The sequence below is a fragment of the Paenibacillus sp. LHD-117 genome (assembly GCF_030929555.1).
Taxonomy (GTDB): Bacteria; Bacillota; Bacilli; order Paenibacillales; family Paenibacillaceae; genus Pristimantibacillus.
In genome coordinates, this window is sequence record NZ_JAVFVT010000017.1 from 1 (window position 1) to 115,343 (window position 115,343).

Annotated in this window: 97 protein-coding genes, 1 rRNA gene and 3 riboswitches (1 of these 101 running past the window's edge); of the genes, 5 read left to right on the forward strand and 93 right to left on the reverse strand. The window is 52.6% G+C overall.

Annotated features, from left to right (window positions below; all coding sequences use genetic code 11):
* The 55 genes from RB620_RS14625 to RB620_RS14895 all read right to left on the reverse strand — a co-directional run.
* Window positions 1-119 (reverse strand): 16S ribosomal RNA (locus tag RB620_RS14625); the annotation flags it as partial.
* Window positions 120-464: 345 nt separating this feature from the next.
* Complete coding sequence (locus tag RB620_RS14630; protein ID WP_308095445.1) at window positions 465-1,265, reverse strand: transglutaminase-like domain-containing protein; 801 nt, start codon at window positions 1,263-1,265, stop codon at window positions 465-467.
* A 14-nt stretch (window positions 1,266-1,279) separates the two neighbouring features.
* Window positions 1,280-1,360, reverse strand: a riboswitch (cyclic di-GMP riboswitch).
* 77 nt (window positions 1,361-1,437) lie between these two features.
* A riboswitch (cyclic di-GMP riboswitch) is annotated at window positions 1,438-1,516 on the reverse strand.
* A gap of 474 nt (window positions 1,517-1,990) precedes the next feature.
* On the reverse strand, window positions 1,991-2,962 hold the full coding sequence (locus RB620_RS14635; protein WP_308095446.1) for a stalk domain-containing protein: 972 nt from the start codon (window positions 2,960-2,962) through the stop codon (window positions 1,991-1,993).
* Between the two features lie 39 nt (window positions 2,963-3,001).
* A complete protein-coding gene (locus tag RB620_RS14640; RefSeq protein ID WP_308095448.1) occupies window positions 3,002-3,739 on the reverse strand; it encodes a hypothetical protein in 738 nt (245 codons plus the stop codon).
* A 118-nt stretch (window positions 3,740-3,857) separates the two neighbouring features.
* Window positions 3,858-4,031, reverse strand: coding sequence for a hypothetical protein (locus RB620_RS14645; protein ID WP_308095450.1), 174 nt, complete (start codon window positions 4,029-4,031; stop codon window positions 3,858-3,860).
* A 49-nt stretch (window positions 4,032-4,080) separates the two neighbouring features.
* Window positions 4,081-4,171, reverse strand: a riboswitch (cyclic di-GMP riboswitch).
* 94 nt (window positions 4,172-4,265) lie between these two features.
* Window positions 4,266-4,724 (reverse strand): VanZ family protein, encoded by a 459-nt coding sequence (locus tag RB620_RS14650; protein ID WP_308095452.1) that lies wholly within the window; start codon window positions 4,722-4,724, stop codon window positions 4,266-4,268.
* Window positions 4,725-4,907: 183 nt separating this feature from the next.
* Entirely contained in the window at window positions 4,908-5,375 is a 468-nt protein-coding gene (locus RB620_RS14655) for a protein-export chaperone SecB (protein WP_308095453.1), read from the reverse strand.
* A gap of 1 nt (window position 5,376) precedes the next feature.
* Window positions 5,377-5,637 (reverse strand): hypothetical protein, encoded by a 261-nt coding sequence (locus RB620_RS14660; RefSeq protein ID WP_308095455.1) that lies wholly within the window; start codon window positions 5,635-5,637, stop codon window positions 5,377-5,379.
* 59 nt (window positions 5,638-5,696) lie between these two features.
* Entirely contained in the window at window positions 5,697-6,383 is a 687-nt protein-coding gene (locus RB620_RS14665) for a hypothetical protein (protein WP_308095457.1), read from the reverse strand.
* A gap of 239 nt (window positions 6,384-6,622) precedes the next feature.
* Complete coding sequence (locus RB620_RS14670; RefSeq protein WP_308095459.1) at window positions 6,623-7,639, reverse strand: SDR family NAD(P)-dependent oxidoreductase; 1,017 nt, start codon at window positions 7,637-7,639, stop codon at window positions 6,623-6,625.
* Entirely contained in the window at window positions 7,632-8,990 is a 1,359-nt protein-coding gene (locus RB620_RS14675; RefSeq protein WP_308095460.1) for a UDP-glucose dehydrogenase family protein, read from the reverse strand. Before RB620_RS14675 ends, RB620_RS14670 begins: the two co-directional genes overlap by 8 nt.
* A gap of 77 nt (window positions 8,991-9,067) precedes the next feature.
* A complete protein-coding gene (gene wecB / locus RB620_RS14680; protein ID WP_308095462.1) occupies window positions 9,068-10,192 on the reverse strand; it encodes a non-hydrolyzing UDP-N-acetylglucosamine 2-epimerase in 1,125 nt (374 codons plus the stop codon).
* A gap of 4 nt (window positions 10,193-10,196) precedes the next feature.
* A complete protein-coding gene (locus RB620_RS14685) occupies window positions 10,197-11,306 on the reverse strand; it encodes a capsular polysaccharide biosynthesis protein CapF (RefSeq protein ID WP_308095464.1) in 1,110 nt (369 codons plus the stop codon).
* Window positions 11,303-12,325, reverse strand: coding sequence for a polysaccharide biosynthesis protein (locus tag RB620_RS14690; RefSeq protein ID WP_308095465.1), 1,023 nt, complete (start codon window positions 12,323-12,325; stop codon window positions 11,303-11,305). Before RB620_RS14690 ends, RB620_RS14685 begins: the two co-directional genes overlap by 4 nt.
* Before the next feature lie 16 nt (window positions 12,326-12,341).
* Window positions 12,342-13,691, reverse strand: a complete 1,350-nt coding sequence (locus RB620_RS14695) for a lipopolysaccharide biosynthesis protein (protein ID WP_308095466.1) — start codon at window positions 13,689-13,691, stop codon at window positions 12,342-12,344.
* A 1-nt stretch (window position 13,692) separates the two neighbouring features.
* On the reverse strand, window positions 13,693-14,835 hold the full coding sequence (locus RB620_RS14700; RefSeq protein ID WP_308095468.1) for a glycosyltransferase family protein: 1,143 nt from the start codon (window positions 14,833-14,835) through the stop codon (window positions 13,693-13,695).
* Window positions 14,836-14,925: 90 nt separating this feature from the next.
* A complete protein-coding gene (locus RB620_RS14705; RefSeq protein ID WP_308095470.1) occupies window positions 14,926-16,191 on the reverse strand; it encodes a hypothetical protein in 1,266 nt (421 codons plus the stop codon).
* Window positions 16,184-17,272 (reverse strand): glycosyltransferase, encoded by a 1,089-nt coding sequence (locus RB620_RS14710; protein ID WP_308095472.1) that lies wholly within the window; start codon window positions 17,270-17,272, stop codon window positions 16,184-16,186. The genes RB620_RS14705 and RB620_RS14710 overlap by 8 nt, the downstream gene beginning before the upstream one ends.
* Before the next feature lie 18 nt (window positions 17,273-17,290).
* Window positions 17,291-18,520, reverse strand: a complete 1,230-nt coding sequence (locus RB620_RS14715) for a glycosyltransferase (RefSeq protein ID WP_308095474.1) — start codon at window positions 18,518-18,520, stop codon at window positions 17,291-17,293.
* A gap of 87 nt (window positions 18,521-18,607) precedes the next feature.
* Entirely contained in the window at window positions 18,608-19,507 is a 900-nt protein-coding gene (locus RB620_RS14720) for an ATP-grasp fold amidoligase family protein (protein WP_308095476.1), read from the reverse strand.
* A gap of 20 nt (window positions 19,508-19,527) precedes the next feature.
* Window positions 19,528-20,631 (reverse strand): glycosyltransferase family 4 protein, encoded by a 1,104-nt coding sequence (locus RB620_RS14725; RefSeq protein ID WP_308095478.1) that lies wholly within the window; start codon window positions 20,629-20,631, stop codon window positions 19,528-19,530.
* A 15-nt stretch (window positions 20,632-20,646) separates the two neighbouring features.
* Window positions 20,647-21,486 carry an NAD-dependent epimerase/dehydratase family protein gene (locus tag RB620_RS14730; RefSeq protein ID WP_308095480.1) on the reverse strand — a complete coding sequence of 280 codons (840 nt, stop codon included), beginning with the start codon at window positions 21,484-21,486 and terminating at the stop codon, window positions 20,647-20,649.
* 18 nt (window positions 21,487-21,504) lie between these two features.
* Window positions 21,505-22,125 carry a sugar transferase gene (locus tag RB620_RS14735; RefSeq protein ID WP_308095482.1) on the reverse strand — a complete coding sequence of 207 codons (621 nt, stop codon included), beginning with the start codon at window positions 22,123-22,125 and terminating at the stop codon, window positions 21,505-21,507.
* Window positions 22,126-22,167: 42 nt separating this feature from the next.
* Window positions 22,168-22,827 carry a hypothetical protein gene (locus RB620_RS14740; RefSeq protein WP_308095484.1) on the reverse strand — a complete coding sequence of 220 codons (660 nt, stop codon included), beginning with the start codon at window positions 22,825-22,827 and terminating at the stop codon, window positions 22,168-22,170.
* Window positions 22,828-24,699: a polysaccharide biosynthesis protein gene (locus RB620_RS14745; RefSeq protein WP_308095486.1), complete on the reverse strand. Its 1,872-nt coding sequence runs from the start codon at window positions 24,697-24,699 to the stop codon at window positions 22,828-22,830.
* Between the two features lie 58 nt (window positions 24,700-24,757).
* Complete coding sequence (locus RB620_RS14750) at window positions 24,758-25,447, reverse strand: CpsD/CapB family tyrosine-protein kinase (RefSeq protein ID WP_308095488.1); 690 nt, start codon at window positions 25,445-25,447, stop codon at window positions 24,758-24,760.
* Window positions 25,428-26,195, reverse strand: a complete 768-nt coding sequence (locus RB620_RS14755; RefSeq protein WP_308095490.1) for a YveK family protein — start codon at window positions 26,193-26,195, stop codon at window positions 25,428-25,430. The genes RB620_RS14750 and RB620_RS14755 overlap by 20 nt, the downstream gene beginning before the upstream one ends.
* A 203-nt stretch (window positions 26,196-26,398) precedes the next feature.
* Window positions 26,399-28,519, reverse strand: a complete 2,121-nt coding sequence (locus RB620_RS14760) for an S-layer homology domain-containing protein (RefSeq protein WP_308095492.1) — start codon at window positions 28,517-28,519, stop codon at window positions 26,399-26,401.
* A 77-nt stretch (window positions 28,520-28,596) separates the two neighbouring features.
* Window positions 28,597-29,388 carry a tyrosine-protein phosphatase gene (locus RB620_RS14765; RefSeq protein ID WP_308095494.1) on the reverse strand — a complete coding sequence of 264 codons (792 nt, stop codon included), beginning with the start codon at window positions 29,386-29,388 and terminating at the stop codon, window positions 28,597-28,599.
* Window positions 29,389-29,824: 436 nt separating this feature from the next.
* Entirely contained in the window at window positions 29,825-31,345 is a 1,521-nt protein-coding gene (lysS, locus tag RB620_RS14770) for a lysine--tRNA ligase (RefSeq protein WP_374121412.1), read from the reverse strand.
* Between the two features lie 87 nt (window positions 31,346-31,432).
* Window positions 31,433-31,909 (reverse strand): transcription elongation factor GreA, encoded by a 477-nt coding sequence (greA, locus tag RB620_RS14775; RefSeq protein WP_308095498.1) that lies wholly within the window; start codon window positions 31,907-31,909, stop codon window positions 31,433-31,435.
* A gap of 289 nt (window positions 31,910-32,198) precedes the next feature.
* A complete protein-coding gene (gene dusB / locus RB620_RS14780; RefSeq protein WP_308095500.1) occupies window positions 32,199-33,242 on the reverse strand; it encodes a tRNA dihydrouridine synthase DusB in 1,044 nt (347 codons plus the stop codon).
* A 9-nt stretch (window positions 33,243-33,251) separates the two neighbouring features.
* Complete coding sequence (locus RB620_RS14785; protein WP_308095502.1) at window positions 33,252-33,464, reverse strand: helix-turn-helix domain-containing protein; 213 nt, start codon at window positions 33,462-33,464, stop codon at window positions 33,252-33,254.
* Entirely contained in the window at window positions 33,416-33,955 is a 540-nt protein-coding gene (gene folK / locus RB620_RS14790; RefSeq protein WP_308095504.1) for a 2-amino-4-hydroxy-6-hydroxymethyldihydropteridine diphosphokinase, read from the reverse strand. The genes RB620_RS14785 and folK overlap by 49 nt, the downstream gene beginning before the upstream one ends.
* Entirely contained in the window at window positions 33,933-34,319 is a 387-nt protein-coding gene (gene folB, locus RB620_RS14795; protein WP_308095505.1) for a dihydroneopterin aldolase, read from the reverse strand. Before folB ends, folK begins: the two co-directional genes overlap by 23 nt.
* Window positions 34,320-34,358: 39 nt before the next feature.
* The gene (gene folP / locus RB620_RS14800) at window positions 34,359-35,255 is read right to left on the reverse strand and encodes a dihydropteroate synthase (RefSeq protein ID WP_308095635.1); all 897 of its coding nucleotides are present in this window, start codon (window positions 35,253-35,255) and stop codon (window positions 34,359-34,361) included.
* 771 nt (window positions 35,256-36,026) lie between these two features.
* Entirely contained in the window at window positions 36,027-37,169 is a 1,143-nt protein-coding gene (locus RB620_RS14805) for an aminotransferase class IV (RefSeq protein WP_308095507.1), read from the reverse strand.
* On the reverse strand, window positions 37,166-37,750 hold the full coding sequence (pabA, locus tag RB620_RS14810) for an aminodeoxychorismate/anthranilate synthase component II (RefSeq protein WP_308095508.1): 585 nt from the start codon (window positions 37,748-37,750) through the stop codon (window positions 37,166-37,168). Before pabA ends, RB620_RS14805 begins: the two co-directional genes overlap by 4 nt.
* A 14-nt stretch (window positions 37,751-37,764) precedes the next feature.
* On the reverse strand, window positions 37,765-39,345 hold the full coding sequence (locus RB620_RS14815; protein WP_308095510.1) for an anthranilate synthase component I family protein: 1,581 nt from the start codon (window positions 39,343-39,345) through the stop codon (window positions 37,765-37,767).
* A 344-nt stretch (window positions 39,346-39,689) separates the two neighbouring features.
* Window positions 39,690-40,628, reverse strand: a complete 939-nt coding sequence (gene cysK, locus RB620_RS14820; protein WP_308095511.1) for a cysteine synthase A — start codon at window positions 40,626-40,628, stop codon at window positions 39,690-39,692.
* A gap of 123 nt (window positions 40,629-40,751) precedes the next feature.
* Window positions 40,752-41,696 (reverse strand): peptidylprolyl isomerase, encoded by a 945-nt coding sequence (locus RB620_RS14825; RefSeq protein WP_308095512.1) that lies wholly within the window; start codon window positions 41,694-41,696, stop codon window positions 40,752-40,754.
* A gap of 18 nt (window positions 41,697-41,714) precedes the next feature.
* Entirely contained in the window at window positions 41,715-42,614 is a 900-nt protein-coding gene (hslO, locus tag RB620_RS14830) for an Hsp33 family molecular chaperone HslO (protein ID WP_308095513.1), read from the reverse strand.
* A gap of 2 nt (window positions 42,615-42,616) precedes the next feature.
* The gene (locus RB620_RS14835; RefSeq protein ID WP_308095515.1) at window positions 42,617-43,390 is read right to left on the reverse strand and encodes a type III pantothenate kinase; all 774 of its coding nucleotides are present in this window, start codon (window positions 43,388-43,390) and stop codon (window positions 42,617-42,619) included.
* A complete protein-coding gene (gene nadC, locus RB620_RS14840; protein WP_308095516.1) occupies window positions 43,387-44,271 on the reverse strand; it encodes a carboxylating nicotinate-nucleotide diphosphorylase in 885 nt (294 codons plus the stop codon). The genes RB620_RS14835 and nadC overlap by 4 nt, the downstream gene beginning before the upstream one ends.
* Window positions 44,264-45,877, reverse strand: coding sequence for an L-aspartate oxidase (gene nadB / locus RB620_RS14845; RefSeq protein ID WP_308095518.1), 1,614 nt, complete (start codon window positions 45,875-45,877; stop codon window positions 44,264-44,266). The genes nadC and nadB overlap by 8 nt, the downstream gene beginning before the upstream one ends.
* Window positions 45,878-45,943: 66 nt before the next feature.
* On the reverse strand, window positions 45,944-46,882 hold the full coding sequence (gene nadA, locus RB620_RS14850; protein WP_308095636.1) for a quinolinate synthase NadA: 939 nt from the start codon (window positions 46,880-46,882) through the stop codon (window positions 45,944-45,946).
* A 581-nt stretch (window positions 46,883-47,463) separates the two neighbouring features.
* Entirely contained in the window at window positions 47,464-48,417 is a 954-nt protein-coding gene (locus RB620_RS14855; protein WP_308095519.1) for an ABC transporter permease, read from the reverse strand.
* Between the two features lies 1 nt (window position 48,418).
* Window positions 48,419-49,504: an ABC transporter permease gene (locus RB620_RS14860; RefSeq protein WP_308095521.1), complete on the reverse strand. Its 1,086-nt coding sequence runs from the start codon at window positions 49,502-49,504 to the stop codon at window positions 48,419-48,421.
* Between the two features lie 6 nt (window positions 49,505-49,510).
* Window positions 49,511-51,058, reverse strand: a complete 1,548-nt coding sequence (locus RB620_RS14865; RefSeq protein WP_308095523.1) for an ABC transporter ATP-binding protein — start codon at window positions 51,056-51,058, stop codon at window positions 49,511-49,513.
* Between the two features lie 120 nt (window positions 51,059-51,178).
* A complete protein-coding gene (locus RB620_RS14870) occupies window positions 51,179-52,225 on the reverse strand; it encodes a BMP family lipoprotein (protein WP_308095524.1) in 1,047 nt (348 codons plus the stop codon).
* 342 nt (window positions 52,226-52,567) lie between these two features.
* Window positions 52,568-54,559: an ATP-dependent zinc metalloprotease FtsH gene (gene ftsH, locus RB620_RS14875; protein ID WP_308095525.1), complete on the reverse strand. Its 1,992-nt coding sequence runs from the start codon at window positions 54,557-54,559 to the stop codon at window positions 52,568-52,570.
* A 120-nt stretch (window positions 54,560-54,679) separates the two neighbouring features.
* Window positions 54,680-55,219: a hypoxanthine phosphoribosyltransferase gene (gene hpt, locus RB620_RS14880; RefSeq protein WP_308095526.1), complete on the reverse strand. Its 540-nt coding sequence runs from the start codon at window positions 55,217-55,219 to the stop codon at window positions 54,680-54,682.
* A 50-nt stretch (window positions 55,220-55,269) separates the two neighbouring features.
* Complete coding sequence (gene tilS / locus RB620_RS14885) at window positions 55,270-56,697, reverse strand: tRNA lysidine(34) synthetase TilS (RefSeq protein ID WP_308095527.1); 1,428 nt, start codon at window positions 56,695-56,697, stop codon at window positions 55,270-55,272.
* A gap of 18 nt (window positions 56,698-56,715) precedes the next feature.
* The gene (locus RB620_RS14890; RefSeq protein WP_308095528.1) at window positions 56,716-57,639 is read right to left on the reverse strand and encodes a serine/threonine protein kinase; all 924 of its coding nucleotides are present in this window, start codon (window positions 57,637-57,639) and stop codon (window positions 56,716-56,718) included.
* Window positions 57,623-58,357, reverse strand: coding sequence for a vWA domain-containing protein (locus RB620_RS14895; RefSeq protein WP_308095529.1), 735 nt, complete (start codon window positions 58,355-58,357; stop codon window positions 57,623-57,625). The genes RB620_RS14890 and RB620_RS14895 overlap by 17 nt, the downstream gene beginning before the upstream one ends.
* 218 nt (window positions 58,358-58,575) lie before the next feature.
* On the opposite strand from RB620_RS14895, the gene RB620_RS14900 reads away from it, so the two are divergent.
* The 3 genes from RB620_RS14900 to RB620_RS14910 all read left to right on the forward strand — a co-directional run bounded on the left by RB620_RS14900 (window position 58,576) and on the right by RB620_RS14910 (window position 61,269).
* Window positions 58,576-59,181, forward strand: a complete 606-nt coding sequence (locus RB620_RS14900; RefSeq protein ID WP_308095531.1) for a DJ-1/PfpI family protein — start codon at window positions 58,576-58,578, stop codon at window positions 59,179-59,181.
* Between the two features lie 280 nt (window positions 59,182-59,461).
* Window positions 59,462-60,373 (forward strand): ATP-binding protein, encoded by a 912-nt coding sequence (locus RB620_RS14905; protein ID WP_308095638.1) that lies wholly within the window; start codon window positions 59,462-59,464, stop codon window positions 60,371-60,373.
* A 23-nt stretch (window positions 60,374-60,396) separates the two neighbouring features.
* Window positions 60,397-61,269, forward strand: a complete 873-nt coding sequence (locus RB620_RS14910) for a tetratricopeptide repeat protein (protein WP_308095532.1) — start codon at window positions 60,397-60,399, stop codon at window positions 61,267-61,269.
* 71 nt (window positions 61,270-61,340) lie between these two features.
* Here the strand turns inward: RB620_RS14910 and RB620_RS14915 are convergent, their stop codons facing one another.
* Complete coding sequence (locus RB620_RS14915) at window positions 61,341-67,985, reverse strand: S-layer homology domain-containing protein (RefSeq protein ID WP_308095534.1); 6,645 nt, start codon at window positions 67,983-67,985, stop codon at window positions 61,341-61,343.
* 234 nt (window positions 67,986-68,219) lie between these two features.
* On the opposite strand from RB620_RS14915, the gene RB620_RS14920 reads away from it, so the two are divergent.
* Window positions 68,220-70,493 (forward strand): helix-turn-helix domain-containing protein, encoded by a 2,274-nt coding sequence (locus RB620_RS14920; protein WP_308095536.1) that lies wholly within the window; start codon window positions 68,220-68,222, stop codon window positions 70,491-70,493.
* 30 nt (window positions 70,494-70,523) lie between these two features.
* Here the strand turns inward: RB620_RS14920 and RB620_RS14925 are convergent, their stop codons facing one another.
* The 10 genes from RB620_RS14925 to RB620_RS14970 all read right to left on the reverse strand — a co-directional run bounded on the left by RB620_RS14925 (window position 70,524) and on the right by RB620_RS14970 (window position 85,841).
* Window positions 70,524-71,204: a DUF4956 domain-containing protein gene (locus RB620_RS14925; protein WP_308095537.1), complete on the reverse strand. Its 681-nt coding sequence runs from the start codon at window positions 71,202-71,204 to the stop codon at window positions 70,524-70,526.
* 18 nt (window positions 71,205-71,222) lie between these two features.
* On the reverse strand, window positions 71,223-71,933 hold the full coding sequence (locus tag RB620_RS14930; protein WP_308095539.1) for a polyphosphate polymerase domain-containing protein: 711 nt from the start codon (window positions 71,931-71,933) through the stop codon (window positions 71,223-71,225).
* Window position 71,934: 1 nt separating this feature from the next.
* The gene (pelG, locus tag RB620_RS14935) at window positions 71,935-75,042 is read right to left on the reverse strand and encodes an exopolysaccharide Pel transporter PelG (protein WP_308095540.1); all 3,108 of its coding nucleotides are present in this window, start codon (window positions 75,040-75,042) and stop codon (window positions 71,935-71,937) included.
* Window positions 75,018-76,457 (reverse strand): GT4 family glycosyltransferase PelF, encoded by a 1,440-nt coding sequence (gene pelF / locus RB620_RS14940; RefSeq protein WP_308095542.1) that lies wholly within the window; start codon window positions 76,455-76,457, stop codon window positions 75,018-75,020. The genes pelG and pelF overlap by 25 nt, the downstream gene beginning before the upstream one ends.
* A 5-nt stretch (window positions 76,458-76,462) precedes the next feature.
* Entirely contained in the window at window positions 76,463-78,301 is a 1,839-nt protein-coding gene (locus RB620_RS14945; protein WP_308095543.1) for a DUF2194 domain-containing protein, read from the reverse strand.
* 3 nt (window positions 78,302-78,304) lie between these two features.
* On the reverse strand, window positions 78,305-79,198 hold the full coding sequence (locus RB620_RS14950; protein WP_308095545.1) for a VHS/ENTH/ANTH domain-containing protein: 894 nt from the start codon (window positions 79,196-79,198) through the stop codon (window positions 78,305-78,307).
* Window position 79,199: 1 nt separating this feature from the next.
* The gene (locus RB620_RS14955) at window positions 79,200-81,371 is read right to left on the reverse strand and encodes an NAD-dependent epimerase/dehydratase family protein (RefSeq protein ID WP_308095640.1); all 2,172 of its coding nucleotides are present in this window, start codon (window positions 81,369-81,371) and stop codon (window positions 79,200-79,202) included.
* 327 nt (window positions 81,372-81,698) lie between these two features.
* Window positions 81,699-84,341, reverse strand: coding sequence for a choice-of-anchor Q domain-containing protein (locus RB620_RS14960; RefSeq protein ID WP_308095547.1), 2,643 nt, complete (start codon window positions 84,339-84,341; stop codon window positions 81,699-81,701).
* Between the two features lie 173 nt (window positions 84,342-84,514).
* On the reverse strand, window positions 84,515-85,333 hold the full coding sequence (locus RB620_RS14965) for a hypothetical protein (RefSeq protein ID WP_308095549.1): 819 nt from the start codon (window positions 85,331-85,333) through the stop codon (window positions 84,515-84,517).
* Window positions 85,317-85,841: an RNA polymerase sigma factor gene (locus RB620_RS14970; RefSeq protein WP_308095550.1), complete on the reverse strand. Its 525-nt coding sequence runs from the start codon at window positions 85,839-85,841 to the stop codon at window positions 85,317-85,319. Before RB620_RS14970 ends, RB620_RS14965 begins: the two co-directional genes overlap by 17 nt.
* Before the next feature lie 164 nt (window positions 85,842-86,005).
* On the opposite strand from RB620_RS14970, the gene RB620_RS14975 reads away from it, so the two are divergent.
* Window positions 86,006-86,854 carry a tetratricopeptide repeat protein gene (locus tag RB620_RS14975; protein ID WP_308095552.1) on the forward strand — a complete coding sequence of 283 codons (849 nt, stop codon included), beginning with the start codon at window positions 86,006-86,008 and terminating at the stop codon, window positions 86,852-86,854.
* Between the two features lie 101 nt (window positions 86,855-86,955).
* On the opposite strand, the gene ltrA is transcribed toward RB620_RS14975, so the two are convergent.
* The 27 genes from ltrA to RB620_RS15110 form a co-directional block, all read right to left on the reverse strand.
* Window positions 86,956-88,347, reverse strand: a complete 1,392-nt coding sequence (gene ltrA / locus RB620_RS14980) for a group II intron reverse transcriptase/maturase (RefSeq protein WP_308095553.1) — start codon at window positions 88,345-88,347, stop codon at window positions 86,956-86,958.
* A 338-nt stretch (window positions 88,348-88,685) separates the two neighbouring features.
* Window positions 88,686-88,829, reverse strand: coding sequence for a hypothetical protein (locus RB620_RS14985; protein ID WP_308095555.1), 144 nt, complete (start codon window positions 88,827-88,829; stop codon window positions 88,686-88,688).
* A 45-nt stretch (window positions 88,830-88,874) separates the two neighbouring features.
* Window positions 88,875-91,334, reverse strand: coding sequence for a stage II sporulation protein E (gene spoIIE / locus RB620_RS14990; RefSeq protein ID WP_308095641.1), 2,460 nt, complete (start codon window positions 91,332-91,334; stop codon window positions 88,875-88,877).
* A 571-nt stretch (window positions 91,335-91,905) separates the two neighbouring features.
* Window positions 91,906-92,409 carry a S1 domain-containing RNA-binding protein gene (locus RB620_RS14995; protein WP_308095556.1) on the reverse strand — a complete coding sequence of 168 codons (504 nt, stop codon included), beginning with the start codon at window positions 92,407-92,409 and terminating at the stop codon, window positions 91,906-91,908.
* 145 nt (window positions 92,410-92,554) lie between these two features.
* A complete protein-coding gene (locus RB620_RS15000; protein ID WP_308095558.1) occupies window positions 92,555-92,863 on the reverse strand; it encodes an FtsB family cell division protein in 309 nt (102 codons plus the stop codon).
* Window positions 92,863-93,480, reverse strand: coding sequence for a spore cortex biosynthesis protein YabQ (gene yabQ, locus RB620_RS15005; protein WP_308095559.1), 618 nt, complete (start codon window positions 93,478-93,480; stop codon window positions 92,863-92,865). The genes RB620_RS15000 and yabQ overlap by 1 nt, the downstream gene beginning before the upstream one ends.
* Window positions 93,477-93,761, reverse strand: coding sequence for a sporulation protein YabP (yabP, locus tag RB620_RS15010; RefSeq protein ID WP_308095561.1), 285 nt, complete (start codon window positions 93,759-93,761; stop codon window positions 93,477-93,479). The genes yabQ and yabP overlap by 4 nt, the downstream gene beginning before the upstream one ends.
* Window positions 93,762-93,963: 202 nt before the next feature.
* Window positions 93,964-94,257 (reverse strand): RNA-binding S4 domain-containing protein, encoded by a 294-nt coding sequence (locus RB620_RS15015; RefSeq protein WP_308095563.1) that lies wholly within the window; start codon window positions 94,255-94,257, stop codon window positions 93,964-93,966.
* Window positions 94,258-94,260: 3 nt separating this feature from the next.
* Entirely contained in the window at window positions 94,261-94,533 is a 273-nt protein-coding gene (locus RB620_RS15020; RefSeq protein WP_087571204.1) for an HU family DNA-binding protein, read from the reverse strand.
* A 187-nt stretch (window positions 94,534-94,720) separates the two neighbouring features.
* Window positions 94,721-96,298 (reverse strand): bifunctional methyltransferase/pyrophosphohydrolase YabN, encoded by a 1,578-nt coding sequence (yabN, locus tag RB620_RS15025; protein ID WP_308095564.1) that lies wholly within the window; start codon window positions 96,296-96,298, stop codon window positions 94,721-94,723.
* A gap of 267 nt (window positions 96,299-96,565) precedes the next feature.
* On the reverse strand, window positions 96,566-98,230 hold the full coding sequence (locus RB620_RS15030) for an oligosaccharide flippase family protein (protein WP_308095566.1): 1,665 nt from the start codon (window positions 98,228-98,230) through the stop codon (window positions 96,566-96,568).
* 178 nt (window positions 98,231-98,408) lie between these two features.
* Entirely contained in the window at window positions 98,409-98,951 is a 543-nt protein-coding gene (gene spoVT, locus RB620_RS15035; RefSeq protein WP_308095568.1) for a stage V sporulation protein T, read from the reverse strand.
* 369 nt (window positions 98,952-99,320) lie between these two features.
* A complete protein-coding gene (urtE, locus tag RB620_RS15040) occupies window positions 99,321-100,031 on the reverse strand; it encodes an urea ABC transporter ATP-binding subunit UrtE (RefSeq protein WP_308095570.1) in 711 nt (236 codons plus the stop codon).
* Window positions 100,009-100,791 (reverse strand): urea ABC transporter ATP-binding protein UrtD, encoded by a 783-nt coding sequence (gene urtD / locus RB620_RS15045; protein WP_308095571.1) that lies wholly within the window; start codon window positions 100,789-100,791, stop codon window positions 100,009-100,011. Before urtD ends, urtE begins: the two co-directional genes overlap by 23 nt.
* A gap of 84 nt (window positions 100,792-100,875) precedes the next feature.
* Window positions 100,876-101,997, reverse strand: a complete 1,122-nt coding sequence (gene urtC / locus RB620_RS15050) for an urea ABC transporter permease subunit UrtC (protein ID WP_308095573.1) — start codon at window positions 101,995-101,997, stop codon at window positions 100,876-100,878.
* 86 nt (window positions 101,998-102,083) lie between these two features.
* Window positions 102,084-102,989 (reverse strand): urea ABC transporter permease subunit UrtB, encoded by a 906-nt coding sequence (urtB, locus tag RB620_RS15055; RefSeq protein WP_308095575.1) that lies wholly within the window; start codon window positions 102,987-102,989, stop codon window positions 102,084-102,086.
* Between the two features lie 138 nt (window positions 102,990-103,127).
* Window positions 103,128-104,396 carry an urea ABC transporter substrate-binding protein gene (gene urtA, locus RB620_RS15060; RefSeq protein ID WP_308095577.1) on the reverse strand — a complete coding sequence of 423 codons (1,269 nt, stop codon included), beginning with the start codon at window positions 104,394-104,396 and terminating at the stop codon, window positions 103,128-103,130.
* 411 nt (window positions 104,397-104,807) lie between these two features.
* A complete protein-coding gene (locus RB620_RS15065) occupies window positions 104,808-104,984 on the reverse strand; it encodes a type II toxin-antitoxin system antitoxin (RefSeq protein ID WP_308095579.1) in 177 nt (58 codons plus the stop codon).
* Window positions 104,985-104,995: 11 nt separating this feature from the next.
* Complete coding sequence (locus RB620_RS15070; protein ID WP_308095581.1) at window positions 104,996-105,868, reverse strand: SPFH domain-containing protein; 873 nt, start codon at window positions 105,866-105,868, stop codon at window positions 104,996-104,998.
* Between the two features lie 176 nt (window positions 105,869-106,044).
* Window positions 106,045-107,166, reverse strand: a complete 1,122-nt coding sequence (locus RB620_RS15075; RefSeq protein ID WP_308095583.1) for a peptidylprolyl isomerase — start codon at window positions 107,164-107,166, stop codon at window positions 106,045-106,047.
* Between the two features lie 251 nt (window positions 107,167-107,417).
* Window positions 107,418-110,951, reverse strand: a complete 3,534-nt coding sequence (mfd, locus tag RB620_RS15080; protein ID WP_308095585.1) for a transcription-repair coupling factor — start codon at window positions 110,949-110,951, stop codon at window positions 107,418-107,420.
* Window positions 110,952-111,117: 166 nt separating this feature from the next.
* Entirely contained in the window at window positions 111,118-111,348 is a 231-nt protein-coding gene (gene fin / locus RB620_RS15085; RefSeq protein WP_308095587.1) for an anti-sigma-F factor Fin, read from the reverse strand.
* A gap of 62 nt (window positions 111,349-111,410) precedes the next feature.
* Window positions 111,411-111,971: an aminoacyl-tRNA hydrolase gene (pth, locus tag RB620_RS15090; protein WP_308095589.1), complete on the reverse strand. Its 561-nt coding sequence runs from the start codon at window positions 111,969-111,971 to the stop codon at window positions 111,411-111,413.
* A gap of 182 nt (window positions 111,972-112,153) precedes the next feature.
* On the reverse strand, window positions 112,154-112,807 hold the full coding sequence (locus RB620_RS15095) for a 50S ribosomal protein L25 (RefSeq protein WP_308095590.1): 654 nt from the start codon (window positions 112,805-112,807) through the stop codon (window positions 112,154-112,156).
* 95 nt (window positions 112,808-112,902) lie between these two features.
* Window positions 112,903-114,300 carry a bifunctional UDP-N-acetylglucosamine diphosphorylase/glucosamine-1-phosphate N-acetyltransferase GlmU gene (gene glmU, locus RB620_RS15100; RefSeq protein ID WP_308095592.1) on the reverse strand — a complete coding sequence of 466 codons (1,398 nt, stop codon included), beginning with the start codon at window positions 114,298-114,300 and terminating at the stop codon, window positions 112,903-112,905.
* A 234-nt stretch (window positions 114,301-114,534) separates the two neighbouring features.
* Entirely contained in the window at window positions 114,535-114,816 is a 282-nt protein-coding gene (gene spoVG, locus RB620_RS15105) for a septation regulator SpoVG (RefSeq protein WP_087571183.1), read from the reverse strand.
* A gap of 129 nt (window positions 114,817-114,945) precedes the next feature.
* A protein-coding gene (locus tag RB620_RS15110; RefSeq protein WP_308095597.1) for a RidA family protein crosses the window boundary here: on the reverse strand, window positions 114,946-115,343 show its 3' portion. The gene runs 1 nt beyond the window's last position; 398 of the gene's 399 nt are visible here — the last part of the coding sequence; its start codon straddles the right edge of the window (only 2 of its three bases are visible, at window positions 115,342-115,343); the stop codon is at window positions 114,946-114,948.

A 115,343-nucleotide genomic window follows, 5' to 3' on the forward strand; every position in this document is an offset into this window, starting at 1 on the left:
TACTCACCCGTCCGCCGCTAACCGTCAGGAGTGCAAGCACTCCATCAGATCCGCTCGACTTGCATGTATTAGGCACGCCGCCAGCGTTCGTCCTGAGCCAGGATCAAACTCTCCATAAAGGTGTTTGACTTGCTCAATAACGTTGTTGCTACGAAGATTTTCATATTGGCTAAGCCAAGTATGAAAACTTCTTATCGATTCAATCTTTCGATTGTATCGGGCAGTTTCGCTCGTTGTTCAGTTTTCAAAGAACAATCTTATCTTTCTCGAAGCATTCGCGCTCGAGTTTATCGAGTGTGAATGTCTTCCGTGTCGGCCGTTTGTCTCAGCGGCGACTTAGATAATATATCACGCCCGCCTAGTGGAATGCAAGCACTTTTTTAAAATAATTAATAGATTACGATTCGGGCATTAAAAAAGACCCGCATCAGCTGCGAGTCCTTAACTATTCCTTCATCTATATATTAGTACTGTTTGGCTTTTGAATACTTGGCTACATCCTTCATCCAGCTCAAAGGTTTGTTGCTTTGCTTCATCCCCGCATCCACCGTCGTGTCGATCGTAACCCACTTGCCGTTCAGATAAACCTCGTTCCATGCATGGTAAACGTCCACATAATCGGAGTCGCCCATCACCAGCTTTGCCGGAATGTCCAGACTGCGGAGCATAGCTGCATACAGAGCAGCGTAGCCGTAGCAGATATCTTTCTTCGTCGTCAGCGTGCGATCAATGCTCGGCAGGTAGTCCGTTGTGACGGTTTGGGCGAGATTCTTATCGTAAGCGATGTTCGAAATAATGAAATCATATACGGCCTTTGCTTTCTCCTCGTCCGTCTTCTTGCCTTTGGCCAGTTCCTGCGCCTTCGCGATCGCTTTGCTCGAGCTTGTCCAGCTCACGTTCTGAACGGAATTCAAGTAAACAACCTTTTCGTCCTTCAAGCTGAGCGTGACCGCCTGTTGCTTTACTGCTTTATATGACTTGCCAGAAATGTTCTCCAAAAGCATAACCTTATACTCGCCGTTGCCCAGCTGCAGTGGAAATACTTCCGTCGTGCGTCCGGCCGTCAAGTTGTAGGTATAGCTTTCCTTGCCTTTTGTTATCATAACCTTCATCTTCGGAGCGGATTTCGCGTCGTAAGAGACCTTGACCACGCCTTGCGACAATTCCGACGTATCCAGCCAAGCCGTAGCTTCGGCTGCGGATACCACTTGAACAGAAGTAAATAGCATAAATACGGATAAGACCATCATTATCATTTTGCGCATCATAAAAAACTCCCTTCGGCGGCCAGGCTGCCATCTGTGTAGAAGGCCCTATAGCTTTGCGTCCCAGTCTTTCGACAGGTTTGCCATTATCGTATGAAGCTTGAATCTACGTTCTATAAAGTCCTAGACCACGTTCATTACGGTCCTATGAAAAACAAAAAAAGCCCAGTCATTCGGTAGCTGGCTGCCATCTTACGGAAGGCCCTATAGCTTTGCGTCCCTACCTTTCGATAGGTTTGCCGTTATCGCGTCTAGCTTTCTTGGTTCTATATTACCACATTTTACTAGAGTTGCAACTCATTTTTCTGACAATAGCCTACTTCAATCGATACGGAAGCGCCGTTCTTGTTGACCCGTTAAACAGACTTGTCGCAGCAGCGAACAAATAACTGATCAACATTTATTTCATAGTCTTTTTTACCCATTAATATGAGTATATTTCCCTAGTAAGTAGGCATAAAGTTTGATATTATTAGAATAGTATGGAAGAGAGGTGATGGAATTGTCCGGTTATATGATGTTTACTGAGTTACCTACGCCGCTCAAGCTTATCGGTATACGGCTTTTCCGAGACGAGAACGGGCGATATTGGTACAAATTTAGAAACAACAATCGAAAAAGATTTTTTTGATTCTGAGCAGCTCAGATCTTACATACATGTACAGTACAAAATAAAGGATCCCCGACCGTTTGGCCAGGGATCCTTTATTTTGTTGTAAAACGAGCTATTTCAGCGCCTCCGCGATTTTCCGTCCTGCTTCCAACTCCGCTTCGAATGTAGCGCGATAATCGGCAATAATGGCCGTGCTGTAGCCGCCAGCCATCAATGCTTCGGTCGTTTGCGCCAAAATCTCATCGAAATTCACCGAACATGCGGCGATCTCAGCCTCGATGTCCGCGATGATCCGCTTCTTGCCCGCTTCATCGGCACCCGAATATTGCAGCGCTATTCCAAGCAGCGTGGACTGGCAGCTTGAGCGCAATGCTTCCAAACGTCCTTCGGCACTCGCCGTAATTTGCTCGTACGTCGGCTTGACTGTCGGTCCGCCGCCCCCACCGCCGTTTCCTGCTCCCGGACCGTTCCCGCCCGCTTCGGACTCGCCACCCGTCTCCTGCGACCCGCCTTCAAGACCCGCACGGTAAGCCTCCGACTGTCCGCTGACCGTTCTCGTAGCCGGATCCCAGTCAATCTCCGTCCCGATCGACTCGGCCAGAAACCGAAGAGGCACGTAAATCGAGCCTTGGTAAATAAACAACGACTGCCCTTGCGGAAGCTCTTTCGTTTCCCCTGCAAAGACCAGCGTCGCTTCCTTGACCTTCATCGATAACGTCTGCTGCGACCCGCTTGTCCCACTGCCGCTTGCAAGCTGCAGCTGCTTTTTCAGCTCCGTTAGCTCTGAGTCGGTCGGCTCCGACACGGTCACTTCGTTCTTCTCACCGTTCCAGCCCACTTGCTTGAGCAAGGCATAAGAAAGATACCGTATAGGCACGTAGGTTCGACCCTGACAGATAAAAGCATGCTGGCCTTTCGGCAGCGCCAGCTTCTGCCCGTCGAAGACCAATTGAACCGGCTGCGTCCGGACCTGCACCGTTTTGGCGGCCGGGTCGCCGGAGCTAGCCGCGACGGCATGGAACGGCGCAAGAGCGACAAGCAGAACTAGCAGCATCGTTCGTATGGATAATTTGCGCTTTTTCATTGAATTCTCCCTTTCGAATACCATTCTAAGTGCAGCAACCTATTGAAGCGCGCTTGCAAGCTCGACCAACGCCTCGCTTCTGGCGTTCGCCTTGGCGCTCTCGTACTCCGAGCCCCAGTCCGGCAGCTCGCTTTGCTGCAAACCTGCTTCTTCATACTTCGCTTTCGCATCGCTAATCAGCTGATTAAACTGCGCATCGCATTCCGCCTCCGCAGCCACTACCTTTCCCAGATACTTCGTTTGAATAGATTCCAGGGCCGCATCCTTATCAGAGGTGATTTCCACCTTGATCTGCGCGATCAGTTGGCTGCTTGTCGCCTTGCACGTGCCGCGAAGCGCCTCCATGGAGGCCGTGATGGTCGAATCAATCTGTTTCTTGCGTTCCTTCTTGTCGATAGGCGTTGGCGCGGGTGCAGTAGACGGACTGCTTGGATTCGACGCTTCCACGGAATTGGTAGGCGAAGGCTGACCCGCGTTATCGTCAGGTGATGCTGCGGGATCCACGCCCGCCTGTCCAGTAGACGTTTCGCTTGATTGCGGCTTCTCCTCGGAATCGTGCGCGGCAATCTCCTCGCCCGATTGTCCTTCCTTATCATCAACGACCAGCGATATCTCCGGCTCCTGCTGACCTTCCGAGTCCTCCGCTTCCGCTAGTTGTTCGTTTAGCTCCTTTGCTTGATTCAGCTTCGTCGTCAAGCTGATCACACCATAGGACGCTACTCCGAGTACGAGCAGCAAAGCAACAACCAGGAGCAGCATCCTCTGTCGTTTTGTCATTGAAGTCATCCTTATCTCCCTTGAATTCATTTGCGACTTAAAATCCAAACAAAAAAAGCCGGCGTTTCTCCCAGTCATACTGGCGCCGGCTTTTTATTTTTATCATAATTGTATGCTGCTAGGAATGTGGGTTCAAAACCACGGCATTCGCTAGCTTCGCCCGATGGCGATTCATCTTCAGGTACAGCTCGAGACGCTTGCCTTCATCCAAGCAGCTCTCCCACAACATTTCGTAGAAGCCCACGCACAGATAATGCCATTCCCTGACCAAATTGGAATACAAGATCAACATGAAGCAACAACCTCCATTGTTCCCGCAACCCCAGACGGGAGGCACGATATTCGGTAACTGGCTGGCATACTCCGATACTTAAGAGCGTAGCCCCTTTAGTTTTGCGTCTCCATCTTTCGATGGGTTTGCCATTATCGTAAGGGTTGCACGGGTATTAAGTTGTATGTATATTATCAAAATGCCGCCAAAAAATATTGAGTCTATCGGCTCAATCTTCTCCGGAAGCTTGCGGCTTTATTTTGAACGATCCTTGTTATTCGATCTTACGCGTTCAATCCACTTGTAAAGCCCTATCCCCAATAAAACTCCAGCGCTATCGATGAACACATCCTTAACCTGCGCTCCTCTTCCCATTACGAAAAGCTGATGCACTTCATCCGATACGGCGAACAACACGCAGACCAGCAATGTGATTGCCATGCCGCGCATGCCTCTTACGCCTATCTTTGTCAAAGTACCAAGAACGAGCATGCCAAGTACGAAGTAGATGAAAAAATGTGCATTCTTCCGCACCGCATGATTCAACTCGCGCGGATCCAGCTCCGCGCCAGGCACCAACCGCTCGACCGTCGCCACGATCTTATCCGAAATGCCGGAGCTAAGCTCGTTCGACGAAGAGGCGGGCTGGCTGGAGAAGCTGATAATAAGGGCCATCCAAAGAATCACGACAGCCCCGTAAACAAATTTTCGCATGGGACAAATCCTTTATTTTACGCCGTAGTAATCCACGTACCAATCCGCAAACTTCTGCAGACCGACTTCAATGGGCGTCTCCTTATTGATAGGATCGAACACTTTATTTAGCACAAACTCCGCTGCTACCAAGCAACGGAGTTTGAATGATAACTGTTCGATTACTGCGCAATTACAGTCCGTCTACTCTACTAGTTTGTCTATCTGTTCAATACGGGCTTGAGACTCTATCATCTTTACAATATTAATAGGCGGTAGCACCAATGGGTTAATATTAGCATTGGCTGTATAGGTTGTTACTAAGGCTCGGATGTAAGGGAATAAGATGGCAACTGCGTTCACTTCGGCTAATCCCTGCTTCTGCTCGCCATTTGCTCCATCAACTTCGAAGAACCCCGTGACGCTAATATTCATGCTGAAAGGATAATTGCGCTCGATAGCATTCTTAAAAATAGCAACGTTTAGTGTGACAAGCAATATAATCGCTTCATCTTCTACAAATTCAATCTCTCTGCTCACTTGAAAGTCGAGATCGACTGACTCATCAGCATTAAATTCGTGATTCACATGAAACTCCACGCTATTAACTACATAATTACGAAACTGCAATACACTTTGAATCTCTTGATTGCCAACGCCGCTATTGGTCATATTAAGCCGCATCCTCCGGACGCAAAGAAACAGGGGAAAGGACGAAAGTCTGGAATCCTTCTCTCAGCCTGTAGCCATGCATATTTGTGCTGTCGTAACGGAAGTTGGTTCTTAAATCCTCCTCGGTCAACATGGTCATGTGGAACCGAGCAGCTGGCGCAATTCGATCTATACCAGCCTTGACTAGACTAGCTTCCACTTCGTTAACGGAAACCGACCGGAAGTGCTCTTCAATTCTGTCCATTCTTTCCTGATGTCCCATACCCATTACCTCCCTCACATAACCTATATACGATAATGCATAATATATGCCAATGTATTTTAACGTCTTTTCATTCTGAATGGGGGATTTCCGGCAGTTGGCGAATATTTGACCACTTTATTGGCACTTGGTGGCTGAATCACATTGTTGAAATACATGTCCCTGATCTGATCCTTGTACACGGCAATATTGTCCGCATAATGGTACTCATCAGCATCTTCGACAACTGTCGGGTTTTTAATACATCGCTGCTCCTGCGGCATGAAGCCGAATCGTGTAAACACTGAACGGTAGTGTCGAGGGTTCAAGCCGAATATCGCTCTCACCAGATCGAAATCCTGGGCGTACCCCAGCTCATTAAACATATAATTAATGACCACGCCATCCGAGATCTCAACAGTCCTGAATCGGGGGATATGTTCTTTCTTTCTCTTCAGTTCGGCAAAAGTCTTGTCGAACTCAATCTTATGTGCCGCCTTGATTAAGTCGAACATACGTGCATCTGCCTTTTGCCCTGCGGATATGATCATGTACTCTTCTATTAACGCATCGTCACGGCAACTTTCGTTGTATTGCTTATTATACATATCGACAATCCATTTGTAGGCATAGAAGTCTTCTACAAAAAAGTAGATCCCGTCCCCCAACCAATGCCGATCCCCAATAGATTCTTCGAACGCGTTGCTGGCCAACATTCTTTGACCCCGAGCCCGGTATGTTCCATGGTATATTTTCTCTGCCAACATGCCAAACTCCCTTTGCGGAATCAATAATCACTTTCCGAAAAAGCTGCTTTTCATTATACTAGTAAGATTTTGCCACAAAAGCAAGGTATATTAGGTAATTTTAACAAACAATTTGACATGTAAACTATATATAGTTTTCTCAAATCGGCAAATACTATATCTTGATCATCCCAAGGCGAAACGGCTGTCACCGTCCTTTGGCAGCGCAGCGCGTTTCATTTCGAGAATTTTAAAAAAGATTATTTGACTCCATAATACTCCACGTACCAATCCGCAAACTTCTGCAGACCGACTTCAATGGGCGTCTCGGGCCGGAATCCTACCGCTTGCTGCAATAGTGCCGTTGAAGCGTAAGTCGCCGGGACATCGCCGGGCTTGATGGGCTCGAAGATTTTGTCAAACACGACTTCCCTTCCGGTCGCCCTGGTCAAGCAACGCTCCAGCGTCTCAATGAATGTCATTAGCTTCTCCGGGCTATTGTTGCCGATGTTGTACACCTTATGGGGAGCCCCGCCCGCAGGCGGCTTCTCGATCAGTCGCTCCATCCCGGTCACGATGTCATCGATATACGTAAAATCTCGGTAGAGATCATTGGCGAAATCCCCATTGTTGAAAATCTTGATCGGTTCGCCGGCAAAATACTTGTCCGCAAACCCGAAATAAGCCATGTCCGGTCTTCCCATTGGACCATACACGGTAAAGAACCGTAGACCCGTCGCCGGAATTCCGTAAAGATGGCTATAGGTATGGGCCATTAATTCATTGGACTTCTTCGTTGCCGCGTACAGCGATACCGGATGGTCAACGAAATCCTTCTCCTCGAAAGGCACTTTCTCGTTCGCCCCATAAACCGAGCTGGACGAAGCATAGACGAGATGCTTCACCGGGTAATGCCTGCAGGCTTCAAGGATATGAAAAAATCCCGTAATATTGCTCTGAATATACGCGTCCGGATTCTCGATCGAATAACGGACGCCGGCTTGAGCAGCCAGGTTTACGACCACATCGGGCCTGTGCGCTTCGAACAGCTGGACCACCGCGGCTTTATCCGCAAGATCGCCCTGCACGAACTCGAACTTCTCATACAGCATAAGCTGGTCCAAGCGGGCCCGCTTCAAACCAACGTCGTAATAATCGTTCATATTATCCATGCCGATGACCCGAATCCCCTGATCCAGCAGCCTTCTGGACAAGAAATAGCCGATGAAGCCGGCCGCTCCGGTAATCAGATATACACTGTTCGCATTCTCATTCAACGTATCTCGACTCCTTCGCGCCGTTCCGAACGCCGGGCTCGCGGCCAATGGAATGATACTCCACCCCGGCCTCTTTCATGTCGGCAACCCTGTACAGATTGCGTCCGTCATAGACGAGCGGTGTCCGCATTAACTGCTTGTAAACTCCCGGCTGAACGGCTTTAATTTCTCCCCACTCCGTCAGAATAAAACAAACATTGGCGCCTTCCAAAGCCTCGTCGATATTCGCCACATATTTCATGCTGCCCTTGCCGCTCTTGCCTTCCGGATACAGCTTGGCGAAGTTATACGCTCCGATCGGATCATACGCGTACACATCGGCTCCTTGCTCCAGCAATAAAGGCACATTTTCCAGCGATGCCGCTTCCCTCAGGTCATCCGTTCCGGGCTTAAACGTTAAGCCTAGCACGGCCACCTTCAGGCCATTAAACGTAATGAGCCGCTTGCTCGCCTTTTTGTACAGCATCGTCTTCTGGTCCTTGTTCACGTCGATGGCCGACTTCACCGTTCTCAGCTCATATCCGTGCTGCCTGGCGAGATATTCGAGCGCCTTCGTATCCTTGGGGAAGCAGGAACCGCCGAAGCCGATACCCGCATTCAGGAATTTGCTTCCGATCCGCGGATCGTATCCCATTCCGCTGGCGACATCTTGAATATCCGCACCGACCAGCTCGCAGAGATTGGCGATGTCGTTCATGTACGATATTTTCAGCGCGAGGAAGTCGTTGGAGGCGTACTTGATCATCTCGGCCGATCTTCGGTTAACGGATACAATCGGCAATTGGAAAGGTTCGTAAATGCGTGTAAGCAGCTCCTCGGCCCACTTGCTCTCCGTCCCGATAATAATGCGCTCCGCGTGAAGGGTGTCATGCACGGCGGAGCCTTGCGCCAGAAACTCCGGATTCGAGGCGACCTCCACCTTCACATCGTTTATCAGGAAGTCATGGATGAATTGCTCCACCTTGTCATTCGTACCGACAGGTACCGTCGACTTCACGACCACGAGGCAATCCTTCTCGATCGTCTCGGCAATTTGCCTCGCAACCGTCGCGATATAAGAAAGGTTAGCCGATCCATCAGGCTGCTCCGGCGTACCGACACCGATGAAGATCGCGTCTGCCTCTTTATATGCGGACTTGAAGTCGGTGGTGTAGTTAATCCGCCCAGCTGCGTAATTCTTCTGCATCAACTCTTCAAGCCCCGCCTCATAGATCGGAGACGTGCCGGATTTCATAAGCGCTACCTTATTCTCATCAATATCGACGCAGGTCACCTGGTGACCCATCTCCGCGAAACACACGCCGGCAACGAGGCCGACGTAGCCGGTTCCGGCTACTGCTATATTGAACATTGGAATGGCTTCCCTTCTTGTTACGATAGCAGAATTTTTTTATTACTTACTCAAACAGAAAAGTTTAGAGAGTTCATTTACTTTTCCCAAACAACTCTATTTACATAGTCGGTGTAAGATAAAATAATTCTTAAAACCTTGTCAGACACATTAGGCATACTGTAATCTGACACTTGTCTTAATGTATCCTTGTTTTGTGCGGAGAGGATTTCCAGTCCCTGTAGTATTCTCTCCTTCTCTAGGCCCACCAACATCACCATTGCCTCTTCCATTGCTTCTGGTCGTTCATGTGCTTGTCTCAGATTCAAAGCTCTAAAACCAAGAATAGATGATTCTTCACTAATTGTACCACTATCGCTTAGCACTGCTCTTGCTTTAGTTTGAAGCTTAATATAATCATTAAAACCCAGTGGTTTCAATGCTGTTACCAATGGGTTAAATTGAATTCCGTTAGCATCTATCATTTTTCTGGTTCTAGGGTGAGTGCTTATGATAACTGGCAAGCGATATACATCGGCAATTTCATTTACACTCTCAACCAGATTTCTAAAGTTGGATTCTGAGTTGATGTTTTCTTCTCTATGAGCCGATATAACAAAATACTGCCCTGCATCAAGGCCTAACCTCTCAACAATATCTGATTGCTCAATGTCTGCTTTTCTTGAATTTATTACTTCAAACATAGGACTACCTGTCTTAATAATTCTATCTGCCGGTAATCCTTCTCTTAATAAATACTCTCTCGCAATGTCACTGTATGTTAAGTTAATATCTGCAATGTGATCAACGATTTTTCTATTTGTTTCCTCAGGAACTCTTTGATCGTAGCACCGATTCCCAGCTTCCATATGAAAAATGGGGATTTTTTTTCTCTTTGCAGCTATAGCACAAAGACAACTATTAGTATCCCCTAGTATTAATAACGCGTCAGGCTTTACTTCATCCAGTATCGGATCAATTTTAATAAGAATGTTCCCTATGGTTTCAACAGCTGTACCAGTCGCTGTATTCAAAAAATAATCTGGTTTCTTCAACTTGAAATCTTCAAAAAAAACTCCATTTAATTCATAATCATAATTCTGACCTGTATGAACTAGAATGTGCTCGATTGCATTTGATTTCTCTAACTTATGAATTACAGCTGAAAGTCTTATAATCTCTGGCCTTGTACCTACAACTGTCATAACCTTTAACTTTTTCATTTATTCACACCCCTAAGTAGAACGTATCTGGCTTCTCAGGATCAAATTGTTCGTTAGCCCACATCACAGTAACCATATCCGTCTCACCGAGGTTTTCTATGTTATGCGTATAGCCGATTGGTATATCAACGACTTCCAATACGTCACCACTTACGAAATATTCAATTACCTCGCTAGAATCAATTTTTCTAAAGCGAATTACTCCCTTTCCACTGACCACCAGAAACTTCTCGTTTTTCGTATGATGCCAGTGATTTCCCTTCGAAATTCCCGGTTTTGATATATTAATAGAAACTTGTCCCCTATCAGGGGTCTTGATAAATTCAGTAAAGGACCCTCTATTGTCAACGTTCATTTTGAGTTGATAACTAAATTGATTCTCCGGTAAATAACTCAAATATGTACTATACAATTTCTTTACAAATTGATCTGACATATCAGGTATTGACCGATCTTCGCGACTCTGTCTAAAAGAGCTTATTAAAGCTGCAATATCGCCAAGACTTGCCTTGTGATACTCCGGAACCTGACAAGTATTATCTACTACATTCTCATTTCCAGTCATTGCATTTATAAGTTCATTTACTACATCATCTATATATACTAGATTTAAAATCGTATTTGAATCGTTAATAGTAATTGGTAGCCCATGGGCTATATTATGACAAAATGTTGCTACAACACTATTATAATTAGGTCTACACCATTTCCCAAAAACGTTTGTAAAACGGTAGATTAGCACTTTTGCTCCTGTTTCTTTACTATATTCATGGAGCAATTCTTCCCCTGCTTTTTTACTTATACCGTATGGATTATCCCTCTCAGCTTGAGTTGAGGACGCAATCAGTATCGGACACTTATTTCCGTGCTTTTTTAGCACTTTTAGTAATAATGCTGTAAAACCATAATTTACATTCATGAATTCGGATTGGTCTTGGGGGCGGTTTACTCCAGCTAAATGAAAAACAAAATCTGCATCTTGACAGTATGCTTCTAGAAGCACTTGATCGCTATCTCTGCCGTATTCATAAATATCTGCATATTTACGGTTTCTAAGCTCAGCTACTAAGTTTTTGCCGATAAAGCCCATCGCTCCCGTTACTAGAATCTTCATTTCCGATTCCAACCCTTCAACTCTTCTCGAACATAGTCAAGCATCAATAGTCTATCCTTTATCTGCTCAATATTTAATCTCTGGGTATTATGTGAATTATATTCTTCCTCTGTTGACAAACTCTTGTTACCTTCAACAAAATATTTATCATAGTTCAAATCTCTTTTGTCCGCAGGCACTCGATAGAAACCGCCCATGTCCTCCGCCACTACGTGTTCTTCTCTAGTTAGCAGCGTTTCGTAAAGTTTTTCCCCATGACGAGTACCAATCACCTTTATTTCACAGTCCGCATTAAATAATTCCTTAATTGCTTGTGCCAAATCACCAATTGTCGATGCAGGTGATTTTTGTACCATGATATCGCCAGCTTCTGCATTCTCAAAAGCAAACACGACAAGCTCTACAGCTTCTTCAAGACTCATAAGATATCTGGTCATATTGGGATCAGTCACCGTTATAGGCTGTCCATTTTTTATTTGCTCTATAAATAATGGAATAACCGAGCCTCTCGAGGCCATTACATTCCCATAGCGAGTACCACAAATATGAATTTTTTCTGGATTCACAGTCTTGGCTTTAGCTACAAACACCTTCTCCATCATAGCTTTAGATATACCCATTGCATTTATCGGGTAGGCAGCTTTATCAGTCGATAGACAAATAACTTTTTTGACCCCAGACTCGATCGCGCCTGTCAGAACATTGTCCGTCCCAATTACGTTTGTTTTCACTGCCTCTAACGGGAAGAATTCACAAGATGGGACTTGCTTTAATGCTGCCGCATGGAATATATAATCAACTCCATACATTGCGTTCTTAACACTTGCCAGATCCCTAACATCCCCAATGTAAAACTTAAGCTTATCATTCTTATATAATTTCCGCATATCTTCTTGTTTTTTTTCATCACGGGAAAAAATTCTGATTTCTTTAATACTTGTATCTAAGAATCTCTTCATGACAGCATTACCAAAAGAACCTGTTCCCCCTGTAATAAGTAAGGTCTTGTTTTCAAACATTATGAACAACTCCTATTTATTTTGTTAACCACTTCTTAATCCATACAGGCTGGAATAGAACGTATATACTCATAGCAACAACATTGGCCAACACAACTCCAATCCAAGAATTCATCATATCCACAAGAAGCCAGGCCAAAGGAAACTTTATTACAACCCCAATAGTGAAACATACACTCTGCACCTTTAATCTTCCAAATCCATTCGCTATACTTGATAAAACACCATTCCAAATGAAAAGACTACTGTAAGATGCAAATATTAACGCAAATATATAATCAACCTTATACGTGCTTTCCCCTAGCCAAACATTAAAAGCCCAATGTAAAAAGGGTATTAAACAAAATAAACCCACTGTAGCTATGAATGCTAATACATTCAATCTTCTATATAGGCTATTAATCCAAAGGTGGTTTTTTTCAACTACCGCTCTTGTTACAGCAGACCAAATTGGAGTCAATAATAATACAATAACGGTGCTTATGAGTGAGAATATTCTATTGTAAGTTGTATATTCTACAACGGCAGCAGGTTCAACTAACCACGAAATCAAATATTCATTTGTAGTAGTAATGCACATATACATTACTTGTACCCATAAAAAAACGCCGCCTAACTTGAGAACATCTTTAGCATATGATTTATCAAAAAACCTCAGTTGCGGCCTTCCCTTGTTCAAACTATTCATAAAAACTCCAAAAGTAGCAAACAGCAAAGGAGCATTTATTGCTATAACGTAAACAGTAGCCAGTTGTATCATGCTGATATAGGCATTTGTTGGTTCTGCAATCCATACATAGACAAGTATGATTATGCTGCTAAACAGTCCCAAAAGGTGATTCAAAGCTGATTTTTGCATCGCGTAGAGGACTGAACTGATTATCCTAAAGAAAAACTGAAGGATCACTCCTATAAAGATGATATACACAGTCGTACTTAAGGTTACTTGAGGAACTATTATTTCGGATATATTAAAAATTCGATTCCAGTTTATTATTTGGAAAAGAAAAAACGAGACTACAGCTACACTAATTACCAGTACACCAACAATAACATAAGCTGAAGTAATATATTTCTTTACTTTAATCCAATCTTTATGTAACAAGGCAGGCACCAAATGATTCCTTAACCCGTTACCTACTCCTAAATCAAAAGTAAGAATCCACGATAATACTGATAACATGGTAAACCATAATCCTAATATTGATTGATTTTCGAAATATTTTATATATGCCGGTAGGGTCAAAAGTGACAGAATCAAGGAACCGCCTTTTATAAAGAAAGCACCTATTGCGTTATTTAATATCACACTATTGTATTTATGTTTATTGAGTCTTATTTTTATTCTTGAAATAAACTCTTTCATATTAATTCACCAATAACAATCTAACTTTTTCTCTAAAGTCTGCATCCAAGGTTTGAATTATTGCTCTACCGTTATAGTTATCACTTAAATTCACTCCATTTATTGCTCTAGCAACAGAAATCGGATCGTGTTTATCATAGTACTCAATAGCATGCCCGATAGATGAGGACTGTACTGCATTAATACGAACAGATACAACTCGAAGGCCATTTGCAATGTAAGACAATATTTTTGATGGGAATGATGAATCATTATACTTTGCATTTGGATTTTGAGTGCTTAAACCAATGTGGCATTTCTGTAAGAAGCTTATATAGGCTTCCCCCTTCAAGAGCCCATCATAAGTAACTTTAGCATTTGTTTTGGAAGATATGTCTTCTATTTGACTTTTAATCCGTTCTAGCTCAGCAGATGAACCAAACCCAATAATATGTAAATGGTATTTGTCAGATAGGAATTCTGCTGTTTCAATTGCTAGACTAGCACCGCCCTTTTTAGGATCAAAGGTCCCAGCGTATGCTACATGAATGCGTTCATCAACATAAGCCACTTTTCTATTAGACTCAACTCGATATGTTCCATATATAGGAATAAATGGCTTTCCTTGCGGATTCACTCTGCTATTCAGTAATTCCGTTGAAAAGAGAAATTTGTCTGCGTTTTTAAATGCTTTATTCTCGCTATCTTTCATCAAGTAATGAAAGTTTTGAATATCATCGTACACTTCCTCAACCTCAAGTATAATTTTAAATTTCTTTACTACCTTAGCTACTCTAAGCGGTAACGATAACATTACAGAGTGATATACGATAATCTGCTCATTTTTTTTTAGAGATATTATTAAATAAAAAAAAAGTTGAACTAATGAAAACAGATATTTAAGTAAACGTCCTACTTTTGTACTCGCTCCAAAAGTATCAAATGTAGTAAGAGTTAGATTATCTTTTATCTTTCTTCTCTCTCCTCTTTTATAACCTTTAGTAGCATTCGTCCAACTTGGAGAAATAATCTCAACAACGTAGTTATTTTGAATCAACGCACTTACGATATAATCAATTTTATTAACTGCAGAAGGAGCAAATTGTCTGTCTGATAGAGGGTTGTCTAGCGACTCGTAAAAGGCAATGTACTTAATCTTTTTCATTTTCCATTAGTCACCTAGCCTTATATGTAGAAGGTTTATTAGTAAAACTATAAATACTTTTAGTAAACAACTTAAATCAATGTGAGTTACTCAACTCCCTTCACTGAGCTTTATTAGGTTAGTAGTTGTTTTATCAGAATGTGCAAAGGGTAAGAACATAAATGTCCATATTACAGAATTAAAGACTAGATTCTGAGTATTTATAGATAAGAATAATATAATAAAAATCAATATTTTTAATATTGCAGAATCACTCAACTCACTACAAAATCTATAAAAAGTAAACAGTATTATAAGCCCTGTAAAATAGCCTAAAGCCATAATATACGAAAACATAGTTCCGGTTATGTCGTCAGAATTAAAAGTAATTAAATAATCCTGTATGTAGTGAAATCCATTGACAAAGCTTTTTCCGAATATTGGACTTTCTAATGATGCAACCAAATTATTATATATACTCTCTAATCGAACCTGAAACGATAGATTACTACTCCCCTCAACTAGTTTGCTAAATGAATTTGTAATTCTAGTCATGATGTCATTGCTATTTATAAACATAAAACAAACAATGACAGGCAGCCCTCCTATAACCATAATATTTCTCATTTTCAATTTCTTTTTGTTTACAAAGATGTATGCTATTAATATAGGTACTAAACAAATTAAGCCCACGGTTGAGAAGGTTGTTATTAAAGTGACTATTAAAACTAATATACGTAGTTGAGAATTTTTGTTCTTAAAATAAAACACTTCAATAACTAGCGCGACTAGAATAAAGAATTGAAATACTCCCGGCTCACGAAATATCCCTTGATTCCGCATAAGTCCGTGCCAGCCCACAGAAAAAGACAACCACATATCTACAAAAGGGACTCCCAGAATGCTTTCATACGTTTTAAAGAGATTAAAAGAACTGTTCATATGTAAGGGTAAAATAATATAGGTGGCCAATAGTGAATAGGCCGAATATATTACAATTGCAACAACATATCCCTGAAGATAATTATCTCTATTTATTATAAGAGAAATCAAAAAGCCTGATACTACAGCAATTATAAAGAATAGATTTTCGCTATAGAAATCATCATTAATCATCATTGACAGTAAACATGAACTAGTAAATAGTAACGCCAGAACTAGACTAATTGGATTAACTTTAATAACTTTAAAAAGAAAATTAAAAATAAACAAACACCCAGTTATGGCAACCCAGATAAATGCTAATGTTTCCTTCTCCCAGCGTAACATTCCAGGTGCCGATTCAAATGAAAGCTGTATCTGTATCATTATAAATATGACTATTAATAAGAGTTGAACTCGCTCACGCTTATTACTTCCCTCGTAAACATTAACCATCAATTAAACTCCTGTACGCAATATCGATTTGGTTGATAATCTCTTCATCAGAGAATCTTTCTTTTACAACTTTTTTAGAATTATTACTGAATTTACTTCTAGTGTTGGGATCACTCACCAATTTACAAAGTGCATCTCTTACTGCTTGACTATCATTTAAAGGAATCAAATATCCGTTATAGTCATTCTCAACTATTTCTGGTATACCGCCAACGTTTGATGCAACAAGTGCTAATCCACATTTTGCTGCTTCAAGAAGCGACATACACAAAGTTTCATGAAGAGTACATATAACAAAAATATCAGATCCATACAAAATACGATCTATATCCGTTCTGTAACCCAGCAAAAACACTTTATTAGAAGAAATTTCATTTTTTAATTCAGTTTGCATCGTTTTAAGATACGGACCATCACCAACAATTACAAATCTTACTTCACCATTATAATTATTCATTTTTTTTACTGCATCAGTCAGAACCTCAAATCCTTTATCTTTGGTGATTCGCCCAGTCGATACAATGATCAACTCATCGTCATTAATACCTAACTCTTTTCTTATTGAATTATTCGTTGCATACTCTTCTTTTTTTTCTGAAACTATGGCCATATTGTAGATACGACCAAGAAACTTACTCGAGTGTCTTCTTACCATTTTCCAATCCGAAACATAGTTACTAACTGCATATGTACCAGCAGCCATTTTTAGTGTCAAAACCTCTAATGATTTCAGTATTATTTTCTTATGAATAGGTATATCCATTGCTTCCTTAGTACTTCCATGAATAGCTAATAATATTTTTCTTTTATTAGCCAGTCTGCTTGCTAAAGCTAAGTAAAAACCAGATAATTGAAGACCTCCGATATGAATAATATCGGGATTAGCTATTCTAATATCTCTTACTAACTTACATACCAATTTAATATTAAATATTCCCATCCTTCCCTTAGGTATATTTAAAGGCAGGAATTGATACTTATTTTTCAAATCGCTTTCCATAATACGTATATGACTATTATAAGGACCTCCATTCTCTCCACCTTCTACAAACGATATCATTACAAGCGGCTTTTCTTGCACACTACCTCCTCCACCCCTCTATTTATCGTTTCTCATTATTTCTATAAAAAACTCCTCTGTAATTTCTTGATACCTTTTATAAAAAAAATAATTATTTTCTTTACAATCCTCTTTCATATTTTCTATTATTCTAGAATCTAACCTTAATATTTCGCATAACTTGAGAACATTTTTTTCGTCATTAACAGCTTCAAGAAAAAATCCATTCTCCCCATCACAAATATAGCTATCTAAATCGCTTGTTCTTGTCGTAATAACTGGTGTTCCACAGCTGATGCTTTCAGAGACTTTCGTAGGAAACCCTGCACTAGAGTCTCTATTAACATCTCTTATTAATATTGTAAAGTCAGAATCGCAGATATTCTTTACAACCTCTGAATTGTTTTTATAGCCATGAAACACAATACTATCACCTAAATTTTTTAAATAAATGCTATGTGAAGGGAGAGCTTTCAAGAAGTCATCTTTTGTATGACCATATATATTAAACTGAAAACATACTCCCTCATCTTTGACTTTAGAAAGTAGTGTTATAGCTTTATCTAATCTATCTTTTAGTTTTTTTACATCTTTAACTTGTTGATTCTTTCGAAATGGATTTCCTGCATAGGAAATAATCTTTTTGCTATCGAGACGACTCCTTTCATTTTTTAACGAGTAATTTTCTTCAGGGGAAAGTGGGGGGAGAATTAATGTTCTTTTTCCTGATTTTACATAATAATTAGATAAATAACTACTTATTGCTATCACACCATCTGCTTGTTTATTAACATATTTTTTTTGATAAGTCGTGTCTGCCCATTTTATTATATTGAAAATAGGATTTCTCGTATTAACAGTTAGCCAATCTACGCAATCTGATATTACTTTTATATTCCGAGATTTGCAGTATTTAATGAGCAACTTATTAAACAAAGAGATTCTAGGGCTACCATAATAAATAATTGCAGCTAAATTTGATTCGAGACCTGTAGAACTTAGCAAACTCTGAAGTTGATTAAAAGTATCTCTATATTGCAACCACTCGATACTCGAAGCAGGATATTTAAATTCATAATAAATAAAATTATCGTAATTTTTTTTTGTGAGTAGCAAGTTCTTTGATTCCTCGTATTCCCTCGTGCCTATAAAAACTACTTGATAACCAATATCACTCAACAATTTCCCATTAGCATATACCCTTTTTCCAGCAGCATTGCCAAGAGGAAACGAGAAATTCCCTAAATATAGTATGGTTTTTTTATTCATGTACTCATCCCCTGACAATCCATCTCTTTAATAACTAAAAATTTCCTATAAAATGACCATTATATAAAATAATAATTAAATTATAATCTAGCTTTTTTGAGAAATTTCAAATTGATTCCCAAGTATATAATCAAATTCATCTGGATAAAAAGAGGTATAACCACTTGCATTGTAAAATGTAAGTTCACCAAAGATTATTCTCCCGTCAGTGTTATATAAATCCACCCTTACGTGGGGAAAGTCCTTGGAGAGCACTTCTGCAATTTCCACCATTTTTTCGAAACCTCTCGGTTTTGGTATTTCCTCAGTGATATCTCCGAAATCCATTCTTCGATAAGGCATTTTTTTGAATCTAGTATCATAAAACCCAAGTTTACCGTTCTCATGATTATCAACGTATTCTATCATTGTATATAGACAAAATACTCTACCATTAAAACAAAAGAACTTATAGTCAGGGAGATCATTATTAGAATCTCTCTCGATCAGCCTTTCAATAATAATTCTCGGTTTTATATTATAGTAACACCACTCTCTACCATGGGATTTTTTTTGTGGAACCATCCATCTATTCAACTGGCTTTTAACTAAATTGATATCCATAGTTTTCTTATCACTAATAAATATATTTGTTCCTGATGAGTTAGTAACTTTAATTACAAACTTATTAGGCAATATATCAAAATTAATATCATCTACTTTCTCATAAACTCCATAAAGTTCGTTCAAAATGTGCCCAAGACCCTTTTTTTTCACATACGCTCGTACAGTATATTTATCTGCACACTGAGTTAGTAGTGAATTTCGATAGTTAAGCTTGTACCATTGTAATTTTTCTGTGTATCTCTGAGGTGCTTTTAAATTAAGAATTCTACCTGTTTTTATTTTATATTGTAGTTTTATCATAATATTATCCGGAATAAAACTTAATAATTTCAGAATTTCGAATCTATATTTTTGACTTTTAATTATTTTTTTATAGTCCATTTTTTATGTTCCTTTTAATTTTATATTAGAAGATTCTGTGCACGAAAAATTTCTGCACAGTAAGCATCTACCACGAACTGACGATCAAACTCTTTTTCTACTTTACCTCTGCCAGCCAATCCAAGTTGTCTTTTTTGCTCATATGATAGTCCCAAAAAATGTTCTATCTTATTAATCAATTCAGTTGTATTCTTTTCTTTGATAAGGAATCCATTAACCCCATCTTCTACAACTTCCCTACATCCACTCCTATTTGTGGCTATTATTGGTCTTGTAGTAGCTGCACTCTCTAAAAGTACATTGGAAATCCCTTCTGGGTAATAAGTTGGATGTATTGTGCAATGTGACCTCAAAAGAAAAGATCTTATATCCTGTTGCATTCCATGGTACTCAATAATTCCACTTTGCTGCAACGCAGCTAATCTTCCTTCATAAGTCTCCTCACAAAATCCAAGAACATGAAACCGCGTATGTGGATATTTTGGTTTAATATATTGTGCAGCTTCTAGGTACTGATCAATCCCTTTCTCTTGCATTATGCGAGAAATAAACACAAATTCAATCGTGTCATCCGGAGGGTACTCTAGCACACGAAAATGTTCCAGGTTCACACCTGAACCTGGAATCAATTGGTGTTTGCCTATAGCTATTTTTCTATCAGTGAAAAACTGCATATTCTCCTCGTTCTGAAAGAAAATGCAGCTAATTTTTTTGAAAGCAAATTTATAAAGCAGTACGGTTATTTGCTGCATAATCCCAGCGTTTTCTACTGCAGTTCCAAGACCAGTGATATTAGCAATCTGCGGGATCTTTAAGAACCTACATGCGATACCACCATAAATGTTTGGTTTTATTGTGTAAGAAAGAACGACATCCGGTCTTATTCTCTTTAATATTTTTTTGTACTCTAGCATTAATTTAAGTTCGTTTAATGGGTTCGTTCCATGTCTATCAAATGACACTTCTATGTATTTACAACCCATTTCTTTTAACAATTCAACTTTCTCGCCATATGGCAACACTATATATACTTCATACCCCTTGTCGAGTAGGGCCTGGATGATTTCCTTCCTAAAGTTGTACGTATATACATGATGATTAGATAGTATCAGGACTTTTTTCATGTTCATCCTACTCCACTAGTTTTTGATTGATTCCGTAAAGTCTAAGATAGAATAATTCTCAGGATACTTGGATTGATCTATCTCATATACTAAATTGCCAAAAACTTTGTTTACAACACCCACACGCCCAATTAACAACTTAATAAGTGGGTTAAATATGTTCACCAAAGTAATCTTTTTGTCATATTTCTGCGCCAGTATCTTGACCATTTCGCTAACGTTAACGAATTCTTGATTTTGTGGAAAAAACAAACCAGTTTCCTGATTCTTTATGACTAATCGCAAAAACTCCGATAGATTATTTATGTGCAACATACTCCGTCGGTTATCCATATCCGGAAATATAGGAGTATGTTTTGCAATCTTTATTAGTCCATTAAAGTTTCCCGGACATCCTTTACCATAAATCATCGGTGGTCTTAGAATAGCTACTTTAAATGAATCTGATTTCAAATAGCCAATCAGTTCTTCGGCCTGTAGTTTTGATTTTCCGTAATGACTCTTCGGACTAGTCTTAGTAAATCGATTAATTTCACCACTTTCAATACCGTACACACTCATGGAACTCAAAAAAATAAACTGTTCTACTCCGCTATTTCTTGCCTTATTGGCGACCTCATAGGCTAAATCGCGATTTACCTTGTAGTATAGTGAAGCATTATTTTTAGTTTCCTTAATATGAGCTATCCCTGCAGTATGAAGAACAACATCATATTTAGAAAAGTCCTTGATTGCCCAAGACTCATCTCTTACGCTTAACATCTCGACCGAATAATCATCAGGGAACTTTGATAGCCATTTAGCTGCGTTTATCCCCACATAACTATTAGCTCCAGTGATTAGGACTCTTTTCATTTAGACGAAATCTCCCTACTACTTAATGCTAGCCACTTTTTGTTTGCCAACACTACCTGTCCCACCCTCAACAACACCATCACTCTTAACAACACTTACAATGGTTCCGACGAAGCACTTTACATCCATCGCAACGCCGATCTTCTTAACGTACTCTCCGTCTAGCTTTGCCTTTACTTCAATAGGGAGCTCATCTCGTCCGTTAATCTGAGCCCAGCCGGTTAGTCCAGGAAGTAAATTATTTGCGCCCACCTTATCGCGCAGCGCGATCAGATCATGCTGGTTCCATAACGCCGGTCTGGGACCGATGATGCTCATATGACCGACAAAGATGTTCAAGATCTGTGGCAGCTCGTCCAAGCTCGTTTTGCGCAAAAACTTACCTACTGCCGTTATATACTGTTCAGGGTTTTTCAGCAGATGAGTCGGCGTATCCTTTGGCGTGTCAATGCGCATGGTACGGAATTTAAGGATATAGAAATGAGTTTTGTGAATCCCAACACGCTTTTGCTTGAAGAGTACAGGACCCTTGGTGTCTAGCTTTATAGCGATAACCAGTAGCAGTAAAATGGGTGATAACAAGATTAGTCCGATCAAGGAGAGGACGATATCTCCTAGCCTTTTTATTCGCAAGTACATCCTCCAAACACTCCCCCTGATTGCACTCTTGTCTCTTAAACGTTATTCCTGCGACACTTCCGCGTAGCTCTTACCTTGGCTCATGCCATATTTCTTGGCAATCTGAATTAATTCGTCATATTGTTCGGGCGATAATTTCTCCAGAATCAATGTGCGCGCTTCTTTCTTTTCGTCTATTCCCAATCCGCCGCCTGCAAGCTCTTGAAGCGCCTTGATGTCGTCCACGCTCAATTCTTTAAGCAGAACGGATGCCAGCTTCGCTTTCTCGTTTACGGTAATCTTCTCCTGTACATCCTTGGCTTTGTCCGTGGATATCTCCGCGCTATATTCGTTCGTACCGGAATTCGATGAAGCCATCTCTTCGCCAGTCGTATTATTGTTCGGTTCTTGATTCGTCGCTTTACCGTCATCGTTCGTCTCGGAATTTACTTCCGAGTCGGGAGTTCCTTCCGCCGGCTGCTGGGGTTCATCCGTTCCGCCCTCGTTCGACGAAGTGTCTCCTGTGCCAGAAGGTTGCGGATCCACTTCGGCCACCACATCCTCCAACAGCTCATCTTCCAAACTTTCAGACAATTGAGCAATCATCTTGTCCATCGCATAGTTGGCCGCGAATAGACCGGCAACGCCGAGCACTACGATAACCGATGCTGCCCATATCAAGATCTTTTTCCAAGTTTTTGTTTTCTTCTTACGCTGACGCATTTATATCGCCCTCCGTTCATGCTGTTCGACATGCTCTGGTCTAAATTCAACATGTACTTGTACATAGAATGGAACCAACTGTTCAATCGCTGCCTTTACTGCAGCAGGCTCAGCGCCAAATACTTTCTCGAATTGCCGCAACTTGAGATCAAGCTCCGAACGATCGATCAGCTGAGGTTTACCTATGAAGATGCGCTCATGCTGCGTCGCTGTTGTAGCCTCCGCTTCGGTAAGCAATTCCTCGTACAGCTTCTCGCCTTCCCGCAATCCGCTGAAGCGAATCGGAATATCAACATCCGGTTCCAATCCGGACATTCGAATCAGGTCCTTGGCCAGATCCAGAATACGGACCGGCTTGCCCATGTCCAGAATAAAGATTTCCCCGCCCTGCGCGAACGCCCCGGCCTGAATGACAAGCTGAACGGCTTCCGGTATGGTCATGAAGTACCGAACCATCTCCGGGTGGGTTACCGTTACTGGCCCTCCTGCCGCAATTTGCTCCTTGAATCTTGGAATGACGCTTCCTCGGCTTCCGAGCACGTTACCGAAGCGTACGGCTACGAACTGCGTGCGGCTTGCGACGTTTATGCTTTGGATGTACATCTCCGCGATTCGTTTCGTCGCTCCCATGATGCTTGTAGGGTTGACTGCCTTATCGGAGGAGATCATTACGAATCGTTCTGCTTGATGCTTGTCCGCCGCGTCGGCAACGTTCTTCGTGCCGAACACGTTATTTTTGACTGCTTCGGACGGGTTGCGTTCCATTAAGGGAACATGCTTGTGCGCCGCTGCATGGAACACGACCTGAGGCCTCAGTTGCCGGAACACCTCGTCTATTCGGCTTCGATCCTGGATGTCGGCAATAATCGTTTCCAACGAAACCTGAGGGAACTTGCTTCTCAGCTCCATCTCGATGGTGTAGATGCTGTTCTCTCCATGACCGAGTAGTAGTAGTCTCTTGGGCTGGAAAGTGGCAATTTGGCGGGAAAGTTCCGAGCCGATCGACCCGCCTGCGCCCGTCACGAGCACCACCTTGTCGGTGACGTAGTCCATAATGCCATTCATGTCGATCTTGACCGGCTCTCTTCCCAGCAAATCTTCAACCTCTACGTTCCGCAAGGTCTGAATGGCCAGCCTGCCCGTAATAATATCGTCGATGGCCGGAATGATTTTGACCTTGGCGCCTGACAGTATACAGATATTTATCAGGTCGGAAATGTCCGCTCGCCTTGATGAAGGCATGGCAATCACGATATCGTGGATTTGATGATGCTTGACGATAGCCGCAATATCGTTGCGATTCCCAAGCACGGGATACCCCATTACCTGCATCCGCCGCTTATGCGGATCATCGTCGATAAATCCGACGAGCTTGCTCTGGCTAAAACTGCGATTGGTCATGATTTCTTTGGCGATTAATGCCCCGCAATCTCCTGCCCCGGCGACCAAAATATTCGTCTTCATTTCATTCTTGACTGACCTGTTAACTCGGATTAAACGCCATAGGAATCGGGATCCGCCCATAAACAGCAGCATGGTCTCCACCGTCCTTGTCGTGATGGACAATGGCACCCGGTCTCCATCGATCAGATAGGTCAATCCATAAGAGATGATCATCCCAGCCAGAACGGCTTGAATCAAAGAAATAATTTCGCCAATGCTGGCGTATTGCCACATCCGCTTATACATCCTGAAGTAGGCGAAACTTATGCTGCACGTCATCGTCGAGACCAGCGCGAACATAACCATTTGAGCTGCGTAGCCGGAAGGGATGTCTCCGTTAAAGCGGAATAGATATGCGCTCACGACTGCAGTCCAGATGATAAGGATATCGACCACCAGTATGATGGCATTTTTTCTCCGCATGCTCATTCCCAAATCCCTCCCGGCATCACAACAATGAATGATCTTGCATCGTACCGTTGCCCGATTATTCCTGAGCCCCGTAATAATAGTAATAAGCTTCTTCGTTCGCCTTGCGCTTCACATTGTTCAGCACGACCCCGAGGATGCGGGCGTTCACGGCCTGCAGGTTCTGGATCGCTTTTTTGCCGATGTCACGCTTCACCTTGCCCTGGTCCACGACCAGGATGGCTCCGTCGCACTTGCTGGCCACGATCTGCGCGTCGGTGACAGCCAGCAGCGGCGGGGTGTCGATTAGGATCACGTCGTAGAGCTCTCTAAGCTGCTCGATCGTCGCCGCCATACGATTGGAGCCAAGCATCTCCGCCGGGTTCGGCGGGATCGTTCCCGATGTGACGATATCCAGGTTCGGGATATTCGACATCTGGATGGCCTCCTCCAGCGAACACTGCTGGGAAATGACCGACGACAGCCCCCACCGGTTCGATACGGAGAAGGTGTGATGGGCGGTCGGCTTCCGCAAGTCGGCGTCAATGAGGAGCGTTCTCCGCTCCGACTGGGCGTAGGCAATCGCCAGATTGGAGATGGTCGTCGTTTTCCCTTCGCCGGGACCCGCGGACGATATCATGATGACTTGCAGCTTCTCGTCGATCGAGGAGAAGTCGATGTTCGTGCGGAGCGCCCTGTAGGATTCCGAGATCGGCGACCTCGGGTTCGTCAGCGTAATGAGCTGGCGTTTATTTTTCGATCGTGACACGCTCTAATTCACCTGCCTTGTAGGGTTTGGTCGCTCTTCTCGATTGGCTGTTGGTTACATCCTCCGGATTCATCTTAGAAATCATGGCTAACGTCGGCTGGCCCAGATATTCCATTACGTCCGCTTCCGTCTTGATTGTATCGTCCAAGTATTCGAGTAAAAAAACGATGCCTACGGCAAGCATGAGGGAGACGACGAATGCAATGGCGATGTTCAGCGGCACGTTCGGCGATACCGGACTTGGCTGATCGGTCAAGTTTGCTTCGTTCAGGATGGACACGTTCTCCACTTTGAAAATATGCTGGATCTCTTTGCGGAACACGTTCGATACGGCGTTCACCGTCTCGGCTGCTTTGCGATATTGCGTGTCCTGGACGACCAGTGTCATGACTTGCGTATTGTTGACGGAGCTGACTTTAATCATGCTTGCAAGCTCCTCGGCCGTGAATCCAAGCTCCGGATAGCCTTCCGCAACCTTGTCCAGGATTGCGGGCGTTTTGATAATTTCCTTGTATGTATCAATCATGCGAATGTTCGTATTGATTTGGTTGAGATCCAGTTGTCCCGTCGCAAGCTGCGACGCGGTCTGGTTGACGATGATTTTCGTCGAGGCTTCGTATAGCGGATCCTTAAAGAAAAGGCTGAACACTGCCGCAATCGCGGAGCTAAGAAGCACTAGAATGAGAATGAACGGAAGCCGCTTGCGTATAATGGCCATGTACTGCCGAAGATCTAGTTCGTTAGACACTTATTACTCCTCCATTAGGCATAAGATGTAACGTTCTGTCATGCCTTGAGAACTATTAATAACCTCATATTAACTCATAAATCGGGACAATTTTACACATTTAACAAAAAAATCTCCCTCCCATCCACATGGGAGGAAGATTTTGTTACTGTTCTTTAGGACTATTTTCCTTATTTAGTAAAACAGAAGAATATTAGTCCTTCTTAAGCTTCGAAATTAAACGCGCGGTAAATGATAACGGCCGCTTGAGCGCGGGTTGCACTGGCATTCGGCGCGAATTGGCCATTGTTGCCAACGACGATCTCATGGTTAGCCGCGAACGCAACGCCTTGCTTCAAGGATTCCGAGATGGCGCCGGCGTCGGAGAAACCTTCCAGCGCCGCATTCACGTTGGCAACATCAGCCGTTCCATGAACCGCTTTAAGCGCGCGGGCGACCATTGTCGCCATCTCGGCGCGCGTAATGGATGCGTACGGATCAAAGGTTTTGGCCGAACGGCCGTTAATAATGCCCGCTTGGGATGCAGCGGCAACGTAAGGTGCGAACCAATCGCCGGCTTTCACGTCTGTGAAGCTTTCTTTGGCATTAATGTTATCCAAATCAAGGGCATGCACCAGCATCTTCGCGAATTCAGCGCGCGTTACGTTAGCCGACGGGTCAAATACACCTTCTGCTTTGCCGTTGATTGCACCTTTGGCGGCGATGACTTCAATGGCGCGACCGGCCCATGCCTCTACGTCTGCCGTATCGCCAAACGATACTTTGTTCTCGACGACGACATAGGAAGAGAATTGATCACGGGACTCGACAATGGAATTGCCTTCGACTTTGCCGCCTTGGATCTGCAGCTTGCCGTCGACGATCTTGGCAACGGATAACAGCTCCGTGTCTACGCCTTCGGTGTTGCCGAGCGGGATGCTAATCGTAATAGGCTGGCTGAACGATGTTGTTGCTACTCCGCCAACCGTCAGGTTGAAGTCGTACACTTGGGAAACGGCTTGTTGACCGCCCGTTACTTCTTCGCTTGCATCGGACTTGTTGATCGAGAAGTCGACTGCCTTGGAGAATGTGCCTCCGACTGGCAATCCAACCGTCAACCCGCCGACTTTCAGGGAGATGCCCGTAAGACCTGCACTCGCCGCTTGCTGCATAACGGCTTCCGAGAGACCGATCTCGGCATTGTCCTCTGCCACATCGCCGAAGTCGATGGTCACGTTAAGAGCAGGCAGACTCTCGCCTGTCGCAGCTTGCAGAGCTGCTGCCGCTGCCGCGATACCCGCGATCGCGGACAACGCTTTGTTCTCGTCCAGCTTCAGCGTCGCTTTGCCATTCTCGACGGTTACCGTGCTCGCCAAGTTAGACAGCTTGTCCACAACGGCTTGAGCTTCCTGAACGGCCGCGGCAACAAGCGCCGCTTTCTCTTCGTCAGATGCGGTTGCGAGCTTGTCTTTTAGTTCGTCAAGCTTCTTGTTCAGTTCGGTTACGGAAGCTGGCAGTTCTACGACAGGAGGAGTCGAAGGCCCCGTTACCGGCGGCGTGTCGATGTCAGTCATCTCTTCATAAGCCGCGAACAGAGCAAGGGCAGCATTCAAGAACGTCTCGTTATTGTTCACCGCAGCTTTGAGTGCCGAAATGGTCGATTGTACGTCTTCCGTCGTTATCCCGTAATAAAGGAATACCGTTTTTACCGGATTAGTTCCCGCCGGCATGTTCGCCAATGCTTGCTCGAACAGTTCGTTGAAGCCTTCCGGATCGGTTAGAAGCGCCGCCAATTGCGTAAGCGTTTTGGACTCCAAGATATCCATCGCTTCTTCTTGCGCAAGCATGAAGTAGCTTACGATATCCTCGACCGTCAGATCGCTAACACCTGCCGCAGCCGCATACTCGCTAAGCTCTTGGTTGTATGCAAGGCGGAGCGCCTCCAGATCCGTCAGATTCGGATCATAGGTCAAGCTTAACGCGTCTACGAATAGATTTTTCAGTACGGCACTTTTCGCGGGTTGCTCACCTACTTCGATATCCTTCATAAACTTCTCGACGATGGGTTGCGCGATTGCTCCTTTGGTGCTGTTCGGAATGCCGTTAATGGCCGCACGAAGCGCTTGGACAGCACCCAGGCCGCCTGTCTCGATAAGTGCAGCACGAAGCGCTGTTACTTTCGTCGTTACCGTTGAGCTTGGGAATGAAGCCGCAGCCGCATAAGCCACTCCATCAAATCCCAGCTTCTCAGCCAACCCCTTGTTGCTGAGAGGAATTCCCGCGAATGCGGACATCGCTACGCTGGTCGCGATTGTCGTAATCGCTAGTTTTCTTCTTAATGTCACTTTCAATCACCTCTATATTAGTAATAGTGCATTCGCCGGCAATGGGCGAACGGCTAATAAAACCTAATCGTTCGGGTCTATCTGGCGAACAGGGCGGACCACAGCTTCTTAACCGCGCCTTTGGATGCCGATGATACGGCCATCGGAGGTTGCTCGCCGAAAGGCTTGTCCTCCAAGACGTTTGCGGCATTCGCTTGCAAATACGCTGTCCATGACGCTCCCATCGTCCTCTCGATGGCCGCGTATGCCTCGCGCATGCGGAAACCGCGCCGCAGCGCATGATGAGCATCGGAAGAGACCAGATGGATGTTTCCGCGCTTCAGGAACTCCCAAGAGGCTTGTTCGATTCGCTTGCCGAATCCTCCGAGCAGAGAATGGGTAGTGACCTGCGCGTATGCGCCGAGATCGATGAGCTCCTCTAGCCGTTCCGGATGCTGCACCACCTCGGCGTTGCGCTCCGGATGGGCAATGACGGGCAAGAGGCCCATGATCGCAAGCTCATGCACAAGATCCGGCATTCCCTTCGGAATCCGGGACGAAGGCATTTCTAAGAGCACGAATTTGGAGCCAGCCATCGTAAGCAGCTCATGGCGATGCCAGGCATCGAGCAGATCGTCATGCACGCGGATCTCCTGACCGGTGTGGACGGAGACGGGGATACCCGATTCCGTCAACCTTTCATTTAACTCGTCTACTAGCCGAATCACGCCGCCCGCCGGGTTCATGTACGTCCCATTGGCATGGTGCGGCGTTGCGATGAGCGCCGTGATTCCTTCTTGGCTTGCCGCGCGAGCCAAGTCCAGAGCGTCCTCGATGCTTGCGGCGCCATCATCGATTCCGGGAAGAATATGCGTATGGATGTCTATCATGCTGACTACACTCCCTAACAGAAAATCGGCAACCAAAGCCGAGGGCCCACGACAAAAGACACAAAATGTATCATCATTCTAGTATTTTCGGCACTCATAGACAGCGGACGACGATTTTTTACCTCAACAATTACTAGTATATATTAGATTTTCCTTGGTGGTAAAGTAAATAATTGGCTATGTAAACGTTTTACTAGCTTTTGTTTCAGATTTCGTTCAGTTTTTTGTGACCAATGTCTTACGACTAGAGCATCGGCAGGAGGTCTTAAGAAATAATTCTCTGGACTCATTCCGGAGGACTCTACCGCTTACCCTCATTTCTGCATCAAATCGGAAGCGCTCGGGTTCCGGGAGGCAGACATAAGCCGGCTGCATGCAAAAAAAATAAGACCGCTCAGCCAAATCGGCTAAGCGGTCTTGCGCGCAATAACAACTATTATTCCCCCGAGCGAAGCTCCCTCATATGAGGGAAGAGCAGCACGTCGCGGATGGAAGGCGCATCGGTGAGCAGCATGACCAAGCGGTCGATGCCGATGCCGAGTCCGCCGGTTGGCGGCATACCATATTCGAGTGCGCGGATGAAGTCGTCGTCCATCTCATGCGCTTCGTCGTTGCCTTGGTCTTTCTCAACCAGCTGCGCCTCGAAGCGTTCGCGTTGGTCGATCGGGTCGTTCAGCTCGGTGAAGGCGTTGGCATGCTCGCGCGCCACGATGAACAGCTCGAAGCGGTCCGTGAAGCGCGGATCGGCTTCGCTCTTCTTCGCCAGCGGCGAGATGGCGACCGGATGGCCCATGACGAACGTCGGCTGGATCAGCGTCGCCTCGCAGCGCTCTTCGAAGAACGCGTTCAGAATATGGCCGAACGTCATGTGCGGCTCGACCGGGATCTTGTGCTCCTTGGCCAGCGCATGCGCCTCGGCGTCAGTCATCTCGACACCGAAGTCGACGCCCGTGATTTCCTTCACGAGGTCTACCATCGTGACGCGGCGCCATGGCGGCGTCAGGTCCACTTCTTGGCCTTGATAGTTGATTTTCGTAGTGCCGAGCACTTCTTGCGCAATATGCGCGATGAGATTCTCGGTGAGCGCCATAATATCTTTGTAGTCGGCGTACGCTTCATACAGTTCGATCATGGTGAATTCGGGATTATGCCGTGTCGAAATGCCTTCGTTGCGGTATACGCGTCCGATCTCGTACACCTTCTCCAGGCCGCCTACGATCAGACGCTTCAAGTGAAGCTCGATCGCGATGCGCATGTAGAGCTGCATGTCCAGCGCGTTATGATGCGTAATGAACGGACGTGCTGCGGCGCCGCCCGCGATGGAATGGAGCGTCGGCGTCTCCACTTCCAGATAGCCGAGGGAATCGAGATAACGGCGCATCGATTGGATAATGCGTGAACGCGTTATAAAGGTTTGCTGCACGTCCGGGTTCACGATCAGGTCGACGTAACGCTGGCGGTAACGAAGCTCGACATCCTTCAAGCCGTGATGTTTGTCCGGCAGCGGAAGCAGCGACTTCGTCAACACGTCGACGTCAAGCGCTTTGACGGACACCTCGCCCGTGTTTGTTTTGAACACGACGCCTTGCACCCCTACGATATCGCCGATATCGAGCAGATCGAACGCCGCGAACTTATGTTCAGCCACCGTATCTTTGCGCACATAGATTTGAATCCGGCCGGAGAGGTCTTGAATGTGTGCGAAGCCAGCTTTGCCCATGCCGCGCTTCTGCATGATCCGTCCGGCAATGCTGACCTTGACCGCCTGCTCCTCGAGCACTTCCTTGCTGAACCCTTCATATTTCTGAAGAAGATCCTTGGCATGATGCGTCCGCTCGAACTTCTGGCCGAACGGGTCCACGCCGAGTCCTCTCAATTCATCCAGCTTGTCTCTGCGAATCTGCAGAAGCTCGCTCAGCTCCTGCTCGTTGCTCTCGTTGTTCTGATGTTCCGACACTGCATTCATCTCCTTTATTTCGCATGAACGTATAAACGATCAAAAAGCTTCCTGCTAGGAAGCTTTCGAAATCGGCGCTCGCGCACCTTATTTCTTGATATCGACGATTTTATATTGGATAATTCCCGCGGGCACGTTAACCTCAACGACCGTGCCTTTCTTCTTGCCGAGGATCGCTTTGCCTACGGGACTTTCATTCGAAATTTTATTCTGGAGCGGATCGGATTCCGCCGTGCCGACGATCGCGTATTCCATCGTATCGCCGAACTCCAGGTCTTCCACCGTTACGATCGAACCGATGCTTACGGTATCGATGTCAATGTCGTCATTATTAATAATTCGCGCGTTGCGAAGCATCTTCTCAAGCGTAATGATCCTGCCTTCGATAAAAGCTTGCTCGTTCTTCGCGTCCTCGTATTCCGAGTTCTCGCTAATATCACCGTAGCCGATTGCGATCTTGATCCGTTCGGCAACTTCACGACGCTTGATCGACTTTAGATTCTCGAGCTCTTCTTCAAGCTTCTTGAGCCCGTCTTGAGTCAGAATGATTTGCTTATCGTTCATCTTTCCGATTCTCCTGTCGTGTGACTAATTTTCATACCGTGTATGAATTCACTGTTACCTAATATATTACGCATTCAATCCGTCAGACCTATCCCGAATAAAGCGCATTCTTTTATGAAGAAGTTTGATTTATATTGCACGATTATATTGCATGGTTTCCCGAATGTCAATCAAAGACAAACGATTCGGTGTGAGCTATTCTCACTAGTCTCGTAACCCAATGACGACGTAAAGCGGTTACTGTCGACGAGTGTCGAATAACCGCTGAAACGTCGTATTCAATTCCGGTTTAATGCATGATTTCCTCGGCGGAATCATCGTTCGATCGGACGGAAGCGGCGGCTGGAATTTCGTCCGCGGCTTCTTCGAGCGATGCGATGTACGTCTCCAGGATGGACACCATCCGGTCGCGGTCCGTCTCTTCCATGATGACGTCTTTGACGCGCGCGCCGCCAGGCAAGCCCTTCAGGTACCAGGCCAGATGCTTGCGCATCTCGCGCACGGCGACCGCTTCGTTCTTGAGCGCGATCAGGCGGTCGAGGTGAAGGATCGCGACTTCCATCTTCTCGCGCGGCGTCGGGTCTCCGAGCAGCTCGCCGTTCTGCAGGTACTGAATCGTGCGATACAGCATCCATGGATTGCCGAGCGCGCCCCGTCCGATCATGACGCCGTCCACGCCGGTCGTATCCAGCATGCGCTTTGCGTCTTCGGGCGAGAAGACGTCGCCGTTGCCAATGACAGGAATGGAAACGTTGTTTTTGACATCCTTTATGATGTCCCAATTGGCTTTGCCCGTATACAGCTGCTCGCGCGTACGCCCGTGAACGCTGACCGCCTTGCCGCCGGCCCGCTCGACCGCCTTGGCGTTCTCGACGGCAAATACGTGCTCGTCGTCCCAGCCGATGCGCATCTTGACCGTGACCGGCTTATCTACGGCGTCCACGACGGAGGATACCATCTCGTAAATCTTGTTCGGATCGAGCAGCCAGCGGGCTCCCGCGTCGCACTTGGTGACCTTCGGCACCGGGCAGCCCATGTTAATATCTATAATATCGGCGTTCGTCTGCTTGTCTACGACCTTCGCGGCTTCCACGAGCGATTCGCGGTCCCCTCCGAAAATTTGCAGGCTAAGCGGCTTCTCGCGCTCATCGACGAATAACATTTCCATCGTGCGTTTGTTGCCGTGCAGAATCGCCTTGTCGCTCACCATCTCGGCGCAGACGAGGCCGGTTCCGAATTCTTTCGCAATTAAGCGAAAAGCGGGGTTGCACACGCCTGCCATCGGCGCCAGCACCACTCTGTTCTTCATCTCGATGTCTCCGATTTTCAGCATGTCGCTTCCTTACTCCTCCTTAATCGTCATCAGTTCTTCGTAGCTGATGCCAAGCGTCTTCGCGATATGATGCAGCAGCTTAGGGTCGTTCTTGCGCGTACCGCGCTCCAGCGATCCAAGCACCGCTACCGAAACGCCCAGCTCCTTGGCCAGCTCCTGCTGTGTGTAGCCCTTCAGCTTCCTGAAGGCTCTGACGCGCTGCGCCAATTGATTGTTTTCCATAAGGTAATGCCATCCTTTCCTGCCTGAAGCGCCGCAACGGATGTCGTGGACACCTGCTCATGCAGCGGATGCGAACTCGATATCACATCATGCAGCGGAACAAGCACGAAAGCCCGTTCCATCATGCGCGGATGCGGCAGCGTCAGCTCCTCTTGATCCATTCTGACATTATCGTATAGGAGGAGATCAAGGTCAATGGTTCTTGGTCCCCAACGTACGTGTCGAATTCTCCCGAGGAGGCTCTCCAAACGCAGCTGCGTGCGCAGCAGGTCGAGCGGCTGCAGCGCGGTGCTCACCGCGACCGCCATGTTCAGGAAAGCAGGCTGATCGGTATAGCCGACCGGGTCGGTCTCGTAGATGCCCGAGACTTGCGTGACGCGGATGCCCGGCTGGGCGTCCAGCTCCGCGATGGCGCGCATGAGATGCGCCTCTCGGTCTCCCAAGTTGGAGCCGAGCGCGATATATGCGTTATGCTCGTACTGTTGCGCCATGTCCGTCCCGCTTTCTCCGCAGCTCGATCGTCACGCCGTCGAAGTGAATCTCGAACGGCGGATGCGGCTTCGTCACTCGAACGGTCACTTCATTGATCATAGTATAAGCTTCCAGCACACGCGATGCAATGTGGCCGGCCAGCGCTTCGATGAGCTTGAACGGCGGGCCTTCCACAATCTCCTTCGTGAACGCGTGAAGCTCCGCGTAGTTAATGGTATAGTCCAAGTCGTCCGTTCGCGCCGCTCGATCAAGGTCCATGCTCAGCTCGAGGTCGACATAAAATTGTTGTCCCAGCTTATTCTCCTCTGGAAATACGCCGTGATAACCATAGAAGCGCATTCCGATCACTTTCATGAGATCCATTATGTCTTTCACTCCTTCTATCGATAGGACGATGCCGGTTCAGCGATTCAAGTATTGAATCGCGTCCGTCATCAGCGCGGTGAGCTTCATCTCGCGCACGTCGTGCACGCGCACGATCTGGCAGCCGTGCGCGATGCCGAGGGCGACGGTCGCCGCCGTTCCCCAGGCGACCTCGTCCACCGGCAGATCCAGCGCCTGCCGGATGAACCGCTTGCGCGAGGTGCCGAGCAGCACCGGGTAGCCGAGCGCCGTCAGTTCCTGCAGGCGGCCGAGCAGCTCGAGGTTGTCCTCGTAGGTTTTGGCGAAGCCGATGCCGGGATCGAGCCAGATCCGGTCCTCGGCGACGCCAGCCGCCCGCGCGATGCCGATGCTGCCGTGCAGATCGGCGAGCACATCCGGGACGAAGTCGTTGTAGTCCCGGGCATGCCTGTTGTGGCTGATGATGACGGGACAGCCATACTCCGCCGCCGCGGCGGCCATGTCGGGGTCGCCCTTGAGACCCCAGATGTCGTTGATGATATGGGCGCCTGCTTCCAGGGCGGCCCGGGCGGTCGACGCTTTGTAGGTATCGATCGATAGCGGGATATGCGGCAGCGCGGCTCGCACCGCCGCGATGACCGGCACGACACGGCCGATCTCTTCTTCCGCGCTGACGGCGGCGAAGCCCGGGCGGGTCGACTCGCCGCCAATGTCCAGAATGTCTGCGCCTTGCTCTACCATGCTGCGGGCATGGGCGACTGCCGCTTCTACGTCCATATATCGGCCGCCGTCCGAGAAGGAATCGGGCGTTGCGTTCAAGATGCCCATGATCAGCGTCCGCTCTCCCAGCGACAGCTTCACGTTTCCGCTTCCGTCCAGGTCATAGGTTCGCTGCCAATAGGTAGGCCTTTGCGGTGACGCCTTTGTGATAGGCGGGGCGCCCGGGGCAGATTGCATTTGTATTGGCTTCGTTGGCGCCTGTCCTTCGGCTCGGTTCATGCTGTCCATCTCTCTTCCATCCCTTCTGAGGCTGTCGATTATTGTCCCTAAACGCTCCAATAAGCTCGATCGCTTTCAAGCTGTTCGCTATGGACGAGACTTGTCGTCCTCGCGCTCATCCTCTGCTTCCCATTCCACGGACCTCAGGGATGTTATCGGGACATTATTGTCCCTCTTCATATTGTAACGGTCTGAGCGGACCTTAAAGCGCAAATTTACTCTTGTTTTTACGCAATTAGGGGTGAATAACGGCTCCTCGGAGGCTGTCGATTCATTGTGAACAATTTGATTTTCTGCTTGATGGGAATTCAGGTTGGTATGTGGGGGCTTTCCACCCGCTTCTAACGGTTGCCAGTGCGCTTATTTCGTCTTAAACGCCATTCCCAAAATTGTAAGGGTTGCCAGCGAGCTTATTTCATCGAAATCAGCCCCATTATGCCGTTTTAGTGCCAAATAAGCTCCACCACAACCGTTATAATTTCAAACCAGCCCAAAAGACGCATTTAGCCTCACTGACAACCGTTACAGAATCTAACACACGACTCGTGGCCACTAGCACGACGATTGGAGTCGACAAGTGTTGTCCACATTAAATCGACAGCCTCCCTCGGTCTGTTAGATTCCAACATTGCCTTATTTTTTGGCAATAACGACTGTGGTGTCCGTTAGCTCAAAAAACACATCTGCGAGCTACCGCCCGCCATTCATCGCCAGTCTCCAATTACTTGGTTACAGTGTTGCCGATCCGGTATCGGCTCGATACATGGCGAGCAGGCGCATGGTCAGGGGACCCGCCTCTCCGCCGCCAACCTTCCGTTCGAATCCGTCCCAATCGCTCAGCACCGTCACCGGCACAAGCTCCTGAATCGAATTCGTCAACCACACTTCATCCGCCTCCAGCAGCTCCTCCCACGAATACAAGCCTTCTTCGACCTTGCAGCCCGATTCCTGCGCAAGCTCCAAAACCCGTGCCCGAGTCACGCCGGGCAGAATGCCCGTTGCGATGGAAGGCGTGCAGACCGTTCCGTCCCGTAAAAAAAACAAATTGCTGACGATGCCCTCCGCGAGCCAGCCTTCACGGCTCAGCATCAGGCCTTCGGCTCCGGGCGAAGGGAGGCTGGAGACAGCCTGCTCTTGATCGGCAACCATAGGTGACGGTCCTTCCGATGCAGCGGAATGCGACGACAGCAGCGGGTCGACGTCTTCGGCGTCCTGCACCCGATTGCCACTTGGTGCTAGCTGACCCGAATTCGATCCACGCTCGGGCAGTTGCGGTTCTGCACCAGACTCAGGCTGCGACATTCCCGCTCCATGCTCGGTCAGTTGCCGCACGGCATCGGGATCCGATCGCAGAGCTGCTCTGTCCTCGCCCCGCGTCAGACCCAACATCTCCCGCTTCGCCAAAATATTGTTCATATAATGAAGCGATTTGAACCGGACCTGTCCCTCCGGGGTGTTCCGCCTCGTCCGCAGCAGCCTCAGCTCCCTGCCGCGCCGGAGCGTCTCGTCGCTCGTTGCGGGCAAAGCCTTCACGAGCAACAGTACAGTCGGGCGGGCGTAATCGCCGGCCGGCAATCCGAGCTCGCCGTCGCCCGCGCTTACGGTCAGCCTGACGTAGCCGTCCGCCAGCCCGTTGACGGCCAGCAGCTCCCTGACCCGCAAGCGCAGCTCGGCGCCTTCCATGTCGAACGGAATGCCCAGCTCGTCGCAGCCGGAGCGCAGCCGTTCCAGATGACGCTCTAGCAGATATGGCTCTCCGCCATACGTCCGGAACGTCTCGAACAACCCGAGACCGTACAAAAAGCCGTGATCGTATACCGAGATCACGGCTTCCCCACCATCTACAATCCTACCGTTCAGCCATACGTTCATCGCTGCAGCGTGCCGGCCGTGTGGCGCAGGAAGTTGCGAAGCATCGTATGACCGTGATCCGTAATGATCGACTCCGGATGGAACTGCACCCCTTCGATCGCGTATTCCTTGTGGCGGAGCCCCATAATCTCGCCCTCGGCCGTCTCCGCGCTGATCTCGAGGCAATCCGGAAGCGTCTCTTTCTTCACGATCAGCGAATGGTAACGCGTCGCGGTGAACGGAGACTCCATGCCCTCGAAGATCGATTTGCTGTCGTGTTGGATTTGGGACGTCTTGCCGTGCATCAGCTTCTCCGCCCGCACGACATCCCCGCCGAACGCTTGTCCGATGGACTGATGGCCGAGGCAGACGCCGAAGATCGGAATCTTGCCTTTGAAATGGTCGATCAGCGATAGGCTGATACCCGCTTCGTTCGGGGAGCAAGGGCCTGGCGATATGAGAATATGGTCCGGTTTGAGCGATTCAATCCCTACCAGGTCAATCTCGTCGTTCCGCTTCACGACGATCTCCTCGCCGAGCTCGCCCAAGTATTGCACCAAGTTGTACGTGAACGAATCATAGTTGTCGATGACTAGTATCATGTTTCGTTTCCCCCTTAAGCGTTCTCCTCTGCCGCGAACCGCTGGCTGTACTGAATCGCCTTCCACAGCGCCTTCGCCTTGCTTAGAGACTCGTAATATTCGCGTTCCGGATCGGAGTCGATCACGATGCCCGCGCCCGCCTGGATATGCACGGTTCCGTCCTGCACCGCCATCGTTCGAATAATAATATTAAATTCCATATCCCCGTTATAGTCAATCCATCCCATCGATCCCGTGTACGGCCCTCTGCGTACGGGCTCCAGCTCCTCGATGATCTCCATCGTGCGGATCTTGGGCGCTCCCGTGATCGTGCCTCCCGGGAAGGTTGCGGCGATGACGTCGTACGCATCCTTGCCTTCCGCCAGCTCGCCGTCCACCTGCGATACGAGATGCATGACATGCGAATACCGCTCGACGACCATTAATTCCTTCACTTGAACCGTGCCGTACCTCGAAATGCGGCCCAAGTCGTTGCGCTCGAGATCGACCAGCATAATATGCTCGGCCCGTTCCTTCTCGTTCGTCCGCAGCTCCTCCTCGAAGCGCAAATCCTCTTCCTCCGTGCGCCCTCTGCGCCTCGTACCCGCGATCGGCCGCGTGCCGAGCCGTCTGCCGTTCAGCTCCACGAGCAGCTCCGGCGACGCCGATACGAGTTGGAAGTCCGGACAACGCAGGAAGCCCATGTAAGGCGACGGGTTGAACAGCCTGAGCCATTCGTACAGCTCTTCGGGAGATGCTTCAACGCTTCGGCTCTGCCGCTGGGAGAGGTTCACCTGGAACACGTCGCCTTGCCCGATATATTGCTGTATCGCCCGAACGGCATCCATGAACGCGTCCTTCGTGAACGGAGAAAACAGCCCTTCCAGCTCCTCGACGTTAATCTGCAGCGTGTCCTTCTCCATCAGCGACTTCCGGCGCTCGCGCAGCGCATCCGCCCGATTCGCCGCCTTCTCTTCTTCGAACCAGGTGAGCCAATAGTCGGCCATCCCTTCGGCACGAGAAACCGCGCGGTCGTAAATCTCCCGGAGCGCTTCCCGCGACGCGTCGATCTCGATCGGACTATGAACGACGCAATAGACGACAGATCGCTCGTGGTCGATCACCCACAGCTCGTTCATCCGCATGAACAAGTAATCCGGAATTTCCGTGTCGTCCGCCGCGTAAGCCGGCAGCTTCTCGATCGTACGAACGATATCGTAACTCCAAAATCCCGCGCAGCCGCCAAGCCACTTCGGCCCGCCTTCCAACCTCGGACCGCGGCAATCGCCCATCCATTTGCGCACGATGTCGAGCGGCTTGCCCTTCCACTTCTTGCGGCCGATGGCTTGCTCCTCCATGGACAAGAACGCCATCGATTCCGCTTCAAGGCCTTTGCCTCGGATGACGCCCTCCGGATGTACGCCGAGATACGTGAAGCTGCCGACCTTCCCGCTCTCTAGCACGAACGCGTAAGGCGACGCATCCTGCCATACTTCCTCCCAAGAGGCGATGATCTCGCCCCCGTGAGGCTGATAGGGCAGCTCCAGCACGCAGGGCAGCGTCGTATATTTCTCTTCGGCGCGCCACCGTAGCCACTCTTCCCAAGCGGTGAACATCACCATCGCCCCCCCGATCTGATCTCTTGTTAGTTGCGCCTAGTATACCGAATTGCAACCAAAAAGAAAAGCGCCCCCCATTCCGCGGAATGGGAGGCCTAACTAGGCGGTGAAGCCGCTAATTAAGATCAAGTTCAAAAAGTCCGGTTTTCAGCACCGAGAAGGTTGAAAGAAGCTAGGAAATGAGGAGCGGAGCGTAGCTGGAGGCTACGTGAACACCTGCAATGTTTCCAGAGGAAACATACTTCGTAAGCATTCGCTTAGTTCCGGTTGAATTCAAGATTCGATGTCGAATACGCTTCCCGATAAGCTTCGTGATCAAAATTGGACTTTTTGAATTACCTTTAGTTTTCGAAGTTGAAGAGCGGTGTGCTGAGGTAACGTTCGCCGTTGCTCGGCACGATCGCGATGACGCGCTTGCCTTTGCCCAGCTCCTTCGCTACTTTCAAAGCCGCGCTGATTGCCGCGCCGGAGGAGATGCCGCACAGAATACCTTCTTCCTTCGCCGCGCGACGAGCGTACTCGAACGCTTCTTCGTTCTCGATCGTAATGACGCCGTCATAGATCTCGCGGTTCAGAATGTCCGGCACGAAGTTGGCGCCGATGCCTTGGATCTTATGCGGTCCAGGGTTGCCACCAGACAACAGTGGGGAAGCCGCTGGCTCTACCGCGTAGATCTTGATGCCGTCGAAGTTCTTCTTCAGCACTTCGCCAGCGCCGGAGATCGTGCCGCCGGTGCCGATGCCCGCGATAAACGCGTCCAGCTTGCCGTCGAGGGAGTTGATCGCTTCCACGATTTCTGGCCCAGTCGTCTCGCGGTGGATCTTCACGTTCGCTTGGTTCTTGAATTGCTGCGGCATGAAGTAAGTGGCGTTCTCCTTCACAAGCTCTTCCGCTTTGCGAACCGCGCCGTTCATGCCTTCCGATCCTGGCGTCAGAACGAGATCCGCGCCGTAAGCGCGAAGCAGGTTGCGACGCTCAAGGCTCATCGTCTCCGGCATAACCAGAATCGCCTTGTAACCTTTCGCTGCCGCTACCATCGCAAGACCGATGCCGGTATTGCCGGAAGTCGGTTCAACGATCGTATCGCCTGGCTTCAGTACGCCTTCTTGCTCCGCGACTTCGATCATGCTGATCGCGATGCGGTCCTTCACGCTTGCTCCCGGGTTCTGGTACTCCAGCTTGACGTAAACTTCCGCGCTGTCTTCCGGTACTAGACGGTTCAAACGAACCAATGGTGTATCGCCGATAAGTTCTGTTACGCTTTGCACAATTCTTGCCATGAGTGGAAAGCCTCCTTATTCCGACTAAAATAGTTGGTATTCTGCTTATTCCATCTTATCAATCTCAAGCTTCCGTTGTCAATAGCCACTTTACAAGCGCTTACCGGCTTTACATAGGTTTTCTCACTTCACAATAACGGCGTCGTAACGGACGAGCAGCTCATCCTCGATCTCGGTCATCGGCTTCGCCCGCTCCAGCGCCAGCTGCTTGCGGACGACGTCCTGCAGTCGCTGTCCCGCGAGGCCAGCCGTCGATTTTTGACCCATTAGCTGAATGACGGCATATCCGGATTCCATCGCGATCGGCCCCGCCGTTTCCCCGATGGACAGCAGACCCGCTTCGGCAAGCATCCCGCTATCGTAAAAAGGATCGTCCGCCTCGATAAATCCGAGATCTCCGCCTGATTCCTTCGTAAATTCGTCCAGCGAATACGACTTCGCCAACTCGGAGAATTCGTCCCCGCCTTCCAGCTTTTCGATCACTTCGTCTGCTAGCTCCCTTGTATCGGTAACGATCCACCGGAGATGATATTCGGACTTTGGCGCGAACTGTTCCGGATGTTCCTCGATATAAGCAGTCACCTCGGCGTCCGAGATCGGAACCGTGGCCGCCGTTATGTTCTCCAGCAAGAGCCTATACCGCATATCGTCAAGCACCTGTTCCCTGCTTAAACCAAGCTGCTCCTTCATAACGGTAAAAAACCGCTCCTCGCTCTCGTAGCCTTCGGCCGACGCTGCCAGTTCGCGGTCAAGTTCCTCTTGCGTTACTTTGATGTCCTTCGCAGCCGCTTCCCGGTCCATCGCCTCGCGAAGCATCAGCGTGCGCAGGACGGCATCCCCGTATTGTTTGTACAGCTCCTCGGTCAGCTTCTGCCGCGTAATTTCCTTGCCTCCGACGGTAGCAACGGCTTCGTCCCCGTCTCTATCCTTAGGCGGAACGGAGTCCGCCTGTTCGTTCCCTCTACCAAACGCCTGCGGCCACATCTTCACGATGACCGCCCCCGTTAGCGCAATCAGGCAGATCGCTTGAAGGATGACGACGGCCTTCAGCACTTCTACTCTTCTCATGTTCCCCTTGGCCTCCGGTTACTGGACCGGCTTCGGTTTCGCCTGCTCGAGCAGCTGCTCCAGCTGTGCCCGTTCAAAGGTGTACGTTTCGTTGCAGAAATGGCATACGACTTCCGCTTTGCCGTCCTCTTGAATAATGCCTTCCAATTCCTTCTGCCCCAGACTGATCAGCGTCTGCTCCACGCGCTCCGCCGAGCAGTGGCACTTGAATACGAGATCCATCGCGTCGTGGATAACGACATCATCGTCGACGACCCATTTCAGCAAATCCTCCGGACTTTCGCCTTGCGCCAATAGCGCCGTTACCGGCGGCATGCCGGAGATCGCTTGCTCCAGCCGCGTAATCTCGCCATCGGTCAGACCCGGCAACAGCTGCACGATATATCCGCCCGCGTGAAGCACGGAATTGTCGTTCTCCACCAGCACGCCCACTCCGACCGCGGAAGGGGTCTGCTCCGATACGGCAAAGTAATACGTAAAGTCCTCGCCGAGCTCGCCCGATACGAGCGGTACGCTGCCGCGGTAAGGCTCCTTCAGCCCGAGATCCTTCGTTATGTGCAAATAACCGGTGGAGCCGACCGCTCCAGCCACGTCCAGCTTGCCGCGCTCGTTGCTGCCATGATGCGCCTGCGGATGCTCGACATAACCGCGCACCTCGCCGTCCGCGTTCGCGTCCACGACGACTTGCCCGATCGGTCCGTCGCCCTTCACCTGAATCGTCAGCTTCTCCTTGCCCTTCAGCATCGCCCCCATCATCGCGCCCACGGACAGCGTGCGGCCAAGCGCCGCGGTCGCCGTCGGGAACGTGTCATGGCGTCGCCGAAGCTCCTCCACCAGATTGGTCGTGCGGCATGCGAACACACGAATTTTGCCGCCCCAAGCCGTCCCGCGCACCAGCATATCGTTTTGCTTCTCCATGATTAATGCCCCTCCTGATTCCGTTCGTAAATGATTCGAAGACCTTCCAGCGTCAGTAGAGGATCCACTTCTTCTATCGTATCCGATTCGGCGGCGATCAGCTCCGCAAGCCCGCCCGTCGCGATAACACGCGGCTTCACGCCGAATTCGGTTTTGATTCTGCCCACGATACCGTCAACTTGCCCCGCGTAGCCGAAAATAATTCCCGCCTGCATCGACGTGACCGGATTGCGCCCGATGACGCTCTTCGGCTTCGCCAGCTCGATGCGAGGCAGCTTCGCCGCCCGCTGGTACAACGCCTCCGTCGAGATACCGATGCCCGGCACGATTGCGCCGCCGAGGTAGTTGCCCCCCTCGTCGATATAGTCGAAGGTCGTCGCCGTACCGAAGTCGACGACAATGAGCGGCGTACCGTATTTCTCGATGCCGGCCACGGAGTTGACGATCCGGTCCGCGCCGACTTCCCTCGGATTCTCGTACCGGATGTTGAGCCCCGTCTTCACGCCGGGACCAACGATGACCGGCGCCTTGCGCACGTATTTCAGACAAAGCTGCTCCAGCGTCCGCATCAGCGGCGGAACAACGGAGGAAATAATAACGCCCTCGATCTGCTCCGTCTTGATGCCGGCGTAGCTGAAGAGGTTATGGATGTTGATTCCATATTCGTCTACGGTAGCGGAACGGTTCGTGCTGAGGCGCCAATGGTGAAGCAGCTCCTTACCTTTATAGACGCCAAGAACGATATTAGTGTTGCCAACGTCGATGACCAAAATCATTTCGCCGTTCCACCCTTCTTCTCGCCCAGATCGAGACTGATGTCCAGCGCGTTGAACGAGTAGGTGAGTCCCCCGACCGAGATAACGTCCACACCGCAAGCGGCGATGCCATGGATCGTGTCCAGATTGACGCCGCCGGATGCTTCGACGATGACATGCGGAGAGCGGCTTTTGATCAACTGCACCGCTTCCGTCATACGCTCGTTCCCCATATTGTCCAGCATGATGATATCCGCGCCGCAAGCGAGCGCCTCTTCCACCTGCTCGATCGATTCCGTTTCCACTTCGATCTTCATCGTATGCGGAATTCGGCTGCGTGATGCTTGAACGGCCGCCGTGATGCTGCCGGCGCCTTTGATATGATTATCTTTGATCATAACGGCGTCGTATAAGCCGAACCGATGATTGGCGCCGCCGCCGACCCGGACCGCGTATTTCTCCAACAGCCGATGCCCCGGCGTCGTCTTGCGGGTATCGACGAGACGCACGGAAAGACCTTGCAGCTTCGCGACGAACGCGCTGGTCTTGGTGGCAATGCCCGATAGACGCTGCATGAGATTAAGCGCAATCCGCTCTCCGGTCAGCAGGCTGTGCGTCCGGCCTTCCACTTCTATTATAACCGTGCCCTTCGTCACCCTGTCTCCGTCCTGGACCAAAGCCGTGAAGACGAGGGACGGATCCACGACCTCGAAGACCAGCTTTGCCACGGGAATACCCGCAATGATGCCGTTCTCCTTTACGTGGATAACAGCCTTCGACTGCGATTCCGCGGGGATCGTCGTCTCCGTCGTAATGTCGCCGCTTCCGATATCCTCGGCCAGCCAGCTTCTGATCTGGCTCCGGAGAGCCTCGTCATATCCGCCCGTCGTCCATTCAAACATGTTCAATCCGCTCCTCGGTTATGCCTTGTGTATAATGCAGAATCGTATGCTTGCGCCACTGGAGATCGTCCTTCGCCGGGAAGTCCTCCCTGTAGTGCGCTCCGCGGCTTTCTTCCCGCTGCAGCGCCGCCTCCGTCGTCAGCAGCGCGCAAGTAAGCAGATTCGCGAATTCGTATTGTTCCCGCTCCGTCAGCGTCGCCTGGAAGATCGGCAATTGCCGCCTCAGCTCGTCCAGCCCTTTGCGCAAGCCGCTCTCGTCACGCCTAAGTCCGGCATAACGAACCATGACTTTCTGCAGCTTGAGTCTCCGCTCCACTACAGCCTGCATGGACACGGAACTGCGCGCCACTTTGCTGACGACGTTTGGCCGAATGTCGAGCGGCGGCAGCTCCTCGATGCGCTTAATGATGCGGCGTCCGAAGACGATCGCCTCGGACAGCGAGTTGCTCGCCAGCCGATTGGCGCCGTGAACCCCCGTCGACGACACTTCGCCGCAGGCGAACAACCGCTTAATATTGGTTTCCCCGTTCAGATCCGTCTTTACGCCTCCCATCATATAATGCATCGCAGGCGCGACGGGGATCCAGTCGGAGGTCAGATCGAGCCCGTATTTCAGGCAGGTTTCATATATCGTGGGAAAACGATGCTTCACCATCTCCGCCGGTTCATGCGTAATATCGATATAGACAAAGGTCGACCGCGTCTCCTCCATCTCGCTTACGATAGCGCGGGCCACGACGTCGCGCGGCGCCAGCTCCAGCTGCTCATGGTACTTATGCATGAAACGCTCGCCCTTGATATTGCGAAGTACGGCTCCTTCGCCGCGCACCGCTTCCGAGATCAGAAATCTCGGCGCTCCCGGATAACAGAGCGATGTCGGATGGAACTGAATAAATTCAGGATCCCGTATGTAAGCGCCTGCGCGGTAAGCCATGGCAACACCATCGCCCGTCGCCACCTCCGGGTTCGTCGTATACCGATACAATTGGCCGGCGCCGCCGGAGCACAGAATGGTTGCCTTGCCCCTTACGAACAAACGTTCCCCACTCAGCTTCTGCACGATCGCGCCACAGCAAACGCCGTCCTCCGTAACGAGGTCGATGACGAAATGATCGTCCCATACTTCGATCTCGGGCGTAGATACCGCCTTCTCCGACAGCGCGCGGACGATCTCGTAGCCAGTCGCGTCTCCGTTGGCATGCAAAATGCGGCGCTGGCTGTGAGCGCCTTCTTTGGTCAAGGCGAATTCGCCGTTCTCGAGATCGAACTGCGTCCCCATCCGAATCAAGCTGCGGACGCCCTTCGGCCCCTCATGCACCAGCACGTCCACCGCCTCGTCGGAACAAAGCCCCGCACCCGCGATCAACGTGTCTTGGCGATGATAGGCCGGCGAATCCTCGTCCGAAATGACGGCGGCGATGCCGCCTTGCGCGTAACGCGTGTTGCTGTCGAGCAGCGACTTCTTCGTGATCATGAGAACCGAATGCTGCTCGCTTGAACGTATAGCGGTAAAAAGACCGGCAATGCCGGCCCCGATGACGATGACATCTTTATCCACGACCGGCAGCTTGTCCAGCTCCACGTCGATCAAGTATCTAGGAATCATAAGTGCGCCTCCCGCATTCGCGTCTAAGCTTTGGTCATTCTTCTCGTAACAAGGAAGCAGCGCATGCTACTTCACCTGCAGCATGCGCTCGAGCGACAAGCGGGCTTGCTCCGCGACATGCGGCGGCACGTAAATTTGAGGCTGCATCGTCTCCAGGCATTTGACGAGCTTCTTCAAATTATTGACCTTCATGTTCGGGCAGACCAAATATTTGGATGCGAAATGGAACGTCTTGTTCGGGCTGTCCAGACGAAGCTGGTAGCCGGTTCCGTCTTCCGTGCCGACGATAAACTCTTGGCAATCGGATTCCTTGCAATATTTGATGATCGCGGTCGTGCTGCCGACGAAATCGCCTAATTCCACGACTTCCGGACGGCATTCCGGATGCACGACGAACTGCGCGTTTGGATACTTCGCCTTCATCTCTTCTACGTCTTTGACGGTGAGCATGTCGTGCGTGTTGCAGTATCCTTCCCAAATAATCATTTTTTTGTCGGTGTTCTGCTGTACGTAATGGCCCAGGTTCTTGTCCGGCACCCAGATGACTTCGTCGCCTTCGACCGAGTTGACGACCTTGACGGCATTGGCCGACGTGCAGCAAATATCCGTCTCCGCTTTGATCTCGGCCGACGAGTTAATGTAAGTGACGACTGTTGCGTTCGGGTGCTGCGCTTTTAGCTTGCGAAGACCATCGACGTTAACCATGTCCGCCATCGGGCAGCCCGCGCGTTCGTCCGGAATGATGACCGTTTTGTTCGGCGCCAATATTTTCGCGCTTTCGCCCATGAAGTGAACGCCGCAGAATACGATAACATCGGCATCCGTCTGCGCGGCCTTCTGCGCCAGCAGGAACGAGTCCCCGCGGAAGTCCGCTACCTCTTGAATTTCGTCGCGTTGATAATAATGAGCAAGAATGATGGCGTTGCGTTCCTTCTTCAATTGCATCAGCCGTTCGCGCAGCTCGCGGTTCTGTTCCGCCTTGCGCTCAAGTGCCAGTGCTTCCACGATAGATCCTCTCCTCTTATGAGGGATGAGTACTTTCGGCAGCTCGTTGCCGAAGTTTGCCGAAGTCTCATTCCGTCCCGTTATGCCTAATCCGGCAGCCGCGTTGCATGCCATGAAACTAAAGCTGCTTCACGTCACCGACTTTGTGAATTGATGCACAAACTAAGGGATTCGATTACCTTTAGTTTGACCAAAAGCATGGTTTTCAAAAGAAACGGACGCTTGCGGTATATTCCTGCGTTGGGCATCTCTCTCTTCCCGACCAGAGCTCGCCTGCGCTCGCCTTGCGTTGACCCTCAATGCAATGACCTTAGACAGCCGTAAGAACGGTTGTTTAATTAATGTTTAATTTACACTTGACAGAGGGGTCTGTCAATGGAGTATTCATCATGATCGCACATAATTTCTTAGTATTTTTCTGATGGGAATCGTTCTCATATTCATCCTTCGGTCGATGGGCGTGAGCAGCATTTTGCGAAGCAGCATAGCAAATAGAAAAAGCCTGCCTCGTAGGTAAGCTTCAATTATTAAAAAACCAGACCGGAGCTGACTCCGGTCTGGCCTGTTTCGTTAGGTCTATGTCACCTGCGAGCCGGATCGTACGGCTGTCCGAGCGCCGAGGGGGCGCTTGAGCGGCCAACTGCCGCCGCGAGGACGATCAAAGTCAACACGTAAGGGAGCATATAGAACACTTCAGTCGGAATGTCCTTCGACCAGTCGAACAACTGGGCGAAGTTGCGAATCGCTTGCGCAAAGCCGAAGAAAATCGCGGCGCCCGCGAGGCCAAGCGGATTCCACTTGCCGAAGATCAGCGCCGCCAGCGCGATGAAGCCCTGGCCCGAGATCGTGTTGTGCGCGAAGCTGCTTGTCGTCGTCAGCGTAATCGTCGCTCCGCCGAGACCCGCCAGCGCGCCGCTGAGCATAACGCCTATGTAGCGGTATTTGGCCACGCTGATGCCCACAGTATCGGCCGAGCTAGGATGCTCGCCTACCGCGCGAAGGCGCAGGCCGAACGGCGTCTTGAACAACACGAAGTAGCTCACAATGACCAAAATAATAACGATGTATGTCGTCGGATACGCATGGAAGATGCCTTCCCCGATGACCGGGATGTCCGAGAGGAACGGGATGGACACCTTCGAGAACACATCCGACAGCTGCGGCGTCTGCGCCGACCCGTCATACAGGCTGCGCGTGAAGTAGATCGCGATGCCGAGCGCCAGGATGTTGATGACGACGCCGACGACCGTCTGATCCGACTTGAACGTAATGGTCGCCACCGCATGCAGCAGCGAGAACAAGACGCCGTAGACGACGGCGGCGATCAGACCAAGCCAAGGAGAACCGCCGCCGAAGCCGGCTTCCGATGCCGAATGCGTGGCGACGGCCGCAGCGAACGCACCGGACACCATGAGGCCCTCAAGACCGATGTTCACGACGCCGGAGCGTTCCGAGAACATGCCGCCAAGCGCGGCGAAGATAAGCGCGGTGGAGAACACCAGCGTCGTATTGATTAGTTGGCCAAGTACTTCCATGTTAAGCCGCCTCCTTCCGCTTGTCCGCCGCGCGCTTCAACATGAACGGCTTCAAAATAAACTTCACGATGCCGTGGGCCGCTACGAAGAAGATGACCGAACCGATCACGATACGAACGATCTCCGAAGGCACGCCCGCGCCGAAGCTCATGCCGGCCGAGCCGTAGCTCAGGCCGCCGAACAGAATCGAAGCGAGCAGGACGCCTAGCGGCGTATTGCCGCCAAGCAGCGCGACCGCGATGCCGTCGAAGCCATAGCCCGGAGAAGCAGCCATAATCGTTTGGTTGCCGAATACGCCCAGCACCTCGAATACCCCGCCGAGGCCGGCGAACACGCCGCTGATCATCATCGATTTGACGATCGTGCGATTGACGTTCATCCCCGCGTAAAGAGCCGCGTCCGGATTATGGCCGACCGCGCGAAGCTCGTAGCCTTGTTTCGTACGCCAAAGAAGTACATAAAAGACCACAACGCCGATAAGAGCGAAAAGCGTGCCCCAGTGCATCCTCGCCTTATCCATCAGCTCGATAAGCCAGTCGATATGCATGAGCGCCGAATCATGAATCGGTCTCGACTTCTGCTGGCCGGGCTCGAGCAGGTAGTTCGTCACGATATAATTCGCCAAGTAAAGCGCCGTCCAGTTGAGCATGATGGACGAGATGACCTCGTTCACGCCCCGCGTCGCTTTCAGGAAGCCGACTAAGCCGGCCCATAAGCCGCCGAACAATGCGCCCGTAACGATCGCAAGCGGGCCGTGGATGTACCACGGCATTTCGAACAATACGCCGACCAGCGTCGCTCCGGTCATGCCCATGACGAATTGTCCTTCGACTCCGATGTTAAATAATCCCGTCCGGAACGCGAAGGCGACCGCGATGCCGGTGAAGATCAGCGGCGTGACCGCCCGGATCGTCTCGCCCATATGGTACGAGCTGCCGAACAGTCTCTCGAAGAGCGAGGAGTAAGCCACGATCGGATTGTAGCCGCCCGCGAGCATCGCGATCGCGCCGATAATCAAACCGAGGATAATCGAGACAAGCGGAACGAGAAGCGATGATTTGTTGAATATTTTTTTGGCCGTGTCCATCTGCTGCTAGCTCCTTCCCTGAGCCGTCGCGGCGGCGTCTTCGGTATTCCCTGCCATGAGCAAGCCCAATTGCTCGTCGTCGCGATGATCGGCGTCCACTTCGCCGACCATCTTGCCTTCGTACATGACCGCGATCCGGTCCGACAGCGCATATAGCTCGTCCAGTTCGAAAGACACGAGCAGGATGGCCTTGCCTTGATTGCGGGCTTCTACGAGCCGCTTGTGCACGAATTCGATGGCGCCGATGTCGAGGCCCCGCGTCGGTTGAACCGCGATGAGAAGATCGGGATTCTTGTGCAGCTCGCGCCCGATGATCGCCTTCTGCTGATTGCCGCCCGACAGCGCCCGCGCCTCCGTATGTATGCCGGACAACCGAACGTCGAATTCGGTGACGAGCTCGCTCGCCAGCTTGTCCATCGCGCCGAAGTCAACGAACCCGTACCTGCCGAATTCCGGCTTAAAGTAAGTGCCGAGAATCATGTTCTCGCTGACGGAGAAATCCAGCACCAGACCATGCTTGTGACGGTCCTCAGGAATATGTCCGACCCCCGCCGTGGATATTTCGCGCGGCGAGCGGTTCGTCACGTCGGTGCCGTTCAGCTTCACGCTGCCTTCCTGCACCTTGCGCATGCCCGTAATGGCGTAGATCAACTCGCTCTGGCCATTGCCGTCCACTCCTGCGATGCCGAGGATCTCGCCGGCGCGTACCTGGAACGTCGTGCCGTCAAGCGCAGGCTTGCTCTGATCGCCTTTCATCCGCAGATCGTTGACGTCCAGCACGACCTCGCCCGGCTCGGCCTTTGTTTTCTCGACTTCGAACGTCACATCGCGGCCGACCATCAGCTCCGCAAGCTGCCTTTCGTTCGTTCCGGTTGTCGGAAGCGTCCGCACCACTTTCCCGCGGCGGATAACCGTGACCGTATTCGCAAGCGCCATAACTTCCTTCAGTTTATGCGTAATGATGATAATCGATTTGCCCTCTGCTGCGAGATTTCGAATGATTTCGATAAGTTCTTCGATCTCTTGCACGGTAAGCACGGCGGTCGGTTCGTCGAAAATCACGATTTCCGCGCCGCGATACAACGTTTTCAATATTTCTACCCGTTGCTGCATGCCAACCGTAATATTTTGAATCCGCACCTGCGGATCTACTTTCAGACCGTAACGCTCGGAAATATCCTTTACCTTCTGATTCGCGAGCTTATAATCAATCGTCATCCCTTTCTTCGGCTCATCGCCGAGCACGATGTTCTCGGCTACCGTGAAAGGTTGTACAAGCTTGAAATGCTGATGCACCATGCCAATGCCGAGCTCAATTGCCTTGGAAGCGCCGTCAATCACGGTGCGTTCTCCATTGATCCAAATCTCGCCTTCATCCGGCTGATACAGCCCGAACAAGATGTTCATGAGCGTCGATTTGCCTGCTCCGTTCTCGCCGAGCAACGCATGAATCTCGCCTTTCTTCAGCTCAAAGTTGATGGAATCGTTCGCCACCAGACCCGGAAATCGTTTCGTAATTCCCTTCAGTTGTACGACTGCCCCGCTCTGACCCATTCCTAATCACTCCCGGGATCAACATAATTTCCAAAATACAAAACAGCACAAGACCGGCTCCCGCCGGTCTCGCTGCTTCGGATACAAGCTATGCTTTATCCTTATTCAACCTACTTATTCTTATTCAGTCGGAACGGTAATTTCACCGCTAATGATCTTGCCTTTGTATTCTTCCACTTTCTCGAGGACGTCTTTCGGAACGTTCTTCGTGGAAGTCTCAGGCAAACCTACTGCATCGTCCTTCAGGCCAAGCTCTTGCACTTTGCCACCTTCGAAGTTGCCCGCGATCAGGTCTTTGGATACTTTGTGAACCGCAGTTTCTACGCCCTTCATCATCGAAGTCAGCGTCACTTCGTCGCCGAACTCCAGCGATTGGTCTTTGTCTACGCCGATGACCCATACGTCTTCGCCGTTCTTCTTGCGGTCGGCCGCTTCGTTGAATACGCCGTTGCCCGTGCCGCCGGAAGCATGGAAGATGATGTCGATGCCGCTGTTGTACATCGTAGCCGCCGCGCTCTTGCCAAGGTCTGGCTTGTCGAACGCGCCCGTGTATACCACGTTTACTTTAATGTCTGGCTTAACCGCCTTAACGCCGGCAAGGAAACCAGCTTCGAAACGTTTGATAACCGGAATGTCCATGCCGCCTACGAAACCGATTTTGTCCGTTTTCGTCATCAAGCCGGCAACCACACCTACTAGGAAGGAGCCTTCATGCTCGGCGAACGTAACGGATGTCACGTTCGGCGCGTCGACAACCGCGTCGATAACCGCAAGCTTCGCGTCCGGATTCTCGGAAGCGACCTTCGTGATCGCGTCAGTGAACAGGAAGCCGATGCCCCAAGTGAGGTTGAAGCCTTCGCGAACGAAGTTATTCAAGTTCGGTTCCATGTCGGCTTCGCCTTTGGACTCCAGGAACTTTGTCTCGGCACCCGTCTCTGCCGTTACGCGCTGCAGAGCTTCCCAAGCGCTTTGGTTAAACGACTTATCGTTAACGCCGCCAACGTCCGTAACCATGCCGATCTTGAAGTCTTTGCCTGTTCCGTCGGACTCCACTTTCTCTCCGCCGTTGTTTGCGCCCGTGTTGTTGTTCTTGTCGGCTCCGCAGCCGGACAATACCAGCGAGATCGCCAGTACCAGCGTAAGCATAAAGCTAAACGTCTTTTTCATGCCGCATTCTCCCCTTGTCAAATGAGTGATTTGTTTTGCAGCTTCATTATGTGTGTCTAACAGCTTTACCTTTAAGAAGTTGTTCAAGAAACCATGTTTGGCTGGTTGAACACGCCCTCTTAGTATTGCTGTTCCTTGCTGCTATTATTTCATTATAGTTACAAAAAAATTTACGTCAATCAAATTGTGTAAGATTCATTGACATCATCGCGAACCTTTATGTTAGCTATGTATTGAAGCTTTAACGCTTTAAAGAAGTTGGCCTCCCTACACATCGAAACGTCCCGCCGCTCCAAGCGGAGAGGCGGGACGAATCCATGTGCTATCGGTACAGCTTAATGATTAAGATTTGTTGTTCGGATCATCGGAAGGATCTCCGCTTTCCGGCGTAGCCGGCTTCACTTCGGCTTCCTCCCGCGGCTGGATGCGCACTTTCACGTCGCCGATCTCGTCGATGATCGGCTCCGCCTTGGACTCGGAAGGCGCCGCGCCTTCTCCGGCCTCCGTCAGATTGCCTTTCTCGATAAGCGACTTGATCTGGTCCATCTCCAGCGTTTCTTCCGTCAGCAGCGTGTTCGCGATCAGATGCATCTCTGCGCTCTTCTCGGTCAGCAGCTTCTTCGCGCGGTCGTAACAGCCGTTAATGATGGTTTGCATCTCTTGGTCGATCTCGTAAGCAATCGCATCCGAGTAATTCTGCTCGTGGCCGATGTCGCGTCCGAGGAATACTTGGCCTTGCGAGCTGCCGAACTGCATCGGACCAAGCCTGTCGCTCATGCCGTATTCCATGATCATGCTGCGTACGATGCCGGTCGCTTGCTTGAAGTCGCTGTAAGCTCCCGTACCGATCTCGCCGATGTAGATTTCCTCGGCAACGCGGCCAGCAAGCAGACCCGTTACTTTGTCCAGCAGCTCTTGCTTCGTCACGAGCATACGGTCTTCCTTCGGCAGCATGATGACGTATCCGCCTGCGCGTCCGCGCGGAATAATCGTAACCTTGTGAACCTGATCGGCGTGCTCCAAGAAGAAGCCTGCAATCGTATGGCCCGCCTCATGGTATGCCACGATCCGCTTCTCGCGTTCGCTAATGACGCGGCTTTTCTTCTCCGTGCCGACGATGACGCGGTCGATCGCGTCGTCGATGTCCTTCATGTTGATATCTTTTTTGTTGCGGCGCGCCGCCAATAGCGCCGCTTCGTTCAGCAGGTTCTCGAGGTCGGCGCCGCTGAAGCCGGTTGTACGCTTCGCGATCACATTCAGCTTCACGTCGCCGGTGAGCGGCTTGTTGCGCGAATGAACCTTCAGCACCGCTTCGCGGCCCTTTACATCCGGGCGGTCAACCGTAATCTGACGGTCGAATCGGCCTGGACGCAGAAGCGCAGGGTCTAGAATATCGGCACGGTTCGTCGCGGCGATAATGATGATGCCTTCGTTCGAGCCGAAGCCGTCCATCTCGACCAACATCTGGTTAAGCGTCTGCTCGCGCTCGTCGTGACCGCCGCCAAGTCCGGCGCCGCGCTGGCGGCCCACCGCGTCGATCTCGTCGATGAAGATAATGCATGGCGCGTTTTTCTTCGCGTTCTCGAACAGGTCGCGCACGCGGGATGCGCCGACGCCGACGAACATCTCCACGAAGTCGGAGCCCGAGATGCTGAAGAACGGTACGCCCGCTTCGCCCGCTACGGCGCGCGCAAGCAACGTTTTACCGGTACCCGGAGGACCGACAAGCAATACGCCCTTCGGAATGCGGGCGCCAACGAGATTGAACTTGCGAGGATCCTTCAGGAAGTCGACGACCTCCACCAGCTCCTGCTTCTCCTCGTCCGCCCCGGCCACGTCTTCGAACGTGACGCGTTTCTTCTCTTCGTTGTAGAGCTTCGCGCGGCTCTTGCCGAAGTTCATCACCTTGCCGCCGCCGCCTTGCGCCTGATTCATCAAGAAGAAGAACAGGACGAAGAGCAGGATGAACGGGATGATCGAAGTGAGGAACGTTACCCAGAAGCTCGGCGTGTCCATCTCCTGGTTCGTTAGAGCGAACCCGTATTCCTTCTCCCATTCCCGGATCTGCGACTCCGCGCTGACGCCGGCCCTGGCCGTGAATTTCTCGCTTTCCACGCCCTCGGGGGTGTCTTTATATTTGCCCGTAATGTAGTAGGTCTGATTGTCGTACTTAACAGTCAGCTCCTCTACATTGCCGGCTTCGATCTGAGCACGCAGCTCGTCATATCTTAACGGCTTGGTACTGTCACCCTGGCCGCTAATATATTGGAAAATGCCAACGGTAACCAAAAAGATGATCAAATAAAAACCAGTGTTTCGGATGATCCGATTCATCCCCTACCTCCTCTCAGACGCTTTAAATATTTTACCATAGCATGAGTTTCCATCACAATAGAGCCGAAATCCAGCCTCATGCCGGGAATAAGGATGTTGAACATGCACTATAATGCGCGATTATTTCTCGTATACTTCCGGCTTCAGAATGCCGATGTAAGGAAGGTTGCGGTATTTCTCCGCAAAATCGAGGCCATAACCCACGACGAACTCGTCCGGCAGCGTGAAGCCTTTGTAATCCGGCTGCAGATCCACCGTGCGGCGGGCTGGCTTGTCGAACAGGGTAACGACCGTTACGGATTTCGAGCCGCGGTGCTCGAGCACGTCGATCAGGTAGCTGAGCGTCAGCCCGCTGTCGATGATATCCTCCACGATGAGCACGTCGCGGCCCTCGACCGTTACGTCCAGGTCCTTAATGATCTTCACGACGCCGGACGACTTGGTCGAAGCTCCGTAGCTCGATACCGCCATGAAGTCGATCTCGAGCGGTACCGTAATGGTCTTGACCAGATCGGACATAAAAATAAATGCGCCTTTGAGAACGCAAATAACGAGCGGATTGCGCCCCTCGAAGTCTACGCTCAGCCGCGCGCCTAACTCAGATACCTTTGCTTGAATCTGTTCTTCGCTGTATAGTACGTCTTTAATGTCGTTCTGCAAAGTGAAATCCCCCTACGCTTTACCTATGTTTATGAATAGACCCTTGCTCCTTATTCGCCCTGCGCCTTAATATGCAGCAGCTTCCGGCTGTTCTCTCCCGCGAGGGCATGCGCGGAACGCCGAAGGCCAGGTATCCAGAGCAGCCTTCCCTCCGCGTCGCAGAGCAAAGGGTACGATTCCCTGCCGGATGGCGGTATCTTCTCGTCAACGAACATATCTTGCACTTTTTTCGACCCATTTAATCCTAAAACTTGAATTCTGTCGCCCGGACGGCGATTGCGAATCCGCAGCGGGAAGCTCAGCTGGGACGCATCGAAGAGCGCTTCGCCGCGCGAGACGGCCTTTCGCTGCCCGTCCGCTTCCGGGTCCAGCCACTGAAACATGAAGGTCCAGCCGGCGGATTCCGCGTTTAAGTAAGCCATCCCCTCCCGTATCTCGTAAGAATAACTGCCGGGATTCCGATCCATCCCCGCCAGAGGGGCCTTCAGCCACCGCATGGACTCGTATTCCCGCAGGCAGCGAACACCGCTTCCCGCATCCATACGCCATGTCGACGGCGCATCCGGAGCCGCGGCGAACCGCATCCGCTCGATGCCATCGAAGGATATGTTTTCCGTATCTTGCGAAAGATAACTTAATATTAGTTTAATCAATCTCCTTTGTAAAGCGACGTGGAGGCCCCATAATTCGTTGCAGCGAACGGCATATTCCCCTTGATCCGCCTGCACGATCGACCCGAACAGCCGACCCGCCTCACCCGCCAAAAAATCGTCCTCTTCGCCCGCCACTTCGGCGAGCCGCTGCAGCGAAAGCGGCAGCTGGGGATTGAATCGCGACAAATAAGGGAGGATGTCGAGACGCACCTGGTTGCGGAAGTAATGCCGCTCCAGGTTGCTGCTGTCCGTGCAATAGGGAATGCCTTGCTCTTCGCAGTACCGAAGAAGGTCTGACTTGTTCATACGCAGCAGCGGCCGGATGAGTTCCACATTATTTTCGCTGCGCTTGACCGGGATGCCGGACAACCCGCCGAGCCCCGCTCCGCGGATGATGCGCATCATGACCGTCTCGGCTTGGTCGTCCGCGTGGTGGGCAAGCGCGATGCTCGCCGCGGCGTATTGTTCCGCAATCCGATGAAGGAACGCGTACCTCTTCTCGCGCGCAGCCGCCTGCAGATTCAATCGGTTTTCTTCTATATAAGTAGCGAGATTCAGCTCCGCCGTCTCGCAAGGCACGCCAAGACGTTCCGCGTACGCCCGCACGAGCGCCAGCTCGGCCTCCGATTCCTCTCCGCGGAAGCCATGGTTCACATGGGCCGCGACAATCCGCAGCCGACGCGGACCGGCTAGCGCATGCAGCAGATGAAGCAGCGCCATGGAGTCCGCCCCGCCCGATACGGCGACGACGATTTTGTCCCCGTCCTTCCACATTCCGCGTTCCGCCGCTTCCCTGGCAACTTCCGTAAGTACATTCGCATTCATTCGTATGTATGCCCCCCGCTACATCACATTGCGCAGCAGCCAATAGATCGAAATGGCCAGCAAGACGCTCGTTGTCGCCGCGAGCCCTTTGAGCCAACCGGGCGTTGCCGACTGCCGCCTTGTCTCGCGCCTGTGCATCAGCAGCCGCCATGCCTCCGCCCCTTCCGCCGCGTCCGCGAAGCCGCCCTCCAGCGCCTTCTTCAGCCAGCCCGCGACCGGCTTCAGGGCCGGACTGCTCCCCAGCAGCGCCGTCAGCTCCAGCGTGGACCGGTTCTGGGGCAGCAGCTCCTTCGTCAGCGCGTGAAGCCGCTTCGACTCGTGCAGCTGAATGCACAACACGGCGAAGGAGAACAGGTCGTACTTCGTATCGGCCGATCGCGATCCGCTGTTCCAATATCCCCGGTCATAGATCTCCGTGAACTGGCGGATGCTCTTCCCGATGGCGGTCACACCGCCGAAGTCTACCAGCTCGACGTGGCCGTAGTCGGCCACCATGACGTTCTCCACCTTGAGGTCGCCGAACGCCCATCCGGCGCGATGCAGCTTGGCGAGCTTCCCGAGCAGGTTGAGCCCTACCAGCGGAAACCACTGGGCGCCTTGCTGCTTCAGGTAGGCGTCAAGCGTCGCGCCTCTGACATAACGCATAATATAGAAAGGATATTCCTTCCCGCTTGGCCCGTAAAGGTCGTCAACGTCGAACAAGAAGGGCTCGATTCCTTGGCCCTTCTGCTTGGCCAGCGACTTCAGCACATTAATCTCGGACTGCAGGTCAACCGCGTCGGCGCCGACCTTCAGCGCATACCAATCGCGATCCTTCTGCACCAAATAGACCTTTCCGTTCGCGCCTTCCCCGAGAAGGCGCTCCACCCGGTAACGGCCACCCTTCCACTTGCCAACGACGATCGTTCCGCGCCGAAGCTCGAAGTTAAACGACGTAGTCACCCATCATCCCATCCGTTTCGTGTCTGCTGTTCCTGCCCGCGTGCCCGTACTGCCCCTGCCGAAAATAATCGACGACTTGCATGATGGCCGGACCCGTCGGCGTCGTGCCGCCCATCTGCAGTTTCGGGAAGATCGAATGCACGCCGTTCAAGTGGTCCGTCCAAGCCAAATCCATGACGCAATCGTCCCCGTGCCGGGAGCCGGGGAAGTGGAACACCGCGATCTCGCTTTTCCCTTGCCTCGCCTGCAGGCTCAGCATCAGATCGTGGATCGCTTCCTCCACCGCAGCCAGCTTCGGCTTCATGCTGGCGCTCGCGTCGATGAGCAGCGCCACCTGAAGACCCGACGTCTCGCCCAGCTCGTCGATCACGCGTACGACCTCGCCCCGCTTCTCCGGCGGCAGCGCTTCGATGGAGCCGTTGCCCAGCACCTGCTTCAGCTCCTTCTGCACGGCGAGCTGAATCGTCTGGACAACCGTCTTGCGCGTCATCATCTGTACCGTCTGGGAGAGCTGCCTCATATTGACCAGCCGGCTTAGGCCGCCACCTGCGCGCGCAATCTCTCCGATCTCCGAAGCGCCAAGCTCGCCGACGTCCCCATGATCGAGCACGCCGACCACGTTCACCGCGATCCCTTCCGACGAAGCGTGAGCGGCGGCTACCACCGGACTCATCCCCACGTTGGAGCAGCCGTCCGTTATTAACAGAATTTGTTTCATCATGATCCCTCCGATAATGGATTAAAGCCCTTTCTATCAGCTTTACCTTTTTCGGAGGAGATAAACGCTAGAATCTTCCCAATCATTATAGCACAGCATTTCCGACACCATTCGAACCGGTTAGGCATTAGGGCCTTATGACCTCAGATTGATTTACATCCTTCGGGACGAACGTAATAATAGATTTGCATGGCAAAAAATTCCTGAGGAGTGAACGTATGTCTAACAAAGTGCTGATTGTAACCGGTGACGGAGCGGAAGTGCTGGAGGTGTATTATCCCTATTTCCGCCTGCTGGAGGAAGGTTACGAAGCCGTCATTGCCTCCCCTGCGAAAAAAGTGCTGAACACCGTCGTCCATGATTTCATTGACGGCTGGGATACCTATACCGAAAAACCCGCTCACCAATTGCCTTCCCATATCGGCTTCGCTGACGTCGATCCATCCGAGTATGCGGGGCTGATCATCCCCGGCGGCCGGGCGCCGGAATATATCCGAATGAACGCCGAGCTGCCGCGCATCGTTCAGCATTTCCTCGATGCGGACAAGCCGGTCGGCGCGATCTGCCACGGCGCGCAAGTCTTCCTGGCTCTGGAAGACCAAAGCTATTTCCAGGGCCGCACGATGACCTGCTACACCGCGACCCGTCCGGAAATCGAGCGGCTGGGCGCGCTCTACGCCGAAGACACGCTGCACACCGACGGCAAGCTCGTTAGCGGCCACGCTTGGCCGGATTTGCCGGGCTTCATGCGCGAGTTTCTGCGGCTGTGCCGCGAGGACCGGGCGGCGCGCTCCGCCGCCGAAGACGAGTCGCTGGCGGTCTAAGCGTTCGGTTCCGCCTGGAGGGACTAGGCGCGAACAGCTGCCTCTATCGTTGAATCGCTTAGAACGTCCATTCCTGTTCGCCGGCTATGTCCGCCTGCGGGAGTGGGCGTTTTTTTCGCCGTTGGAGCCGATTTCTATCAATCGCAGACGATTTTTCCCAGCAGTTCCCTGTAAAATTTGGTATGATAGAGCCAAAAGCATATGCAGAAAGGGTGTTACCGACTTGTCCGACCACAATGACCAAGACGAGCTGGCCGCGCGCAGGCGGGGCAAGCTGAAGATGCTCCGCTTCGATAACAACGGCAAGGATTTGGTAGAGTCCGAGAGACCGCAGGAGACGTTCGCGGATGTCGCCGGGCTGGACGAAGTGAAGAAGAAGATCAGACTGAACTTCATTCTCCCGCTCAAGCAGCCGGAGCTGTTCAAAGCCTACGGCCGCGAAGCCGGGGGAAGCTTGCTGCTGTACGGTCCGCCTGGCTGCGGCAAAACATTTCTGGCCCGCGCCGTCGCCGGGGAGATCGACGCCAACTTCATGCATATCGAGCTGCAGGCGATTCTCTCGATGTACGTTGGTCAAAGCGAAAACAACCTTCACGACATCTTCGAGAAGGCGAGAGAGAACAAGCCGTGCGTCATCTTCATCGACGAGCTTGACGCGCTGGGCGGCAGCCGCAACCAGATGCGCCAGCACCACGACCGCATGCTCGTCAATCAGCTGCTTCTCGAGCTGGACGGCATTCGCGAGCAGAACGAGCAGGTATTCGTCATCGGTGCGACCAATACGCCATGGTACCTCGATTCGGCGCTTCGCCGACCGGGGCGGTTCAACCATCTCATCTTCGTCCCGCCGCCGGAGGAGTCCGAACGGGAGACGATCCTCAAGCTGAAGCTGGCGGACAAGCCGCTCTCCGCGCTGGATCTCGCGCGCATCGCAAGGGAGACCAAACATTTTTCCGGGGCCGATCTCGAACAGATCGTGAAGGACGCCGTCGAAGCCGCGATGGAGCGCATGCTGAAATCCGGCGAACTGGAGCCGATTACGCAGGATGACCTTAAGCGCTCATCCAAGCAGCGTAAGGCGACCACGCTCGAATGGTTCGCCACCGCCAAAAATTACGCGACGTTCAGCGACGTCAACCAAGACTACCAAATCGTGCTCGATTACATGAAAACAACGGGGCTGAAAGCCTAACGCGCAGAAAGGGATGGGCGTTCATGACCATCAACGAAACGACAGCCGTCAGATATAGCAAGGTAGGCCAGCTCATCGACTGGAAGCGGTACAAGGAAGCCGCCGAGGAAGCGGAAGCGCTGCTCCGCGAGGAGCCGGAGGACGCGCAGGCCCACGCGCTGCTCGCTCTCGTCTATTCGCATATGGAGAAGTATGACGCCGCCCTTCATTGGTCGGGCGAGTCGCTTAAGCGGGATCCGGAGAATACGCTTGCTTGGTTCGTCCGCACGAGCGCTTACCATGACAGCGGCAAGCTCGACAAGGCATTGGAATCGGCGAACGAAGCGATGCGCGTCGATCCGTACGAGCCGCACTATTTTTTCATTCACGCGAATATTAACTTGAAACGAGGCCGGTACGCGGACGCGAAATCGTTCATCGAGACCGCGCTCGAGCTTCGCCCGAACAACGCGGCCTACATCGCGTGTCTGTCTTACGCCGAAGCCTTGCTCGGCCATTCCGCCGCCTCGCGCCAACATGCAAGAGAGGCGCTCAAGCTGAACGTGGAGTCCGACACGACGTTTCTTATTCTGGCTTGGGCCGCCGACCGCAGGGGCGATCACGAAGACAATCTGCTCATGCTGAAGGAAGCGATCCGGCTCGATCCCGACGACAAGCAAATTCGCGAAGCTTATATAGAGGGCTTACAGAAGAACTACAAGCTATACCGGATTCTTCTGGCGCCGTTCAAGCTGTTCAAGCGAATGAAGCCTTGGCAGATTTTGTTGACTTGGATCGGCTTGTCCATTCTGTTCCGGCCTCTTATCTTCGTCTTCATCCTTCTCTACGCGCTGACCCATTGGCTCACGAAGCTGCTCGTCCACGTCAAGCTGTTCGGCTGGACGTTCAGGCGCTAGCGGCAACAAAAGAGACTGCTCCCCGGCCTCCATCTCCATGGCCTTGGGAACAGTCCCTTTCTAATTAACCGTTATTGAATCGCCAGCCAGATCATCTTGGCGATCTCGGCGCGCTTCACGTCCGCATGCGGATCGAAGCGTTCAGCGCCTTTGCCGTTCACGAGTCCGAGCGCCGCCGCGTCTTCGATCGCTTCGCGCGCCCACTCGGACGCTTCCGCGATATCCGCGAATGCCGCTTGCGCTCCGTTCGCGCCTTCCCCATCATTCAAATGAGCATACAGTCTCATGAGAATAACGGCCGCTTCCTCGCGGGTAATGGTCTCTTCCGGACGGAAACGTCCTTGGTAGCCCGTCACGAGGCCCAGCTCATGGGCTTTGTCCACATAAGCCGCGTAATACTTGCCAGCCGCCACATCCTCGAATTCGGATGCGCCGGCCTCCAGACCGAGGAAACCAAGCGCCTTGACCGCGATGACCGCGAAGTCCGCGCGCGTAACGTTCCTCTCCGGAGCGAACCTCATGCCGTCAATGCCCGTGATCGCATGGCGCGCCGCAAGCTTGCCGACGAACTCCTTCGCCCAATGGTTCTGCGTATCCGCAAAACCTTTGCGGTATTCCATCACCGCATAGCTCGAGAAATGCGTTGTTTCGAAGGTGACGACGTTGCCTTCGAACGTGCCGCCCATATAGACGGGTTCTTCGTCGTCGTTCAGATAATAAACGCCGGCGTAATCCGGATCGAGACCTTTTAATTCTTCATCCGTTAGCGTCCGCTTGACGTGAACGGCTCCGTCGAACTCATGAATCGGCGTAACCTCGCCGTTCGGGCCGACGTATTCCAGTTCCAGCGCATAAACGATGTCCGTTCCATGCAGAGAGTCGTTGCCGCGCTCCGCATCCGATACCGCATCGTCCGCGGACGTCTCGCCTTGGCCGATGTTCACGGTTAGGCGAATGATGCCGTCGCCTTCCGCCGATTGCGAAGGCAGCGTGCCTTGCGGATACTCGATCGTCACGCGGGGAGTAATGATGCGCAGTTCCTTGCCGCTCTTAAGGAGAGCATCGACCGCTTCGGCAGGAAGCTCGAGTCGAAGCTGCTCTTCATCAGCAGAATCGGCCTTCAGGACAATGTCGACGTTATCGCCCTTCGAGCCTTTAATGGCTTCTTGTATCGCTTCTTCCGTCACCTTGAAGGTGGAACCGGTTCCCGGTTTCACGGAGATGACGCCGTTCTCGACAGCGGTCCCCCCGCCGCTAACCGGTGGTGTTCCCGTTCCCGGATCCGTGCCCGGGCCCGGCGTAGGCTCTACAGGCGCGTCGCCCGTGTAGAAGCGCCAAATGTCGGAGCGGCTATTGCCCTCGTGCTCGTCCTCCGCTACGGCATACCATTCGTAGCTCGCGTCGGAGAGGCCTTCCCAAGAGACGGAAGCGTTCGCGCCGCTCGCCGTTTCTTGCGTCTCGCCGATTTGTTGGTCCGTATATACTCGGACGCCGAAGTAGTCGGTCGCGACCCGCTTCGTCTCCGCGTCCAGCTCCAGGTCGAGCGAGAATTCGTCCTTGCCCGGATATGCGGCCGGGTCGTAATAATTGTAATCGTTCAGCGTTGGCGAGAACGTCTTGATATGAAGCTTGTCATTCGCCATGTCGAACTGCATCAGCCTGATGTAGCCAAGCCCGCCGTCTTCGGCGCCTTGATAGTCGGCCAGCATTTGATACACCTTGCGGTCCGCCTTACCGTCGCCGTTGTCGTCGATTTCATCCGTCTTCAGCTCGGCGTCGTGATAATGGCCGGACAATGTCGCGAACACGTTTTTGTTCGGCAGCACGACCTTCTCGTAGACTTTGTCCGCGATTGGAGCGCGGTTGCCGGATACGAGCAAATATTCGTGGAACGCCAAAATCGCTTTGCGGTTCGGATGCGCCTTCACCACTTCGTTCATCCAATCGATCTCTTCGTCGGCAAGGCCCCAGCCCATGTAGACGATAATAAAGTCGTTGCCGCCCGCGGAGATGAGATCGTAGTGGCCCATGTTGTTTTTGTACGAACCGCCGAACGTCGGCTGGTCTACGAAACGATTCTCGCCGAACCACTTCCAATAATCGTCGTACGAGCCCTTCTGATGGTCGACGTCATGGTTGCCCGCAAGGACGCCGTACGGAATCTTTGCATCGTCCAGCACCTTCATGTTCCGGTCGGCTTCTTCCCACTGGTACAGCTTGTCGGATTCGTCAACGATGTCGCCGGTGTGGATGACGTATTTGATCTTCTGCTCGTCCAGGTTGTTTTTGATCCAGTGGACGTTATCGCGGTAGTAAGTGAAATACGTCTCGGAATAATATTGCGTATCGGACATCCAAACGAACGAGAAGTCGTAAGAATCGTTCGACACCGGCACTTCGTCTTGCACCATGAGCAAAATGGTGTCCGCCGGATTGTTCATCTCCCCATTTTCGTTGAGGTTGCGGTAATCGCCCGCAGCTACTTCGGCTCCCAGCTCGAAGTCGCCGCTTCCCGCGATGATCGTGTCCAGCATGGCCCACTTGCCGGCAACCGGACTCCACGCGTACAGACTGACCTTGCGTCCTTCCAGCGACTTGCCTTTCCACTGAACGTCCACGCGGTCCGTGTCCTTCACGGACGAATCGAGCGTAATTTCGAAGCGGTGGTAAGGGAATTGCTCCGTCGAATCGTTCACCAGATATTGACCGTCGCCGGCCTTGCGAATGGCTTTATAGCCATCCGCGTTCAGCGCCTGCTCACCGCCAGGCACTTCCTGCTTCGGCGGCTCCGTGTCGGCCGCGCCGCTGAAGGCCTTGAAGCCTGCGGCCGCGCTTGCGTCGTAGTTAAAGCCGCGGAAGAACATGACGCGCATCAGATCGTCCAGCAGATCCTTCGCTTTAACCGTCAGCGTCGCCGTGCCCCCGACCTTGCCCGCATTGTGCGTCGGCGATATAAGCTGCGGCGCAAGCGGATTCTCGTCCGGTACGTTGAAGTTCACCGTCGCCGTCGCCGCATTGCCAACTTTGTCGGTTGCCGTCACGACCAGCTTATGGGCGCCTGGCGCAAGCGCCGCCGAAGAAGTGGCGTAAGGCAGAGTAATCGCAGCGTCGTCCAGCGTTGCCGTCGACGCTTCCAGTCCCGCGATGGCATCCGCGATCGCGGCATCGATCGTGAACACGCCGCGGTACGTCTCGCCTTCCTCCACGGTCGGAGCGATCGTCGGCGCGGCGTTGTCGACTTTCACGCCCCGCGTCAGCGTTCCGTAAGTCGAATGGCTGACCGTCAGCACGTGATCGCCGTCGGCGACGCCCTTCGTGTCCCACGCATACGCTTTGGAAGCCAGCTTATCGGCCGCCAGCGTAAACGTGAAGTCGACGAATTCGTGTTTGCCCGCGCTGTCGCCCATCTTCAGCGACGTCAGCGGATTCGCGTACTTCGGATCGTACAGCTCCGTGCCGTCGGCAAGCACGAGACGAACGTTGCGCACCTCGAAATCGTCCTTGTTCTCCTCCGGGCGGTCGTCGAACGGGCCGGACTTCGAACCCGCATAGATCGAGATGACGTTGGCGCCCTGCGCCAGATCGTCCGCCGAGATCGGGATGGAGAGCGTCGACCAGCTGTCGATCGGATCCAGGAAAGTATGAATGATTTCGCCGTCCTTCACGACCGCGTTTTTGAAGTAATAGTTGACCGCTTGCGTCTCGAACGCGAAGTACGCGCCGCTCTCTAGAGCGGAGTAAGTGCCGTTCGTCAGCTCAGTACCGTCAATGGCGAACGACAGCTCGTTCCAAGCTGCGCCGTTCCCCGTCGCGCGAAGGATTTTATTCCCGGATAGAACCTCGTTCTCCTTCACGTTCAGACGCAGATCGGAGAGCTCCGGACCACCCGTAATCGTCACCCGCTTCGTCTCGGACGTTACGGTATTCGTGCCGTCGGATACTTCGAAATAATATTCGATGTATTCACGGCCGATCAGCTGCGGGCTGAACACGGTTTGACGGTACAACGAATCATTGTAGCTCCGCTTCAGATACCGTTTCGTATAATCCCCATCGCGGTTGTCCTTGTAATAAAGCACGACCGTCTTGGCCACGCGATCATCCTGCGCGTCGCCCACGATATCGAAGTTTCGCGATTGGTCGATCGTCTGTACCGCAGTCAAATCGGCGATCGTCGGATCCGCTTCGTCGACCGTTATCGCAACCGGAACCACGGGCACCTGCTCGGATGCGACGGCTCCAGGCGTCGCGGGCGCAAGACCCGCACTGTATTTGATCATGTTCGGCGTGCCGTCTAGCGGATATTTGTAGAAAATGCCCATGTTCGCTTTTGTCTCTTCGTCGTTGTCGTAATACGCGGACGAAATTTCGATGCCGCTGTTCGTCGCGATGACGATGCCGCGTTTGCCGCCGTTCGCCATGCCGTCGCTATACATGCGGAACAGGTTCACGCCTTCCGTCAGGCCGGCGTTGCCGTAGTTGGCGTTAAAATCGGCGGCCGTCGAAGCGGAATTGTGGGCGTTAATAACCCAGAACACGACTGACTCGCCGGCGGGAACTATAACGTCTTCCTTGGCGGTCGGCCAGATCACGTCGGCGGAAGGACCGCTATCCGTGTAACGGTAATTGATCCGGTAATCCTTCAGGTTCAACGGCCCGTCCGTGTTGTTGTAGACTTCGACGAACTCGTAGCCGTCTCCGCTGCCCACGTTCGCGGAATCCGGCACGATCTCCGTGACGAGCAGCTCCGGAGCGGATTGCGGGTCGAAGTCGTCCAGCTCGACCGCGACGGTCGTTTCTTCGGACGTTGCTTTGCCGATGCCGTCAATCGCCTCGATATAGAAATACAACGTGTCTTCCACCAACGCGCTGGATGGAATCAAACCTTTGTAGACGCCGCCGACCTTGTTCATGACGGTCGTCGCGTAAACGGATTGCGATTTGGTGCGGTAATAGATTTTCGCTTGCGGCGCTTCCGGTTGGTCCGGATCCGTCACGTTCGCGGAGATCTCAAGCCCGCTTGCGATGAAATCATACGCAATGTCCGCGATGACCGGAGCTTCGTTCTCCGAACCGTCCGGCAGATGTACCGGCACGCTCGGCGCTTGTTCCGTCGCAACCGCGCCCGGCGTGGCAGCCAGCGTGCCCGGACTCGCCAGCATGCGCATGTTCAATCCTCCGTCGAGCGGATACGCGTAGAAGATGCCTTTGTTTTTCTGCGTCTGCTCGTCGTTCTGGTAAGACGCCACCGCTACGTCATTGCCGAGCGAATCCTTGATGACCAAGTCGCGGGCCGCGCTGTTCGACATGCCGTCGTTCAGCTCCGTGCGGAACAAGTTCACGCCCTCCGTCAGCGTCGTGCCGTAGTTGGCGTTGAAGCTGGCCGCGTTCTCGACCGTCTGATTGGCCGAGTTCGTAATCCACAGGACGATCGAGCCGCCTTGCGGAATGAGGATGCTTCCTTTCTCGGCGGCTGGCCAAGACACGTCAAACGCGGGTCCCTTGTCAGGATATCGGTAATATAGACCGTAATTCGAGAAGTTGAGCTCGCCGTCCGTATTATTGTAAACCTCGATAAATTCGAATGCGTCGCTGCTTACACCGCTGACGTTCTCGCTGTCTGGCACAAGCTCCGTAATGAGCACGGACGGTACCAGGCTATAATTGAAATCTGACGTCTCCACATTAACGTTATAGGTCTGTGTCGTCGCGGTCGCCATGCCGTCGGTAGCCTCAATGTAATATTGAAGCAGCGGCGATGTCAGCTCGGATTTCGGAATGGAAGTCGCGAAAACATCGTCGGTACCAGCCATATCCAACTTGGTAAAATTGCCTTGCGAGCCGTTGCGATAGTAGACGCTAGCCGTTACGGTGTTGCCGTCCGGCTGGGCGATCGTCGCCGAGATGGCCAGATCCGCCTCGAAGGATGCCGTCGTTACCGGCGCATGCGTCACGACCGGCGGCAGCTGAGGCTCTTGCCCGATGTCCGGCACTTGATCGGCGGTTACCGAGCCCGGCGTCGCGTTCACCGTTCCGGTGCCGTCGACGAGACGCATCGTTGCCGATCCGTCCTTCGGATAGGCATAGAGGATGCCTTTGTTCGGCTTCGTCTGATCATCATTCTGATAAGAAGCAACGGATACGACATTCCCGCCGCCGTATTGAATGATTAGATCGCGCGGCAAGCTGTTGTGCATGCCACCTCCGCCGTTCACCCGGAACAGCGAGACGCCTTCCGTGAGCTGAACCCCGAACGTGTTGTTGAAGTTCGCGACCGGCTCGGCTGTATTGCTGGCATTCATCACCCACAGCACGATCGTGCCGTAAGCCGGAATAACCGTTGCGGAGCCCGGGGCAGTCATCGGCCATGGAACCGTTTTTTCAACGCTGTTTTCGAAATAATGATAGATCAACGAATAATCGCTGAAGTCGACTGGCTGATCCGTATTGTTGTAAATTTCGATAAACTCATACCCGTCCGCGCCAGCGACATTCGTCGTATCCGGAACCAGCTCCGTAATCATAAGCGCCGGCAACTCCGACGCCGCGCTTACGTTTGCCGGCCCCGCGTACGGCACGGCGCCTAGCAGCAGCGCCGCCGCCGTAGCGGCGGACAACCATTTTTTCCATTGCTTTCGAATCGTTGCTTTCACAGCTTCCACACTCTCCCAATGATTAACGTTAAGGCGATTGGTATCGCCTGTAAGCCTGCTCATAGATGCGCATATACTCCCTGCGTCATCGCATGCGGCTATAATGGCGCAAAACCATCGTACAATGCGGCTTCCGCTTGCGATATCGACGTTTTTTTCGATGCTTATCCTTTTTTCAGAACCTTTCTTTACAATCTTTTAACGCGGCGGGTACAGCCTTTCGTGCCGCTTTGCATTACGATAGAAGCATGCCTGTTTCGCCTTATATAGGCGCGTAGGAAAGGAGATAACACCACGATGAAACTGAGATCCTTCCGAATCCAGACGTTATCCGGCCAGTTGCTGGTCCCCTTTATATGTATCATCCTTTTGTTTTCGCTAGTTAACGGGCTGCTATTTTCGTTCTTCCAATCCAAGCTGCAGAGGGATATTGAAGCATCCAACCGAAACCTGCTCTCCGGTACCGCGGATCGCTACGAAACCCATCTGGCGCAATTAAAGACGTTGCTCACTCAGATTTATAACGAAAGCACGGTTCGCGAGTTCAACCGTCAGCTTAGAACCTTCGGCAAGGAAGGCGCCAATTATTTGTCCGCCTACCGCATCTCCAACCTCTTGCGGAAGGATGCCTATAATCCTTTGTTGCATTTGGAAGGCTTGATCGTCCACTACGGGATGGGAGACTTCGCGGTCGACCAGGACGGCAGCAGCAGCGCCGCCGATCTCTTCGGACGGGCGTATGCGAGCAAGCTGTATACCCACTCGTACTGGAAGGAGCAGCTCCAGAAGGAGCAATCCGTGACCATACTGCCCGCCGTACATTATGAACCTTCCGCCGAACTCTCGGGCGGTCACATGCTGCTCCCGATCAGCTTCAAGCTGCCCGGCGAGAACTATCAAACGATCGCTCTGCTTAACGCGGAGAAGGCGATGGAAGCCTTTCTGGGGGAAGCCCCGGAAAGATCATTCCTTATCGCCGATGAAGGACGCGTTCTCTATCGTTATGGACAAGCCATGGGCGCTGCTGATATCCCTGCCTTCGAAGCAAGCCGGGACCATATGCGGCTGAACGATCATGATTGGTTTAGAACGGAGAGCGCCAGCGGACTTTCTTTTTACATGGCAGTTCCTACTCATACGGCCGCAGCGGAGCTTCGGCACTGGTTCTGGTGGTCGGCGCTTGTATTTGCCGCGACGCTCGTTCTGGCCGCGTTCGTTTCCTTCTATTTCAGCAAACGTCTGAAAAAACCCGTTGACCGGCTGCTTGCCGCATCAATGGATGGCCAAGCATCGGGAACGGGCAATGATAGCGGCATTGAAGAATATGCGCTCATCGAGCGCCGGATCCGGGAGCTCGTTCGGGAACGCGAAGACGTGAAGAATAAGATGAACAGGCACCGGTCGATCTTGACCAGCTTCGGTTATATGAGTCAGTTGAAGAACATTAACGAGGATTTGGGGGAATGGAAGGAGTTTCTGTCCGCCGAAGGCAGCTACGATATTGTACTGTACGAGCTGAGGTTCCGGCATGATGCCTTGGTTCGGCTTAACGTAAGGCCTGAACAAGCTTCGCTTGCCTTGCGCGAGCATATTCGGGCTGCCGCTTCGGAGATTTGCGCCGAGGCGCATACGTTCCAAATCGAACATAACCAAATGATGACGGTCATCCGGAACGGTGATTCGGCGGCAATAGCCGACTTGCTTACGCGAATCAAACGGCTGCTGGATCAAAATACATCCCACTGTTTGGCGACCGTTGCCATCAGCTCGCGCTTCGAGCATGCCTCCCAGTTCAGCTACGCTTACGAGCAAGTGCAGGCGCTGGCCCGACAAGCGTTATTGATTGAAGAGACGGTGATCGTGACGTCCCCGCGGAACTTGCCTGAGCTGCCGCATCTGTCGGACGCCGAAGAAAGCCAATTGGCCTCCTCCCTCCAAGCGGGGAGTTCGGATACGGCATCGGAATTCATTGCGGCCATGCTGGCGCGAATGCAGAAGGAACAAGCCGCCGTGCAGCAATACGCCGACTTCGCCGCGCAGATGTCGGAGAAGATTACCGCGCCGCTTCTGCATGCAGGCGCCGAGCCGGAGCAGCATATCGGATGGACGTTGCGCTCGATTCGAAGAAATCTCTCCTCTTGCCATACGGCGGACAAATATAAGGAGCAGCTGAATCGGCTTGCCGAGACGGTAGTCGGAAGCCTGTCCATGCAGCGGATCACGGATGAAGATCCGATCGTAACACGCGTCATGCATTTGCTCGAAACGCAATTCAGCGGTGATATTTCACTCGACCAGATCGCCGGCGAGCTCAATATGTCGACCGCTTATCTGTCTACTTACATCAAAGAAAAAACCGGCACGAATTTTATCGATCATCTGAACGGCATTCGAATGAGCGAAGCGAAGAAGCTTCTGTCGGGCACTCCGCACCCGATCAACGAGATCGGCCGGCAAGTCGGATATCAGAACGTTACTTCCTTTAATCGCATGTTCAAAAAAATAGCCGGCGTCTCACCAAGCGAGTATCGCAGGCAGCAACAGCAGCATGCAAACGGGAAGACGGGATAATTGCATGGCAGCCGCTAACGTTGTTCCTGCCTACTGCGCATAGTCGCCCGTATAGTTAATCAGCGAAGCGTCAAGCACGCCATCGATTGCGCTAATGGTCTGCAAGAATGCCGTGTTATCGTCGCGAAGCATAACCTCCACCGTCAATTCCGTAAAATCCTTGCGGACCGTCTTGGACTTTAACTTCGTGTTCAGCTTGCGAAGTTCTATGCGGAGCCCTCCGGTTGCGTCATCCGTGTGCCTGATGATAAGGAGGTAGGCCTGCTCCCTTACCTTGCGTCTGGACAACCACAAGATCGTCAATCCGATAATAAGCGATCCGCCAAGCGCCAGCGGATATATTTTGGCGCCGCTCGCGATGCCGGCTGATATCGCCCAGAACATGTATACGATGTCTAGCGGGTCCTTGACCGCGGTTCTGAACCGCACGATGCTGAGCGCGCCGACCATGCCGAGCGACAACACGATGTTGGTGCTGATGGTCATAATAATCAGCGCCGTGATCATCGTCATGAGCACGAATGACACATTATAGTTATAGCTGTATACGACGCCCCTGAACGCCTTCCGATATACCCAGTAAATAAATAGCCCGATCATAAACGCGCAAGCTAATCCCAGAATCATATCCACATACGATATGCTGCGGAATGCTTCCAGGTGAAGCACGCTCTTCTTCACGATATCTTGAAAGTTCAATACGTCTCCCATGTGCGCACCCCATGCCTTCTATTCTTTGAAATATTTCAAATTCACTTCCCTGCAGATCACATACTTGGAGATGGAGGATCGGATATGTTGATCCGGCCGGACAAGCTTCCGAACATGATCGGGCAGAAACGTATCATATTTAATTTCCAGTATGGTTTGCGGAACCGGAATCGCTTCCTTCAGCACGAGATTCGGATCGAACACATCAAAGGTATTCGTTCCCGCCGATAGTTTCTTGTCGAACGTAATCCGCACGTTGCCAAACTCGTAAATATAGGCCTCTCGCCAATAGTCGACGATAGTGGTCGGACGGAATGCGCGGTGAGCAAGCGCAGAATAAAATTCCTTAAGCAGCAGCTCTTCCTTGCCCGCCAGACATTCGTAATCGCCGTTAACGATGGCGTCATACTCCACCCTGCTAATCCGGGCGGATTCCTTGCACACATACTCCCCGAATTTGCTCTTTCGCTCTACGGCGATGACGGAATCGCTGCCGTTGTAGGTCCGAATACGGTATTTGTCGCGCTTGAAGACGCCGTTGTTCTTATCGTGCAAAGCATGATCCTGAGCTCCGTCGAAATACAAGCTGCGGATGCAATAGCCATCACTGCCGATGGAATGGCTGTCCATGGCCAGCAAGGACGACACGCGGTGCCGAAGCGTCGCATAGTCATGGAGATGCAAATAATACTTCTGCTCGGTGCGGAATTTCTTGGCTTGCCGTTGCATATTATTGCACCTCGAATTCTCTCATGCCGTTATAGTACGTACCTTCAGTGTCCTGATAATAATCAAACGAATATTGCTCATTCCCTTTGCCATCGCGAACCCTTACCTTCCAGTAGTAAGTCCCTTTGTCCAGCACGGCGATCTCAATCCGATTCTCCTTAACGCCTTTGCGGGATGCCACTACCTTAGCAAACAACGGGTCTTTGGCAACTTCCACGTCGTAGATCAGATCATCGCCCTGCAAATCGAATGAAAGGCCCCAGCTGAATTGCAATTTCCCTTTCTCCTGCACGACATCATCCTGATAGAACGGCTTAGGCTTCTCCAAATCTACCATAAACCGCCGAAGCCCCCGTTCGGGGGTGTTCTTGATCACTTCCAGCTCGGCTTCGAATCCACTGTTCAAACCAGGCAAGTACTCGATATCCGGACTGCGGTATAAATACGGTTTGACAATGGGGACATAAGAATCCAACAGCTCGGATATTCGTTGCTTATTGATGACGGTCGACAGCTCTTCCAGCTTTTCCTTTAACTCTTCAACATGATCCGGTTCCCGGAAATAGCGATTATGAAGGACCGAACCCCAGAAGTTGCTTAAACCGCTCTGATGGGGACGAATCAATCCCATGTTCCGCTGCATCTCCCAGCCTCCGTCGTAATCCCAAGGCAGAATGTACCACTTCTCTGAATTAAGAGGCGAATACAGGTAGAAGTTGTTGGCATCGGTATCCATGTTATCCATGAGGATGTTTACGGCCGTCCATGTTAGGAAGTTTTCCTTATCGAAATGCTTCTCCACCACGTCGTCTATGGATAGCTTATTGTTGTTAACGTCATCCAGCATGCGAATCAGCTTCTCGTGCTCCTCGCGTCCTTTGATCTCCAGGATGGTCTCGAACGCGGCCTTATCGTAGGTTGGATCATTCTGCGACTTGATGACATTTTCGTACCTGCCGTATTCAAAAAAAGCGACTTTATAAAGATGAGCGTTAGGGTCCAGCATATGCGATTGCAAAAACTTCTTGTTGGGCTGTTCCACATGCGTATATAATCCGTAATCAACGAACGTTGCTTGTTTCTGGCCTTCGGATAGATCCTTGACGAAGACCCTCATAAACTGGGTTCGCAGACTCGTAATGTTATCGACGTCCTCCAGCAAGTCAAAACTTAATTTGTTTCTGATTCTGCTTAAGTCGAGCGAATGCTTATTTAGATTAAAGCTGCGTTGGTCCAGCCATAAGCCCGCTTCGTCGAACAGCTTGATGCGATACGACTTTTGGGACGTGTACCATGCCGTTCGCCCCCGCAGCGTAATGCTTCCGTTGGCTTGGCTGGCGCCATAACCGAATTTGCCGGAGACAGGCCCTGCGCCATCTTCGGATCCTTCCTGAACGATAATATCCAGTTCCCCTTCGTCCGTTCGATCCGGGAGCCGGTTAAGGCCGTACCAGGTCAAAGCATTCGGTTCATCCGACTTGTCCGGCAATACGGTAATATAGAGCGCCTTTAAAGAAGCGTCGACGTCCCGGTCGTAGAGGCGCTTATCTTCGACCAGCTTGCTCGAAGACATGACCGAAGGCGACACAGGAGCCGTCTCCGGGGCAGACTCGTCAGGAGTCGAAGAACAAGCGGACAACGTAACGGCTAGGATCAGCACGATCGATACGGTCGTACCCGGCTTCGTCAGAAACGATTTGCCGCGAGTACGTTTGACTTGCTCCTTCACATGGATCGGCTGAGCGCAGAACGTATAATAATCAATATTCCGCAGCACGTACAGCAGTCTGGCAATTACCGCCGCAAGCGAGATGAACGACGCCATGAACATGCCGAGACCGTCGTATCCGAGGTTCATCATCCAGTAGGACAAGCCAATGTTAAGCACGACAAACAATCCTCCGATCGCCACAACGCCCTTGCGATCGTCGAAGTACATCAAGATATGAACCAGGACGAACAGGATTATGAACAAGAAATACCCCAGCGCCAGCATGTAGAATACTTCCAATTGAGCCATCGTAAATCCGATCATCGGCAGAAACTTAATGCCGAGCGCGATCGCCAAGACCGTGAACAACAACTGAACCTCCATCATAAAGCTGATTTCCCGCACCAGCGTTTTTTGCATCGTCTTCTTGGCTGCCTGAATATCTTGAATGGTCCCGTTGTTCAGGATGTTTAAGTAATACAATCTGAGCTTTACATAAAACGATGTTTCCACGGAAACCACGAACGTGACCAAGGTGGGCATCACGGACAAGAACGCATAGAAAACGGGCAAATCATAAAAAGGCATGACGAGATATCGTTCCGCTACCTCGACGCCTCTCGGACCCAGCCAATAGACGAAATTGTGCAGATAGACGCCGGAATAGACGAAGCTACCGGCAAAAAACAATGAACGGTATTTTTTGAAGTAAGACATATATTCGAAAAACCGTTTGGCGTCCGCTTTGGGAAACATGTGGCGAAAATGATGGAACGATAACATGACGATAACCAAAAAACCGATATCGATGCCAGCCAGCGCCGCCGTCGTCGGCTGAAGCTCCGTGTATTGGAAGAGCAGCCAGCCGCTTAGAAGAGCGATTGCCACTCCTATGATGTAGCTTCTGACAATACGCATATAATCCTTAAGCGCCGATAGATAGACGCTTTGAATCCATATCACGACAAGCTCCATAAAAAACAGATAGGCTGCCGACTTATAAAGCAACCCGGCCTCTACCCCGCTCAGAAATACGGTGGCAATGACGGCTCCGATCGGCAGCATAACGACAAGTGCGCCGTAGAAGGACGACATCAGCCTCTCGTATTTCTTCCCGAAAATCATGTCCGCCACATATCTTGTTAGGACCATGGAAATGCCGCTCGTGAAAACAATGGAAAAAACAAAGCAGTACGATACGGTAGCGATATAAAGCTCCCACTCGATGTAGCTGTTCTCCTCGTTCGAGGACATGATACGCTGCAGCGCCATAATCAAAAACATACATAAGATCATCGGACCTACCGTCGTTAACGAGGAGTAGGCGTAAGCTTTGACATTATTGATCAACCCTTGCTCGCGGAATAGCTTCCTTAGTTCAAAGCCGATGCCTGCCACTTACGTTCACCTCCCAACGATTGATACAAACCGCGATAGTTCCGAATCACTTCTTCTTGCCGATAGTGACGCTGCACCCGTTCGATCGCATTCCGCCCCATCTCTTCCCGGAGCTTGCCGTCCTTGCATAGCCGAATGGCGGCTTGCGCAAGCTGCTCGTAATGCATGACGGGAACGACGAAGCCGGCTTCGCCAATGCCGTCGTCAAGCCCGCTGAGCAGCTCCTTGCAGCTTCCGACATTCGTAGCGACGAACGGCTTGGCGCTCGCCATTCCCTCCAGAATAGCCAGCGGCTGGCCTTCGCTTATGCTGGTCAACATCAATACGTCCATTCTGCCGAGGTAGTCTTTAATTCGAACGGAGCCCGTAAAATAGACATCTTCGAGATTCAGCGCCTCGACGAGCTGCAAGCATTCGCCATAATACTGCTCGTCTTCCTCATATGGACCCATCACATAAAACTCCGTATTCGGAAGCTCTTGCTTAATGAGCGCAAAGCTCTGGAGCATGGTCTTAATGTCCTTGATCGGAACCACGCGCACGATGGCCCCGATCCGGATGATGTTATCGTCTGACGACACCGGTAAATCGGCATAGTCCGCCGTATTGACGCCATTCGGGATAATACGAATCTTCGAAGCCTCGCAGCCCAATTCGATCTCGATTTCCTTATTCCGATTAAACAACGTTACCACCTGATCCGAAGCTTCATACGCGCAGCTCGACAGGCGATAGAAATATTCGATCCACAAATCCTTGAAGTAGCCCTTCACCCAATCGGCCTTAATAATCTCCTCTTCCCTCTCCCGGGAATAAATGCCGTGCTCCGTCAGAAGAATCGGTTTGCCGTATTGATGTTTGGCAAGCGCTGCGATCACACCCGCATATCCCGTAGATGCGCTATGGTATAAATCCGCCTCGGGCAGATCTTGCCGAATCGTCATGAACAGCGGCAGAAGCATGGAGCGCACGGTCCAGAACATCTCCGTAAAAGGAACCAGCTTGTACTGCTTCTGGCACAGCTCCTCCAGGATGTCGAAAAAATCTTTGCTGGAGAGAAAGTCGGCCGCGTTGCGAAACTTTTTGTTCCTAAGCATGCGGAACAATCCATCCCAATCCATCGGATATTCATCGCTTAACAGCGCCAAAATATTGGTCCGCTGCTCCGGCGTGAGCCGGAACCGCTTGCCCCATGCCCCTTCTTCGTCCAAATAAGCATCCAGAAATATTTCTCTGACTTCCACGACGTTGCCGGGCAGCGTGTATTTGAACTTCCCAGCTTGTTTCTTTTGCGCGGCAATGGCGTATATGACGAACTCATGCTCCGGCATTTGATTGATAATCGAATGTATCCAGCTGGAAACGCCGCCGGTAATATAAGGATAGGACCCTTCCGCGATCATGCAAATCTTCATGACTATCACCCGCCCAATCCGATAGCGAACCTGGCATCGTGTGCTTTGACCAGGTAAGTTTGATCATCTATTTTCTGCACGGAGCAGTGCTCCTGCCTTCCGATCTTCCGATCCGTCCGCAGCACAAAATGCATTTCGTTCGTAAAACCTTCGATCTGTCCCGATATGCGGTCCGAGGACTTGTTCCATGTTACCCGTGCCTGGGACGTGCCAGCTACCGCCAGCCCAGCTTCCGTAGAGGTCATCTCGCGAAGCCACGGATACGTCTCCCGCAGTCGTTCCAGCATGAGCGTAAAGTCCTCGTAAAGCTTCTCCCAATCCTTGTTATCGCTTCTTTGCTTGTCCAATAAATCGTCCGGATGTATAAAATGCGAGAAAACCCCGACCGTAGTAATGGCATTGGTCTCTAGCCAACGGGAATACGGATCGTCCAAATAACCGGAGGTTACGCGAGGCAGCTCGATAATGCCGTCATCCGATACCTCATACTCTTGTACGTAAGCCCTATTCTCATAGTCTGTGTCGTAAAGCGATGCGATGACCGTTAAGTCAGGCCATGCCTGCTTTAACGCCTCTCGGCCGTCCAGCCCAAGCACGTTGGAGGGCGGGACATACGACATGACCGAGTAGTTCGGGAATGCCGTCGCCACAAATCGGATCGCTTCCCGAACGGATAGCTCCATATCTTCCTGTCCGAGCCACGGCTTGTACTCGAAGTACTTCGCAATCTCCCGGTTCGATTGCAAGGACTGATGATTATAGCCGTGCAAGGATATTTCTCCTCCGCTCTTCAGCACTTCCCGTCCGTACGCAATCAGATTATGATACTCCGCGTCGATCGGGTTTTGGAAGGGAGGCGTAATCTGGTCATTATAAGTTTCGATGACCGCCGCCGTATATTTCAAGTTGTATTTCTTGGAAGCCTTCAGCATGTCGGGCCACCAGACATCCCGGTAGAAGCCCGGCATATCCATCTTGTATTTGCGGTAAATGTCTGGTTTAAGCTCCTTGGTGATCGGAGCTGGGAAGTCGTCGATGTAAAACACTTTTGCGTTAAAAATCGGATAAATATAATCCGGCTGCATCATGCTGAACGCGCCCGCGATAAGCCCGCGGTTACTCTTGAATCTCAAGTTGTCCCCGTTATAAACCGTAAAGCTTCCAGCTCCGTAGGACCGCTTCCACATTATAGGAACGCCATCGAGACTTTCGGCCATGAGGATGGACTCGTTATCGAGATCGACGCTCGTTGCAATGATCGAAATAAAATCTTTGCCCGTCTTTAACCCCTGTTCTCCTATAAGCACATTGGAAGTCAGGTGAATGCCTTGGGTCAAATTCGCGAAATCGAAAGATAGAATCCCAAACTTGCGATAGAGCCGGCTGAATACGCCGTCGTCCGTCTCCAGCCCATTCATTAAAAAAACAGCGCCGCCGCTATGGACGTATTCATCCAGTCCTTCCATGTTCCCGATGGAATCAAGCTGTCCGGTGGCGAACAATACATGCGAGCATTTACCGTAAACCAATGCTTTTTCTTCCACGTCCACCTGTATGACCGGCTGCTTCATATATTCCAGCGTACGCGCCGCGTTATCTTTGAGTTCGACGCTTACGGCCTCGCTTCCGGCATACGCGAGGCAGGCCGCGGGACCTTGGGCGTCGGTCGTTTCGGCGAAGGATGCCCCGGCGTTAAGCAGCCGTTCGCGCTCCGTCATCCAATGCTCATTATGGTTGAATTTCAGCACGAACTGCGACCTCGCCACCTGAATGAGAATGGCTAGCAATAGAATGGATAACAAGATAATGTAGACATTTCTTCTGAATTTCACGTCTCGGTTCATGCGTTACGCCCCTTCCGACCAGAACCGGACCAGCGTCAGCGCGTGATTGGATAACCGGACTGGCGATTGCTTCAGTTGCTCCAGGGTATGATTCAGCTTGGACGATGACCGTGTCAGGTAATACACCTTCATCAAACATAAGTATGCATCTTCACTCTCGGGATGTTGATCCAAATAATGCAAGCTTGTCGATTCCGCAACAACAAAAAGACCAAGATTAATCTCCGTTTCCATCTTATCCTTGTACGCCCATTCTGCTTGTTTGGAAAGCTTGATCATTTGGTTCAGCACTTCAATATACGTATATTGATATTTGACAACCGTCCGTTCATCCAGGAACCCGCTCCGCAGGAAACCCTTCAATACTTCCGCGTACGCCCGGACCACGTATTCGTCTTCTTTCCTGTTCTCGAATTGTACGGACAAGTCCTGAATGGACAGCAGAAGCTTTCTCTTCACTTCCATTATGGCGCTTACCGCGTAATGCGATGTTTCCGTATCCTCGTTCCTTACCGCGGTCTGCAGAATCTCGAGGTAATGCACCGAATCCTGCTTGAGCAAATCGATCATGACTCTTCTGCGATCCTGATGCTCGCTGACCAGCAGCGCTTCTTCGATGGGAATCACGTTTAGCTCCTTCGCCGATTCCGTTTCGGAATAGATGCCGACATGGTGCAATTTATGTTCTTCATGCTGTTTCGTCATATAATCATGGAAATCATGTCCCGCATTGGCGTATAGCCGTTTCGGCCAGAACAAAGGCAATAGCCACCCGATGATAGGGATGGCAACGACGACGATAAGCCGAAGCAGTCCCTCCTGCCAAGACTTTCGATAACGGATAGCGAGCAGCAGGGCTGACGCCAGCACATACAGGCCAAACCACAATCCCATCATGTTATATACCCTCATGGACCACGCTGAGCGTGATTCCTCTCAAGGCAAATCTGCTGAGGACATGAGCGGCATCTTCTTGGTTTGTGTTGGAGAGCAGCACCAATAGTTCGCGCCCGGCGCTCAGGCCGGTATAATCCGTTTCCCTGAGCATACCCGAGATTCGATTGCCCGCCTCTTCAAGGTTAGCATGCTGAGCGTTTTCTTTCAGCAGAAGGTACGGGATACGATTTTTCTCCCATGCCTGCTTTTTGGATTGCAGAATCGTCTCGAAGGCTTCGTTCTTAAGAATCGGCGTGCCTTCTACAAATCGCTGGCTCTCCGTCGCCTCTATGTATGCAAAAGCTCTCGTAAGCGCAGACGAAACGAGATCGGCCGTCGTCTTGAAGAGATTCTGGTGATACAGCGAAAACATTTCGAAAGACAACCCGTCGATCGCGATAACAGCGGCTATGTTATTCTGATAATAAATAGGCGCGCACATGAGCGGCGTTCCTTCTTCAAGCCTTTTGTTGACGTACATTTTGCCGCTGCTCATGAGGGTTCTTAAATAAGCGTATTCTTCCACTTTAAGCGATTTGGCTTGACCTCCCGCTCCATTCGACGAGTGGGCGACCAGCCGCAAATACGATTGATTACGGTTCACGGTATAAATGGCCACGGTCGGCACGGCCATAATGGATTGAACGACGTTGACCGTCGCGTGGAATACGTTCTCCGGCTCCAGACTCTCGAGCTCTTTGGTCACGGAATAAATTTTGCCATAGCTATCACCGGAATTGAGGATGCGCAGCTGCAGCTCTTCCTTCACTTCGCGCACCTCTTGATAGACGCCGTTCAAAAAATCGTATTTGTTCTCAAGCTCTTCGTTCTTCTGTTCCTGCTGCTGAATATGCGCATTCTTGCGCTCGATAGAATAACCCACAACAAGACCGATGAATAAATAGATGGCCATTTGGAAGAAAAAGTCCGTGTCGTACAAGAGGGATACAAGCTCGTGGCCATTCTCTAGCTTTTGGTACACGTAAAGTCCAATGGACAGCAGCACGGCCATAATCGACTGCTTGTTCCCGTACATGATGCCCATAATCGTAATATAAAACAGCTTCACGTCGATTGCGCCGTACGCGCCGTATTGCTGGCTTAACGTGATCCAAGCCGTCAATCCGAAGGCCAGCAGGTTCTCGCCATAAGGCAATAGCTTCTTAAGGCCCGAAACGAACTTCTTCGGTACTTGAACCGCCGCTCCGGAGGCAGTTTCCTTCGATGCTTGCTCCGCGGCGAAATAAGCGTAGGTTTGCCGCAATCCATCGGCTATGGAGTATATAGGGGCCCAGTCCAGTTCGCGGTTCACTTTGCTATTGTCGAGCACGGAACGGTTGATGTCGCCCTGACGCCTACCCGCATATCGCACGTTTTTGACTTCGTGGATTTGAGAAATCGTGTCCACGACTTCCGTTACGCTGCACTCCGTTCCCGTGGATAGATTATAAATACCCGTAATGGTGGAGTTGGAGGCACGGTAAAGGGCATCCGCAACATCATCGACATAGATAAAGTCGCGCGTCTGGCTGCCGTCTCCGTGGACGATTAACGGTTGTTCCGCGAACAGGCGACTCATAAATACGGATATGACCCCGCCCTCGCCCAGCGAATCCTGCCTTGGCCCATAGACGTTAGAGAATCTGAAGCCGACGGTTTCCAAGCCATACAGCTCCCGCCACTTCTCGCAATACGATTCGCCCGTCCACTTGCTGATCCCGTAAGGCGAAATCGGCGAACACGCGTCAGACTCACTGATCGGCATTTCTGTTTTTGAGCCGTAAACGGCTGCCGATGAAGCGTAGATAAATTTTTTGACGTTGTGCTTCTTGGAGAGATTCAACATATTGACCAGGCCCAGCACGTTGGACTCCGAGTCCAGCATGGGATTCGACACCGACGTCGATACGCTGACCTGAGCCGCCAAATGCACAACCACATCGAATTTATTGGCACGGAATATCTCTTCGCACTTCCCATCCTCCACAGACAACACGTACGACTTGTGCTTGAAGCTTATATTTTCTGTTCTTCCGGTTGATAAGTTATCAATTATGAATACGTCATAACCTTCTTTCATGAATCGATCCGCCACATGGGAACCAATGAACCCATAGCCGCCTGTAATTAGCACTTTCAACTCAGTTTCACTTCCTCACTCCAAGTTCTTGTGACTTTAGAACTATTACCATCGACTCAATCTAGTAAATTTGGTCTAGTAGTAATCATATCACATCCGCTATTTATCGACTACGATATTAAGATAAATATCCATAAAGAGATGAAATTCGACATTTAATTACATGTTTTTCGCCGTATACCTGGATAAACAACATAAATCCCCGCGGACGGGGTCGATAACGCCAAGCGTCAGACTCCGTTCGCGGGGACTTTCGACAAAGACATTCGTTTGTTTATTTAATGAAACGCGCTGCGCCGCCAAAGGACGGCGACAGCCGTTTCACCTTAGCGTGTAGGAAAGGAGGTTTCCTTCAGCAGGCAGCTGAGTTGCCTTATTATCGTTCAGCAGTACGCCGACCGTGAAGCTGTCTCCCTTCGTTAATCCTAGCTGACTGAGCGGAATAGCGGCTTCAACAAGCGATTGGCTGGCCACGTATCGGTTGCTTGATTTCAGATTGATCTCCGACTGCCACTTCCAATTGGTTCCCTTGCCGGCATAACTGTACATTCTGCCGTTCTCTATCAAATATTCCGCGCCGCTGGCACCCCAGCCCGATGCTTTGTAACCCGTATTCGCGCTGCCATCCGTACTGAAGTAGATTTGCGTCTTCGACGTCAGCTTGTTACCTTCCACCAGCACATAGAGGTTGTTATCGTCATGGGTCAGCTTTAATCCAGTTGGGTTGGATATGCCTTCGACGAAGTACTCGACCTCGTTCCAATCGGACGATTTGCCGTCCAACGCAACCTTTGGGGAGGTAGGCGTTGGCGTCGTCATTGATCCCGGCACTTGCGCGCTGCCGCTATTCACGCCTGCCAGCTTATTGGCAATCGGAAGCTTATCTTCATGCGAATCCTTCCACACGTATCCGATTCGAATCGCATCTCCCGTCGTCACGGCCATATCGTTTAACGAAATAGCTGCCTCGACAACGGTCGATGACGCCACGAATTTCCCCGACTTTTTGTAATTCCGAACTTCCGTCCAGCCCCAATCGGTACCGCCCGAACCGCTATAAGAATATAACACGCCATCTTCCATCAGATAATCGGCACCCGCTCCATTCCAGAACGGCGCTTGGAAGCCCGTTTTTTCGTTTCCATCCGCATTTAGGTAAAGCTGCCCCTTCTCGCCGAGCAAATAACCCGTCACCAAAACGTAAAGTTCTCCGCCTGACAGCTTCGCCTTCATCGCCGTGACATTCGAGCTTCCGCTCGCCAAATCCCGTACGGCTGCCCAATCTTCGAAATGGCCGTCAACGACAAAGCCGCCTGTCACAGGGGCTGCGGGCGCCGGCGTCGATGACCCTGGAGGATGACTCGCCGATGCGGTCTGCCCCGGGGTCGGCTCCGGACTAGGCGTTGGCGCATGTGTCGCCGCCGGTCCGCCATATTCCGCGGCGCCGATATCGATTCCGAGCCCTTGCCGGCGAGGCGCTCCGTAGTAGTCCGCAGCGGACGAATCGCCGCCCGTCCCCCGGTCAATCGCCGGCGAGCCTTCCATCAGCGTGATTAAGCCGCCGCTTATGTCCGTTAATCGAGGATCTGCGAACAAGGAATTCGCGTCATGGTTCGTCGCTTTCTTGTAATCCTCCCACGATGCATAGGACTGTTCTTCCCATTCCCAGTCGTTTTCGTCCATCCCGTCGGTCCGATAATACAGATTAAAGTCGACAATATTGCCGCCCCCGCTGGCATTGGATTTATGAATCATCGTTTTTTGGGGCTGAGCGTAGATGACATTGTTCACGATCAGGTTATCGAAATTATTTTCCTGCAGCGTAATTTCTCCATACCCTTGCTTGAGCTGATCATTAAGAAGCAGCGTGTTGTTGCGAATCACGTTATTGGCGGAGCCGCCATTCGTGGACTCGGAGCCTCCCATAATAATGCCCGCGCCGTCGTTATGGTGGATGTAGTTATTGCGTACCGTCACATGCGCGGTGGTCCGGCCTTCATTCTCGCTGGCAAGCTCGATGCCGAAGCCGCTGCTATAGACATGGTTGCGCTCAATGACGATATTAGCAGCTCCGTCGGCATAGATGCCTCCGGCGCTATTTGTACCGCCTCCATAGGCGGGGTTAACCGAAGAGTCGATATTGTAGACCGTATTGTCCACTACGACGCCGTTCCTCGCTTGATCCTGGCAGGGCGAGGAGCAGGCGCCATAGAAACCGGCGAGATCGATCCCTATGTTGTTATTGTTATACACGGTATTATGATCGACAGAGAAGCCGTCGACATTGCCACTGACGGTCAGCGACTCGCTCCACCCGAGCGTCAAATCGTGCACCCGATTGCCGCTCACTCTAATTTGGGACAACGGCGTTAACGCGTCTCCATAGATATGGATGCCGTGCGCATTGCCATCCGGAGACAAGTTCGCAATATGATGAACGTTATTGTTAAGCAAATGAATATTGGAGCCGCCGCTCTGCACCCTGATGCCGGCGGGATACTCCGAGCTGCTCCCGGACGATAAATTGCGGATTTCAAAGCCGTCCACAACTACGTAATTGGCGTTTCGCAGGTGAATCAGACTGCTTTGGCCGCTGCCAACGTCCAGGTTCGCGCCGTCGATTACGGGATGCTCGCCGGGATAGGCCTGGAAGGTAATGTATCCTTGAAGCTCCGATCCCGCGGATTTAATCGTAACGAATTCCTCATACACGCCCTCCCGGACCAGAACGGTGTTACCCCCGACAAGGGTGTCGGCCGCTTTCTGAATCGTACGCCATGGTAAGTCCAGTGTCCCGGGATTACTGTCGTCTCCCGTCGCGGAAACATAATAAGTCGCATTAGAGGATTGGCTGGAATACGCGGCAAGGGGCGTGTAGGATACAATAATCATGAGCGCCAGAAGGAGAGCGAAACCAATCTTGGCATGCTCAAAGGCAAAAACATGTTTCATTCTTTTGCTCATCCCCTCTCCCCTTCCATGCAGCTCTTCGTATAGATATTAGCCATATTATAGCAGATCGTGGACGGAGAACATATCCTGCATTGGTAGGCTGATGACTCGTCCTGACAAGCAAGAAGACGCCCTATCGCATTCGCATAGAGACGGCTTCTTTATTGTTCACTTCAGATAGCTGCTTACTCCTCTTCCAGCACCTCGAACTGCTCGAGCGTATGATAGAACCTCGATCCATGCCCTTCTGCCGCCTCCAGGAAGTAAGCCGACGACAAAATGAAGCTGCCTTGTTTCTTATTGCTGACGACGTACACGTTCGTCACTTTGCTAAGCCGGTCGCTGCCGTCGATGGCGTGGATAAGGTAACCGTCAACGGGAGCCGTCACGCGTTCGACAGCGTCCACGCGGGCGTATTGCCCTTTCAATTGCTCGGCCAGCTCCGCCGCGAGCTGCTCGGGCAGCACGTCAACGTTTTGCTCGATCGTCAGCGACACCTGCGGATACGGCTCCGGAATCGGATCTATCGTCGTAATGACGTCTTTGCTTTCGCCTTCAATGAGCTTATATCGGTCCTTGTCGTAATAAATCGCGTAGTCGCTCGTCTCGTCGACATGGACTTGGCCATTCGTCTCTTCCTTCTGGCCTTCGACATCGATTTCGATCTTCTTCTCCGGCTCGAACCAGTGCTTCACGCTGTTCATCATCGCCGTGCCTGCCGGCAGCGACAGGAACACCGTGATGGCTACGGCCGCGGCCGCTACTCCCACCCAAATTTTCAAGATTCTCATCCCCTGATGTTTGTTCTTGTTGTTCATATTGTTCGCGCGTTGCGGCTTGGCTTCGGGCTCCTGACGCTCGGCAACCATAGGCTGCGTCCGGTCCGATGTCGCGTCCCCCTGCTCCCGGTCCATCTGGGCTTCCAGCCGCCCCCAAATGTCTTCCTTCCAGTCATCGGGATACTTCGATTGCTCCATCAATTGGTCTTTAAGCTTTTGATCCATACGGCTCCCCTCCCAAGCGGTCTCTCATCTTCTCGCGTCCTGCGTGCAGGCGGGACTTGAGTGTGTTAACGTTCAACTCCAGCATGTCCGCGATCTCTCTCTCCGAATAATCGTGCAAGTATTTCAGGATCAGCGGAATCCGGTACATATCGTTTAAGGACTGCAACGCATCGTATAAGTCCAAGCTGGCATCCGGAAGATTCGGCTCCACGCCGATCCGCTCCAGCTGCTCCCCGAACGGCACCACCTTTTTCTCCCGCTCCATCACCCTGTAACATTCTCTGAGCAAAATACAATAAAACCATGGCTTAAACGGCTTCGAAGGATCGTATTGCCAGCTGTTGCGGTACACCCGGAGGAACGTCTCCTGCACCGCGTCCTTGGCCCACTCGCCGTTCTTCGTCACAAGCATCGCCGTCCGCATCGCGTAGTCGAAGTACTCGTCGTACAAGCTCCGGAACGCGTCCCGGTCTCCCTGCACGATCCGGCCGATGACCTCCTGCTCCACATGAATCACCTCTTTCGTGCTGTTCTATAAGTATTACCCGGGGAATCGGAGGAAAGTTTGGTGAAATTACATTCCAAAATTTATGAAATTATTTGTATATCATACATCAATGGAAATGATAAAATACACTAGAGTCTATCATAGAAAGCAGGCACTCCTTCCATATGACGATGATGAATATCAATGATGTACATAAACGAAAAGCTCAGCAACTCGTGAAATGGAATCGATACGACGACGCGATGAAAGAAGCGCTCGCCATCATTCAGAACAACCCTGATGATCCCGAGGCATACGCTTTTACTAGCTATATTTCCGTGCAATTCGGACAAAACGACTCCGCGCTTTATTGGGCGGAAGAGTCTTTGCGACGAGATCCAAACCAAGTGCTGGCAAGGTTCTCCCAAACTGCAGCCTATTTTCAAATGAGGAAGTACAAAAAAGCGCTTGCCGCCATGAAAGAGGCGCAACGAATTGATCCTTTTGAGCCCTTTTATAATTATATACAGGCTGAAATCTTCATGAAACGCGGCTTCTACGGCAATGCCAGAATAGCGATAGTCTCGGCTTTGAAGCTAAATCCATCAAACGCTTATTACTTGGCTAAACTCTCCTATATAGAAGCTGTGATAGGCAATATGGACGTATCCAGGATTCATGCTAAGGAATCACTGCGTATGCAACAGGAGTCGGGGAAGAATTTACTAGTGCTTGCCAAGGCTGCTGAACGCAGAGGTGAAAAGAATGATCATGCGCAGCTTCTGGAACAAGCTATTCGACTTAAACCAGATCATAGCCACATCTTGATCACGTATAAATTGTTCGTAAAAGAAAACCATTGGCTTCTGTTTTTTCACAGAAAACCAAAACCGTGGCTAGTGGTTTCTATTTGTATAATCTTGTCTTTTGTTAAGTATTGGCTCGGCCTAGCATTTTTCATGCTCTACTTGATTTTCCCTTTGTTTGTGTTTTTGCTGCCCTTTAAGTTTTTTCACCGAAAGTCAAAACGATAAATATAACCTATCCGCGAGAACAATCGAGTAGGAGGAGGCGGCTAGCCCCCGTCCTCTCACACCACCGTACATGCGGGTCCGCATACGGCGGTTCCAAAAGGTTAACAAAGCTCCAAATAACGAGAAAGTAAACTCTTCAGCCCTTTCGCTTCCCAGTAGGAAGTCGGAAGGGCATTGTTTGTGTTTCGAGACATTTCCCATGCCCCTCGCCGCGAATTTGCCATTACGAAACAAGCCCAGTCTGGAACGCCGAGCGCACGCAGTTCGCGGATTCGGGTACGTACCCGTTTCCATTGTTTCCAAAGACACATGCGTAGTCTGCGGCGAATCCATTGATCAAATTTCTCGCAATGGCTCTTGGCGGATGCCAGTCGGAAATAACCCATCCAGCCGATGAGATAGCGGTTGAGTCCGGCGATGCGCATTTCCATAGACATCGAGCGTGTACGGTTCGTCAGTTCCTTCACCTTCTCTTTGAAACGTGAGATGGTCTGTGGCGCTAAACGAATCGTCGCCTTCTTGTCCCTTAGGAAACTAAAACCGAGAAACTTACGGTTCCAGGGTCGATCCACCGCGCTCTTGTCTCGGTTCACTTTCAGTTTTAGCTTTCCTTCTACGAAGCGTGTTACCGAATTCATAACACGTTCACCTGCACGTTTACTCGCAACGAAGATATTACAATCGTCCGCATAGCGGACGAATCGCAATCCTCGTTCGGTTAGCTCTTTGTCCAAGTCGTCCAGCAGGATGTTGGCTAACAACGGACTGAGCGGACCACCCTGTGGGGTACCCTCGCCCGTTTTCTCTAACACGCCATTCGCCATGACCCCTGCGTTTAGATAGACACGAATGAGTATTAGGACACGCTTGTCCGTCACTTTCCGTGCTACTCTTGCCATGAGCATGTCGTGGTTCACTCGGTCAAAGAACTTCGCTAGGTCCATATCTACGACCCATCGAAAGCCTTCCTGGATGTAGTGCTGGGCTTGCTTTACCGCGTCATGCGCTCGCTTCCCAGGGCGAAAGCCGTAGCTATGCCTCGAGAAGTCCGCATCGAAGATCGGGTTCATCACTTGTAGAAGGGCTTGTTGGAGGAAGCGGTCCATTACGGTCGGGATACCGAGCAGCCTCACCCCACCTCCGGGTTTGGGGATTTCCACCCGTTTGACGGGCATGGGTCTGTAGGTTCCCGCGAGAAGTTCGGTCTTCACCGTTTCCCAGTGGGTTTTCAGGTAAGCTTGTAGATTCGCTACCGTTACACTGTCCACGCCGGGTGCTCCTCGGTTCTGCACCACTCGCTTGTAGGCGAGCCGGAGGTTATCTCCTCTGAGCATTCGCTCCAACAAGTCGTTATTGACTTCGCGAGAGGAAGGGGCGATTTGTGCCGACGAAGAACTCGGCGCTCCGGCATACCCTGACGGCTTCACCGCTTCTCTTTGCCGCAAGCTCTCTTGCGAGATATTCTGCTGTCTTTGCTCTTCATGCGAACGCATCGGTTTCCTCTCTCCTTTCGGTTCGGCCCTTCCGGTTTCCGGCGTCCCATACTCCCGTACTATGACCTCTGCTGACTCCTGCGGATTCAGCGCGGCTTCTCAGCCGCGGTTACGAAATGACTTCGCGTATCCCACAGGCCTCCCCAGATAAGAACGTCATCTTTCTGCCCGCAGCCACTGGAGTATACAAGGAAAGTCCTTGGCGACTTTGGATTTCGTCATGTTCAGGTGACTCATCCGACTTGCCCTGCCTCAAATCCAGTTCGTATACCTTGGCTCGTGCATTTGCCTCCAGCTTCCTTCAGATTCTACCTCGCGATAGACACCCTTGCTCTTGGCTAACGGTAGGCGTTCGTCGGGACTTTCACCCTAGAGATGACGCCCATGCTGGGCGTACCGAAAAAGAAGGACAAGGCAAATGAGCCTTGTCCTTCTTCTATCCCAATACCGTCCAACGCCTCATGCGTATCGCGTTTCTTCATCCCCTTATAAGCCACCCTCCTCCCGGTTTAATGTATCCCCCAAACCTAACTCACCGTCCTCGGCCGCTCCATGCGGTTCACCCCCGGCCAGCGGAAGGATGCCCACTCCGGCAAATGTTTGTCGATGCGCGCGACCAGCACCGTCATGTCGTCCACGATGTCGCCTTCGTGGTAGCGCACCACCGTCTCGAGCAGCGAGTCCGCCATTTCCTGCGGATCCTCCGTATTCATCTCGCCTATGATCCGTTTCATCCACATCTCCTTATTGACCGCGTAGCCGGGCGCGTCGTAGATGCCGTCGCTCATCATGATGAGCGTGTCGCCCGGAAGAAGCTGCATCGACACGAAGTCGACGTCAATATCCTGTATGATTCCGATCGGCAGGTTATTGGCCGTAATCGGAATAACCTCCTTCCCGCGTTTGATGAAGCTCGGCGTCGAGCCGATCTTCATGAACGTCGTATGCGCCGTATAGAGATCGACGATAGCCAGGTCTACCGTCGCGTACATTTCTTCGGCTGAACGGAGCAGCAAGACGGAATTGACCGACTTGACCGCTAGCTTCTCGTCCATGCCCGACTGCAGCAGCTGCTGCAGGATAGATAACGCCGCGCTGCTCTCCTGGCGCGCGCGCTCCCCGTTGCCCATGCCGTCGCTGATCGCGACCGCGAATTTGCCTCCGCCGAGCTCCATCAGCGTGAAGCTGTCTCCCGACAGCAAGTCCCCGCCCTTGGCGGCGCCGGCCACGCCGGTCTCGACTTCGAATTGTTTCGCCGAGGCGAAGATGACGAGCGACGGCTCGCCCTGCTTCGAAGGCGCCTGCTCCGACTTCACCGCGATATGCTCTCCCAGAATGTCGCTGAGCAGAGGCGCAATGATTTTGCGGCATTCGTCGAAGCCCTTTTCGAACGAATGGTACACTTCGATCTCTACGTTTCCTTCCTCTAGATTAACGATATCGACTCCTTGTATGGATAAGCCGAGCCCCTCCACGGCTTCCCGAATTTGTTCTTCCTGCAGGTGGAGCGTCTGCCCCTCCCGCTTGATCTCCTTGGACAGATCCTCCATGACCTGGGATACGCCGAACAGCTGGTCCGCGACGAGCTGGCGGGAATCGAGAATTTGTTTTTTCCAGTGCATATTGTTCTGATAGAGCTCGTACTGATGCTGCATGACGGTGAGCACCTGCGGCGTCTTCACGCAATGGGAGGTCCATGACCGCGGCTGGTCCTTGGTCGCCGGCACGCGTTTCTCTTCCACGGCCGCCATCATGTCGGTCATCATATTGTACGTGTGGAAGTACTTGTCCTCCCAGCACGCATTGCGCCGGTGGCAGGTCAAGCAGCTTCGTTCCGCGACAGCATTCATAAAATGGGCAATCTCGTCTTCGCGCTTCACTTCCGTCGCCTTCTGATTCAGCTGCCCGAAGCTGCGCGACAGCTGGCGGAAGACGTCCGAGAACTGCACGACCCGCTCGGCCGTCACTTCCCGTACGCGCTTCGCGTATTCATGCTGCGACTTGGAATGTTCGTTCGTGCCCGGCACGTACCGGGCGATGGTTCGAATGACGCCTCGCGGAGTAAGAAGCAGCAAGGCCGCCGCGGCGACGGACTCCCAGGTGGAGTTCATGACATCGGACTGGGTACCGATATAGATGGACAGAATGGAGGTACCGAGCAATAGGCCGAACGCGGCGGCCATCTTGCCGCCATCCCGCAGCAATCCGGCAAGCAGACCCGCGAACGCCAGCATGCTCATCTGGACGATCGCGCTGAAGTCGGCCAAGCTTAAGATCAATCCGGCGACGACGCCGACGGATGCGCCGAGCGGCGCGCCGCCCGCCATGGCGAACAACAGCAGCATATATCTGGACATGACATGTTCGGCCGACATGCCGTACATGACCCAGCCAACAGCGCCGGTCATGACCGACGCGAGCAGAATCATGACGCAGATGATTTCCTCGTGCCGGAGCGTAGCCGATTTTTTGGTCATGGTCAGCACGGGTATCGCATGAATGAACACGAGCGTCAGGACGAAGGCGAGCGCGGCTTCGACGACGACCAGCATGAAGCTGTACCAGCTTAGCGAGTCGCCAATGAACACGCCGAACAACTGGACGAGCAGCGTCGAGGTGAACACGAGGATCGGAGCGGTCGAGAGCTCTGCCTTTTCGTACGTTTCGAGCCCCTTCAGGAGCAGGAACAGTACCGCGATCTCCATTGCGATCCACAGCGGGGCGGGTTCGGCCGCCAGCCAGCTGCCCGCGACGAGCGACGCCGCGATCCACGGGTAGATATCCCTTCGCATAAAGTAGATGACGGCAAAATAAGCGGCGGCAAACGGCATCAGCGATTCCAGAATGACAGCCCGTCCCAATAAGAAAGCAACACCGACGAGCAGGAACGTCCATTTCTTCGCGAGCAACATATTGATCAATCCTCTTGCGGCCTTCCACTCTTTACCCTTATCTATGATGTTCTGGAAGAAGCCGCCCCGCTTCATTGCGGGATTGCCAAGCACACTCTCCTTCTTCACGAAAGACACCACCCATCCGAATGTAATGTGTTCCCCATTATAGGGTCTCGTCCGCATGAAGTTTGTCAGTTATCGTTGTTCAATCAAAAGTTTTTTCCGACAAAGGCGCGTGGCGCCGCGCGCCTTGTCATGATACGTTCAAACCCAGGCCCAGAGCGGATTCGCGTCTCGGAGCGTCGAACGATACGACAAAACCCGTTCAACAAAATTTATAGAGAACGCTTACAAAACGGTGGCGAGGAGCGCAAGAACCTGTCGGTAATGGAAGAGTGTGGGAGAAAACTATTTTGGTGCGGGAGGTCTATTTTCAAAAATAACGTTTGCGCACTCCCCTTCGACAACGGCGCGGCCTAATCTGTTGCGATCCGACGGGCTCGGCGGCAGCAGAATCGGGATTTCGACGGGAGAACGACGGGCAAGAAGGCGGACAAGTCGGAAAAAAGGGAAGCCCCGTTCGCCAACCCGGACGAAAAAAAAAGCAGAACCCGAAGGTTCCGCTTTATCTGTTCATGCCTGCAGGCATGCGTGTGTGAATGAATTAGATGCGCTTGGCACCGCGTCCGCCGCGTTTGCCTTCCGTATTCTTCTTAAGGGAAGAAATACGCTCTTCGCTGTCTTTCAAGAAACGAGACATTTTATCTTCGAATGACGGTTTACCGTAGGACGGTCTGCCAGAAGATTGTTTGTTGAAGGGACGTCCGCCTCCGCCGCCAGGGCCACCGCGACCGCCGCCAAAACGATCTCCGCCTCCGCCGCCAGGGCCTCCGCCCGAACGTTCGCGCTGCGGAGCAGGCTGGCCTTCCGGCCGATCAATGGCTTGCTTAATCGATAGTCCGATCTTTCCGTCTTTGTCCACGTTGATCACTTTGACCTTCACGACATCGTCGATCTTCAGGTGATCCTTCACGTCCTTGACATAGTTATCGGCAATCTCAGAGATGTGAACGAGACCCGTGACACCTCCCGATAAGTCGACAAATGCCCCGAAATGCGTGATGCCCGTCACTTTCCCTTCTAACTTGGCGCCCACTTCAATTGCCATAAAATAAAATGTTCCTCTCTCAAAAGTTTAGTGAATCCGTGTCCTACCGATCAGATAAGAAATGGCTTCTATCGTGATTATAACCGAATCGAAGAAGGGAGGTCAACAGACGTTCACCCCATTCGGAGCCCTATTGCTGCGCGGATTAGTCGCTAAAAATCTGCTGCTCGCCCTGCTTGACCATTCCTTGCTCCTTGGTAGCCAGCTGGGAAATATATTCCGGATCGTTCAGGCGTTCCACCTGACGCTTCAGTTCTTCGTTATTCGACTTCGCTGCTTCGATCTGGTTCTCGATCGACGTCAGCTTCTCGTAAGTCGCCTTCTGCTGCTGCAGCTGACCGAATAAAGTGTAGCCTGCCCAGCCCATGAACAAGAGGATGAACATCATCCATATCTTGTATCTGCGTTTTGCTGCGGCTGTTCCGGCCGACTTCTTCGCGTTTGCAGTTGCCATTAGCGATCTCCCTTCCTGAACCATGATTTCCAGCGGCCCGCCACGGCTGCCGCCAGCTTCCCGAACCGCTCTCCCGGACGAAGCTTGTCCCAGTAGGGCTTAAGCCATCTTCCGATAGGACGCCAGATCGGTTTCAGCATCCAAATCAGCAGGAGCCAAATTGGACGAACCAATTGTACCATAATTTTCAGGAGGAAAATAGTGAGTGCAGACCCAAATCCCAAGATGACTTTGACCAGTTTATAGAGCAATAGAATCGGTCTCACGACCAAAATATCGATCAATCGGATGATAAAGTTGAAGCAGGCTTTGACGGCCCGAATCAACCATCTGACGATCGCGATTACGACTTTGCTGAACAGCCAATAATGAAGGATGACGCCGACAGCCAGTCCAAGGAATACGTACGCCCGCACCTCGCCGTTGTTGCTGGCATACAGCATTCGGAATACGGCCACCGCGGAAGCGATCCAGTAAAGGATATCGAGCGCCGGCAGCCACCACTTCGGGAACTTCAGCTCGTTTGACACGACGCGGTATCCATCGAATACCGCTCCCATGCCGAGACCCGACAGCAGCATGACCGCCATCGTCATCCATTGCACGCTTAGCGTCACTTAAACAGCTTCCCGAACAACCCCTTGGACTTAGAGGCTGCCGCTCCGTCTAGATAGGCGAGAGAATGAACGAAACCTTCAATGGCTACAAGGCCTTGCTCCAAGCTCAAATGTTTCATATGCAAATTCTGCCCCGTCACGGTCAGAAACCCGAGCTCCGTATCGAGCAGGAATTCCTCGCTGTCGAAGCTCTCCACGTTTTTCACGCCGGTCAGCTCCAGAAGCTTCCGCCCGAGCAGCTTGACGTCCTGCGCCTTCTGTCCCTTGCCCTGTTCCACCATACCCTTCTCCCCCGCTTCGCGATCATATTCCCTATTACTTTATGGGAGACGGACAAGGTTTAGAACCAACGCTTGCAAGAGTTGAAGACAAGGGGAGGCGGGTATGGGATACACGACGACCGACACTTCGTGCGCACGCCGATAACGAAAAAAAACCGCCCAACCCCGGATCTCCGGACGTTGGACAGCTTTTGGAGTTTCGCTATGCCTGTGGCTTCTCCCACTCGAGCTCGCTCTCGCGGGGACGCTGCTCTTCTTTCACCAGGGTGTACAGCTCGCCGGCTTCATCCTTGCGAGTCGTCTCCGTCAGGCGTTCCACGCGCACCGTAACGATCTTCTGTCCATACTGGATCTGAAGCTCGTCGCCAACCTTGACGGCACTGCTCGCTTTCGCCTCGCGGCCGTTGATCCATACACGACCTTGCTCGGATACATCCTTCGCAACGGTACGGCGTTTGATCAATCTGGACACCTTGAGAAATTTATCGAGACGCATGAATTACTTGATCGCTTCTTTCAGCTTGTTGCCTGCTTTGAACGCAGGAACTTTGGATTCAGGGATCGTGATTTCTTTGCCTGTTTGCGGGTTGCGGCCCACGCGGCCGGAACGTTTGCGAGTTTCGAAAGTACCGAAGCCGATCAGTTGTACTTTGTCGCCGCCTGCAAGAGCGTCTGTTACTTCGCCCAGGAAGCCATTCAATACAGCTTCTACGTCACGTTTAGTCAAGCCGCTTTTTTCTGCGATGTTGTTGATCAGGTCTGTTTTGTTCATTGTTTGTTTCCTCCTAAGGGTTATCCATATTTTTGTGGCGCTGCCGCGCATTCGCGGCCCCACCCATTGGCAAAATCTGCTCTCACGAAGAATACTTATTCTTCCTGCGGAGCGAGAAATCCTGCTGCCGGATGCAAATTTTTTTGGGAATAGTGCTGAATTCAGGCGAATTGTGGCGAAAGTCCGATTACGTATGCCGTTTGGCTTCTTCCCACCAACGATCCATCTCTAGTAAATCAGTTTGGTCAAAAGTTTTGCCGTTTATACGAAGCTGCTCTTCGATATATTCGAATCTAGCTCGAAACTTTCGATTCGTGCGAGAGAGCGCCTCCTCGGGATCGGCTTCGATGAACCTCGATGCGTTCACGACGGCGAAGAGCAGGTCGCCGAGCTCCGAAGCCTGCTGCTCCTTGTCGCCGGATGCGATCGCCTCGCGCAGCTCGCGCAGCTCTTCCTCGATCTTCGCCAGCACCGGCCCCAGCTCGTCCCAGTCGAAGCCGACCTTGGCGGCTTTCTTCTGTATCTTGTAAGCTTTCATCAGCGCGGGGAGATCCGGCGGGATCCCGTCGAGCTGCGACTTCCGCGCCGCGTCCGTTCCCTTGCGCTTCTTCTCCTCGGCCTTCATCGCTTCCCAATTGACCAGCGCTTCGTCCGCGTCTTCTGCGCTTCGCTCTCCGAACACATGCGGATGGCGGAAGATCAGCTTCTCGTTCAGCGTCTGAATGACGTCGTAGACGGAGAACGCCCCCGTCTCTTCTTCCATCTGGCTGTGGAGCATCACCTGCAGGATAATATCGCCGAACTCCTCCTGCATGCCGTCCGGATCGTCGTTGTCGATCGCTTCGAGCGCTTCGTACAGCTCTTCGATAAAGTTCTTGCGAATGGATTGATGCGTCTGCTCGCGGTCCCAAGGACAGCCCTCGGGACTGCGAAGGATCGCCACGATCTCGTGCAGCCGCTCGAACGTACGGTTGCGCAAGGCGGGGTCGCCGGAACGCGGCACGTAGATGAGCGACAGATTGCCGTAGTCCTGCTCGCGATCCAGCTCGTAGAGCGGCACGCGCAGGATCCGTTCTTCGCCTTGCACGCCGAGCGCATGGCCGATGACGACTTCATGGTCGTCAGGGTAACGCTCCATCAGCGCCAGCTTCACGTCCGATGCGGTAAACGCGTCGTACACCTGACCGATCAGCGTATGCAGCTGCGGCTGCAGCATAGACGGCTGAAGCTCAGCGGCATCCAAGAGCGAGAATCCTTCGATCGGGTCGATGCCGAGGCTGACGAACGCCGCGTCGAGGAAGCTCTCGCCGCCCGTGATTCGCAGCGCGATGCCGGCTTCTTCGCAGCGTTCTCTGAGCAGCTGAACGGTGCGCTCGGCCACCATCGGGTGGCCGGGGACGGCATAGACGATGGACGGAGCTTCGCTTGAATCGCCTGGAGCGGCAGCGTTGCCGGAATCGGCAGCGATTCCAGCATCTGGGGACCCGGCCGGCAGCACATCTCCGCCAATCCCTCTCAGAGATTCCTCCATCAGCGTCGATACGATCGCTTCGTACACATCGGGGAACGAGTCGTGTCCTTCATATATGTAGTCAAACGAAGTATAGGCGATTCCGTGCTCCTTCACCAGCGCCATAACGGGATGGCGTTCGGTACGCACGAACAGCCGGCGGGCCGACTGCAGCTTGCGCCACACGCCGAGCGTGATCGCATCGGGATCTCCGGCGCCTAGGCCGATAATATCAATCGTGATCGTAGGGGTCAAGAAGGTTCCTCCTTTAACTGCCATATTGCAGTTGATGCAGCTCATCAGAAGCCGCGGGTAGATCGATAACTGCTAAATTGCTGTTATTCCAGCTCCTTAGAAACCTCGAGAGACCGAGTAACTGCAAATTTGCCGTTGATGCGACACTCCGGCTTCCCTAAGTCCGCCGAACTTACGACATACGCCATCCGTTCCATGTTATCGCATCCGTCTAGGCGGAGGCAACTTCGCAAGGATCGGCGCGCGGCGATCTTCGCTCCGGCAAGCTTATTCCCGCGGGATGAGCCCCCGCCGCCGAAGCCGGGCGGCCAGCGTTTCGCCGCCCGGCAGCGCGCGCCATTCTCGCGCGCCGATGACGCCGCCGCGCAGCACTGCCGCGGCGAAAACCGCTGCGCCGACGGCGATGCACGTCAGCGCCAGCGCAGCGGCTGCCGCCCGCGGCGGCAGCGCTTCAAGCGCGCCGCCTGCGAGGGCGCGCTCGCACAGCCACAGCGCCGCGGCCATGACCGCGAGCGCCGCAATTCCCGCGGCGGCGGGGCGCCAGCCCGCCGCCCGCCATGTTCGCGCATGCGGCGGGCGAAGCCCCGCAGCCGCATGGCGGAGCGCCGCCGCGCCGAGCAAGGCGGCGGCGGTCAGCGCGACAACGCCGGAGAGCGCCGCTCCCTCGATTCCGAGGGAGGGGACGAGAGCGGCGTTGAGCGCGCCCTTCAGCAGCGCCGCGAGGAGCAGCAGCAGCGCGGGAGCCCGCGCGGAGCCGAGCGCTTGCAGCGCGGGCGCGGCGACCGCGCTGACGCAGCCGGCGAGCGCGGTGCAGCCGATGAGCGCCAGCGCGCCCGTCCCGCTGGCGTCGCGGTACAGCATGACGTTGATCGGCTCGGCAAGTAGCACGAGTCCGACCGATGCCGCGGCGCCGATGAGCCAGGCCATGCGCAGCATAAGCGCGAGCCGCGATTGCAGCAGCTCCAGCTGCCGCTCGGCCTTCGCGCGCACAAGCCCCGGCACCATCGCGGCGGCGCCCGCGCCCGCGGCCATCGCGACGAGCTGCACGAGCGGCTGTCCCCTGCCGTAGACGCCGAACAGGCTCATTGCCTCTTCGGCGGACAGCCCGTCCGCTCGCAGCAAGGCCGGCACGGTGAAGCTGTCCACCGCGGCGACGGCGGGGACGACAAGCGCGGCGAGCGCCGCGGGCAGCGCCAAGGCGGCAAGCTCCTTCATCTCGCGGAGCAGCTTGCCTCTGCTTAGGACACCCCAGATGCCGCCCGCGCCGCCGGTCATCGTCCGGGAACCGAGTCCGAGCAGCAGCAGCGTCACGGCAGCGCCCGCCGCCGCGCCGAACATAACGCCTGCAGCAAGCGTTTCGTCGCTCCAGCCTGCCGCCAGCCCGGTTCCGAGCGCGAGCAGCATAACGATGACGCGCACGAGCTGCTCCGCCAGCTGCGACACGGCGGATAACGCCATCCGCCTCATGCCTTGCATATAGCCGCGCAGCGCAGCCGCGACCGGAGCGAGCAGCAGCGACAGCGACAGCACCCAAATGACGGGCGCCACGGCGGCATCTCCGATCCACGCGGCCGTCCGGTCCGCCGTCATCCACATGAGCGCCGCCGCCGCGGTTCCGGTCGTGCCAAGCAGCAGCACGGCTGCGAGCAGCGCGGTTCGCGTCTCCGCGAAGCCGCCGTTCACGCGCGACATTCGGCTGGCGATCACGATCGACACCGCGGTCGGCAAGCCGGCCGTCGCCAGCACGGCAATCATTTGATAGAACGGATAAACCGCATTATAGATGCCGAATACGCGATCGCCCGCCACGTTCTGAAGCGGAATCTTCTGCAAAGCGCCGATCAGCTTGGACAGGAGAGCCGCGCCGGCCATCATCGCGACGCCGTTCTGCCATAATCGCGGCGGCTTCCCGCCCGGCTCTCGCCCGCTCATGTCCCAAACTCCCGCTTCATCGAATAGCCCCACTTTTTCCACAATTTGAATCGATTATACCTCAAATCGGGGACAAGGAGGAACAACGAGCGGCCGGCCGCAACAAAAAGAGGCTCCCCACTTCGGGCGCCGGCCGCGCCTTATAGGTGTGGAAGCCTTGATGTTCTATGTGTCGTATTTATTGTTCCATCTGCTTCGCAAGGAAACCTGCCGCCGTCTCCGCCATCTTCGTCTCCATCTGCGCCATCTTCACCGATTCGTCCTTGCTCATCATCACGACGGACCCGATCGGATCGCCGCCCGCGATAATCGGCGCCACGACGAAGGAGCTGTACGCTTCTTGCACGTCCTTCACGATCTCATAGTTGCCGCCGTTCGTCTCCGTCATCGTTTTGCGGTTATCCATGCACGATTCGAGCGTCGATCCGATCGGCTTGTCCAGCAATTCTTTTTTGGAAGCGCCCGCCACGGTAATGATGGTATCCCGGTCGGAGATCAAGGTGACATGGCCCGTGCTTTCAAACAGCGATTCCGCATACTCCTTCGCGAAGTCGCCAAGCTCCCCGATCGGGGAATATTTCTTTAGAATGACCTCTCCGTCGCGGTCCACGAATATTTCCAGCGGATCGCCCTCCCGGATACGCAACGTGCGGCGAATTTCCTTCGGAATCACCACACGCCCAAGATCATCGATGCGACGTACAATTCCAGTTGCTTTCATTTCTTGTTGCCCCGCTTTCACTAGAAGATTTTGAATACACTGGATGCCAGCCTTGCTTTATCCACCAGATATCTCCGAATCATTATCGCGCCGTAATGGGTTCGCATGCTCCAATCTGGCTGCCTTAGGAGGTCATAACCTTCACTGAAGATTTTGAATCTGACCATAGTATTCAACTGCTCCCAAATTCTTATGCACGCCGCCAATACGCCCCTGTCATGCCGATTCGTCCGATTTCGTCGACTGCCGGACAGCCCCGCGTCCCGAATTGCAAAGAGCCCCATCCCATGCAGGATTAGGCTCTTACTATCCCCTTCCGCCCGCCTTTTAACCGCCTTCAATGCCTCGATCTTCGTTGCCTTTCCTCATTCATACCGTTAAAAACTGCCGGATCACGTCCTCGGTCAAACCGTCCAGATCGCCTTCCCACGCGATCGCGCCTTTATCCAGTACGTAGAAATAATCGCCGACGCTCTTGACGAAGTCCAGGCTCTGCTCCACAAGCAGAATTGCCGTGTTTCCCTCCTCCTTGATGGAGCGGATAACGTCCCGGATATCGTCGACGATGGAGGGCTGAATACCCTCGCATGGCTCGTCGAGGAGCAGCATCTCCGGTCTGGATGCAAGCGCACGGGCAAATGCCAGCTGCTGCTGCTGCCCGCCGCTGAGATCCCCGCCCCGCCTTTCGTACATCGCGGGAAGCGCCGGGAACTTCTCGATCGCCTCGGGAGGGATCTCGGCGCCCGCCTTGCGCGCCTGCTTCGATCGCGATGCCTCCAGTCCAAGCAGCAGATTCTCGTACACCGACAGCTGCGCGAAGATCTCCCTGCCCTGCGGCACGTAGCCGATGCCGCTCTTCGCGCGGACGGAAGGCGCCTTCTTCGTCAAGTCCGCGCCGTTGTAGCTGACCTTCCCCTCTCTTGCGCGAAGCAGTCCCATAATACTCTTCATGAGTGTCGTCTTGCCTACGCCGTTGCGGCCCATCAAGCAGACGACTTGCCCGGGCTTCACCCGCAGCGAGACGTTTCTCAGAATGACGCTCTCCCCGTAACCTGATTCAAGCTGTTGAACGGCTAGCATGCTCCTCGCGCCTCCTGCCCAGATAAACTTCGGCGACGCGGTCGTCGCCCTGCACTTCCTCCATGGACCCTTCCTTCAGCAGCTTTCCTTCGTGCATGACCGTCACCTTGCTCGCGAAGCTGCGGACGAACTCCATGTCATGCTCGACCACGACGACGGAACGGTCCCGCGCGATTTCATGCAGCAGCTCGCCCGTCTTGTCGGTCTCCTTGTCGGTCATGCCGGCCACCGGCTCATCCAGGAGCAGCACCTCCGGCTTCTGCAGCAGCATCATCCCGATCTCCAGCCACTGCTTCTCCCCATGCGACAAGCCGCCAGCACGCCAACTCCCCTTCTCGGCCAAGCCGATCATCGCTAGCTGGTCGCGCAGCTTGTTTTCTTCCGCCTTTTTCATTCGGGCGAAAAGCGTAGCGATGACCCTGCGGTTCTGACGCATCGCGATCTCCAGATTCTCCAATACGGTCATGTCCTTGAAGATCGATGGCGCCTGGAACTTGCGTCCGATGCCGAGCTCCGCGATCTGATGCTCGTGCTTGCGCGTGATGTCGACCTGCCCGTCGAAGGTAACGCGCCCCGAGGTAGGTTTTACTTTGCCGCAGATGACATCGAGCATCGTCGTCTTGCCCGCTCCGTTCGGGCCTATAAGGAAACGAAGCTCCCCTTTCTCCAGATGCAGGTTCATCCCTTGCACCGCTTTGAAGCCGTCGAACTCCACCGTTACGTCCTCGCATTGCAGAATTGCCGCTTGCTTGTTGCCCATGCCGGGTTCCCTCCTTCGTGAATCGGTTCGTTGCCGTTACCCCCGCCCCGTTGTTTTGGCGTTTCGAAGCGCCGACGTCTCCTTTTACCCTTGCGGGACGCTTCCTTCCTTCTCTCCTCCGGCCCCAAGCTTGCTCCCGGATCGGCGGACGAACGCCGGAAGCATTCCCCTTGCGCCTATCCCTCTCCAATGGAACAAGCCCGCTACGCCCTTCGGCAAAAACACGACGACGATGACGAACATGGCGCCCATGAAGAACAGCCAGCCCTCCGGATACGCGGTGCTGAATTCGCTTTTGGCCCAGTTCATGAGAATCGCCCCGAGCGCCGCCCCGATCAGCGTGCCTCTCCCTCCGATGGCAACCCATAATACCATCTCGATGGACGGCACGATGCCGAGCATCGAAGGAGAGATGATGCCGACATGCAGGACGAACAGCATGCCCGCTAGACCTGCGATCGCCGCCGATACGGTGAAGATGACCACCTGATACATCGCAGGGTTATACCCGATGAACCGAACCCGGTTCTCGCCGTCCCGGATGGCGCGAAGCACCTTGCCGAACCGGCTGCCGGTCAAATAACGGCACAGAACGAAAGTGCCGAGCAGCGCCGCCGCCGTAACCCAATAAAGCATCCGCTTCGTCTCCGGGGCCGCGAGCGAATGGCCGAGCAGCGTCGTGTATCCGGTAACGCCGTTCGTTCCTCCCGTGAACGCTTGCTGCCCAACGAGCAGCGTCGTCGTAATGATGACCAGCGCCTGCGTCAGAATCGTAAAATAAACGCCCCGTATCCGGTTGCGGAACGTAAAATACCCCAGTCCGAGAGCGAGCGCAGCGGGGATCAGTATGCCGAGCGCCACCGCCGCCCCGAACGATTCGAACGGCTGCCAGAAGAGCGGCAGCTCCTTCAGCCCGCTCCAGCCCATGAAGTCGGGCAGCTTCCCGCCGCTCGCTTCCAGCTTCAAATACATGGCCATCGCATACGCTCCGAGACCGAAGAAGATGCCGTGGCCCAGGCTCAGAATGCCCGTGTACCCCCATATCAGATCAAGCCCGATCGCGACGATCGCGAAGGCTAGAAATTTCGCCAGAAGATTCAGCAGGAAGTCGCTGAATACGAGCGGGGCGCAGAACAGAGCCGTCGCAGCGATCGCGTAGCCCCCCAGTATCCACCACCGTTTCCCCGATATACCCGTCAGTTGCATATCCGCATTCCACCTTCTCTAAGAGGTCGTTCAAAAACTCGCGAACCGAACTTTTGAACATTCGCTCTACGCATGTCGTTCCAGTCTTAATCCAGCGAGCGCGTACGCATCGCGACGAGTCCCGACGGCCTCCATTGCAGGAACGCGACGATACATACGAACACGAGCACTTTGCCCAGCGACGCGTTCGTCCAATATTCGAACAAAGTATTGAACATCCCTATGCCGGTCGCGCCAAGCACTGTTCCGACCAGCTTGCCTACGCCTCCGAGCACGACGACCATAAAGGCGTCCACAATATAATAGGTACCGAGCGAAGGTCCGATCGGCCCCATCAGGGTTAAGGCGCAACCCGCGATGCCCGCGATGCCCGAGCCGATCGCGAAAGTCATGGCATCGACGCGCCTGGTCGATACGCCTAGACATGCGGCCATCTCGCGGTTCTGCATGACGGCCCTCATGCGCCGTCCTTCATGGCTGCGATAAATATACACATACATGGCGACGAGACAAGCGACGACGAGCCCGATGATGAACAGCCGCTTATATGGCAGCAAGGTTCCCCCGAAGACGCTGAGCCCTCCGTCCAGCCAAGTCGGACTCTTGACGGCCACGTTCGGCGCGCCGAAGATCGTCCGCGCCAGCTGTTGAAGCATCAAGCCGACGCCCCATGTGGCGAGCAGGCTGTCGAGCGGCCTACCGTACAGGAAACGAATGAGCCCCATTTCAAGCACGAGTCCGATCGCGAACGCGATCACGAAGCTGGCCGGGATGGCCAGGATGAAGTACCAATCGAACATCGACTCGGGCATGTAGTCTAGGAACAAATTTTGCGTCAAATACGTCGCGTACGCTCCGATCATGATCAGCTCGCCATGCGCCATGTTGATGACTTTCATCAATCCGAACGTGATCGCTAGGCCCAGCGCTACGAGCAGCAGAATTGAGCCGATACTAAGCCCGTTGAATAACTGCAATATGAACAGTTCCATCTCATCGCTCCTTCAGCGGCTACGCGAGATCGGGCATGATACAGGAAGAGGAAGCATTCGATGTTGCACCCGTCGAACACTTCCTCCCCTGCGCCGCCTAAGCCGCTTCTTTATCCGATTGTCGTGCCGTTGCCTTTCTTACGGCTGGATGCTTGCGGCCCATTCGTAGCCTTTCAGGAACGGATCCGGCTTGACGGCCTCTCCGGAATTCCATAGCTCTTTGAATTGTCCGTCCGCCTGCACCTCGCCGATCCGCACTGTCTTGTAAATATGCTGCGTCTCGCCGTCGATCTTCACCTTGCCGCTCGGAGCGTCCCACTCCAGCTCCTTGGCCGCTTCCTTCACGGCCGCCACGTCCGTCGATCCTGCTTTCTCAACCGCCGCAGCCCATAGGTATACCGCCGTGTAACCCGCTTCGATCGGGTCGGCCGTTACGCGCTCGTCGCCGAACTTCGCTTTGTAGCTCTCCACGAACTTGGCGTTCGTCGGCGTATCCGTCGTTTGGTAGTAGTTCCATGCGGCCAAATGCCCTTCAAGCACATCGACGCCGATGCCGCGGATTTCTTCCTCGGCCACCGATACCGACAACGTCGTAATGGCTTGCGCCGTAATGCCCGCGTCCTTCAGCTGCTTGAAGAAGGCCACGTTGCTGTCTCCGTTCAGCGTATTGTAGACGATGTCGGGATCGGCCGCCTTGATTTTGCTGATGATCGTGCTGTAGTCGGTATGGCCGAGCGGCGTGTATTCCTCGCCGGCAAGCTCGCCGCCTTCGGCCTTGAGCTGCTCTTTGATAATCAGGTTAGCGGTGCGCGGGAATACGTAGTCGGAACCGAGCAAGTAAAACTTCTTGCCCCGATTCTCCAGCAGCCATGTGACCGACGGAACGATCTGTTGGTTCGTCGTCGCTCCCGTGTAGAAAATGTTCGGCGAAGCCTCGAGCCCTTCGTATTGAACGGGGTACCAGAGCAATCCGTTCAGCTCCTCGAATACCGGAAGCATCGCTTTTCGGCTAGCGGATGTCCATCCTCCGAATACCGTCGCGACTTTGTCTTCCGAGATCAGCTTACGCGCCTTCTCCGCGAAGGTCGGCCAATCCGACGCCCCGTCCTCCAGCACGGGGACGATCTTCTTGCCGAGCACGCCGCCCGCCGCGTTGATTTCTTCGATCGCCATCATCTCGGCATCGATCACCGACATTTCGCTGATAGCCATCGTGCCGCTCTGCGAATGAAGAATGCCGACCTTGATTTCTCCTTCCGTTCCCCCTGTTTCCCCTGATGCGCTTGTTTCAGTAGGTGTGTTCGTGCTGGATGATGCAGGTTCGTTGTTGTTTCCCGAGCAGCCCGCCAGCACCATGCTAACAGCCACAATCAGCAAACCGAATTGATAGAACAATCCCTTCCTCATCTCTCCACTCCCCGTTTCTCCTGGTTTTGTCTCTATTTTCCGAACGATTTGCTGGAATACTATTCCAACGTTCGTTCCTGAGGTCCATTATAGTGGTGTGCATTTATTCATGTCAATATAGTTTACATTAAATCATCCGTAAGTATTGGAAATGAGTCTATCGCGCTATAAACGTATAATTACGCGCATATTTATGTTAGTTTAATTCACATAAATGCTAACATCATTCGATTCGACAACTTAAGTTGTACGGCTTTTCTGGGAGATTCCTCTTAAACATAACATTAATATAACATTAAAAGTCACTCCTTATTGTTCTCTCGGTAAGTTATACATTCTTTTTTCATCAAAAAAGGCAGATAGACGCTCTCCAGCCTTAAGGCTTTCAACTCGTTCTATCTGCCTGTGTCTTTATTTCCCGTGATCGCGGTTCGGCGGCTTCAGCCTGCCCGCCTTGCCGAGAGCTTCCCTGAGCAGAAACTCAATATGCCCGTTGACGCTGCGGAATTCGTCTGCGGCCCATTGCTCCAGCGCGCGATGAATCTCTGGATCCAGTCGCAGGGGAAACGCCTTCTTCTCCTTGGCCATCTCGGCTATCCTCAGCTATACAGCGATCCCGTATTGATAACCGGCTGGGCCGCCCGGTCGGATACGATGGATACCATCAGATTATTGATCATCGCCGCGCGAAGTTCATGATCAAGGACGATTCCGTTCTCCTCCAGCTGGCGGAGCGCCGCGTCCACCATGCCGACCGCGCCTTCGACGATCTTCTGGCGTGCCGCCACGATCGCGATCGCTTGCTGCCTCTGAAGCATGGCGCTCGCAATCTCAGGCGCGTACGCCAGATGCGTGATGCGGGTCTCGCGAAGCTGAACGCCCGCTACATCCAATCGCTCCTGCAGCTCGCGTAGCAGCTCTGCCGCTACTTCGTCCGCGTTGCCGCGAAGCGACACGGTATTCGGATCCTCGAACGTGTCGTACGGATATTGGGCCGCAATATGGCGAATCGCCGTCTCGCTCTGGATTTCCACGAACCGCTCGTAGTGATCGACATCGAACGAAGCTTTGGCCGTATCCACCACTTTGAACACGATGACCGCGCCGATCTCCACCGGATTGCCTTCCGCGTCGTTCACCTTTAGCTTCTGGCTGTTGAAGTTGCGAACCTTCAGTGATACGGTCGACTTCGTCGAAAGCGGGAGCACCATCCACAGTCCGCTCTCCACGACCGTGCCGACGTAAGTTCCGAAGAACGTAATGACCTTTGCTTCGTTCGGCTGAACGATGACTAACGAGGACAGTCCGAGCAAACCGATCAGCAGCAGGAAACCGCCGACGCCGATCATGACATAAGACGATTCGTCAGCCGTGATCTCCGAACCAATCAGCCATGCGCCTCCCACTACCGCAATGACGGCCAGCAAGAGCGCTAAGTATCCGCTGACGCAAAACCCTTTTTTCTCCCTCATCGCCTTCACCCCTATATCTTTTTGATATTTTTATGATATCAGTTTTTACAAATACAGTCAACGATTTTATGCCTGTTTCATTGATTAGGGGATCGATTACACAATAAAGAAACCCCATCAGCATAGCAGCTGATGAGGCTTCCATTCGGATCATACGATCGATTCCGTTATTCGGGTTATTCCGCAGGCTTTTCCGTCGCTGTTGGCGATGGAGACGGCGTAGCCGTAGCCTCGCCCTCCGCGCCTTCCGTCTCTCCTTCGCCCTCTGCGTCGGGGGATGGCGATGGGGACGGCTCAGGAAGCGTGATCTTGAGCTCTTGCTTCGGCATCTCGTCGCTCATGAATTTCTCCATGTACGTGTAAGCCGCCGCGCTCATCACTTCTTCCTTCTGTTCGTCGGTCAGTTGATCATAGGTCTTAGGCTCGCGTTTCTCGACAACCATAACATGATAGCCGAAGTCGGATTTGACCGGCTCGCCGATCTTGTTGATCTCTTGCTCGAACGCCGCTTTCTTAAACGGCTCTACCCAGTTCTTGCCTTCCGCATCTGCATAGAGGCCGCCTTTATCCTTGGAGCCCGGATCGTCGGAATATTCCTTCGCGAGCGTATCCCAGCTTCCGCCGGCATCCAGCTTCGCTTTCACTTCTTTGGCGCGGGCAAGCGCTTCTTCATCCGTACGAAGCTCTTTGGTCTCGCCCGTTTCTTCATTCTGTTCCGTAGTTGCCACGAGAATGTGGCGAACAGTCGACACCGCGTAGTCCATTTGGGCGGTTTCATAGGCTTTCGTAATATCTTCATCCGTCACGAGGGAGTTCACATGCGCCACAACCGTTGAAGTGAGCATGAGGAACGTCGCCATGTCATCGTCGGAAATTTTCTTTTCTTTGACCTTCTTCTCGAGGTCGGCGTCGGTCTTCAGATAGTCCTTGTATTCCTTCAGCTGCTTGTCCACGTCTTCGCGGGCCTTCTTCAAGGAGTCCTCGGAAGCCTGGCTGCTCAGCACCTTGTACGATACGTATTGCTCGAGAATCATTTGCTGAAATTGCGGGATGGTGATGATTTGCTCATACGATGGCTGAGATACGCCGAAGATCGCCAGATACTTGTCGAACTCCGCTTGCGTGACCTTGCCGTCCTTATACGTCGCGACGACGTCTCCTTCGCTTACGCCCTTGAATTCCAAGGAATGCTCGCCTTTGTCGCCGCCGCATGCCGCTAGCATCGTCATGACAAGCACCACTGCAACAACGAGCAGCGCGCTTCTGCTCCATGCCGACTTGCGTGTACTGTGCAACATGTTGAATCCCCTTTCACATAATAAGCTTTTTCGAGGTTGTTCAAAAAAACCGCTTCTTATCACGCAGCTACTCTATGGAGTAACTCGCTTCGAATCTTGGATTCAGCCGGTCTTTCCGGTGCTCACGTAGGTTCCACCTACGCTCCGCTCCTCATTCCCTAGCTTCTTCCAACCTTCTCGGTGCTAATAACCGATTTTTTTGAACTTGCATTATATTGTATTGTAGCAGAAAAGGGACAAGAAAAGCGAATTTACGCCTGCGATGTCGCATTCTGCAGCATTTCCTTCGGCGCTACGGCGTCTTTGTATCCCTCGAGGAACTTCTCGGACAAGTGGAGCTTCTGCTCCATGTTCAGCCCCTTGCCCCGCAGCGTAATGCTTTGCGGCGTTTCCTGCTCCGAGCTTTGCTTGAACCGGTTCTCCAGCTTGAGGCAAAGCTGGTCCACCTGCTTGCGCACCGTCTTGCTCGAGAACGGCGAAGCAAGCTTGAAGATCAAGTCGTCGCCCTTCTGGCTGACCAGCTCGATGCCGCACAGGGAACCGTAAATTTTCATGCGCGCCACGGACATCAGGTTGCTGACAGCCTGCGGAAGATCGCCGAACCGGTCGATTAACTCGTCGATGAGGTCGTCCGACTCCTCGAACGTGCGCACCGCCGCCACCTTCTTGTAAATTTCGATCTTCTGAATGCTGTCATAAATATAATCCGACGGCAGATAAGCGTCGACGCTGAGGTCGATCTGAGTCGATACGACCTTCTCCGCCACCACTTCTTCACCGGTCATCTCCGCCTTGCGCTTCGCGATCTCCTCCGCCAGCATCTGCGAATACATGTCGAAGCCGACGGACGCGATGAAGCCGTGCTGCTCCGCGCCGAGCAGATTGCCCGCGCCGCGGATGGCGAGGTCGCGCATCGCGATCTTGAATCCTGAGCCGAGCTCGGTAAATTCCTTGATCGATTGGAGCCGTTTCTCCGCCACCTCGGTGAGCACTTTGTCCCGCTGATAGGTAAAATACGCATAGGCGATCCGATTGGACCGGCCTACCCTCCCCCGCAGCTGGTACAGCTGGGAGAGACCCATCTTGTCGGCGTCATGGACGATAAGCGTATTGACGTTCGGGATGTCGACGCCCGTCTCGATAATGCTGGTGCTGACCAGCACGTCCGATTCGCCGTCGAGGAAGTCGAGAATCGTCTTCTCCAGCTCCTGCTCGGACATCTGGCCGTGTCCGACCGACACCTTCGCGTCCGGCACGAGCGCATTGATCTGCTCCGCCATCTGGTAGATGCCCTGGACGCGGTTGTACAGATAATAGACCTGGCCGCCACGCGCCAGCTCCCGCTCGATCGATTCGCGCACGAGGGCCGGGCTGTATTCGACAACGTAGGTTTGTACCGGGAATCGATTCTCCGGAGGCGTCTCGATGACGGACAAATCCCGCACGCCCAGCATGGACATATGAAGCGTACGAGGAATCGGGGTCGCCGTCAGCGTCAACACGTCCACGTTCGTCTTCAGCTTCTTCAACTTCTCCTTGTGCGAAACGCCGAACCGCTGCTCTTCGTCGACAACGAGCATGCCGAGCGATTTGAACACGATATCCTGCGACAGCAGCCTGTGCGTTCCGATCACGACGTCGACCGTGCCGTTCTTCAGCCCCTTGATCGTTTCGTTCTGTTCCTTGCGCGAGCGGAAGCGGCTCAGCACCTGCACGTTGATCGGATAACCCGCGAAGCGCTCGCGGAACGTCTCGTAATGCTGCTGCGCGAGAATCGTCGTTGGCACGAGCACCGCTACCTGCTTGCTGTCCATCGCCGCCTTGAACGCGGCTCGGACAGCGACTTCCGTCTTGCCGTATCCGACGTCGCCGCAGAGCAGTCTGTCCATCGGCTGGCTGCGCTCCATATCCTTCTTGATCTCTTCGATTGCGCGAAGCTGGTCTCTCGTCTCGTCGTACGGGAACATCGCTTCGAATTCCTGCTGATAAGTCGTATCCTTTCCGAACGAGTAGCCGGGCGTAGACTGGCGCTGCGCGTACAGCTTGATCAGATCGTCCGCGATATCCTGGACGGACGCCCTTGCCTTGCTCTTCGCCTTCGTCCATTCGCTGCCGCCCAGCTTGTTGACCTTCGGCTCCTTCTCTTCCGAGCCGACGTACTTCTGGATCATGTCGACCTGTTCAATCGGTACCGACAGCTTGTCGCCGCCGGCATACAGAATATGCAGGTAATCGCGGTGAATGCCGCCGATCTCGAGCGTGCCGATGCCGACATACTTGCCGATGCCGTGGTTATGATGGACGACGTAGTCGCCGACCTTCAGCTCGGTATAGCTTTTGATCCGCTCGGCATTGTCCAGCTTCTTGTCCAGTCTGCGCTGCTTGCGCTGCTTCTGCGAGAACATCTCGCCCTCGGTAATGACGACCAGATGCGACGAAGGCAGCTCGAAGCCCTGCTGCAGGTTGCCCTCCAGCAGAATCGGCGTTTCGATGCCGTAATCGTCGAGCACGCGGCGCATCCGCTCCATCCGCTCCGCATTGCCGGCCAGCATCATGACTTTGGCGCCGATCTTCTTCCAACGCTCCATCTCCGACTTCAGCACGTTCATCTGCCCATGGAAATTTTGCATCGAGCGGCTGGTCATATTGAGGATGTTCTGCGGCTGCGAATGAGGCACCTGGCGCAGGAAGAGCGACAAGAATAACGTCGGGAACGGGCGGTGATGCAGAATCTCCTCCGTCTCCCTAGCCAAGACAAGTCCGGGAAGCGACTTGCCGTTCTGGAGCAGATGGACGGACCATTCGCTCTCGTCCCGCTCGAGCTGCTTGGACGTTTCTATCAATCTCGTAGGCTCGTCTAGCACGAGCAGCGTATCCCCCGGCATATAGTCCATGATTGTCTGGTGCTCCGGGTATAACAGCGATATATATTTATAAATTTCCGGAAAATAAACCTGTTCCCGCAGCTTCTCCATCTCTCCGCCGATCTCCGCGCGGAGCCGATCCTTGGCCGTGCGGTCGGTCATCTTGTCGAGCTGCCGCTCCAGCAGCCCCGCAGCATGATCCGCGGCGTTCGCCATGCGCTCCGCGCTTGCGATGATCTCCTGGCATGGCGGGATGACGTAACTTTCCAGCCGCTCGAGCGAGCGCTGCTCGGCGGGATCGAACGTCCGTATGGAGTCGATATCGTCGCCGAACCATTCGATCCGGCAAGCCTGGACCGCCGTCAGCGGGTAGAAGTCGACGATGCCGCCTCTGACGCTCATCTCTCCTTTGGACTCCACGCGGTCGACCCGGACATAGCCGAGCGACGTCATGCGGCGCAGGAAGTCCTCCAGCGTGATCGAGTCTCCTACTTTGACCGGGATCTGCGCCTCGGCCATCACGCTGCCGATCGGCAGGTATCGCCTAACGCCGGAGAACGGCACGACAACAATCCCGCGATAGCCCTGGGACAGCTTCATCAGCACGTCCATTCGCTGCGCCAGCGTCTCGGGACTCGAGATCGCCGCCTCCGCAGCCATAAGCTCGTTCGCAGGATAGAGCAGCACCTTATCGGGCGACAAACATTCCTGTAGATCCTCCGCGATCTTCTGCGCGGAGAACATATTATGGGTGACGACGAGCATCGGGCGCTCGATCGCTTCTTCCAGGGCTGCAATCATGACCTGGCGGGAGGATCCGGCAAGCCCGGACACCATCTGCTCGCGCATCCCTTTGCGAATTCCGGATAGGACGGACTGAACGTCCAGATCCGCGGCAAAAGCTTGAATTAGCGCTTTCAACGTTTGCGGCACCTCGTTTCTCTCGCAACCGGCCGGGGATTGCCGGCCGCTGCTTTCCGACCATTCTCGCTACTGTTCCCCGTTCCACCCTCGCCCACGCCAAAACAGCTACAACCGGATCATGCCGGCATAGCTTGTTCTAGCAATACATATTAAAAGTACATCATTACTGCAATGGATTGCCGATCAGCATGAGGTCCGGATTCGTACTCAGCGCTTCGTTGCAATAATCGCAAACAACCTTTACCGTCACATTTCCGTTCGAGTCATACGCTATTATATCGCTGCGCTCTTCGGGGGTCAAGAAATGGAAACCGAGCTGCTGCTCCGTTATGGCGGAGCCATCGATCGATCCCATGGACGTCTTGCAGTGCCTGCAAATATAGTTTACAGCCATATGTATGCCTCCTGAGGATGGGTTATACCCTCAGTATGCCCATATCGCGCCAAATTAACGGCTTATCGGTTAAACTTCGCCATCGTCTCCTCGAACGGCGCCTTGAGCCCGAACTCCGCCGCGTCGCAAGCATTCGCGATCATGTCCACCAACTTGTCCCGCTCCGCCTTAGGGAACGTAGACAACACGTAGTCGGAGATGACCATGCCCGGCTGCGGCCTCGAGATGCCCATCCGGATCCGGTTGAACGTCTGCGTGTTCAAATGCTGGATCATCGACTTGATCCCGTTATGCCCGCCCGCGCTTCCTTGGTAACGGAGTCTCAGCTTGCCGATCTCCGTATCCAGATCGTCGTAGACGACGACGCCGTCCGCCAAGTCCGCCTTGAAGTAATCCATGAACGACCGGACCGATTCCCCGGAGAGGTTCATATACGTCATCGGCTTGATCAGCACGACCTTCGTCCCCCCGACGTTCCCTTCTCCGATGAGCGCCTTGCACTTGCTCTGCGTGACAGAGATGCCCCAGCGCCTCGCCAGCTCGTCGATCACCATAAATCCTACATTATGTCTCGTATCCTTATATTGTGTGCCCGGATTGCCAAGTCCAACGATCCATTTCATTCCCCTTGCTCCACTCCTTCGCCGTCAGCGCGCGCTTTTGCCAGCCTGTTGTTAGAATTGAACCTAATGTAGCATAAACCCGGGCAAAAACGAAGTCCGATATCGCAAAATGAAAATCGGATCAGATGCAATTCGCCAAAATAAAAGCCTGCCGATCGCTCGGCAGGCCTCTCTGATGCGCATTAGGTGCTTGTCGCGATCTCGTCATGCTGTGCATGCTCCGATCTGGACTCCGCTTCTATCGCTTCCACTTCCTGCGCTTCCGCTTCTTCCTCGCTCAGCTCTTTCTGCGGCGCTAGCACCGTCAGCACGACGAGCTCCGAATCCGACTTCGCTTCCACGCCTTGCGGAAGAACGAGATCCTTCACTTGCAAGCTCTCTCCGATACCGAGACCGGCAATATCGACCGGAATCGAATCCGGAATGTCGGCCGGGAGACACTCCACCTCGAGCTCGTGCAAGATAATGGATAGGATGCCTCCTTCCCGCACGCCGGCGGAATCCCCAACATGATCGATGCGCACGTTCGCGCGAACCGATTCGTTCATATTAATTTGATGGAAATCGACATGCAGGAGCTGATGGTTCAAGGAATCTCTCTGTACGTCGGCCACCATGACCGAGTGTTTGCCCGATCCCGGAATATCCATCTCCAGGACGGCGTTCGGGTGGGAACGGAGCAGCGCCTTTAGATCCTTCTCGCTTACGCTTACCGACGCAGCGTCGCTTAACAGCTTCCCGTATACGATTCCCGGGACCATGCCGCTAGACCGTAATAGGCGCAGATCGCCTTTCGTTTTGACGGATCTCGGATCCGCCTTCATTGCGATAGCCATATGGAATCCTCCTCGCGAATTGGATTTCCATATCACTTTACCCAGTCGCGGGGAAAATTAAACAAATTCGCAATCCTTCCCCTAACGGGGTCGGCTTACTTGGAATTACGCTCCTTCTTCGCTTTGGCGCGAGCCCGGATCTTGTCCGCGTATCCCTCTTTGTTCACTTGACGTTCCCGCGCGATCGCCAGATCGCCCGCCGGCACGTCCTGCGTAACGGTAGAACCCGCCACGACGTAAGCGCCGTCGCCAACCTTAATCGGTGCGATCAGATTGACGTTGCTTCCGATAAACGCATGATCGCCGATCTCCGTGACCGCTTTGTTGAAGCCGTCATAGTTGACCGTGATGGCGCCGCAGCCGATATTGACGTCCTTACCGACCACCGCGTCGCCGACATAGCTCAGATGGGACACCTTGCTTCCATCGTCCAGCGTGGCGTTCTTCAGCTCCACGAAGTCGCCGATCTTGCAGCCGCGGCCAAGCTTCGAGCCTGGGCGCAGGTTGGCGTATGGGCCGACCGTGCTTTCCGGACCAACGACAGATTCGGCAATGACGGAATACTTCACCGAGGCGCCATCGCCGATCTCGCTTGCCGTAATTTCCGCTCCCGGTCCGATGACGCAATCTTCGCCGATGACCGTTCCCGCGCGCAGGACGCAGCCCGGATAGACGACCGTGTCGGCGCCGATCACGACTCCCGCTTCAATATACGTGTTCGACGGATCGATTAGCGACACGCCATTCAATAGATGCTCCCGGTTAATCCGCTCGCGCATGAACCGTTCCGCCTCGGCAAGCGCCACGCGGTCGTTCACGCCGATCGCTTCGGCCAGATCTGTCGTGCAATAGCCTTGCACGACTTCGCCCGCCGATTTGAACAAGCCGATGACGTCGGTCAGGTAATATTCCCCCTGGACGTTCTCGTTCTTCACGTTCGCAAGCGTCTCGAACAGCTTGCGGTTATCGAAGCAATACGTGCCAGTGTTGATCTCCCGTACCGCAGCTTCCTTCACGGAGCAGTCCTTCTGCTCCACGATGCGCTGAACCGTGCCGTCTTCGCCGCGGATGACGCGCCCGTAGCCGGTCGGGTCTTCGAACGAAGCCGTCAGTACGGTCGCGGCCGCCCCGCTCTCCTCGTGCAGCTTCAGCATCGCTTCCACCGTCGACGCGCGGACAAGCGGCGTATCGCCGCAGATCACGATCGTCGTGCCTTCCTCGGAGCCAAGCAGATCCTTCGCCTGCAGCACCGCATGTCCCGTTCCGAGCTGCTGCTCCTGCAGCGCATATTCCGCCGCATCGCCCAAGTATGCCTTTACCTTCTCCGCGCCGTGACCGACGATCACGACCGCGCGTTCGCACTCCGCCGCTTGGACCGTATCCAGCACGTGGCCGACCATCGTCTTGCCGCATACGGGATGCAGCACTTTATATAGTTTCGATTTCATCCGTTTGCCTTGACCGGCAGCCAGTACAATCGCCATTCGTTTCATCTCTGGTAACCTCCCTATTTCCATCTACCATGGAATCCTCAGACAAGGTGAAACAGCCTTCGCCGTTATATGGCGGCGCGGCTCGTTTCATTCCGAGAATTCTAAGATCATTAAAAGTTGCAAAACTTATACATTCTTAGAATTTGAATATAGCCTATATTATAAAAAAAGAAAAGAGAGCCGCGGCTCTCTTCTCTGATTAAACGGGATTGTTACGCTTGCAGAGCTTGCGTTCTAAGCGCCTTCTTCGATCGCAACCTCATCGGCTGCGCGCTCATACTCTGCCAATACGGCAGCTTGGATCTTCTCACGTGTCGTGGAAGAAATTGGATGAGCGATATCGCGGAATTCGCCATCCGGGGTACGTTTGCTAGGCATAGCTACGAACATTCCATTGTTGCCGTCGATAACACGGATATCGTGAACAACGAATTCATTGTCAATGGTGATCGATGCGATGGCCTTCATACGTCCTTCCGAATTCACGCGGCGGAGTCTGACATCAGTAATTTGCACTTGTGTTCACCACCTTTGCCTCTCAAGACTTGGTGTATACTTCCACGTTTTAATGCAAAATCCTTCTATCAAATTGGTAAATTGATACTCAATTTAAAATATTTTTTTTGTTATGACAATTTTTCGTTTTCATTCGACATCTGTCGATGCAATGACCTCAATTTCGACAAGGACGTCCTTCGGAAGCCTTGCTACTTCTACGGCGGAACGGGCCGGTTTATGGTCTCCGAAGTAGGAAGCGTAGATGCCGTTCACCGTCGCGAAATCGTTCATATCTTTCATGAATACGGTCGCTTTGACGACGCTGCCGAACGAGGCTCCCGCTTCTTCGAGCACGGCCTTTAGATTGCGGAACACCTGGTGCGCCTGCTCTTCGATACCGCCCTCTACGAGAACGCCCGACGCGTCGAGCGGAATTTGCCCGGAGGTGAACACGAGTCCTCCTAGCTTGATCGCTTGCGAGTAAGGTCCGATTGCCGCCGGCGCCGCCTCCGTGGAGACCACTTCCAGCTTCGTGCGCGTTGTCA

Bases quoted from the DNA above. Each gene is read 5' to 3' on its own strand.
- RB620_RS14630 (WP_308095445.1), bottom strand. From the start codon at position 1,265: ATGCGCAAAATGATAATGATGGTCTTATCCGTATTTATGCTATTTACT.
- RB620_RS14635 (WP_308095446.1), bottom strand. From the start codon at position 2,962: ATGAAAAAGCGCAAATTATCCATACGAACGATGCTGCTAGTTCTGCTT.
- RB620_RS14640 (WP_308095448.1), bottom strand. From the start codon at position 3,739: ATGACAAAACGACAGAGGATGCTGCTCCTGGTTGTTGCTTTGCTGCTC.
- RB620_RS14645 (WP_308095450.1), bottom strand. From the start codon at position 4,031: ATGTTGATCTTGTATTCCAATTTGGTCAGGGAATGGCATTATCTGTGC.
- RB620_RS14650 (WP_308095452.1), bottom strand. From the start codon at position 4,724: ATGCGAAAATTTGTTTACGGGGCTGTCGTGATTCTTTGGATGGCCCTT.
- RB620_RS14655 (WP_308095453.1), bottom strand. From the start codon at position 5,375: ATGACCAATAGCGGCGTTGGCAATCAAGAGATTCAAAGTGTATTGCAG.
- RB620_RS14660 (WP_308095455.1), bottom strand. From the start codon at position 5,637: ATGGGACATCAGGAAAGAATGGACAGAATTGAAGAGCACTTCCGGTCG.
- RB620_RS14665 (WP_308095457.1), bottom strand. From the start codon at position 6,383: ATGTTGGCAGAGAAAATATACCATGGAACATACCGGGCTCGGGGTCAA.
- RB620_RS14675 (WP_308095460.1), bottom strand. From the start codon at position 8,990: ATGTTCAATATAGCAGTAGCCGGAACCGGCTACGTCGGCCTCGTTGCC.
- wecB (WP_308095462.1), bottom strand. From the start codon at position 10,192: ATGAAAAAGTTAAAGGTTATGACAGTTGTAGGTACAAGGCCAGAGATT.
- RB620_RS14685 (WP_308095464.1), bottom strand. From the start codon at position 11,306: ATGAAGATTCTAGTAACGGGAGCGATGGGCTTTATCGGCAAAAACTTA.
- RB620_RS14690 (WP_308095465.1), bottom strand. From the start codon at position 12,325: ATGTTTGAAAACAAGACCTTACTTATTACAGGGGGAACAGGTTCTTTT.
- RB620_RS14695 (WP_308095466.1), bottom strand. From the start codon at position 13,691: ATGAAAGAGTTTATTTCAAGAATAAAAATAAGACTCAATAAACATAAA.
- RB620_RS14700 (WP_308095468.1), bottom strand. From the start codon at position 14,835: ATGAAAAAGATTAAGTACATTGCCTTTTACGAGTCGCTAGACAACCCT.
- RB620_RS14705 (WP_308095470.1), bottom strand. From the start codon at position 16,191: ATGGTTAATGTTTACGAGGGAAGTAATAAGCGTGAGCGAGTTCAACTC.
- RB620_RS14715 (WP_308095474.1), bottom strand. From the start codon at position 18,520: ATGAATAAAAAAACCATACTATATTTAGGGAATTTCTCGTTTCCTCTT.
- RB620_RS14720 (WP_308095476.1), bottom strand. From the start codon at position 19,507: ATGGACTATAAAAAAATAATTAAAAGTCAAAAATATAGATTCGAAATT.
- RB620_RS14725 (WP_308095478.1), bottom strand. From the start codon at position 20,631: ATGAAAAAAGTCCTGATACTATCTAATCATCATGTATATACGTACAAC.
- RB620_RS14730 (WP_308095480.1), bottom strand. From the start codon at position 21,486: ATGAAAAGAGTCCTAATCACTGGAGCTAATAGTTATGTGGGGATAAAC.
- RB620_RS14735 (WP_308095482.1), bottom strand. From the start codon at position 22,125: ATGTACTTGCGAATAAAAAGGCTAGGAGATATCGTCCTCTCCTTGATC.
- RB620_RS14740 (WP_308095484.1), bottom strand. From the start codon at position 22,827: ATGCGTCAGCGTAAGAAGAAAACAAAAACTTGGAAAAAGATCTTGATA.
- RB620_RS14745 (WP_308095486.1), bottom strand. From the start codon at position 24,699: ATGAGCATGCGGAGAAAAAATGCCATCATACTGGTGGTCGATATCCTT.
- RB620_RS14765 (WP_308095494.1), bottom strand. From the start codon at position 29,388: ATGATAGACATCCATACGCATATTCTTCCCGGAATCGATGATGGCGCC.
- greA (WP_308095498.1), bottom strand. From the start codon at position 31,909: ATGAACGATAAGCAAATCATTCTGACTCAAGACGGGCTCAAGAAGCTT.
- dusB (WP_308095500.1), bottom strand. From the start codon at position 33,242: ATGCTGAAAATCGGAGACATCGAGATGAAGAACAGAGTGGTGCTGGCG.
- RB620_RS14785 (WP_308095502.1), bottom strand. From the start codon at position 33,464: ATGGAAAACAATCAATTGGCGCAGCGCGTCAGAGCCTTCAGGAAGCTG.
- folK (WP_308095504.1), bottom strand. From the start codon at position 33,955: ATGGCGCAACAGTACGAGCATAACGCATATATCGCGCTCGGCTCCAAC.
- folB (WP_308095505.1), bottom strand. From the start codon at position 34,319: ATGGATCTCATGAAAGTGATCGGAATGCGCTTCTATGGTTATCACGGC.
- folP (WP_308095635.1), bottom strand. From the start codon at position 35,255: ATGCAATCTGCCCCGGGCGCCCCGCCTATCACAAAGGCGTCACCGCAA.
- RB620_RS14805 (WP_308095507.1), bottom strand. From the start codon at position 37,169: ATGAACGTATGGCTGAACGGTAGGATTGTAGATGGTGGGGAAGCCGTG.
- pabA (WP_308095508.1), bottom strand. From the start codon at position 37,750: ATGATACTAGTCATCGACAACTATGATTCGTTCACGTACAACTTGGTG.
- RB620_RS14815 (WP_308095510.1), bottom strand. From the start codon at position 39,345: ATGTTCACCGCTTGGGAAGAGTGGCTACGGTGGCGCGCCGAAGAGAAA.
- cysK (WP_308095511.1), bottom strand. From the start codon at position 40,628: ATGGCAAGAATTGTGCAAAGCGTAACAGAACTTATCGGCGATACACCA.
- RB620_RS14825 (WP_308095512.1), bottom strand. From the start codon at position 41,696: ATGAGAAGAGTAGAAGTGCTGAAGGCCGTCGTCATCCTTCAAGCGATC.
- hslO (WP_308095513.1), bottom strand. From the start codon at position 42,614: ATGGAGAAGCAAAACGATATGCTGGTGCGCGGGACGGCTTGGGGCGGC.
- RB620_RS14835 (WP_308095515.1), bottom strand. From the start codon at position 43,390: ATGATTTTGGTCATCGACGTTGGCAACACTAATATCGTTCTTGGCGTC.
- nadC (WP_308095516.1), bottom strand. From the start codon at position 44,271: ATGTTTGAATGGACGACGGGCGGATATGACGAGGCTCTCCGGAGCCAG.
- nadB (WP_308095518.1), bottom strand. From the start codon at position 45,877: ATGATTCCTAGATACTTGATCGACGTGGAGCTGGACAAGCTGCCGGTC.
- RB620_RS14855 (WP_308095519.1), bottom strand. From the start codon at position 48,417: ATGGAAGTACTTGGCCAACTAATCAATACGACGCTGGTGTTCTCCACC.
- RB620_RS14860 (WP_308095521.1), bottom strand. From the start codon at position 49,504: ATGGACACGGCCAAAAAAATATTCAACAAATCATCGCTTCTCGTTCCG.
- RB620_RS14865 (WP_308095523.1), bottom strand. From the start codon at position 51,058: ATGGGTCAGAGCGGGGCAGTCGTACAACTGAAGGGAATTACGAAACGA.
- RB620_RS14870 (WP_308095524.1), bottom strand. From the start codon at position 52,225: ATGAAAAAGACGTTTAGCTTTATGCTTACGCTGGTACTGGCGATCTCG.
- ftsH (WP_308095525.1), bottom strand. From the start codon at position 54,559: ATGAATCGGATCATCCGAAACACTGGTTTTTATTTGATCATCTTTTTG.
- tilS (WP_308095527.1), bottom strand. From the start codon at position 56,697: ATGAATGCGAATGTACTTACGGAAGTTGCCAGGGAAGCGGCGGAACGC.
- RB620_RS14895 (WP_308095529.1), bottom strand. From the start codon at position 58,357: ATGAAACAAATTCTGTTAATAACGGACGGCTGCTCCAACGTGGGGATG.
- RB620_RS14900 (WP_308095531.1), top strand. From the start codon at position 58,576: ATGTCTAACAAAGTGCTGATTGTAACCGGTGACGGAGCGGAAGTGCTG.
- RB620_RS14905 (WP_308095638.1), top strand. From the start codon at position 59,462: ATGCTCCGCTTCGATAACAACGGCAAGGATTTGGTAGAGTCCGAGAGA.
- RB620_RS14910 (WP_308095532.1), top strand. From the start codon at position 60,397: ATGACCATCAACGAAACGACAGCCGTCAGATATAGCAAGGTAGGCCAG.
- RB620_RS14915 (WP_308095534.1), bottom strand. From the start codon at position 67,985: ATGAGCAGGCTTACAGGCGATACCAATCGCCTTAACGTTAATCATTGG.
- RB620_RS14920 (WP_308095536.1), top strand. From the start codon at position 68,220: ATGAAACTGAGATCCTTCCGAATCCAGACGTTATCCGGCCAGTTGCTG.
- RB620_RS14925 (WP_308095537.1), bottom strand. From the start codon at position 71,204: ATGGGAGACGTATTGAACTTTCAAGATATCGTGAAGAAGAGCGTGCTT.
- RB620_RS14930 (WP_308095539.1), bottom strand. From the start codon at position 71,933: ATGCAACGGCAAGCCAAGAAATTCCGCACCGAGCAGAAGTATTATTTG.
- pelF (WP_308095542.1), bottom strand. From the start codon at position 76,457: ATGAAGATTTGCATGATCGCGGAAGGGTCCTATCCTTATATTACCGGC.
- RB620_RS14945 (WP_308095543.1), bottom strand. From the start codon at position 78,301: ATGAACCGAGACGTGAAATTCAGAAGAAATGTCTACATTATCTTGTTA.
- RB620_RS14950 (WP_308095545.1), bottom strand. From the start codon at position 79,198: ATGATGGGATTGTGGTTTGGCCTGTATGTGCTGGCGTCAGCCCTGCTG.
- RB620_RS14960 (WP_308095547.1), bottom strand. From the start codon at position 84,341: ATGAGCAAAAGAATGAAACATGTTTTTGCCTTTGAGCATGCCAAGATT.
- RB620_RS14965 (WP_308095549.1), bottom strand. From the start codon at position 85,333: ATGGATCAAAAGCTTAAAGACCAATTGATGGAGCAATCGAAGTATCCC.
- RB620_RS14975 (WP_308095552.1), top strand. From the start codon at position 86,006: ATGACGATGATGAATATCAATGATGTACATAAACGAAAAGCTCAGCAA.
- ltrA (WP_308095553.1), bottom strand. From the start codon at position 88,347: ATGCGTTCGCATGAAGAGCAAAGACAGCAGAATATCTCGCAAGAGAGC.
- RB620_RS14985 (WP_308095555.1), bottom strand. From the start codon at position 88,829: ATGAAGAAACGCGATACGCATGAGGCGTTGGACGGTATTGGGATAGAA.
- spoIIE (WP_308095641.1), bottom strand. From the start codon at position 91,334: ATGAAGCGGGGCGGCTTCTTCCAGAACATCATAGATAAGGGTAAAGAG.
- RB620_RS14995 (WP_308095556.1), bottom strand. From the start codon at position 92,409: ATGGCAATTGAAGTGGGCGCCAAGTTAGAAGGGAAAGTGACGGGCATC.
- RB620_RS15000 (WP_308095558.1), bottom strand. From the start codon at position 92,863: ATGGCAACTGCAAACGCGAAGAAGTCGGCCGGAACAGCCGCAGCAAAA.
- yabP (WP_308095561.1), bottom strand. From the start codon at position 93,761: ATGGTGGAACAGGGCAAGGGACAGAAGGCGCAGGACGTCAAGCTGCTC.
- RB620_RS15015 (WP_308095563.1), bottom strand. From the start codon at position 94,257: ATGCGTCTCGATAAATTTCTCAAGGTGTCCAGATTGATCAAACGCCGT.
- RB620_RS15020 (WP_087571204.1), bottom strand. From the start codon at position 94,533: ATGAACAAAACAGACCTGATCAACAACATCGCAGAAAAAAGCGGCTTG.
- RB620_RS15030 (WP_308095566.1), bottom strand. From the start codon at position 98,230: ATGAGCGGGCGAGAGCCGGGCGGGAAGCCGCCGCGATTATGGCAGAAC.
- spoVT (WP_308095568.1), bottom strand. From the start codon at position 98,951: ATGAAAGCAACTGGAATTGTACGTCGCATCGATGATCTTGGGCGTGTG.
- urtE (WP_308095570.1), bottom strand. From the start codon at position 100,031: ATGCTAGCCGTTCAACAGCTTGAATCAGGTTACGGGGAGAGCGTCATT.
- urtD (WP_308095571.1), bottom strand. From the start codon at position 100,791: ATGGGCAACAAGCAAGCGGCAATTCTGCAATGCGAGGACGTAACGGTG.
- urtC (WP_308095573.1), bottom strand. From the start codon at position 101,997: ATGCAACTGACGGGTATATCGGGGAAACGGTGGTGGATACTGGGGGGC.
- urtB (WP_308095575.1), bottom strand. From the start codon at position 102,989: ATGGAACTGTTCATATTGCAGTTATTCAACGGGCTTAGTATCGGCTCA.
- urtA (WP_308095577.1), bottom strand. From the start codon at position 104,396: ATGAGGAAGGGATTGTTCTATCAATTCGGTTTGCTGATTGTGGCTGTT.
- RB620_RS15065 (WP_308095579.1), bottom strand. From the start codon at position 104,984: ATGGCCAAGGAGAAGAAGGCGTTTCCCCTGCGACTGGATCCAGAGATT.
- RB620_RS15070 (WP_308095581.1), bottom strand. From the start codon at position 105,868: ATGAGGGAGAAAAAAGGGTTTTGCGTCAGCGGATACTTAGCGCTCTTG.
- RB620_RS15075 (WP_308095583.1), bottom strand. From the start codon at position 107,166: ATGTTGCACAGTACACGCAAGTCGGCATGGAGCAGAAGCGCGCTGCTC.
- fin (WP_308095587.1), bottom strand. From the start codon at position 111,348: ATGGCTGTAAACTATATTTGCAGGCACTGCAAGACGTCCATGGGATCG.
- pth (WP_308095589.1), bottom strand. From the start codon at position 111,971: ATGAAATGGATCGTTGGACTTGGCAATCCGGGCACACAATATAAGGAT.
- RB620_RS15095 (WP_308095590.1), bottom strand. From the start codon at position 112,807: ATGGCTATCGCAATGAAGGCGGATCCGAGATCCGTCAAAACGAAAGGC.
- glmU (WP_308095592.1), bottom strand. From the start codon at position 114,300: ATGAAACGAATGGCGATTGTACTGGCTGCCGGTCAAGGCAAACGGATG.